Below are 115,343 nucleotides of genomic sequence, written 5' to 3' on the forward strand. Positions count from 1 at the left end.
CCCCGCAGCTGGTCGAGGTGCTCGTCGTCGTCCAGGGCGTTGACCGCGAGGTCGAGCAGCCAGGAACGGATGACCGTGCCCTCCTGCCAGGAGCGGAAGACCTCGCGCACGTCGGTGACGGAGTCGACCTTCTCCAGGAGCTCCCAGCCCTCGGCATAGGCCTGCATCATGGCGTACTCGATGCCGTTGTGGACCATCTTCGCGAAGTGGCCGGCGCCGACCTTGCCCGCGTGGACGGAACCGAAGTCGCCCTCGGGCTTGAGGGCGTCGAAGACCGGCTGGACCTTCTCCACGTTGGCGGTCTCGCCGCCGTACATCAGGGCGTAGCCGTTCTCCAGGCCCCAGACGCCGCCGGAGACACCGCAGTCGACGAAGCCGATGCCCTTGATGCCCAGCTCGACGGCGTGCTTCTCGTCGTCGGTCCAGCGGGAGTTCCCGCCGTCCACGACCACGTCGCCCGGGGAGAGCAGCTCGGCCAGCTCGTCGATGGTCGACTGGGTCGCGGCACCGGCCGGAACCATCACCCACACGACGCGCGGGCCCTTGAGCTTGCCCACAAGCTCTTCCAGGCTGTGGACATCGGCGACGTCCGGGTTGCGGTCGTAACCGATGACGGTGTGGCCTGCGCGGCGGATGCGCTCGCGCATGTTGCCGCCCATCTTGCCGAGGCCGACGAGACCGAGCTCCATCAGAGATTCCTTAAGCGTTGTGCCGATTCGTACCCAGGACCGAGCCTACGCCCGGCCAGGACAGCACGGCGGGGTGCAGCACGGTGAGCCCGCTCGGCGCTGAGCCTGCCCGCCGGAGACTGCCATGACAGGGAACGACCGCCGGATCAGCCGGAGAGGCGGACCGGCATGATCAGGTACTTGTACGCGTCGTTCGCCTCGGCGTCGACGGCCGGCCGGCCGCTGAGCAGCGCGGGCTTGGTCGACGTCGTGAAGGAGAGCTGGGCGACCGGGGAGTCGATCGCGCTGAGCCCGTCCAGCAGGAAGGTCGGGTTGAAGGCGATCGAGATGTCGTCGCCCTCGAGCACGGCGTCGACGCGCTCCACAGCCTGTGCGTCGTCGCTGGAACCGGCCTCCAGGATCAGCACGCCCTGCTCGAAGCTGAGCCGCACCGGGGTGTTGCGCTCGGCGACGAGGGCCACACGCTTGACGGCCTCGACGAACGGGGCGGTCTCGATGACCGCGATCGAGTTGAACTCGGTCGGGAAGAGCGTCCGGTACTTCGGGAGGTCGCCCTCGAGCAGCCGGGTGGTCGTACGCCGGCCGGCACCCTCGAAACCGATGAGACCCTCGCCCGCGCCCGAGCCGGACAGCGCCAGGGTCACCGTGTCGCCGCTGGTCAGCGCCTTGGCGGTGTCCAGGAGCGTCTTGGCGGGCACCAGGGCCACGGCCGAGGCGTCGGGGTTCTCCGGCTTCCACAGGAACTCGCGGACCGCGAAGCGGTAGCGGTCGGTCGAGGCCAGGGTGACGGTGTCGCCCTCGATCTCGATCCGGACGCCGGTCAGGACGGGCAGGGTGTCGTCGCGCCCGGCAGCGATGGCGACCTGGGCCGCGGCGGAGGCGAAGACCTCACCGGGGACGGTGCCCGTGGCGGTCGGCATCTGCGGCAGCGCCGGGTACTCCTCCACAGGCAGGGTGTGGAGGGTGAACCGCGAGGAGCCGCAGACCACCGTGGCCCGTACCCCGTCGGTGGAGATCTCCACAGGCCTGTTGGGCAGGGCGCGGCAGATGTCGGCGAGCAGCCGTCCGGAGACGAGGACCGTGCCGTCCTCCTCGACCTCGGCGTCCACCGAGACCTTGGCCGAGACCTCGTAGTCGAAGCTCGAGAAGCTGAGGGCTCCGTCCTCGGCCTTCAGCAGAAGGCCCGCGAGAACGGGCGCCGGCGGACGGGCCGGGAGGCTGCGGGCCACCCAGGCCACTGCCTCCGCGAGTACATCGCGCTCCACCCGGATCTTCACCGGAACCGCCTCCTGCTGTTGCTCGCTCGCCCTGCTGGCCTTCGTCGTCTGATCGGGGCTCCTGGCCGAAGGGCCGGGGATGCCGCCGGGGACCAGTCTGACGTACGGCGCCGACACTCGTTGCTGCTCGGGGTCAAGTCGCGCCACGAGGTTCGCCGAGCTCGCTGCTCGAGTTGTGCACAGGCCCCACTTCGAAGCGGATTCCTGGCTAACTCTGAGTGGTAGTAGTAGTAGGCCCTGTGGAAACCGTGGATAACGGTGTTTGACCAGGTCAACAGCGGTTTTTTGTCCACCGACCCTGTGGGTGGCACCGGTGGACAACCATGCGTTTCTGTGGACACGCGAAAGTTCTGCACACCCGATGCACAGGGCGGGGTGACTTCTCCCCAGGCCTGTCCCCAGCTTTACCCACGTTCCCCACAGCTCAACCTGACTCCCTTGTGTGACGCCTTTCACTCGCGGCAGTGAAAGCGGGTGTTGCGTTGCCGAACAGTGGACAGCGGTGTGGAGAAGCTGGGGACAACCGGGACATGCCTGTGGGCCGCCGGTGGACAACATCATCGAGGGCCTGTGGACGAAGAATCTGTCCACAGGCTGTGGATCATCGTTGACCACAAATCCCCAGGCATGTGACCTGGCCTGATGGAGTATCGGCAGCACGCCCTGTGGACGCAATCTGGACAACTTCACAGTCCCCAGGCTGTGGACGCCAGATTCCTGGCTCTTCTGTGGAGAAGGGCACGTCAGCGGCCCGTATTCGAACAGTCCCGGCTGCTTCAGCCGTGCCACGGCCCGTGGAAACCAGCGGGAAAGAGGTGTGCGGAGCGGTTCCGGAGGCCGGCCCGGACCACTCCCGCGCCGCGGCGGTCGGCTCCTGGAGCCGCTCCCAGCAGCGCCTGACGACGACGAAGGGCGCCCCGTGAGGACTCGTACGGTCCTCACGGGGCGCCCGGGGTGCTCTGCGGCGGTCCGCGGCCGCTCCGGCTCGTCAGCCGTTCTTGATGCGGTTGGTGAGTTCGGTGACCTGGTTGTAGATGGAGCGCCGCTCCGCCATCAGGGCGCGGATCTTCCGGTCGGCGTGCATCACCGTGGTGTGGTCGCGTCCGCCGAACTGGGCGCCGATCTTGGGCAGGGAGAGATCCGTGAGCTCACGGCACAGGTACATCGCGATCTGGCGCGCGGTCACCAGGACGCGGCTGCGCGAGGATCCGCACAGGTCCTCCACCGTCAGCCCGAAGTAGTCCGCGGTCGCCGCCATGATGGCCGGTGCGGTGATCTCGGGAGCCGAGTCCTCACCACCCGGGATCAGGTCCTTGAGCACGATCTCGGTCAGACCGAGGTCCACGGGCTGCCGGTTCAGGCTCGCGAAGGCGGTCACGCGGATGAGGGCGCCCTCCAGCTCACGGATGTTGCGCGAGATGCGGGAAGCGATGAACTCGAGCACCTCCGGCGGGGCGTTGAGCTGCTCCTGCACGGCCTTCTTCCGGAGGATCGCGATGCGCGTCTCCAGCTCCGGCGGCTGCACGTCGGTGGTGAGGCCCCACTCGAACCTGTTCCGCAGCCGGTCCTCGAGCGTCACCAGCTGCTTGGGCGGACGGTCGGAGGACAGGACGATCTGCTTGTTGGCGTTGTGGAGCGTGTTGAAGGTGTGGAAGAACTCCTCCTGCGTGGACTCCTTGCTCGCCAGGAACTGGATGTCGTCGACCAGGAGGATGTCCACGTCGCGGTAGCGCTTGCGGAAGGTGTCGCCCTTGCCGTCGCGGATCGAGTTGATGAACTCGTTGGTGAACTCCTCGGAGCTCACGTACCGCACCCGGGTGCCGGGGTAGAGGCTCCGCGCGTAGTGCCCGATCGCGTGCAGCAGGTGGGTCTTCCCGAGCCCCGACTCCCCGTAGATGAACAGGGGGTTGTACGCCTTCGCCGGCGCCTCCGCGACGGCGACCGCGGCCGCGTGGGCGAAGCGGTTGGAGGCGCCGATCACGAAGGTGTCGAAGAGGTACTTCGGATTCAGCCGGGCGTGCGGCTCACCGGTTCCGGGCGGCGGCGCGGACTGGGTGCCCATCGGGCCGCCGGACCTCCCGGTGCCGGGGCCGCCCTGGCGGTGCTGCGGCTGCTGGTCCTGGAGATCGTGGCGGTCGCGGCCGTCCCGCTGCTGTTCGTAACCCTGGTGCTCGGACGGCTGCGGACGGTAGTCGAGCTGCGGCTGCTGGGGCCGCGGGCTCGCGTACGGATCGCGGTCCTGGTACCCCCCGTGCCGGGGCTGCCAGGCGAGGTCCTCCTGGGCGCGCGGCCAGGCGCCCGGCTCGGGGCGGTGCTGCTGGTAGTCCGGGTAGGCGGGGCGGGCCGTGGGCATGCCGTCGTCCGAGGGCCTGGGGCCGTAGCCGTCGTACCCGTCGCCGCGCGAGGGCTCGTCGTGCTGGGGCCCCTGGTAGCGGTGGGACTGCTGGCCCTGGTGGGGCTGATGCATCGGAGGCGCGGGCGGAGGGGGCGGCTCGCCCGCGGAGTCGTCGACCGTGATCGCGATCCTGATCGGGCGCCCGCACTCACGGGTGAGCGCCTCGCTGATCAGCGGGGCGAGCCGGACCTCGAGGACACGCTTGCCCCACTCGTTGGGTACGGCCAGCAGCGCGGTGTCGGCGACGAGTGCCAGGGGCTGGCAGCGCTCGACCCACTGCTTGTCCTTCGGCTCGATGCCCTGCTGCCCCTCCCCGAGGAGTTGTTCCAGCACTCGCGGCCACACTGCGGCAAGATCGGCAGGTACGTCAGCCACAAGGCACGCTCTCTCGCATGTCCCACGAATGTGTGCTTCTCGGGACGGGATGGGTCGGGTCGGGTGAGGCCCGGCAGGCAGGAAGGAAAAGAACCGGAGTTCAGCCACGGTAGTCAGGCCGACCCGCACGGTTCAAGTTGTTGTCCACAGGCTGTGTACAGCAGGGGGTGGCGCGGAGCCGGTTTGACCGAATGGCGTAGCCGCGCGTACCGTGACCAGGTCGAGTTGTCGATGGCTGCTGCCGCCTGCCTCCGATGGGCAAACATCACGATCTGTGATTGTGAAGCGGTGCACTAAGGCGTTTACGCGAGTTCCTCGTGGGCGCACGGTGACAGCCAGGCGATGTCCCGCCAACACACGAATCATTTCTGGAGCCCCCGAGTGAGCAAGCGCACCTTCCAGCCGAACAATCGTCGTCGCGCCAAGACCCATGGCTTCCGGCTGCGTATGCGTACCCGTGCCGGCCGCGCGATTCTCGCGAACCGCCGCGGCAAGGGTCGCGCGAACCTGTCCGCCTGATCGCGGCCAGGTCATGACGTGCTGCCTACCGAGAATCGGCTGAGGCGGCGCGAGGACTTCGCGGTCGCTGTACGCCGGGGACGTCGGGCCGGACGCCCGCTACTCGTCGTACATCTACGCAGCGGTGCTACGGACCCGCACGTGACAGGGGAGAGTGCTCCCCCGCCGCGTGCGGGTTTCGTTGTCAGCAAAGCAGTGGGTGGAGCGGTCGTTCGCACCGCGGTGAAGCGCAAGCTTCGCCATCTGGTCCGCGATCGGCTCGCTCAGCTGCCCCCCGGTAGCCTTGTTGTCGTACGAGCGCTACCCGGATCGGGTGACGCCGACCATGCACAGCTGGCCCGAGACCTGGATGCCGCCCTTCAGCGGCTGCTGGGAGGGGGCGCGCGATGAAGTACCCGCTGCTGGCTCTTATCAAGCTGTACCAGTGGACGATCAGCCCGCTTCTGGGGCCTGTCTGCCGTTACTACCCGTCGTGTTCCCACTATGGATATACGGCGATCGACCGGCACGGTGCGATCAAGGGAACAGCGCTGACCGCTTGGCGCATCCTTCGTTGCAATCCGTGGTCACCCGGCGGCGTGGACTACGTACCGCCACGCAAACGTCCGCGTTGGCACGAACTGCTGCGCAGCTATGTGCGTGGCGGCAAGGGCGGGGACTCCGCCGGCGATGTGCCTTCCGGGGGGTCGGTCTCCGAACCCCTGAGCCCGGCCACAGAGACCTCGCCCAAAGCTCAAGGAGCCTGATTAGTGGACACGATTGCCAGTCTGTTCAGCTTTATCACCACACCTGTTTCATGGGTCATCGTCCAGTTCCACAAGCTGTACGGAGCGCTCTTCGGCGATGACACCGGGTGGGCCTGGGGCCTGTCCATCGTGTCCCTGGTGGTCCTGATCCGGATCTGTCTGATCCCGCTTTTCGTGAAGCAGATCAAGTCGACCCGGAACATGCAGGTGCTCCAGCCGAAGATGAAGGCGATCCAGGAGCGCTACAAGAACGACAAGCAGCGTCAGTCCGAAGAGATGATGAAGCTGTACAAGGAGACGGGTACCAACCCCCTCTCCTCGTGCCTTCCCATCCTGGCGCAGTCCCCGTTCTTCTTCGCCCTGTATCACGTGCTCTCGGCCATCGCCTCGGGCAAGACGATCGGCGTCATCGACCAGCCGCTGCTGGACAGCGCCCGTCAGGCGCACATCTTCGGCGCTCCGCTGGCCGCGAAGTTCATGGACAGCGAAGAGAAGGTCTCGGCCCTCGGCGCCTCGCTCACCGATGTCCGTGTCGTCACCGCGATCATGATCGTGATGATGTCCGCGTCGCAGTTCTTCACCCAGCGCCAGCTGATGACGAAGAACGTCGACCTGACGGTGAAGACCCCGTACATGCAGCAGCAGAAGATGCTGATGTACGTCTTCCCCGTGATCTTCGCCGTCATGGGTATCAACTTCCCCGTCGGTGTCCTTGTCTACTGGCTGACCACCAACGTCTGGACCATGGGTCAGCAGATGTACGTGATCAACCAGAACCCGACTCCGGGCAGCAAGGCGCAGGACCAGTACCTGAACCGCGTGCTGAAGAGCGTGACCGCGCACGGCGAGGTCCGTGGGCGTACACGGCGCAACACGGTCAAGCGGATCGTCGCCAAGGGCCCCGACCGCAACGACATCGAGCGCAAGTTCATCACGGGTCTGGGCAAGCTCGGCCTCGCCGCCCAGGAGGACGGGACGGTGGCGAAGAGCGAAGCGGCCATCCTCGAGGCCGAGGGCGGTGCCGCGCCCAAGCGCCAGCAGCCCAAGCGCCAGACCAAGGCGAAGCGCCACACTGCTGCCACGCACTCCGGTGCGGCGAAGGACTCGGGCTCCACCGGCCCGGAATCCAAGACCTCGCTGGAGAAGCAGGACGCATCGCAGGACGACAAGCCGAAGCCGGCGGACAAGTCCGCCGCGTCCGGTTCCTCACGCCAAGCCAAGTCCGGACAGCGCAAGGGCCCGCAGCGGCCCAAGCACCCGTCCAAGAAGTAAGAAGGAGTCCATCCGTGACGGAAGGCACCACCACCACGGCCGCTGAGGGCAGCGACACTCTGACGCGCCTCGAGCAGGAGGGGGAGATCGCGGCTGACTACCTCGAGGGCCTGCTCGACATCGCCGACCTGGACGGCGACATCGACATGGACGTGGAGGCGGACCGGGCCGCGGTCTCGATCATCAGCGAATCGGCGCGTGACCTGCAGAAGCTCGTGGGCCGCGACGGTGAGGTGCTGGAGGCGCTGCAGGAGCTGACGCGCCTGGCCGTTCACCGTGAGACCGGTGACCGCAGCCGTCTGATGCTGGACATCGCCGGTTTCCGTGCCAAGAAGCGTGAAGTTCTCGCCGCGCTGGGTGCCAAGGCCGCGGATGAGGTCAAGAGCTCGGGCGAGCCCGTGAAGCTGGAGCCGATGACGCCGTTCGAGCGCAAGGTCGTGCACGACGCGGTCGCGGCAGCAGGTCTGCGCAGCGAGTCCGAGGGCGAGGAGCCTCAGCGCTTCGTCGTCGTTCTCCCGGCCTGACCGGATCCTTGTACTGTCGGCCCCGTCTGTTCGCAGGCGGGGCCGATCTTTGTCAGCCTGATAGTCAGCGTGCTAGTGCGGTACGGAAGGACGGTCCCCGTGACGGAGGAAGCAGAGCTCCCTCAGGCGCCCAAGGAGGCGCAGGCGGTATTCGGTGAGTTCTTCCCCGAGGCTGTCAGGTATGCGGAACTGCTCGCGGATGCGGGCGTCAAGCGTGGGCTGATCGGCCCCCGCGAGGTGCCGCGCCTGTGGGAACGCCACCTCCTGAACTGCGCGGTGCTCTCCGAGGTGGTTCCCGAGGGTGTCACGGTGTGCGACGTGGGGTCGGGGGCCGGCCTCCCCGGCATCCCGCTGGCGCTGGTCCGCCCGGATCTGAAGATCACCCTGCTCGAGCCGCTGCTGCGCCGCACCAACTTCCTCCAGGAGGTCGTCGAGCTTCTGGGACTGGATCACGTGACAGTCGTCCGGGGCCGGGCCGAGGAGGTGCTCGGGACCCTGCAGCCGGTCCACGTGGTGACCGCGCGCGCGGTGGCGCCGCTCGACCGGCTCGCCGGCTGGGGCGTCCCCCTGCTCCGTCCGTACGGAGAGATGCTGGCGCTCAAGGGGGGAACGGCCGAGGAGGAGATCCAGGGAGCACGTGCCGCTCTGAGCAAGCTCGGCGTGGTGGATACCGAGGTCCTGCACGTCGGTGAGGGGCTCGTCGATCCCGCTTCCACCGTGGTGCGTGTGGTGGTCGGAGAGAGCCCGGGCGGTGTGAGGTTCGCCGCAAAGCGCGCCAAGGCCGCACGGGTCGGCCGGACGCGGCGACGCCGATGAGTACGGGCTCACCGAAGGACGGCACGGTCTCTTTTCTTCCCTTTTAGTATTCTCAGGACTTTTTGTACTGATGCTCCATGCATGCAGCGATATGTGCAGCCTGCGGAGTGTCGAGAGCCTGGTCCTGGGCCGCAGGGGCATCGTGTTTCACGTGAAACGTCGCTCTCTGCTGCAGGGAATCATCGGTCGCGGTCGTGCGGCTGCCGCGCCGCGCGACCGCAAGCCCGTACGGGCCATGAAGTTGTCCACAGAAGCGGATTCATCCACAGAACAGTCGGCCTCGCTGGTTCACTACCCCGAAAGCATGGCAGGCTCTGTTCATTGCGAGCCTGAAGTCGAGGAGAGTGAATCCTTGCGGTCCGACGCCAACATCGCGGGGCCGATGACCGACCCGGTCCCCGGTCCCCGTACCGAGTCCCTGGGGGACGGTGTTTCACGTGAAACACCGCCGCCCATGGATGACACACCCATTGGTCGTGCGGCACAGCTGGCGGTCGAGGCCCTTGGCCGCGCCGGTGAGGGGCTGCCACGGCCGGACCGGACACGCGTCATGGTCGTCGCCAACCAGAAGGGCGGCGTGGGCAAGACGACTTCGACGGTCAATCTCGCCGCCTCGCTCGCTCTGCACGGTGCGCGCGTTCTGGTGGTGGACCTCGACCCGCAGGGGAACGCCTCCACGGCTCTGGGAATCGACCACCACGCCGAGGTCCCCTCCATCTACGACGTTCTGGTGGAGAGCATGCCGCTCTCCGAGGTGGTGCAGCCGGTCCCGGACGTAGAAGGTCTCTTCTGCGCGCCGGCCACCATTGATCTCGCGGGTGCCGAGATCGAGCTGGTCTCTCTGGTCGCGCGGGAGAGTCGACTTCAGCGGGCGATCCAGGCCTACGACCAGCCGCTGGACTACATCCTCATCGACTGCCCGCCGTCGCTCGGTCTCCTGACAGTGAACGCGCTCGTGGCCGGAGCTGAGGTACTCATCCCGATTCAGTGCGAGTACTACGCGCTGGAAGGGCTTGGGCAGCTGCTGCGCAACGTGGACCTGGTCCGTGGACACTTGAATCCCGATCTCCACGTATCGACGATCCTGCTCACCATGTACGACGGCAGGACCAGGCTTGCTTCGCAGGTCGCGGAAGAGGTGCGCACCCACTTCGGCAAGGAGGTGCTGCGGACCAGCATTCCGCGTTCGGTGCGCATCTCGGAGGCGCCGAGCTACGGGCAGACGGTCCTGACGTACGATCCGGGCTCCAGCGGATCCCTCTCCTACCTCGAGGCGGCCCGTGAGATCGCGCTGAGAGGCGTGGGAGTGCATTACGAGGCCCAGCACGCTCCGGCAGGCGATCCTGCCCACACGGGCGTCCAGAACAGTCAGCAGAGCCATTCGGAGGGCATGCAGTGAGTGAGCGTCGTAGAGGGCTGGGGCGTGGACTCGGTGCACTGATTCCCGCAGCTCCTCAGGAGAAGCAGGTCGCGAGTCCCGCTTCGGGTGCGAATGCGGGGCTGACGGCCCACACGATGACCGCGGAGCGTGGGGTGCCTGCCGCGAAACTCGCCGCGCTCCCGTCCGGTTCCTTGGTCCCGGAGCCGAGCTCCCCGGTCGAGGAGATGGATCCCGCCGTCGGTCGGAGCGACTCGGCCGGGGCGTACTTCGCAGAGATTCCGCTGTCGTCGATCACGCCCAACCCCAAGCAGCCTCGTGAGGTCTTCGACGAGGACGCGCTGGCTGAGCTGGTCACCTCCATCAAGGAGGTGGGGCTCCTTCAGCCCGTCGTCGTGCGCAAGGTCGACGAGGACCGTTTCGAGCTCATCATGGGTGAGCGCCGTTGGAGGGCCTGTGGCGAAGCCGGCCTGGAGCGCATCCCCGCCATCGTCCGCGCGACCGATGACGAGAAGCTGCTCCTCGACGCGCTTCTGGAGAACCTCCACCGGGCTCAGCTGAACCCCTTGGAGGAGGCGGCGGCGTACGACCAGCTGCTGAAGGACTTCAAGTGCACGCACGATCAGCTGGCGGACCGGATCGGCAGGTCTCGTCCGCAGGTGTCGAACACGCTCCGACTGTTGCGGCTCTCCCCGTCCGTCCAGCGCAGGGTGGCCGCGGGAGTTCTCTCGGCCGGGCACGCGAGGGCTTTGCTGTCGGTGGACGACTCGGAGGAACAGGACCGGCTCGCTCACCGCATCGTCGCCGAAGGGCTGTCGGTGCGTGCCGTCGAGGAAATCGTGAATCTCCTCGGGTCCGAGCCGACGAGTTCTGCGAAGCCCAAGGGCCCCAGGGCCGGTGGCCGGGTCTCGCCGGCGCTGACCGATCTCGCTTCGCGGCTCTCCGACCGGTTCGAGACGCGAGTGAAGGTCGACCTCGGGCAGAAGAAGGGAAAGATCGTCGTCGAGTTCGCCTCGATGGAGGATCTGGACCGCATCCTCGGCAGTCTTGCTCCGGGTGAAGGACGCGTGCTTGAACGGAGCACGGAGGAAGAGCAGGCCGAAGCCGACGAGGCCTGAGACTGCTGAACGGTGAGGGCGGGGCGGGTTCCGGGAAGTTCTCCAGAACCCGCCCCGCCCTTTGCCGTCTCTCGGTATCCCCATCACCTCTGGGTGGATACGATGCGTTCTGGTATGGCGTATCCACCACCGTGATCCACCTCAGAGGAGGCGGGGGCCGTGCGATCAGTGCATCGCAGCCACCTGGTGACAGTCGGTTTGGGGCTCGGCGCTGTCGGGGGGTTCGTCGGCAGCCTGTTCCGAGAACGGAGTGCGCTGGCAGCCGCACGTGATGCGGCGGGCGTAGGAAGTGAGGAACCGCCTACATGGGGCGTCGGCTCGTACCGCTCACACTCGACAATCTTCCCGATCTCCCCAGGCGTTGCCGCTCGTGTGTCTTCTGGGAGCTTGATCCGGTCAGCGGGGAAGCCGCGGTAAAGGCCGGCAGGCCCGAAGTCGAGAAGGAAGCCTGGATCTCCTCTGCTCTGCTGGAGTGGGGATCCTGTGGACGGGTCGTCTATGTGGATGATGCCGCGGTCGGCTTCGTGCTCTACGCGCCCCCGGCGTATGTCCCGCGGTCCACGGCGTTTCCCACCAGCCCGGTATCCCCCGACGCCGTGCAACTCATGACCGCGTTGATCGTCCCCGGATATCAGGGGCAGGGGTTGGGGCGCGTGATGGTCCAGACGGTTGCCAAGGACTTGCTGCGACGCGGGTTCAAGGCGATCGAGGCCTTTGGCGACGCCAGGTGGAAGGAGCCCGCATGTGTGCTGCCGGCGGATCACTTGCTCGCTGTCGGCTTCAAGACAGTGCGTCCTCATCCCAGGTATCCGCGTCTGAGGCTTGAACTGCGTTCGACGCTCTCCTGGAAGGAGGATGTCGAGCTGGCCCTGGACCGGCTGCTCGGCGTCGTACAGAAGGAGCCGGTTCTTCGTCCCCTCTGACTGCCGATGCCGAGGGGTGAGCGACACGCAGAACGGGCCCTCCTGGTGGTGAGAGCCCGTTTCACGTGAAACAGTCAGCCGCTACTTCTGGACGATGAAGTTCTCCAGGTCGCGGAGAATCGCTGCCTTCGGCTTTGCGCCGACGATGGTCTTCGCGACCTCGCCACCCTGGTACACGTTCAGTGTGGGGATCGACATCACGCCGTACTTCGCCGCGGTGGCCGGGTTCTCGTCGATGTTGAGCTTGACGATCTCGATCTGGTCGCCGTGCTCAGCCGCGATGGCCTCCAGTGAAGGGGCGATCTGGCGGCACGGGCCGCACCAGGCGGCCCAGAAGTCCACCAGCACGGGCTTGTCGTTCTTCAGGACGTCCTCGTCGAAGGAGTCGTCGGTCACGTTCTTCAGGGCGCCGGCCACGGCGGGCCTCCTTAACTTCGTGGGGGTGTGGGATCGGGGGATGCGGTCAGACGGCCGGGGTCTTCTCCGGCTCGGCCAGCTCCTCGTCGGAGAGCGCGGCCAGGAACCGCTCCGCGTCGAGGGCTGCGGAGCAGCCGGTGCCGGCGGCCGTGATCGCCTGTCGGTAGGTGTGGTCGACGACGTCGCCGGCGCCGAAGACACCCTTCAGGTTGGTGCGCGTCGACGGGGCCTCGACCTTGAGGTAGCCCTCGTCGTCGAGGTCGAGCTGGCCCTTGAAGAGTTCCGTGCGGGGGTCGTGGCCGACGGCGATGAACAGGCCCGTGACCGGAAGCTCGGAGGTCTCACCGGTCTTGGTGTTGCGCAGGGTGAGGCTGGAGAGCTTCTGGTCCCCGTGGACCGTCGCCACCTCGCTGTCCCAGGCGAACTTGATCTTCGGGTCGGCGAAGGCACGATCCTGCATGGCCTTGGAGGCCCGCAGGGAGTCGCGGCGGTGGACGATCGTGACGGACTTGGCGAACCGGGAGAGGAAGGTTGCCTCCTCCATCGCGGTGTCGCCGCCGCCGATGACGGCGATGTCCTGGTCCTTGAAGAAGAAGCCGTCGCAGGTGGCACACCAGGAGACACCGCGTCCGGAGAGCGCGTCCTCGTTGGGCAGGCCCAGCTTGCGGTGCTGGGATCCCGTGGTGACGATGACGGCCTTGGCGCGGTGCACCGTGCCCGCCGTGTCCGTGACGGTCTTGATCTCTCCGGTGAGGTCGACGGAGACCACGTCGTCGGGGATGAGCTCGGCACCGAAGCGCTCAGCCTGGGCGCGCATGTTGTCCATGAGCTCGGGGCCCATGATTCCGTCCTGGAAGCCCGGGAAGTTCTCCACGTCGGTGGTGTTCATCAGCGCACCACCGGCGGTGACGGCACCCTCGAACACCAGCGGCTTCAGGGAGGCGCGAGCGGTGTACAGGGCGGCGGTGTAACCAGCCGGCCCGGAGCCGATGATGATCACATTACGGACGTCGCTCACGGGTTCTTCCTCGTCTCTGCAGACTGCCTACTGCCTACTGGGGCCGGTTCCACGACTCTCACCCCACCCAACGGATCCTACGGGGCATGCATTCCCGAAAGAGCGGTCCGGCTCCCGGCGAGACCTCAGAGGCGGTCGTAGGAGCGGGTCAGCAACAGTTGCCCCTTTGCCGCAGACGTCGAATCCACGCAAGCCGCGTCGATGACATAGGCCTGGACACGGCGGGGATCGGTCTCATGGGGCAGTACGACGAGGAACGCGGCTGTCCCTTCGTAAGTGTCCTCTTCCACGGCCAGGGCAGGACTGTTCCTGCCGGTGCCCTGCTGGACACACTCCGGCACGTCCACGACCGGCGCGCGCAGGGTGCCGGGGGTTTCGGCCCTGGGGGACACTCCCTCAGGAGAGGATTTGGTGTCCAGGGACGGCGTACCGAGGTCCGTCGGAGCTTCGGACGTTCGCGTCTCGCTCAGGAGCGCGTGAACCCGGTCTTCCAGCGCGTTTTCCGAAAGGCTTCCTCGGCTCTTCTCCGCGGCGCTGACACCGTGGTCGGCCATCGAGCTCGCCGAATCGTGGGACGGCTGGAGGGACTGGAGAAGGAAGACGCTCATGCCGACCGCCGCCGCACCGAAGGCGGTGCCGAGGATTACCGTACGTCGCCGACGGCGAGCCGGACTCCGGCCGGGGCCGGTGGCACCGCGGGGGTGCCCGGCGGGCCGGGTCACCGATGTGTTCTCGGTCGATGGAACGCTGGTTTCACGTGAAACAGCAGCGGCGTCCCGTGCCGCAGAGATGGCCGTCGCTTCCGATGCCAGAGCCGCGTCAATTCTGCGGCTGACATCTTCGGGCATGCGTTCAGAGAGGGGCTGTACCGCTCCCAGCAGAGAGCGGATTTCCTCCAGTGAGGCGTAGACGTCCCCGCACTCCACACAGGCGTCGATGTGGTCGCGGAGTGCTGCCTCGCGGGACGAGGGGAGAAGTCCTTCGGTGAGATCGGCGATCTCCGAGGCATCCGGGTGCTGAGCCGTGTCGGCTGCTGATGTCATGCGAGCCCACCTCCACCCTTCACGCCGGCGGGATCGCCGTCTCCCGCGTCTCTTGGTCCTGACGCCGGTGGGACGGATACACCCTGCGTCCGGTTCCTCTCCACGGGGCTGTCCTTCCTGTCCCCTCTGCCGCTGCGTAGATGGGTGAGCAAGGGGAGCAGTCTGGCACGGCCCCGCGCGCAACGGCTCTTCACGGTCCCGGTCGGTACATCGAGGATGCGGGCCGCTTCGGCTACCGGGTAGGCCTGCATGTCCACGAGGACGAGGGCGGCGCGCTGTTCGGCGGGCAGAGTGGCGAGTGCGTTCAGGAGTTCACGATGCAGATCCTGCCGTTCGGCAGGGGCCTCGGCGGATTCGTGCGGTTCCATGAGCTGATCGAGCCGCTCGGTGTCGTCGACCGGCGCGGTTCTCCGTGAGGCCGCCTTGCGGGCACGGTCGAGGCAGGCGTTGACGGTGATCCTGTGCAGCCAGGTGGTGACGGCGGAGTGGCCCCGGAAGGTGTGGGCGGCACGGAAAGCGGAGACAAGAGCGTCCTGCACGGCGTCGGCGGCTTCCTCACGGTCGCCCAGCGTGCGCAGGGCCACGGCCCAGAGGCGGTCACGGTGCCGCCGTACGAGCTCACCGAAGGCGTCAGGGTCGCCCGCGACGTGCTGGGCCAGGAGATCCTGGTCGCTGACGTCGGCGAATCCGGCGTCGTCCAACGGTGAGCCCCCTCCCCTGGTGCGGTCAGCTGGTGACCTTGATGTCCGAGATCTTGCCCCGGTAGCTTCCGCCGTCACTCATGGGCAGCTTGGTCAGCCAGACCAGAAGGTACCGCGCCTCCACCGGCTTGTCGGGCTTGAGGGACACCTTCGTTCCGGATCCTGCCGCGGCCTTGGTGAAACCGGTCGGCATCGAAGGGACGGTCGCGTCCGCGGTGGTCCTCAGCTCGACGGAGGTGCTGCCCCCGAGGAAGGACACCTGGACGTTGCCGACCTGCTGGACCTCGCCGAGGTCCAGAACGACTCCGACGCCCTCCTTGAGCCGCCCGAAGTCGGCGCTGTAATAGCCGTCCGTGGTCCAGTAGGAGCTTGCGTCCCCGTCGTAGACGTTCTTGATGGAGGCGGGCTTCTCGGAGCCGTCGCCGAGCGGGTCGTAGTCCTGGGCTCCCACGATGGTGACCGGCTTGCTGGGTTCGACGGCGTTGTTGTCGTCGCCGCCCTCCTCGGTGGTCTGCGTAGGGGCCGGGTCCCCTGAGCCGCTGTTCCGGTCGATGACGGTTTCTGCCAGCTGCCAGCTGCCCAGGCCCAGAGCGGCGATGAGCAAGGCGGAAACCGCCCACTTGAGTGCCTTGCCGGTACGGCTCTGAAGGGGAGGAGGCGGAACGATGACGGGCTGGGCGACGGAAGCGGGCCGTGTCGAGGGGCGACCGTACGTGCCCTGCTGGTAGGTCGTGCGCTGGTACTCGGGCGGCGCCGTGAAGGCGGGCTCCGGCGGAAGGATGCGCGGCATGGCCGCGACGGCCTTCGCCAGCTCGTCCGGGGTGGTGCACGGCTGCTCCTGCCGCGAGGCGGTGGCACCGTCGTTGGCGAGCGCGCGCATGGCCAGTTCGGACAGGCCCCGGTGAACGCCGGCCCGCACCTGGTCCGGGGGGATCAGGCCCAGGTCCTTGGGAAGCCCGGTGAGGCCGTACGCATCGCTCTCATACGGCCAGCGCCGGGTCAGGGCGGCGTAGAGGAGGGCGCCGATGGCCTCGGTGTCCGTGCGCAGCGGCTGATCGGCGGTGACGCCGCGCAGGGCGGCGTTCACGGCCAGGCCGCGAATCCGGTACTGGCCCGTGGAGCTGCGCAGTACGGCGCCGGGGGTGAGACGCAGATGGGCGAGCCCCTCGCGGTGCGCCGCTGCCATGGCCTGGGAGATCTGGCTCACGAGCTGGTAGGCGTCGTGGGCTTCCAGCGGTCCGGCGGCCAGCAGCGCCGTGAGCTCGGTGGCGTCGGGGAGCCATTCGTGGACGACGTAGACGAGGTCGTCCTCCTCCACGGCGTCCAGGACCTGCACGAAGCGCGGGTCACCGAGGAGGGCGGAGGAGCGGGCCGCCGCCAGCACCGAGCGGGCACGCGGGTGATTGGCGGGCAGCAGGTGGACACCCACCGCACGCCGCAGCTTCTCGTCCACGGCACGCCAGCTGCTGAAGCCGTCCAGCCGCGTGACGCACTCCTCGAGGCGGTACCGTCCGGCCAGCTTGTGACCGCTGTGCAGGTCGGGCGAGGCCGGTACGGAGTCGGAGCTGTCACGCCCCTTGGCCGCGTCCTTCGAGCCCGTGCCCTCTGCGTCCTGGGTTTGTGCCGTCCCGTCGGTCGTGGCCGCGTCCGCCTTGGCGGACAGCGGCTCGTCGCCGCTGTTGTCGGCCACGTCGACAGCAGCCGTGCTACGTTCCGCCACCGTCGTTCCTGCCTCCCCATCCGTTGCGCGATGCCAGCCAGCTCTGCACAGTCACGCCAATTGTGCCCACACTCCGGCGCTATGCACGACACGCGGTGTCCAGCGATGGTTGTGCGGCCACGGCGCGCGTATCAGCGTCCGAGACGTCCCCGGACCATGCCGACCATGCCGTTGAGCTCTTCGATACGCATTTTCTTCGCCGAGACGAAGAAGACGCCCAGCAGGACGACGCTGCCACAGACCAGTGCCACCACGGACCCGCCGGCTCCCTCGCCGAGGGTCTTCAGGAGAGCGAATCCCACGCCGCCGCCGATCACGGCCGCGGGGACCGCGGCCAGGCAGAGACGGGCGTAGGTGCGCACCACACGGGCGCCGTCGAGGTCACCGCCGAGCCGGTGGCTCAGCCGTCGCCAGGCGATGCCGACACCGACCGCGTAGGCCAGTCCGTAGGACGCCGCCATTCCCACGACTGCCCACTGGGCCGGAAGAATCACGTAGCAGAGGGCGGAGGCCGCGGCATTCACCGCGGCGACGATGACCGTGTTGTAGAAGGGGGTCCGGGTGTCCTCGTACGCGTAGAAGCCACGTAGCACGACGTACTGCACGGAGTACGGGATGAGACCGAGGCCGAACGCCATCAGGATGAAGCCCATCGACCGCGCGGCCTCGGTGCCGCTGGACGCGTACAGCAGGGTGCACATCGGCAGGCCGAGCGCGAGGAAGGTGAAGGCGACCGGGACGATGGCCACCGCCGAGTTGCGCAGACCCTGCGAGATGTCGTCGCGGACGGCCCCGGGGTCGTTGTCATGCGCGGCGCGGGAGATGCGGGGCAGCAGGGCCGCCATGACCGAGACGGTGATGATGGCCTGGGGCATGCCCCAGATCAGCTGGGCGTTGGAGTAGGCCAGGAAGCCCGTGCCGTCCTTGCCCGACAGCTTGCCGGCCGACGTGGCCAGCTGCGTGACGACGATGACGCCGGCCTGGTTGGCGAGAACGAAGAGAACCGTCCACTTCGCGAGCTTGATCGTCTTTCCGAGTCCGTGCCCCTTCCAGTCGAAGCGCGGACGGAAGCGGAACCCTGCCTCACGGAGGTACGGGATCATGGCCAGGGCCTGGACGACCAGGCCGAGCAGCGTACCGATGCCCAGCAGACGGACACCCTCGGCGGGGATCGTCTGGACACCCATCCGGGATTCGGCCGAGGAGCCGTACACCCAGATGAAGAGGCCGAACGTGAAGATCATGACGATGTTGTTGAGGACCGGGGTCCACATCATCGCGCCGAACTTGCCGCGGGCGTTGAGGATCTGGCCCATGACCACGTGCACGCCCATGAAGAAGATGGTCGGCAGGCAGTAGCGGGCGAAGGTGACGGACACACTGTTGGCCGCGGCATCGTTCGCGATGGTCGGGGACATCATGTGGATGAGCCACGGCGCGGCGAAGACGGCGATCGCGACGATCACGCCGAGAGCGGCCATGACGAGCGTCAGCAGCCGGTTGGCGAAGGCCTCACCACCGTCCGCGTCGTCCTTCATGGACCGGACGAGCTGAGGAACGAAGACCGAGTTGAGCCCGCCGCCCACGGTGAGGATGTAGATCATCGTGGGCAGGGTGTACGCGATGGTGAAGCTGTCACCGAGGAGAGCCGCGCCCAGCGCAGCGGTGATCACGAGGCTGCGTACGAAGCCGGTCAGCCGGGACACCAGGGTGCCCGCAGCCATCAGCGCACTGGACTTCAGTATCCCGGCGGCCCGGCCACCGGACTTCGGAGGCACGGGTGCCGGAGCTGCCTCAGGCTCGGCAGGGGGGCCGGGAGGCCGCCCCGAGCCTTCCTGGTCGCGGAAGAGGTGAGCGAACGCGTCCTGCTCCCCGCGGTCCCCGGAAGCCTGGGTGACGAGGTCGTCGACGCCGACGTACTGTGTGGTCGCCGCGTTGTCGCCGTAGGGCAGGTGCCGTGAGGGGCCTGCGGGCTCCGGTGGCGGCGTCTGGGCCCAGATGCGGGGGTCGGGGGCGTACTGGGCGGCCGGAGGCTGCTGGTAGAGCGGCTGAGGTTCCTGGTAGGTGCCCGGAGGCGGCGGCGGATGTGAGGCGCGGTCGTACAGCGCCTCGGCCACCGGATCCTGCGCGGCGAGGTCCTGCGCGCGGTACGGATCGTGGTCGTACGCGTGCTGCAGGTAGGGGTCGGGTGCCTCCCCCTCCTGGCCGCCGCTCGGTGGCCCCGGCGGACCGCTGGAAGACCCAGCTCCGCCCGCGCCCTGGCCGCGGTCACCGTCGTACGGCGCGTTCATCGAAACCCCACCTCATTGTCCCCGGCCGACAGGCCCCGACAGACATCGCTCAACGGTCCACTTTCTCACCCGGGCCCGATGGGTTCCCGCTTTCCGGACCGGTGTCCGGCGTGGGGTCACTCGGCTGCTCGGGTTCGCCGCCGTTGTCCCCCACCGCGCCGCCCGCGACGGTGCGCTTGCGGTGCGTGTACATCCGGATGCCCGCCAGGACCAGCAGCAGCAGCCCGCCGGCGATCACGAGGAGCACCGTCGGGGTGACCTCCGAGACCTTCACCGTGAAGGTCATCTCCTCGCCGTACGGGGTGCCGTCCGCGGTGAAGAGCCGCGCCTTGAGCTGCGCCTGTCCGTTGGCGTTGGCGGCCGCGTCGAACTTCACGGACTGACTGTGACCGCCCGCGATCTCGACCGGCTGGTCGGCGACGGCACCACCGTCGTTCAGCTTGAGCCGGGTGGCATTGCCCGAGGTCAGACGGAGTACGAGGTGGTCGACACCCTGCACCAGCTTGTTCTGCACCGTCACCGGGATCGTGGCACTGCGCCCGGACAGGGTCACATCCGACTTCGTGATCAGCTTGACCTCGTTGGTGAGGCCCTGGAGATAAGTGCGGACCGCGTCGCGGTACCGCTGCGCCTCCAGCGGGCTGCCGCGCCACGACGTCGACACGGCGCGGTTGATCGCGTTGCCGAAGGGGGTCACCACCCGGTCGGGCTGGGTGAGGATGACCTGGAAGCTGTCGAGGGAGTTCTGCGTCGTCCTGATGTCCTGGAACGCCTGGGTGGGCAGTTCCTGGCTTCGCAGCTTCTTCGGGTACTGGGAGGCCCTGGGCACCTTCGTGGTGGCCTGTGCGTCAGGCTTCTGTTCCGCGGCCGCCATCAGGTCGAGGGGCTGGGTCCAGCGGTCGGCCGTGAGCGCCTGCAGGGCGCGCGCCATCGTCTGTGCCTGGGCCGCGGTGGGCGTCCGCTGAGGGGCGACGACGATGCTGCGCTCGTTGTCGGGGTCCTGCTCGGTCACCGCGAGCGTCTGGGCCAGGAACTTCTGGACGGCGAGGGTCGAGTCGCCTGCCTTGGCCATGTCACCGGTGAACGCGGTGGACAGCCGGTGGTCGGTGACGACGGCGGTCGTACCGCCGCCGATCGGCCGGGCCGCCGTCGGTGTGTAGGGCAGCCCGCCGGTCTCCTCGAGGCTGTCGCTCCGGGCGATCACCTTGTGCGCGCCGGCCGAGGTGGCGACATCGACGACCGAGGGATCGATCGCACCGTCCACCGGCCAGGCGAAGTCCGTGGACGGCTTCACGTGGAGGACGGTCTCCACCGTGGTCCCGGCGACCTCGGTCGCCGTCTGCAGGTGGCTGAGGGCGCCCGAGACGTTCTTGCCGCGGTGGGCGATGGACGCCAGGTCGGGGTCGGCGAACGGGAGCGCCACCACCTTCCCGTCCTGCACGGCCGCCTGCAGATCCGTGAGCCACTTCTTGGCGATGGCCTGGTTCGTGCCCGCGACCGTGGTGTCACCGCTCTTGACCCGGTAGTTCTTCGTCATCGCGTCGACGGAGGCCAGGAGGTCCGGGTCGATCACCCAGGTCACCGGAAGCTGTCGGCCCAGCGAAACCAGCTGTTCGAGGCGTCCGCCCGGAGCGAGCTCGAGGGCGAGGTCGTCGTTGGCGAACACGGGTGTCTGCTGTTCGTCGGACCCGGTCTCGGCGGTGATGTGCGCCGATGCGATCAAGGGCCAGAGGAAGGTGAGACTGGTCTTGCCCTTGGTGTCCTCGGGCTGCCACGGCAGGAAGGTCCGCTGGATACCGAGGACCTGGTCGTAGGAGTAGTCGGTGGTCCGGCCCGTGAGGGAGACCCCGAGCTGGTAGACGCCTGCCGCGTCCAGGTCCAGCTTGTCCACCGGAACGGCGAGGGTGAAGTCCTGGCTGACCCCGGACGCGAGCTCGGGGACCTTCAGCGTGTAGGTGCCGCCGAGCTTGGCCGGGTCGCTGCCCGGGAGGTAGCCGGTGCGCTTGGCAGCCTCGTCGACAGCCCCCCTCCCGGACAGCCTCGGTCCGACGCGCAGGTCGACCTCGGCGTCCTTGACCGTCTTCTTCCCCTTGTTGGTCAGGGTGCCTGAGACGGTGAGTGTGTCGCCTTCCACCGGCGCGCTGGGGGAGAGCGTGTTCAGGGACACATCGACGGTGCGCGAGCCGGTCGGGGCTTTCGTCGCGCCCCCGGCGGCCTGGGCCGAGGGTGCCGCGGGACCGGCCAGGAGGCCGGCGATCAGCGGCGCTCCGACGATCAAGGAGGCTGTGCGCCGGAGCCACCGGCGGGCAGGGGAAGGACTCATCCCCTGAAAGTCTGCCGCCTCGGCCACGCGTACCCGTCCCTCGTCGTCGTCAGCTGGTACCGGCGCTGCCGGTTCTGCGTCCCCGCATGGTAACGATGTGCCCGACGCCTGAGTGCCGGGGACCATGCCACATGATCGGGAGAGTCTCGCAGGGCCGCCGGAAACGATGACGCCCGGGCCGGTCGGTGCACGTACCCTTTTCTGTTGTGCCGAACGCCAACGAAGACAGCCCCCGTGCACTGAGTCAGGTGCAGCACCGCGCAGTCAGCGAACTGCTGCGGGTGTCCCCCGTCGCAGACGACCTCGCCCTCCGATTCCAGGAGGCCGGGTTCTGCCTCGCCCTGGTCGGTGGGTCGGTCCGCGACGCGTTGCTCGGCAGGCTCGGAAATGACCTGGACTTCACGACCGACGCCCGCCCGGAGGATGTGCTCAAGATCGTCCGGCCCTGGGCCGACTCGGTCTGGGAGGTCGGAATCGCGTTCGGCACCGTGGGTGCGCAGAAGAACGGCTACCAGATCGAGGTCACGACCTATCGGTCGGAGGCGTACGACAGGACCTCCCGCAAGCCCGAGGTCTCCTACGGCGACTCGATCGAGGACGACCTCGTACGCCGTGACTTCACGGTCAACGCCATGGCCGTCGCACTGCCGCAGAAGGAGTTCATCGACCCGCACGGGGGCCTCGACGACCTGGCCCAGCGGGTACTGCGGACTCCTGGCACCCCCGAGGCATCCTTCTCCGACGATCCGCTGCGCATGCTGCGCGCCGCACGTTTTGCGGCACAGCTGGACTTCGAGGTGGCCCCCGACGTGGTCAAGGCCATGACGGACATGGCGGGACGCATCGAGATCGTCTCGTCCGAGAGGGTGCGCGAGGAGCTGAACAAGCTGCTGCTCTCCGGCCACCCCCGCAAGGGTCTGGGGCTTCTGGTGGACACCGGGCTGGCCGACAGGGTGCTGCCCGAGCTGCCGGCCCTGCGTCTGGAAAGTGATGAGCATCACCGTCACAAGGATGTCTACGAGCACTCCCTGACGGTTCTGGAGCAGGCCATCGACCTGGAGGAGGACGGCCCGGATCTCGTGCTGCGTCTTGCGGCCCTCCTCCATGACATCGGGAAGCCGAAGACACGACGCTTCGAGAAGGACGGGCGCGTCTCCTTCCACCACCACGAAGTGGTCGGGGCCAAGATGGTCCGGAAGCGGATGGCCGAGCTGAAGTACTCCAACGACATGGTCAAGGACGTCTCGAAGCTGGTGGAGCTGCACCTGCGCTTCCACGGGTACGGCGACGGGGAGTGGACCGACTCCGCGGTGCGCAGGTACGTGCGGGATGCAGGGCCACTGCTGGACCGCCTGCACAAGCTCACGCGCTCCGACTGCACGACGCGCAACAAGCGCAAGGCCAACGCCCTCTCGCGTACCTACGACGGGCTCGAAGCGCGCATCGCGCAACTGCAGGAGCAGGAGGAGCTGGAGGCGATCCGGCCCGACCTGGACGGCAACGACATCATGCAGGTCCTGGGTGTGGGGCCCGGACCTGTGATCGGCAAGGCGTACGCGTTCCTGCTGGAGCTGCGGTTGGAGAACGGCCCGATGGAGCGCGACGCGGCAGTCGCTGCGCTCAAGGAGTGGTGGGCCGCGCAGGGCTGACGTCGACCGCGGCAGGAGAGCGCAGGGCGCGCACGGTCGTCATGTTTCACGTGAAACATGACCCGGGTCGTCCGAGGGGCGGTGTTTCACGTGAAACACCGCCCCTCACTCCTTGATGCGGGCGGGCTGGAGCGTGAGGCTCACGCGTCGCCGACGAAGCATGGCCAGCGAGACGATGGCGTAGAGCGCGGCCACGGCGACTACGACGACGGCTGAACGGCCGTCCGGGGGGAGCACCAGGGCGGACACGGCCGCAGCCGCGACAAAGGCGACGTTGAACAGCACGTCGTAGAGCGAGAAGACCCGGCCGCGATAGGCGTCGTCCACCGAGGTCTGCACCTCGGTATCCGTAGCGATCTTCGCTCCCTGAGTGATCAGTCCGAGTACGAAGGCCGCCACCAGCATCGGCGCGGGAGCGAACGGGAGTCCCAGCGCCGGCTCCAGGATGGCCGCAGCTCCCGCGCAGCCCGCCAGCCAGCCGTATCGCCCGAGGCGGCCGACTGCCCACGGGGTCACCAGGGCGGCCACGAAGAATCCGGCGGCGGAGGTGCCGAGCGCCAGCCCGAGGAGGGCCAGGCCGTCCGATTCGCCGTCGGACCAGGCGTAGCGGCACAGCATCAGCAGCATCACGGTCAGTGCCCCGTAGCAGAAGCGGAGCACCGTCATGGCGGCCAGGGCGTGCGCTGCGTCGCGTCGCTCGGCCAGATGGCGCAATCCGGCGACGAGCCCCCGTGCGGTCGTGGTGAGGGCCTCCCGCAGTGGCACGTGGTGCAGGCCCCGGACCGGTCCCAGGAGTGTGCGGGGCAAGGTCACGGCGACCAGTGCCGAGAAGAGGTAGAGGAGAGCGCCCAGCAGGACCACAGCCGCGTCCGACCCGTCCGTCAGCAGCCGGATGGCCAGGGCGAGGCCGCCGCCCGCGGTCGCGGCCAGTGTTCCGGCCGTGGGGGACAGGGAGTTGGCGAGGACGAGCCGCTCGGAGTCGACGACGCGAGGGAGGGCTGCGGACAGCCCGGCCAGCACGAATCGGTTGACGGCGGTCACGCAGAGGGCGGAGGCGTAGAACAGCCAGTCCGGGGTGGGACTCAGGAGCAGCAGAGCCGTGCAGCAGGCCAGAGCAGCTCGCAACAGGTTTCCGTACAGGAAGACCTGACGGCGTGGCCAGCGGTCGAGCAGGACTCCGGCGAACGGTCCGATGAGCGAGTACGGGAGCAGCAGCACGGCCATGGCGGAGGCGATGGCGCCCGGCGTCGTCTGGTTCTCCGGGGAGAAGACGACGTAGGTGGCGAGCGCGACCTGGTAGACGCCGTCGGCCGACTGGGAGAGAAGCCGCACGGCGAGCAGGCGACGGAAGTTGCGGAGGCGCAGGAGTACGCCCAGATCACGCACGACAGGCATGTGTGCAAGCGTCACACATGTAGGGGGCCTCCGGGCGGATTGCCCGGGGGCCCCCTGCATGGGGAAACGTCACTGAGTGATGACCAGTTGGGTCAGCGCTCGACGTCGCCGCTGATGAACTTCTCGACGTTCTCGCGGGCCTCGTCGTCGAAGTACTGGACGGGCGGGGACTTCATGAAGTACGAGGACGCCGAGAGGATCGGGCCACCGATGCCGCGGTCCTTGGCGATCTTCGCGGCACGCACGGCGTCGATGATGACACCGGCCGAGTTCGGGGAGTCCCAGACCTCGAGCTTGTACTCGAGGTTCAGCGGAACGTCGCCGAAGGCGCGGCCCTCGAGGCGCACGTACGCCCACTTGCGGTCGTCCAGCCAGGCCACGTAGTCCGAGGGGCCGATGTGGACGTTGTCCGCACCCAGTTCGCGGTCACGGATCTGCGAGGTGACGGCCTGCGTCTTCGAGATCTTCTTGGACTCCAGGCGCTCGCGCTCGAGCATGTTCTTGAAGTCCATGTTGCCGCCGACGTTCAGCTGCATCGTGCGGTCCAGGATGACGCCGCGGTCCTCGAACAGCTTCGCCATCACACGGTGCGTGATGGTGGCGCCGACCTGAGACTTGATGTCGTCGCCGACGATCGGGACACCGGCCTCGGTGAACTTGTCGGCCCACTCCTTGGTGCCGGCGATGAACACCGGGAGGGCGTTGACGAACGCCACCTTGGCGTCGATGGCGCACTGCGCGTAGAACTTCGCAGCGACCTCGGAGCCGACGGGCAGGTAGCAGACGAGGACGTCGACCTGCTTGTCCTTGAGGACCTGGACGATGTCGACGGGGGCGTCGGCGGACTCCTCGATCGTCTCGCGGTAGTACTTGCCCAGGCCGTCGTGGGTGTGGCCGCGCTGGACGGTCACGCCCGTGTTCGGCACGTCGGCGATCTTGATGGTGTTGTTCTCGCTGGCGCCGATGGCGTCCGCGAGGTCGAGGCCGACCTTCTTCGCGTCGACGTCGAAGGCGGCGACGAACTCGACGTCGCTCACGTGGTAGTCGCCGAACTGGACGTGCATCAGGCCGGGCACCTTGCCGGCCGGATCGGCGTCCTTGTAGTACTCGACGCCCTGCACCAGCGAGGCGGCGCAGTTGCCCACGCCGACGATGGCTACGCGAACCGAACCCATGCCGATTGCTCCCTGTGTGTTCTCGGTGTTCCCCGTGACGCCTTCCGGCTCTGCGGGGATGTCACTTGGTGTCGTCGGACGGATCCGGCCGGGTGTCGTCCCGAAGCCGGGGCAGGCCGCCCGTCTCTCCTGATGTGTCGTGCTGAGTGGAGCCCTCGGGCGAGGATCGTCGCTGATCCCGTCCCGACCGCTCGCTCTCGATGAGCTCGTTCAGCCAGCGCACTTCGCGCTCCACGGACTCCATGCCGTGTCGCTGCAGCTCAAGCGTGTAGTCGTCGAGTCGTTCGCGCGTGCGGGCGAGGGAGGCACGCATCTTCTCGAGGCGTTCCTCCAGCCTGCTGCGGCGGCCTTCGAGCACGCGCATCCGCACCTCTCGCTCCGTCTGTCCGAAGAAGGCGAAGCGAGCCGCGAAGTGCTCGTCCTCCCAGGAGTCCGGACCGGTGTGCGAGAGCAACTCCTCGAAGTGCTCCTTACCTTCCGCCGTCAGCCGGTAGACGATCTTGGCCCGGCGCCCGGCCAGCGAGGACGCGGGGGCCGCCCCACGTCCTGTGGCAGGTGGCAGAGCCGGAACACTTCCCGGCTCCTCGATCAACCAGCCGCTGGCGACCAGTGTCTTGAGGCAGGGGTAGAGCGTGCCGTAACTGAAGGCACGGAAGATGCCCAGCGAGGTGTTGAGGCGCTTGCGCAGCTCGTACCCGTGCATGGGGGACTCGCGGAGCAGGCCGAGTACGGCGAATTCGAGGATGCCGGAGCGTCTGCTCACCTTCGCCTCCTCTTCCGCTTGGCGCTTCCCTGGGCCGTGGAGCCCACCTTATGCCGTGCTGATGTATCGACTCGATACATCAGCACGATAGATCGACTCGTGATGTTCGACAAGGGGGCGGTTCGTGAGCGGCGTCACATCCCCGATTCACAGGGAGCGACTTGCGTAATTTGGGGTGAAGTTCGGTCCACGGAGGTTTTGGGCCGTGCGTAGTCTGTGCGGCATGCAGACCACCGGGAACCGTGAGACGCCGTCGTGCGTCAGTTATCGCGGACTGTCGGATGTACTGCGGGTGGGCCTTCCGCAGGGCTTGTCCGCAATTCGGGGGGACCGGATCTCAACTGCCGCTTCCAGGCGCTCTCGCCTGCCCGAGGAGTAGTCGTTCGATGAGCGAGCACCGTCGCAAAGCGCCGCAACCGCAAGGTGGCGGGCGCGCAGCGGCCAGACGAGCCGCCCAACAGCCTGCTGGACGTCGCACTGATTCGTCACGCAGAGCAACATCAGAGTCACCTTCCGAAGCGCATGGCGAGGAGCCGACCTACGGCGGCCGCGCCGAGGCGCGTCGGGCCGCCCAGCGTGGCGGGGGCAGACGGCGGGGAGGTGGCGACAGCGGCGGCCGGGAAGGCCGCGGCCGGGGCCGCGAGGACTCCGGCAAGAAGCGCCTGGTCGACTACCCGCGGGCAGGCAAGTACGGCTTCCGCCGCTGGGTCCCCTCGTGGAAGCTGGCCTCCGGACTGTGCCTGGGCTTCCTGGGGCTCATGATGGGCGTGGCCGGCGTCGCGTACGCGCTCGTGGTGCCGCCGGAGATCAAGGACCTCGCCACCGCGCAGAACAACGTCTACTACTGGGCCGACGACACGCAGATGGTCGCCACGGGCGGTTCCGTCAACCGTCAGTCGATCGAGTTCGCCCAGATCCCCGTCGCGATGCGGAACGCCGTCATCTCGGCCGAGAACAAGTCGTTCGACGACGACAGGGGCATCGACCCCATGGGTATCGCCCGTGCCTTCTACAACATGGCCCGGGGAGGTGACACCCAGGGCGGTTCGACGATCACCCAGCAGTACGTGAAGAACTCCATGCTCTCCCAGGACCAGACCCTGAGCCGCAAGTTCAAGGAACTGTTCATCACGCTCAAGGTCGGTGAGACCGTGAGCAAGAACGAGGTCATGGAGGGCTACCTCAACGTCTCCTACTACGGCCGGGGCGCCTCCGGACTCCAGGCGGCGTCACGCGCGTACTACGGCAAGGACGCCACGGAGCTGAACCCGAGCGAATGCGCCTTCCTGGCGACGCTGCTCAAGGGCGCGGGTTACTACGACCCCGCGGGTGCACCCGAGATCGACCCGGTGAAGGCCTCCGCCAAGGAGAACACCAGGCGGGCCAAGGCGCGCTGGAGCTGGATCCTCGACGAAGAGGTCAAGGACGGCCGGATGACCGCGGCCGAGCGGGCGAAGTACACGGAGTTCCCCATGCCCGACGCGCCGAAGAAGGACGCGAAGCTGGGGGGCCAGACCGGATACCTGGTCGACCTGGCCACGAAGTACTTCCTCGCGCACAACGAGCAGAACGTCACCGAGAAGGAACTGGCCCGGGGCGGCTACGAGATCCACACCACCTTCGACAAGAAGAAGGTCGGCCAGCTCGAGCAAGCGGTCACCAAGGTGCTGAAGGCCAAGATCGACGTGAAGAAGCGCCCCGACAAGGACTCCCACGTCCAGTTCGGCGGGGCTTCGGTGGACTCCAAGACGGGCGCCATCCTCGCCACGTACGGCGGCCAGGACGCGACGAAGCACTACACCAACAACGCCGACGCGACCGGTGCGCAGGTCGGCTCGACGTTCAAGCCGTTCGTGCTGGCGGCCGCCATGAAGTACGGCAAGCGCGACCCGGAGCTCGGCCCCGACCAGGGTGCGGCCGAGCGCACGCTGGTCTCGCCGAAGAGCATCTACAACGGTGACAACAAGCTGAAGATCAACAAGTACGACGGCCAGGTCTGGCAGAACAAGGAGGGCAACGAGTGGCTCCAGACCAACGACGGGAACCACAACTACGGCGACATCACCCTCCGCTACGCCATGCAGGAGTCGGCCAACTCCCCGTACGTCCAGCTCGGCATGGACGTCGGCACCGACAAGGTGAAGGAGGCAGCCGTCTCCGCGGGTCTGCGTGACGACGACTACATGGCCGACTCGAGCGTCCCCTCGTTCTCCATCGGCACGTCCTCGCCGAGTGCCATCCGGATGGCCGGCTCGTACGCCACCTTCGCCGCCAGCGGGAAGCAGCGGGAGCCCTTCTCGGTCACCGAGGTCAAGCACAAGGGCGAGGTCATCTACCAGCACGAGACCAAGACGAACTCGGCGTTCTCGAGCATCATCGCCGACAACGTCACGGACGTGCTGAAGAACGTGGTCGAGCACGGCACGGGTACGCCCGCGCGGCTCCCGGGGCGTGACGTGGCCGGTAAGACGGGTACCACGGACGGCAACAAGTCGGCGTGGTTCGTCGGCTACACCCCGCAGATCTCGACGGCCATCAGCATGTTCCGGATGGACGACGACGAGACGAACAAGGACCGCGAGTTCCTGGAGATGTACGGCACGGGCAACGAGAAGTCCATCCACGGTGCCTCGTTCCCGGCGCAGATCTGGCACGACTACATGGCCGAGGCGGTGAAGGGCATGAAGGTCGTGAACTTCCCGAAGGCGGAGCCGTACGGCGACACGCTCTTCGGCGGTGGCGCCTCCCCCAGCCCGTCGCCGAGCCCGTCGCCGTCTCCTTCGCCCTCGGAGACCACCGAGGATCCCGTGACGCCGTCCCCCACCACGACGTCCCCGAGCCCCACGCCGAGCGACACCTGTGCCCCCCTCGACTGGGAGTGCAGGAACAACCAGAACGGCGGGACGAACAACGGCAACGCCAACGGAGGGACCACGGACGGGTCCACCGACGGCGGGACGGACGCCGGGACGACGGACGGCGGGACGGACAGCGGAACGACCGACGGAACGACCCAGGGCACGACGCAGGGCGAGGAGAACGGTCGCGGCGGGATCTTCGGAGGCGGGGGGTGACCCGCCGTCCGGGAAGGACGGGGGCGCCTGACGCCACCGCCCCCGGAATCCCGTCAGGGCCCGCCTGACACGCGTACGAAGGGCCGTCGGCACCTGCCAGGTGTCGGCGGCCCTTCGTGTGTCCCGGACGCGGGCCACGCCCGCACACAGCGCCGTACGGCAGGATGTGCGGCATGCCAAGCGCAGAAGACACGAGGGTGCACCAGGAACCGTCCGTCGTACCGCCCACGCGGCAGGACGAGATCGCGGCAGCGGGCAGCGAGCTGATCGGCGGTCCCGTGGGCCGCTGGGCACGGTTCGGATCGGGGCCGCTCACCCCGGTGCGCGTCATCGCGCTCGTGGCGATCGGGATGTTCGCGCTCGGCATGGTGCAGAAGATCCCCTGCTACGACTGGGCGTGGTTCCGCGGCGCCAGTTCGCAGTACACGCACGCGTGCTACTCTGACATCCCCCACCTCTTCGTCGGCCGTGGGTTCGCCGACGGCCTGGTGCCGTACGTCGACCGCCTCAGCGGGGACATGGCGTACCTCGAGTACCCCGTCCTGACCGGCCTCTTCATGCAGATCGCGTCCTGGCTGACGCTCACCCCGTCCTCGGACCCGGTGCAGCAGCGCGAGCAGATGTACTGGATGGTCAACGCCGGCATGCTGATGGTCTGCGCCGTGATCATCGCGGTGTGTGTCGCCCGTACGCACCGGCGCCGCCCCTGGGACGGCCTCCTGGTCGCCCTCGCCCCGGCGTTCGCGCTCACCGCGACGATCAACTGGGACCTGTTCGCCGTCGCGCTGACGGCCGCGGCGATGCTCATGTGGTCCCGTGGCCGGAACCTCGCCTTCGGCATCCTCATCGGCCTCGCGACCGCCGCCAAGCTCTACCCCGTGCTGCTCCTGGGACCCCTGCTCGTGCTGTGCTGGCGCGCCGGGAAGTGGCGGGAGTACGGGGCCGCGCTCTTCGGAGCGGCGGCCGCCTGGCTCCTGGTGAACCTTCCGGTGATGCTGTACGCCCCGGAAGGGTGGAAGAAGTTCTACACGTTCAGCCAGGAACGCCAGATCGACTACGGCTCGTTCTGGCTGGTCATCACGCAGCGCACCGGCCGGCCCATCGACGTGGGCACGGTGAACACGGCATCGGTGCTGCTGATGATCGTCCTCTGCGCGGGCATCGCCGGGCTGGCGCTGTCCGCCCGCCACCGGCCGCGCTTCGCCCAGCTGGCGTTCCTCGTGGTGGCGGCCTTCATCCTGACGAACAAGGTCTACTCGCCGCAGTACGTGCTCTGGCTGATCCCTCTGGCAGCGCTGGCGAGGCCCCGCTGGCGGGACTTCCTCGTCTGGCAGGCCTGCGAGGTCGCGTACTTCCTGGGGATCTGGTTCTACCTCGCCTACACGACCAGCGGGGACAAGCACCAGGGGCTGCCGCAGGAGGGCTATCAGGTCGCGGTCGTCCTGCACCTCGCGGGCACTCTCTACCTGTGCGCCCTGATCGTCAGGGACATCCTCAGGCCGGATCGCGACCCCGTGCGGTCCGACGGGTCCGACGACCCGTCGGGCGGCGTGCTCGACGGTGCGCCGGACCGTACGGCCCTGCTGCAGGCGCACCCTCACCCCTCGCGGGGTGCCGCACCCGCGGCCCAAGGACCGCGGGTGGAGTGGGGCACCACGGGCGGGGCGTCCGCCGACTGAGCGGGGCCGGGCCTACCGGTCCACGAGGCGGTCGAACTGGGTGGTGGTGTGACGCAGGTGCGCCACCAGTTCGTCGCCCACCTTCGGCTCCTGGGCGTCCGAGGGCACGAAGAGGATCGACACCTGCATGTGGGGCGGCTCGGCGAACCAGCGCTGCTTGCCCGCCCAGACGAACGGCGACAGGTTGCGGTTGACCGTGGCCAGGCCGGCGCGGGCGACGCCCTTGGCACGCGGCATCACCCCGTGCAGGGCCTTCGGCGCCTCCAGCCCGACCCCGTGGGACGTCCCGCCGGCGACGACCACCAGCCACCCGTCGGAGGCCGCCTTCTGCTGGCGGTAGCCGAAGCGGTCCCCCTTGACGACGCGGGTGACGTCGAGCACCGCGCCCCGGTACTCCGTCGCCTCGTGGTCGCCGAGCCAGAGCCGCGTGCCGATGCGCGCGCGGAAGCGGGTCTGCGGGAACTGCTGCCGCAGCCGCGCCAGCTCCTCGGCCCGCAGATGGCTGACGAACATCGTGTGCAGGGGCAGCCGGGCGGCGCGCAGGCGGTCCATCCAGGTGATGACCTCCTCGACCGCGTCGGAGCCGTCGGTGCGGTCGAGCGGCAGGTGCAGCGCGAACCCTTCGAGGCGTACGTCCTCTATGGCCGCGTGCAGCTGGCCGAGCTCCTCCTCCTTCACCCCGTGGCGCTTCATCGAGCTCATGCACTCGATGACCACGCGTGCGCCCACCAGGGCGTGCACGCCGTCCACGGAGGAGACGGAGCGGATGACGCGGTCGGGGAGCGGGACCGGCTCCTCGCCCCGGCGGAAGGGCGTGAGGACCAGCAGGTCGCCGCTGAACCAGTCCTTGATGCGCGCGGCCTCGTACGTGGTCCCGACGGCCAGGGTGTCGGAACCGAACCGGATCGCCTCGTCGGCCAGCCGTTCGTGTCCGAAGCCGTATCCGTTGCCCTTGCAGACGGGCACGAGACCGGGGAACTGGTCCAGCACGGACTTCTGGTGCGCCCGCCAGCGCGCGGTGTCGACGTAGAGGGAGAGCGCCATGGCCGGCCCGGAACCTTTCTGGTGGCTGCGGTGTAAGTGAGAGAGAAGAGGAACTGAGGGGTGGGGGTCGGGATGCTGTCAGCGACGCGACATGTACATATCGAGAGCCTTGTGCAGCAGCTTGTTGAGGGGGAAGTCCCACTCACCGACGTATTCGACGGCTTCGCCGCCGGTGCCGACCTTGAACTGGATCAGACCGAAGAGGTGGTCGGTCTCGTCCAGCGAGTCGCTGATGCCACGCAGGTCGTAGACGGTCGCGCCCATCGCGTAGGAATCGCGGAGCATCCGCCACTGCATGGCGTTGGAGGGACGGACCTCGCGCCCGATGTTGTCCGACGCGCCGTAGGAATACCAGACGTGCCCGCCGACGACGAGCATGGTGGCGGCCGACAGGTTCACGCCGTTGTGCCGCGCGAAGTACAGCCGCATGCGATTGGGGTCCTCGGAGTTGAGCACCGACCACATGCGCTGGAAGTACGAGAGCGGGCGCGGCCTGAAGTGGTCGCGCACAGCGGTGATCTCGTACAGCCGCTGCCACTCGGCGAGGTCCTCGTAGCCGCCCTGGACCACCTCGACACCGGCTTTGTCGGCCTTCTTGATGTTGCGCCGCCAGAGCTGGTTGAAGCCCTTGAGCACGTCCTCGAGGGAGCGGTTGGCCAGGGGGACCTGGAAGACGTAGCGGGGCTGCACGTCACCGAAGCCGGCGCCGCCGTCCTCGCCCTGCTGCCAGCCCATCTTCCGCAGCCGGTCCGAGACCTCGAAGGCGCGCGGTTCGATGTGGCCGGCCTCGACGTCACGCAGCCGCTTGACGTCCGGGTCCTGGATGCCGGACTTGATGGCGGCCGAGTCCCAGCGGCGGATGACGACGGGGGGGCCCATCTTCACCGAGAAGGCACCCTGCTGCTTCAGGTGGGCGAGCATCGGCTGGAGCCACTCGTCCAGATTGGGGGCGTACCAGTTGATGACCGGGCCCTCGGGGAGGTACGCGAGGTAGCGCTTGATCTTGGGGAGCTGGCGGTAGAGCACCAGTCCGGCGCCGACCATCTCGCCGTTCTTGTCGAACCATCCCAGGTTCTCCGAGCGCCATTCGGTTTTCACATCAGCCCACGCCGGGACCTGGCAGTGACTGGCCGAGGGCAGATTCTGGATGTATGCCAGATGCTGTTCTCGGCTGATGGTCCTCAGGGTCAGACTCATGCGGGGCGCTCCTCGGCAGGTGTGTCCCCATCGGTCAGGGGCTCCGGCTCTCGCGCCGAAGCCTACTGTGACCGAGAGGCGCCCGGTCTGGCCCGTAGGGACCGGACCGGACACCACCCGCGCGGGACCGCCCCGCCACGTGCCGCGCGGGGCGGTCGGCCCCGCCGGCCGCAGCTCTGCCGGTCAGGTGACGACGCCGCCGAAGAGTCCGCCGTGCGCCATGCCGAGATAGAAGCCGACGGCGGACGACCCGATCCCCATGACCAGGCCGAACCTCTCCCAGGTCGTCCTGGAGATGTACTGCCCGTAGGCGCCGGTGAGGATGCCGACCAGCCCGGCCCACGAGCTGATCAGGTGCAGGTTGTGGAACATCGCCGTGACGAAGGCGAGGACTCCGAGGACCCCGGTCACCACCATCAGCGCTTCCTGGAGCGGATGCGGCCTGCCGTCGGTGGCGAAGAGTGATCCGGTGGCCGGGTGGGCCTTGGCCGTCCGGGTGGGGGCCAGCCGGCTTCCGGCAGGTCGGACTGTCTGTGCCATGGAGTACCTCCTGGCGGGAAGGGCGGTGCGATGTAGCGCCTCTCACACCGCATCTGTCTTGATTGTGCGCCCTGAACACCGGATTTCAACCGGAAGCCGGTCTGCGGGTACTCTGTACGGTCTGCACCGGTGTCTGCCTTGAGCCAGCACTCCAACCTCCCTCGACTTACGAAGACGGGCGTTGTCAGTGGCGGCTGTTTTACTCGGAGACACTGTTGCTCACGCATCACGACCCTCCTGCCACGGAACGACCGTGGCCGCTGAGTCCAAAGGAGGTGGGTTCCACATGCGTCACTACGAGGTGATGGTCATCCTCGACCCCGATCTCGAGGAGCGCGCAGTCTCCCCGCTGATCGAGAACTTCCTCTCCGTCGTCCGTGAGGGCAACGGAAAGGTTGAGAAGGTCGACACCTGGGGCCGTCGTCGTCTCTCTTACGAGATCAAGAAGAAGCCCGAGGGCATCTACTCGGTCATCGACCTGCAGGCCGAGCCTGCGGTCGTCAAGGAGCTCGACCGACAGATGAACCTGAACGAGTCGGTCCTCCGGACCAAGGTCCTCCGTCCCGAGACCCACTGAGCGTCTAGCTCAGTGGTCATCGGGTTCGAGTAGCAAGCAGCCAGAAGCAATCCCCGCCGAGAGGTTCACCCATGGCAGGCGAGACCGTCATCACGGTCGTCGGCAATCTCGTCGACGACCCCGAGCTGCGCTTCACCCCGTCCGGTGCGGCGGTCGCGAAGTTCCGTGTCGCGTCCACTCCCCGCATCTTCGACCGGCAGACCAACGAGTGGAAGGACGGCGAAGGCCTGTTCCTCACCTGCTCGGTCTGGCGTCAGGCGGCGGAGAACGTCGCGGAGTCGCTCCAGCGAGGCATGCGCGTCGTCGTGCAGGGCCGGCTGAAGCAGCGGTCCTACGAGGACCGTGAGGGCGTCAAGCGCACGGTCTACGAGCTGGACGTCGAGGAAGTCGGCCCCAGCCTGAAGAACGCCACGGCCAAGGTCACCAAGACCACGGGTCGCGGTGGCCAGGGCGGCGGCGGCCAGGGTGGATACGGCGGTGGCCAGCAGGGCGGCGGCAACTGGGGCGGCGGTCCCGGTGGCGGTGGCCAGCAGGGTGGCGGCGGTGCTCCCGCCGACGACCCGTGGGCCACCAACGCACCGTCCGGCGGCCAGCAGGGCGGGGGCCAGCAGGGTGGCGGGGGCGGCTGGGGCGGAAGCTCCGGCGGCTCCGGCGGCTCCGGCGGCGGCTACTCGGACGAGCCTCCCTTCTAGGGCTGCTCGTACCCCCACTTCTTGATCACACAGGAGAAACACCATGGCGAAGCCGCCTGTGCGCAAGCCTAAGAAGAAGGTCTGCGCTTTCTGCAAGGACAAGACCCAGTACGTGGACTACAAGGACACGAACATGCTGCGGAAGTTCATTTCCGACCGCGGCAAGATCCGTGCCCGCCGCGTCACCGGCAACTGCACGCAGCACCAGCGTGACGTCGCCACGGCAGTCAAGAACAGCCGTGAGATGGCGCTGCTGCCCTACACGTCCACCGCGCGATAAGGGAAGGGTGACCGAATCATGAAGATCATCCTCACCCACGAGGTCACTGGCCTCGGTGCCGCCGGCGACGTCGTGGACGTCAAGGACGGGTACGCCCGTAACTACCTGGTTCCGCGTGGCTTCGCCATCCGCTGGACCAAGGGTGGCGAGAAGGACGTGGCGCAGATCCGCCGCGCCCGCAAGATCCACGAGATCGCGACGATCGAGCAGGCCAACGAGATCAAGGCCAAGCTCGAGGCCGTGAAGGTCCGTCTGGCTGTTCGCTCCGGCGACGCCGGCCGCCTCTTCGGCTCCGTCACCCCGGCCGACATCGCCTCGGCGATCAAGTCTGCCGGTGGTCCGGACGTCGACAAGCGTCGTGTCGAGCTCGGTTCGCCGATCAAGACGCTCGGCGGGCACCAGGTGTCTGTCCGTCTGCACCCCGAGGTTGCCGCGAAGCTCGGTATCGAGGTCGTTGCTGCCTAAGGGCACAGCTCAGCAGAGCTAGGTGAAGGGCCGCACCCATGGGTGCGGCCCTTCGTCGTTTCACGTGAAACACGGCAGTGAGGCTGCTGCCGGGTTGGACGCTTCAGCGCGTGGCTCCGGTCACGACCCAGCGGCCGGACCGGGTGCGCAGCCACAGGGTGACCAGCCGGACGGTCATCATCAGTGTCATCGCCCCCCAGAGAGCGGTGAGGCCTCCGCCGAAGCTGGGAACGAGCAGGGCGGCCGGGGCGAAGACGGCGAGGGTAAGAACCATGGCCCAGGCGAGGTAGCGGCCATCGCCTGCGCCCATCAGTACTCCGTCGAGGACGAAGACCACCCCGCAGATCGGCTGGGAGAGCGCTACGACCAGGAGCGCCGGCAGCAGGGTGTCCTTCACCGAGGCGTCACCTGTGAACAACGGGACGAAGAGCGGCCTGGCGAGCACGATCACCGCCCCGAGGACGATCCCGGACACGATCCCCCACTGAACCATCCGGCGGCATGCCTCCCGGGCGCCCTTGGGATCGTTCGCCCCCAGATAGCGGCCGATGATGGCCTGTCCGGCGATGGCGATCGCGTCGAGGGCGAAGGCTGTGAGGCTCCAGAGGGACAGGATGATCTGGTGCGCGGCGATTTCCGAGTTGCCGAGGCGTGCGGCGACAGCGGTGGCGATCAGTAGGACCGCCCTCAGCGACAGTGTCCGGACAAGCAGGGGCACACCTGCTTGCGCGCTGGCACGGATTCCCGCCGTATCGGGACGCAGTGATGCCCCGTGCCGACGGGCTCCGCGAACCACGACGACCAGGTAGGCGAGTGCCATGGCCACTTGGGCGATGACCGTCCCCCAGGCGGATCCCGCGATCCCCAGTCCGGCACCGTAGACGAGGCCGACGTTGAGAGCGCCGTTGGCCGCGAATCCGCCGATGGCGACGTAGAGCGGCGTTCGGGTGTCCTGTAGTCCTCGCAGCACTCCTGTCGCAGCGAGGACCACGAGCATCGCCGGGATGCCGAGGCTTGAGATCCGCAGGTAGGTAGTGGCGTAGGAGGTCGCGGTGTCGGACGCCCCGAAGATGTCGACCAGCCAGGGCGCCAGGGGGAGCGTGACGGCGACGACAACGGCACCGATCAGGAGGGCGAGCCAGATGCCGTCCATGCCCTGGCGGATGGCTGAGGCCAGATCTCCGGCGCCGACCTGGCGGGCGACCGCGGCCGTGGTGGCGTACGCGAGGAAGACGAAGATGCTCACCGCGGTCGTCAGGAGGGCGGCGGCGACCGCCAGACCGGCAAGTTGCGGGGTGCCTAGGTGGCCGACGATGGCACTGTCGACCATGACGAAGAGCGGCTCGGCGACGAGCGCGCCGAAGGCGGGCACGGCGAGCGCGATGATCTCGCGGTCGTGCCGGCGGCGGGAGGGCGGCTGAGCCGTTGACGCCTGGGTCATGAGGGTCAATCTAATCTTCCACAGGTAAGAGATGCAATCCGCTAGGGGTCCTTACCTCGTGCTGGTTTCCGACTCCGCCGGGAGGCCGTTCGCGGTGATCTTGAGCCCACGGCAAAACTTTTTCTCTCCCACAGCCGGTGGATTGAGAAATGCCAGGTCAGAGGGGTCTCTTGTGATCCCTTATGAGTTTGTCCACAGTGCTGTCCCCCGGTCCGTGCACAGGATCCGAGCAGTTCTCCACAGCATCTGGTCCGTCGTCCACATGCCCTGTGGATAACCAGATTGGCTGACGGTGCGGACCGGCCTACCGTGGTGCGGCGCCCGCACTCCGTTCCGGCATGGAAGACCGCAGAACTTGACGCGCCGGAACCGGAGTCGGGCGTCCTGTTTGTCGGTGCCGTGCCGTAAGAAAGAGTGGCACGGCTAGGTCCGCGAAGCGGACGGGAGGAGGTGGCCCGGTGAGCATTCCCGAGCCTTTGGACGATCCCTGGGCCGATGTCGGTCCCAGTGACCGTCTGCCCGTCTCCCGTCAGCGCCGCGGGGAGGGCAAGGGGCGCGACGAGCAGCACGAGCGTGGCAGGGAGAGCGGTTGGGACGGAGGGCCGTCCGGCTTCGAGCGGGTGCCCCCGCAGGACCTCGACGCCGAGCAGTCCGTCCTCGGCGGCATGCTGCTCTCCAAGGACGCCATCGCGGACGTCGTGGAGATCATCAAGGGCCACGACTTCTACCGGCCGGCCCACGAGACCGTCTTCACAGCGATTCTCGACCTCTACGCCAAGGGCGAGCCCGCCGACCCGATCACGGTCGCGGCCGAGCTGGTCAAACGTGGCGAGATCACCAAGGTCGGCGGCGCCCCGTATCTGCACACGCTGGTCCAGTCCGTGCCGACCGCGGCCAACGCGTCGTACTACGCGGAGATCGTCCACGAGCGAGCGGTCCTCCGGCGCCTGGTCGAGGCCGGCACGAAGATCACGCAGATGGGATACGCGGCCGACGGTGATGTCGACGAGATCGTCAACTCGGCCCAGGCCGAGATCTACGCCGTCACGGAGCAGCGCACCAGCGAGGACTACCTCCCGCTCGGCGACATCATGGAGGGAGCGCTCGACGAGATCGAGGCCATCGGGTCCCGCAGCGGCGAGATGACCGGTGTACCGACCGGGTTCACCGACCTGGACGCCCTGACCAACGGCCTGCACCCCGGCCAGATGATCGTCATCGCGGCCCGCCCCGCCATGGGTAAGTCCACCCTCGCGCTCGACTTCGCCCGGGCCTGCTCGATCAAGAGCAACCTGCCGAGCGTGATCTTCTCGCTGGAGATGGGGCGCAACGAGATCGCCATGCGCCTCCTGTCGGCGGAGGCCCGTGTGGCCCTCCACCACATGCGCTCCGGCACCATGACCGACGAGGACTGGACGAGGCTGGCCCGGCGGATGCCGGATGTGTCGGCCGCTCCGCTCTACATCGACGATTCGCCGAACCTGTCGATGATGGAGATCCGGGCGAAATGCCGTCGTCTCAAGCAGCGCAACGAGCTCAAGCTCGTGGTCATCGACTACCTGCAGCTCATGCAGTCCGGAGGGGCGAAGCGTGCCGAGAGCCGTCAGCAGGAGGTCTCGGACATGTCCCGTAACCTCAAGCTCCTGGCCAAGGAGCTTGAGCTGCCGGTCATCGCGCTCTCCCAGCTGAACCGTGGACCGGAACAGCGCACGGACAAGAAGCCGATGGTCTCCGACCTGCGTGAGTCCGGCTCGATCGAGCAGGACGCGGACATGGTGATCCTGCTGCACCGTGAGGACGCGTACGAGAAGGAGTCACCGCGTGCGGGTGAGGCGGACCTGATCGTGGCCAAGCACCGTAACGGTCCCACCGCGACGATCACCGTGGCGTTTCAGGGCCACTACTCCCGCTTCGTGGACATGGCCCAGACCTGAGTCGGTGAGGTTGTGGGATCCCAGATCCCGTGTCCTTTTCCCATCGGCGATGTCCACCGCGTGGCCAATAGGACAGGGGGATGGGATTCATGCCCCGTGAGCGAGTAGTTCCCCTCTTTGTGTACAGGACCGCCCCGGTCAGCGTCTGTGTGCGTGGCCGGGGCAGGACCCCGGCGTTACGCGGCCACAGGGGCCGCCTCGGAAAACGCGGGGTTGGTGGTCCGATGGGTACAGCGGCGGCCGCGCCGGTACGGCTGAGTGTCCGGCGTGGTGACGAGTCCGTGGTGGAGGACCTGGAGTGGCCGTCGGTGCCACTCGGGCTGCTGCGGGAGGCCCGGCCGTGGCGGAAGTTCCGCTGGTACAAGGGGCAGCAGCACTATTCGGGCACGTACTGGTCGGCGACAGTGGGCGACCACGTGATCTACGAGTCGCGGCTGGAGCTGGGGCGGCTGCTGTTCGCCGACTTTGCCCCGGAGGTGCGGCACATCATTGCCCAGCCGTTCATGCTCAAGGCCGACGTGGACGGCAAGGTTCGCAAGCACATCCCGGACTATCTGCTGGTGACGGATGACGGGCCGGTGGTCGTGGACGTCAAGCCGCGTCACCGGCTTGAGAAGCCGGAGATCGCGTTCACGTTCGCTTGGACGCGGGAGGCGGTCACTTCGCGCGGGTGGCAGTACGAGGTGTGGAGTGAACCGGATCCGTTCGTGCTGGAGAACGTCCGTTTCCTCGCCGGCTACCGCCGCGCCTGGCTGTTCGACCCGGATCTGGTGTCCGCGCTGCGGGCTACGAATCTGGATGGGATGTCGCTGGGCGATGTTTTCCGGCTGCTCCCGCAGTGTCCTCGGCCGCTGGTGAAGTCGGCGGTGCTGCACCTGTTGTGGTCTGGGCATGTGACGACCGCGCTGGACCGGCCGCTGAGCTCGGCGCACATGTTGCGGACGGCCGCATGAACGGGGCCGGAACCAGGCTCGGGGTCGGGACGCACTTCCGGCTGGACGGCGAGACGGTCGAGGTCGTGGAGTTCGCCAGCCTGGCCACGGGCATGCAGGTCGTCCTCAAGGACGGGCGCGACAGGCTGGCTCGCATGTCGCTGCGTGAGCTGCTGACCTCGGACCGCGCCGAGCTGATCCACGACAGTGCGGGCCCGTCTTCCACCGATGACGAGGACCTCGCGGCGGTGGTGTTGAACCGGCTGACCAAGGACGAGAAGAAGGACGTCCTGGAGCGAGCCGAGCATATCCGGGAGATGCTGACGGGCTACCGCTCCGGCAGCGAGGACCTCCCACGGCCGGATGAGCCGCGCCCGCAGTACGCCCCTGACCTGCCCCTGCGGGCTCGGTATGAGGCCAAAGCGGCGGAACTAGGGGTGACCGAGCGGACAGTGCGCCGGTGGGCGCGGGCCTTCCGGGAGCTGGGCGAGGCCGGGCTGGTGCTGAAGACCGCGCGGGCGGACAGCGGGCTGGGCAACGCCGATCCACGCTGGGTCGAGGCTGCGGAGGAAGTGCTGAAGGAGTACGAGGAGGAGTCACGGCCCTCGGTGAAGGTGGTGCTGGAGGAAGTCGAGGCCCGCGTCAAGACCAAGTTCAAGCTGGTCAAGGTGCCGGTGCCGCCACGGACGACGGCCTATCGGTGGATGCAGGAGCTGGAGCGGCGTCATCCGACATTCCGGCTGAGCATGCAGCGCAACCGGGACATCGCCGATCGCCCGAGGGGGGTCTACGGGAAGCTGCGGCCCACGAGGCCGGGCGAGTACGTGTTGATGGACACCACGCGGCTGGACGTGTTCGCGCTGGACCCGGTGACGCTGCGGTGGATGCAGGCGGAATTGACGATCGCGATGGACTGGTACACCCGCTGCATCATCGGCCTGCGGGTGACTCCGGTGTCGACGAAGGCGATCGACGCGGCGGCAGTCCTCTATCAGGCCTACCGTCCTCAGCCGGTTCCGGAGAGCTGGCCGAGGGAAGCGGCCTGGCCCGAGCACGGCATTCCGCGCGGGGTGCTGGTAGAGGCCGAGGCCATCCACGGGCCCGCCACCGGGGTCTGGGGCCCGAAGGTGGCACCCGAGACGTTGATCGTCGACCACGGCAAGATCTACCTTTCGGCGCATCTGACCAGTGTCTGCCGCCGGATGGGGATCTCAGTGCAGCCGGCGAGGCTGCGCACGGGCAGGGACAAGGGGCCGGTGGAGCGATATTTCCGAACCCTGCGGGAAGACCTGCTGCAGCGGTTGCCCGGCTACAAGGGACCGGACATTCACTCGCGCGGGCTGAACCCGGAGAAGGCTGCCTTCTTCTTCCACCATGAGTTGGAGGCGATCATCCGGGAGTGGACCGCGGTGACATATCACCGCAGGCCACACGAGGGTCTCGTCGATCCGCACCTGCCGAAGGTGGAGTTGTCCCCGGCGGTGATGTTCGAGCACGGGCTCGCGCGGGCGGGCTACATCGAGGTGCCCCGCGACCCGAATCTGGCCTTGGAGTTCCTCGGCGTCACGATGCGCACGGTCCAGCACTACGGCGTCGAGATCAATGGCCGCCGCTACAACGGCGGCTGCCTCGACGGGCTGCGGGACATGGCCAGCTCCGACATCGACCTGGACAAGCGGCGGCTGGAGTTCTTCGCGGACCCCGACGATGTCACCCGGATCCATTTCCGGGACCACAAGCGCGTCTGGCACACGCTTCAGTGGGAACACGCGCCTAGCCTAGACATGCCGCTGAGCGATGAAGCGCTGCAGTTTGCCCGGCGTCTGGTGGCGAAGGAGTACACGTATCCCGACGACCGGCTCGCCATTGCCCAGCTGCTGAAGCGGTGGAACCTCGGCCTTGGCACTTCTCTGGTCGAACGACGGATGGCGCTGCGGCTCTCCCGCGAACAGGTCGCCATGGATCTTCCCGGGCAGCAGGCCGACGACGTCACTTCGCTGCCGTCGGTCGCCCGCGTGCTGTCCCTTCCCGAGCAACCGGCGCCTCCAGCGATCGAGGCCGTCCAGGAGGCGGAGGCGGGCGATGACGATGCCGACGGTCTGGAGGAGTTGGAAGAGGAGTTCGACTTCTACGCCACGGCCTTGAAGGACATCGACGATGACGAGTAAGCCGACCCGCGCCCAGGCAGAGGAAGCCGATCTGCGCTCCCGGCTGGATCACCTCACGCTGTCCCGCAAGGAAGGCTTCGGCCGCCTCGCGGACGCCCCGCGCCGGATCCGTCCGGATCTCTTGCCCCACCGGCAGCTGAAGAAGCTGGGTGAGGAAGCCCTGGCCGAGTACAACCGCGCCCGCCGCAAATGGCACGCGAACCTCGGCCCGCTCGGAACTCCGCAGATGAAGGCCCTGCACGAAGACCTCTGGGACATCTTCGACAGCAACGACCAGGACAGCGACAAGGTCAAAGGCGGGATCGCCCTCGACGCCTTTCCTGGGCTGGGCAAGACTACGGCCGTGCTTGCCTTCGCGCGCAAGCTCCACCGCCGCATCATCAGAGAGGAAGGCAAGTACACCGACGACGGACATGAACGCTGGCCTGTCTGCCGGGTTGGCCTGACCAGTAACACCGGGATGCGCGACTTCAACCGCGCCATTCTGGAGTACTTCGCGCACCCCGGCCGCTTCCGCGGCACCACGGCCGACTTTGGCTATCGCGCTCTCGACTCCGTGCTGTCCGCGGAAACGAAGCTGCTGATCGTGGACGATCTGCACTTTCTGAAGTGGCGGAACAAGAGCGGGATCGAGGTCAGCAACCACTTCAAGTACATCGCCAACGAGTTTCCGGTGACCCTCTTGTTGGTCGGAGTCGGGCTGGAGAAACGGGGCCTGTTCAGCGAGGGAGCAACCTATGAGGACGGGGTCCTCGCCCAGACCGGGCGCCGCACGACCCGGCTGGACATGGACCCGTTCGACATCAGGACCGAGCAGGGGCGCCACGGATGGCGCGACACTCTCCTCGCGATCGAGGAACGCGTGCTCCTCGCGAACTCGCACCCTGGCATGATCGCGGACGACCTGTCCGACTACCTCTTCGCCCGCAGCACCGGACACATCGGCTCGCTCATGACGTTGATCAACCGCGGCTGCCAGAGAGCCGTACGCACCGGCACGGAACACCTGGACAGGGACCTGCTGGACCGGGTGAAGAACGACGCCGCCTCCGAGGAGGCTCGCCGAGAGCTTCAACTGGCCTTTGAGAACAACAAACTGACCAGCCTCCCGAAACTCCAGCGTTGCACAGCATCATGAGCCGTCCCGCTTTGCGCACGTTCTCCATCAGGGTCGTGCCCCTTCCAGGAGAGGCACTCGACTCGTGGTTCGAGGCGATGGCCCACCGGCTCCACACACCCATGGGCGAACTGTTGCCTCAGCTGGGGCTGGCCCGTCATGCCAGAGCAAGACGAAAGACGGAACCAGAAGCCGACATTCCGCGCGACTGGGTCCAGCTCCTCCGACCCGCGGAGGTCAACGACATTGCGCATACCTGCGGCATCGATCCCGAGCAGGTCATCGCAGCGACCCTGGCCCACTACGACCAGCGAGCCCTGCTACTTGATCACCGCACCCGACAGGTCAAACGCTGGGTGCTCTGGGGCCGAGGCAGCGGCTCCCGCTACTGCCCCGACTGCCTGGCAGCTTCCGGCGGACGATGGCAGCTGGAATGGCGGCTCGGCTGGTCCTTCGCCTGCCTCCAACACCACAGGCTCCTGGCGGACACCTGTCCGCGCTGCGGCTCCCTGCAGAGAAGCCACCCCTACCCCGTCGCCGGCATTCCACAGCCAGGGCACTGCGCGAACCCCGCGACCAACCGGTCCACCGGCCCGGAATCGCCCCGCTGCCGAGCTGATCTTGCGCAAATGTCCACGCTGACGCTGCCGCAGGAACACCCGGCCCTGGCTGCACAACGGATCGTGAGTGAAACGATCACCTCGGGGACCGCGGACTTCGGGATCTATGAACGTTCCGAGGTTCCTTCGTTGAATGCCTTGGCCGACCTCCGAGCAGTCGCTTCCCGAACCCTGGCCGCCTCCAGAAGCGACCTCCTCACGACCCTGGTCCCAGCCGACGTGCTGGATGTCCACAATGCGGCCGCAAGCCCGCGGTCAGGTCCTCGCTCTCTGACCAACCCCACCGTCCGGCCCGGGTTCATGGCCCCTCCCACGGCCGCCGGCACCGCAGCCGGTGTCATCGCGGCCCTGCACATCCTGGGAGGGCGGCACGTCCAGCTGGCGGGCGCGGAACTTCGCCGGTTCACCGGACACCATCCGAGGAGCACCACACCAGCAACCCCGACCACGATGACCGCCTGGGGCAAGTACACAAGTCCGCGACTGCTGGCCGTCCAGCTTGCGTCGATCGGCCCCGACCTCAGGTGCACTGACCAGCTCCGCTACCGAACGGCGTCAAACCGGCCTCGCTACCCGGACAGCGTCCATGACTCCCACCGTCGACTTCACTCGATCCCTGCGGTGTTCTGGCCAGCGCTGTCGCTACGGATTGCACCTCCAGCAGGTCACTATCAACGCATCCTGAGGCCCGCCCTGTCCTGCATGCTCGGTCTCACCGGCAGTCGTCTGGACATGGAAGAGATCTCGAGCCGCCTGGGAAGCGCAACCAGCGGGCTCGCTGCCTCCAGAGTCATGCAGTATCTGCGACGCACCCCTTGGTGGACGGTCATGCAGAACGTCATGACCCTGCTGGCCGAGCAACTCGACGCACAACCGGCACCCATCGACTACGAACGCCGACGCCACCTTGACTACAGCGGCCTCCTGCCCCTTCAAGAGTGGGATGACATCTGCCGACGCACAGCGCAATTCCGCGGTCGTGAGCGGCGAATCCACGCTGCCCGCAGCCACATCTTCGAACGCATCAGCGGACTCCCGGCCGAGCTCATGCCAGCTGAGACGATCGTGACGGAAGCCGAGACCCGCAAGTGGATCAGCGAGTTCACCACCCATCTGACCTCGGACCTGGCAACCGAGCTCGACCACACAGCCAGATCCTTCCTCGACCGTCACCGCATCCACGACGAGCCACTCACCTGGCACCCAGACACCACGCTCCTGAAAGGACTCGAGCTCCCAGGAACAAACCCCGACGCTGTCAGCATCGCCACCCTGCACGAGCTCATCGGCCGGCCTCGCGTGACCGTCACGCAAGCGGCCAACCTCCTCGGCACGAGCAACGATGCGGTCAAGCATCTCCTCGCCGAGCATCCGCCGCCGCCGCGACCCATCACCCCCGGTAAGGCATGGGCGACAGGTCACATCAGTGCAGTGGCTCGGGCACAGCTACCGGAGTCTGAACTGCGGCGTCTCTACATCGATGAACGGCTGTCCATCCGCCGCGTCTCCCAGGCAACAGGCATCAGCATCAGTGTGGTCACCGCTCTCACCCGTGAGTACGACATTGCCCTGCGTCCTACGGGCAGAACAAGCCGGGCGAAGCCCATCACCAGGGAATGGCTCCACGAGCAGTACACGGTTCACCGCCGACCTCTCGCGGACCTCGCCCGCGAGACCGGCATGAGTCCCACATCGATGGCTCGCTGGGCGAGACACCACCAGATCTCGACCCGCCGCGGCGGAGCCGGCCACAACCCAGCCCTCCGAGCCCTCGCCGACGGCGCTACCGCACCACCCTTACTTCGGCTGGCACTCGAACGCCGGGGTGGTCGTGAACACCTCCGCAACTTTGCCGCCGCGGCCTCCTACCCCACCCTCGGCGCCGCAGCAGACGCTCTGAACGTCAAGCGGTTCACTCTCGTCGGGCAGATCAACCGACTGGAGCGAGACCTTGGCGGGCCGCTACTGGAACGAGCGGTCCGCGGACGTCCCATGCGGCTCACAGCACTGGGAAGGCGAGCGAAGAGAGCGATCAACAAAGCCTTTCCAGATCAGGCTGCCAGCAACACCCCGCTTCGGAGAACAGACGGAAGCTGATCAGCGGGAAACTCTCTCCTCAGCTTGGGGTTACAGCCCGTGGGAAGACAAATAGTGAAGGACTGTCAGTGGGGGGCGGTACCCTCAGATCTAGCTCAAAGAGGACCCCGGTGGCGTCGAGGTCGACGGGCACCGGGGTCTCTTCCTTACTGGCATTTGGAACCTACCTCGAACACAACGCCGAAGGCACTCAGTGCCGGAGTTTGTGATCATTGCCTCGCCGATCGCGGCACACCGGGCCTCCTCGCGAATCACGAGGAAGGATCCCAGAACGTGCACCTGATAAAGGCCCGCGTCACCGACTATCGGTCCATCGAGGACTCCGAGACCTTCGACATCGAAGACGACGTCACCTGTCTGGTCGGCAAGAATGAGTCAGGCAAGACCACGCTGCTGCAGGCCCTCTACCGGCTCAAGCCGGTCGAGGACGTGAAGTTCGACGAGGTGATCGACTTCCCGGCCCGCAAGACCCGGGAGCGCAAGCGGCTCCCCGACGGGAAGCAGATTCCCGTGGTCCGCGCCACCTTCCGCTTCGATGAGGCGGAGATGAAGCAGATCGTGGACGAACTGGGACCGAAGGCCCTGCGCAGCCCGGAGTTCCAGGTCACCATCGGCTACCGCGACCCCATCAAGCGGTTCACGCTGCCCTACAACGAAGCGGCCATCGTCGACCACCTGCGCTCGGCTCTCGACCTGCCCGCAGCGGCGGCCAAGGCGCTCAGCGGCGCGAAGACGGTCAAGGATCTGCTCGATGCCCTGGACGAACTGGACGAGAGCCCCTCGGACGCCAGCGCTCTGGCCGAGCGCATCCGCGAATGGCGCGACAGCAGCGTGGTGCTGCACCTGATCGACGCCTACGCGAGTAGGTGGATGCCGACGTTCGTTTACTTCGACGACTACGACTCCATGCCCGGCAAGGTCTCGCTCCCAGACCTGATCCGACGCAGCGATGCCGGCGATGTCACGCGAGGGGAGCGGGCACTGCTCAGCCTTCTCGACATGGCCGGCGTATCTCCCGAGGAGTTCAACGACTCCGACCAGCACGAACGGCTCATCCGTGAATTGGAGAACTCGGGCAACGTCATCTCCGACGAGGTCTTCGAGTACTGGTCGCAGAACACGGAGCTGGAAGTCCAACTGAAGACCCTCGCGCCGGAACCGGGAGCCCTGGCCCCCTTCGACCAGGGCCCGATCCTGCAGGTCCGGGTCTTCAACCGCCGCCACCGCGCATCCGTGCCCTTCGATGAGCGGTCCCGTGGCTTCGTCTGGTTCTTCTCCTTCCTCGCCTACTTCAACGAGCTGGAGGCAGCCGGAACCACCGACCTGATCCTTCTGCTCGACGAACCCGGCCTTTCTCTCCACGGACGCGCCCAGGAGGACTTCCTTCGTCTGGTCGACGACCGCCTCGCGCCGAAGCACCAGGTCCTCTACACGACGCACTCGCCCTTCATGGTCGATCCCGACCACCTCAACCGCGTCCGAACCGTGATCGACATGGAGCGAGGCGGCGCCAAGGTCTCCTCGGAGATCTTCAAGGCCGACGAGGACACCGCCTTCCCTCTGCTGACCGCGATGGGCATCGAGATGACTCAGACGCTGTTCGTGGGAGAGCACATCCTGCTCCTCGAAGGCCCCAGCGACCTGATCTATCTGGACGTTCTCACGGATCTTGCCGAGGCGAACGGCTCCACCGGGCTCGACCCGCGCTGGGTGAAGACCCCCATCGGCGGCTCCGGCAAGCTGTCCACCTTCGTGACCCTCCTCGGCGCGAACAAGCTGAACGTTGCCGTCCTCATCGATTCCAGCACCAAGGACGTCGGCGCTGTCCAGCGACTCCGCGACAACGACCAGCTCTCCAAGAACGGGCTCGTCGAGATCAGCGAGTTCACCGACGCCGGTGACGCGGATGTCGAGGACCTGTTCGACCGTGACTTCTACGTCGAACTCGTGAACCGCGCCTACGCCGCCGAGTTGGCCACGCCCATCACCGCTGCGGATCTCAACGCCAAGGACCCCCGCGTTGTCCGGCAGATTGAGTCGGTCTTCAAGAAGCGGAAGATCGATACGCGGTTCAACCACTACAGGCCAGCCGCTGTCCTCCTTCGTGAGCAGAACGAACTCATCTCGAAGATCGACGCCGCCACGATCGCCCGCGCCAACCGGCTCTTCACCCGAATGAACGCTCTCCTCCCCAAGCGCTGAGGGGACCGTGGGGTGACACGCTCCCCGCTGTCTCTCCTCAGCAAATGGGACGGTTCTGATGCGCACGGGTGAGACGCGGAAGCCCTAGGAGTGAGCACACAGGGGCTGCCTTCGGCGGCGGTGGGGCACTTGCCTCACCGCCGCCGACTTTATGCGCGCGGCCCCTCAGTGCACTGCCCGCCGGTCCGAACGACTGGTCGCGCTCGGCCTGGTGGGCGTATGACTCTGCTTGCCAATGAGCAACATCGAACTCAGTCGTAGTACGTGGCGGAGTGGGCAACGAGCCGTGCCTCAGAGGAGGAGCCACGAACCTCTTCTCCTGTCGCTTCTGAGGATTTGGACATGGTTGTGAGAATGAGCGGCTGGACACGACCTGAGACGTCGAGAGAGTTGGCAGGTCAGCGACGCGGCAGATGACATCGGCCGTCGGAACCTACAGAGGTGGTCTGCGGGACCCGTGGGATCCGTGCCGGGGCTTCTCCGCCGGGAGGCCGTGGGACGGTTCGCGTCGGCAGGGTCCGGAACGGCCGTGGTCACGGCGTCGGCGTGGTGCGGAGCGCGGCGTGAAGGGCGCGACTCGGCCGAGTCGCGCCCGTGTTTTCGCGTACGCCGTGAGCCCGGTGCGCCCCTTGTCGCGGCCAGGGAGAGGAGGCACCGGACATCGGTGTTCCTCCGGCCGCCAGGTCCTGGACGTTCTGCCGCTCATGCCCTGGCCGGTGCCCTCCGCGCCCTGTTCGAGTCGGCGGACAGCCTGGCCCGCGTGGCCCTCCTCGACCCTGTGGGCCGTCGCTTCCACATCGACGGGAAGCGGACGCGGAGGCGGCCGTGGCCCATCTGCGCCAGGCCGTCGGCTTCGACCCGGACGATCCTCGGCTGCGCGTACTCGCCCCGTACTCCCACCGAGGGCAGCACGTACTTCGCCCGCCTCTGGGCGTGCCCTACCGTGCGCGGCAGGACCCAGGACGCTGAGCGGTTCGTCCACCCGGGTGTCGGGCCGCTCAGCCGCACCTACCAGGCCGTCGACGTACGTGACGCCACCGGCCGGCAACGCGTCATCCACCGTGGCGAACCAGGTATTCCCAGCGCCCGGACGCTCGATCCCCTCGAGTCCGGTCCATCCACGCCATCCGGCGCCAGGACCGGCTCTGGCAGCGCCGGGACTGGGCCGAGCGCCACAGCCAACACCCGCCGGAGACCGCATGCTTGAGGATCTGTCGTGAAGGCCCGCCGTGCGGCTCGTCGTGCCGTCGGTCACCGGACGGCTGGAAACGGTTCGTCAGGCCAAGGCCGAGCGGGTCATTCTTGGGCATGACCTCTCAAGAAGTTCTGCTTCCCAGCACCCGGCGAGCCCTGCTGCACCGCGTGGCGACCGCGCAGTCCCAAGGCCGGGCCCCGTCCCTCGTCGCCGCTGTGCAACGGGACGGGCAGATCGCCTGGAGCGGTGCCCGTAGTTGTGTGGACGGCCATGAACCCGATGGGGACACGCAGTTCAGGATCGGCTCCATCACCAAGACGTTCACCGCCGTATTGGTGATGCGCCTGCGTGACGAAGGGCTGCTGGATCTGGACGACCAGTTGGAGAAGCATCTTCCGGGCACGGGTGCGGGGCAGGTGACCATCTTCCAACTGCTGGGCCACAGCGGGGGGCTGGGTGCCGAGACGCCTGCCCCCTGGTGGGAGAGGACGCCTCCCACGACGCGCCCGGAGCTCGCGGATGTGCTCGGCGAGACCCCGTTCGTCCAACAGTCCGGCCACGGTCACCACTACTCGAACCCGGGTTATACCCTGCTCGGCTCGCTCATCGAGGAGCTTCGCGGCAAGCCCTGGGCCGATGTGCTGGGGCGCGAGATTCTGGAACCTCTCGGGATGGACCGTACGACCTCGCAGGCGGTCGCACCGCACGCGGGCGGCTGGGCCGTCCATCCGTGGGCCGATGTCCTGCTGCCCGAACCGGCCGAGGACCTGGGGCTGATGGCTCCAGCCGGGCAGCTCTGGTCGACCACCACCGATCTCCTTCGCTTCGCGGCGTTTCTGGCGCGGGGAGATGACCGGGTGCTGAGTTCGTCCTCGGTGGCGGAGATGCACGTTCCCTCGGCTCCGCCGGAGGCCGGGGACTGGGCCGGTACGTACGGCCTCGGCCTCCAGAACATCCGGCGTGGGAGCCGTACGCTGCTCGGCCATTCAGGATCGCTGCCCGGCTTCCTGGCCGCGCTGTGGTTCAGCGTCGACGACGACGTGGCGGCCGTGGTCTTCGCGAATGCCACCTCCGGCCCTCCGGCAAGCACGGTCGCCGCGGACCTTGTCCAGATCGTCGCCGACGCGGAACCGAGGATCCCGGAGCCCTGGCGCCCACTGCCCGAGGTCGACCACGAACTGCTGGCGCTGACCGGGCCCTGGTACTGGGGTACGCAGGTCCTTGCCGTGAAGCTCCTCACCGACCGAGGACTCGAACTCCAGCCGCTGCGAGGCGTCGGCCGTGCGGCCCGGTTCCGGGCCCGCCCCGACGGGACCTGGACGGGGCTCAACGGCTACTACGCGGGGGAGACTCTCCGGGTCGTGCGCGCCGAGGACGGCACGGTGGACCACCTCGACCTTGGATCGTTCGTCTTCACGCGGGAGCCGTACGACCGGAGCGCGGCCATCCCCGGTGGTGTGGACGAGGGTGGCTGGCGAGGACTCGCCCTCTGACAAGCCGGAGCGGCCGTTTCACGTGAAACATGTGAAACGGCCGCCTGGAGGCGTCCCGCTTCCCGGTGGTTCAAGGATCAGGTAGTCAGTTCGCGTTCCAGAGGCGTACGGAAGCGTGGGGTGATCCGGGCGTCACCCACCCATGCCGACAGACGAGCCGCCTCCGCCTCGACCAGCCGCACGGCTTCCCGCCCCACGTCGGACAGCAGGCGCCACACCAGCTCACCGTCCGCACGCTGGGCCCACCCGCCCACGACGTTGCCGTTCCACCACACCGTCGGGCCGACGTTGCCGGCCCGGTCGAAGAGTGCGGACCGGTGGTCGGCGGCCAGATGGAAGCCGCGGTCGGCCCAGCCCATCGCGCTGGGGTCCAGGCCGGGCAGCAGAGCCACCCAGGGTTCCGGCAGGGGATCGGAAGCCAGATCACCCGGGGCGACCAGGCCGACGGCCCCGTTGTCGAGCTGTACCTCCTCCGCCCCGGCGGAGGCCAGTGCGGCACGGGTCTCACGGACGCCCCAGCCGGTCCACCACTTCAGATCCGTCTCGGTCCCCGGCCCGTACGAGCGCAGCCAGCGGGTGGCGACCTCTGCTCGCGCCTCGGCGGGATCCTGAGCGGGCCACGGCGCGGCAGCAGTCCAGCGGAACTGACTGGAGGTCCAGGAGCCTCGCGGCCGGTCGCGGCGGATCCGCCCGTCGGCTGCCAGCACCCGGAGGACACGGGAAGCGACTCCCTGTACGGTCTCCTGCCTCGTACCGGGAAAGACGGTGATCCTCGTGCGCAGAGCCGGTACGGCCGCGGAGAGATCGCTTCCTGTCGCACGCCCCTGGTTGGCCAGGGCGGCGAGGGTCTCGTTCTCCGCGTCGGCGAGCCACCGCTCGTCGAGTCCGTTGCCGTCCTCCCGCAGGTGCTTGAGGAGTTTGCGGCGTTCCTTGGAGGCCACCAGCCGCGCGCTCGCCGCATCGACGGCGGGTGCGACGGTCCTGGACACCGTGAACAGGGTGTTCCGCATGGACAGCAGGCGGACCAGCGAGACGTCGTCGTACAGCGCGCGTTCCACTGTGGCCGTATCGGGGGCGGACAGTCGCGCGCATACGGAGAGGTGAAGCGTCGCGGCGTCGGTCGAGTGCAGTCCGACCAAGGCGTCCGCCACTGTCACGACCGAGTCGGCCCGCTCGGACGGAGCCAGCAGATGACGTCGCCCCAGTCTTCTCCTGCGCTGCTCGTCGTGGATGCGCTGCATGCGTCCCCTCTCGCCGTGCGGACCCTTCGGGCGTGCGCGGATTCAGAGGGCGAGCTTAAATCCCACATGGCTCGCTGTGAAGCCGAGCCTCTCGTAGAAGCGGTGGGCGTCGAGCCGGCTCGCGTCCGAGGTCAGCTGTACCAACTGGCAGTCCTGGCGCCGGGACTCGTCGACCGCCCACTGGATCAGCTGTGTACCGAGACCCCCGCCCCGTTCGTCGGCGTGGACGCGGACACCCTCGATGACGGACCGGGTCGCCCCGCGCCGGGACAGCCCGGGAACGATCGTGAGCTGGAGGGTTCCGACGACGCGGTTCTCGCGTTCGGCCACGACCAGATGCTGGTTCGGGTCGTCGGCAAGCCGGCGGAACGCGGCCTGGTACGGGGCGAGATCGTCCGGGGACTCGCGCTGCGCACCCAGCGGGTCGTCGGCCAGCATGGCGACGACAGCGGGGATGTCGGCGAGTGCCGCGGGACGTATGTCGAGATCGCTCATGATCGGCAGACTACGCACACTCGCTGGTTCAGGCGGGGATCTTCAGTTCCTCGACCGTCCGGACCAGGGGAGCGAGCTCGGGGTTCTCGGCGGCCTCGTCGAGGGCGGCGCGGAGTGCGGTGTCATTCGTCGGTCTGGCCTCGCTCAGCAGAGTGAGACCTGCCTCCGTGACGTCCGTGTAGATGCCTCGCCGGTCCGTGTCGCACAGATACCGGGTGAGCAGACCGCGGTCCTCGAGGCGGGTGACCAGCCTGGTGGTGGCGCTCTGGCTGAGCACCACGGCGTCCGCCACCTGCTTCATCTGGAGGTGCCCACCCGTGCCGCTGTGCTGGCGGCTCAGGACGTCGAGCAGGGAGAACTCGCGCGCGCTGAGGCTGTGGCGGGACTGCAGGGCCCGTTCGATGCGGGCCTCGATCTTCCCGTGGAGCAGGGAGAGGGCGCACCAGCTCTGCGCGAGGGCCGTCAGTGCGGGATCTGTCGCTGTCATGTCTCTCCTCCGGGCGGGAGCTGCTTGCGTCCAGGATAGGGCACAGACGCAATAGCCCGCGCTTGCAAATAGCAAGCGTCTGCAATTATTGTGAGCGCTTGTAAGGCGCAGACGCACTATTCAGGAAAGGTGGCACCCATGCCGCTCGCGCTCCTCGCCCTCGCCATAGGGGCCTTCGGTATCGGCACCACCGAGTTCGTGATCATGGGGCTGCTCCCCGACGTCGCGGCCGACTTCCAGGTGTCGATCCCGGCTGCGGGGTTCCTGGTCACGGGCTATGCCCTGGGCGTCGTCCTCGGAGCACCGCTGATGACGATTCTGGGAACCCGGGTCACCAGGAAGCGGATGCTGATGCTCCTGATGGGACTGTTCATCGTGGGGAACGTGGTGTCTGCCCTCGCCCCCGTCTTCGGGGTGATGCTCGCCGGACGGGTGATCGCCTCACTGGCCCACGGAGCCTTCTTCGGCATCGGATCGGTCGTTGCCGCAGGTCTGGTCGCGCCGGAGAAGAGGGCAGGTGCCATCGCCATGATGTTCACCGGACTCACCGTCGCCAACGTCGTAGGGGTGCCGCTGGGGACCTTCATAGGACAGAACCTGGGATGGCGCGTCACGTTCTTCGTCGTCGCGGGACTCGGCGTCCTGGGGCTCCTCGGGGTGGCGAAACTCGTACCGGAACAGCCGAAGGCCCAGGAGGTACGGATCCGGCACGAGCTGGCCGCCTTCCGCAATGTCCAGGTGCTCCTCGCCATGGCGATGACCGTTCTGGGCTTCGGCGGCGTCTTCGCGGCGATCACCTACATCACGCCGATGATGACGGAGATCACCGGCTTCGCGACGTCGTCGGTCACCTGGCTGCTGGTCCTCTTCGGACTGGGCATGGTTGGGGGAAACCTTCTCGGCGGCACGTTCGCCGACCGTCATCTGATGCCGCTGCTGTACGTGGCGCTCGCCGCGCTCGCCACGGTCCTGGCCCTGTTCACGCTGGCCGCTCACCACAAGATCGCCGCGGCAGTGACCATCGTCCTGATCGGGGCCCTGGGCTTCGCCACCGTCCCGCCCCTCCAGAAGCGGGTCCTCGATCAGGCGGCCGGGGCGCCCACCCTGGCTTCAGCCGTCAATATCGGGGCCTTCAATCTGGGGAACGCGCTCGCCGCATGGCTCGGCGGCATCGTCATCGCGGCCGGATTCGGATACACCGCGCCCAACTGGGTCGGTGCCGCGCTCGCGGCCTCGGCGCTGCTCCTTGCGGTGCTCTCCGGCGCGATCGAGCGCCGGACGGTCTCCGGAGGCCGTCCGGCTGTCGCACACTCGCCCGAGTCGGCCGCAGAAGCCGATCCCGTCGATCCGGTCCGTGCGGCCCCGGCGGCGCTGCCGCGGTGACTCCTGGCACGGCTTCGTCGGCACCGGAGCTGGAGTGGTTTCACGTGAAACACGGTTCCAGGCGGGAAGCGTGGTGGTTCCTGGCGTGGAACGCGGGCGACGGCCCGACGGAGGCAGCCCGGCAGCTGCCGGCCCAGGCGCACGCGAGGAGTCACGACCGTCCGGGCCGGGACTCACGGGGCCCCGGGCCGCCTGGCCAGGCGTTGACGGGGCCTCCGGCCGCACCTGCCGAGGGCCTCAGCCCAGGTCGGGCGCGTGCATCGCCCGTACGCCCTCGATGTTGCCGTCCAGATAGTGCCGCAGCGACAGGGGCACGAGGTGCACGGCCGCGATACCGACGCGGCTGAAGGGGACGCGGACGATCTCGTACTCCCCGCGGGGCTCGTCGATCTCCGGTCCGTGCCGGCGCGACAGGTCCATCGACGCAAGTCGGCACACGAAGAAGTGCTGCACCTTGACGCCTTTCACGCCGCCGCCCGCGATGTGCTCGACGGTGTCGACGAAGCAGGGCACCACATCGACGATCTTCGCGCCGAGCTCCTCGTCGACCTCGCGGTGCAGCGCGTCGACGACGGTGGCGTCCTCCGGCTCGACGCCGCCGCCCGGCGTGAGCCAGTACGGGTCGACACCGGGCTTGGTGCGCTTGATCAGGATGAGGTCATCGCCGTCGAGCAGGACGGCGCGTGCTGTGCGCTTGACCACGGGGCGTTCGGTCATGGCAAGAGAGTGGCCCAGGAAACCCCATCTGAAACTCCTGTCGGCCGACCGGTCACCAGTCCACGGCAGCACGCACCAGCCACTCGTGTGCCCGCGCGATGTGCGGGAGGCCCAGGGTGCCGGCCCGCGCGACGAGGAAATAGGTACGCAGTGGCGGCACCGGTGGATCGAGGAGGGCCACGACTTCGCCCCGCTCCAGGGCGCCCTCGCAGAGATAGCGCGGCAGCACCGCGAGGCCGGCGCCCGCCGCCGCGCATTCCAGGACCGCGCGGAGATCGGGTGCGATCACGGCTGCGGAAGCAGCGGGACGGCTGTCGAAGACCGTCGCCCAGTACCGGGCGACCAGGGGGAGGCTCTCGTGCACCTCGACCACCGGTAACTGCTCCAGCAGCACGGAGCCCTTGTGCCGTAGAGCTCCGGGTCCCAGGCGCCCCGCCCAGCGGGGTGCGGCGATCAGGACGTGTTCCTCGTCGCACAGTGTGGTCGACGTCAGCAGCCTCCCGCGTGGGCGTGCTGTGGTGATGGCCAGATCATGATGTCCGGCCGCCAGTCCTTCCAGGGCGTCCTCGGTGTCCACGACGAAGGTGCTGCGCAGGGCGAGCCCCTGCGAGACCAGGGGGGTGAGGGCGGGCAGCGCCCGGACGGAGGTGAATTCGGGAGGACCGGCCAGGTGCAGTGTCCTCGTCCCCGGCTCGTCCTCGAGCCCGGACTCGACGATGTCGACCAGCGCGTCCAGATGCGGAGCCGCCCGGTGGGCGAGCTCGTCGCCGACGGTGGTCGGGGTCACCCCACGGGCCCTGCGCAGGAAGAGAGGGCGGCCCAGCTGCCGCTCCAGGGTGCGTATCTGCGAGGTGACGGCGGGCTGCGACACCCCCAGCAGGGCGGCGGCCCTGGTGAAGGATCCGGCTCGGTGCACCATGACGAACGTGCGCAGCAGGGCCAGGTCCATGGTCCGCCCCTTCACCTTCGCGGACGCTGCGCCGTCCCGCACCGCCCCTCGCAACGGCGTCAACTATAAAAATGCCGATAGGCCGCTGTCGCTACTGTGATTGGACACTGACGCAGAGTCAACTAGCCTTGTCCAGGCGGTTCTCGGCGCAGGAACCGGGACGGTCCGAGTCACGAGGGGGGAGGCTCGGACCGTCCGTCCCGAGCGGGACCGGTCCGGTCGACGGGGACGCCCGTCCCGGACCGGTCCTGCCAGGACCGGACGGGATGTGCTCAGCCCGTGGAGGCGTCCAGTGCGCGTTCCACGTCGGCCAGCAGATCCTCGGGGTCCTCGGCGCCGACCGAGAACCGGACGAACCCCGGCGGCACCGCGTCCCCGCCCCAGCGCGCCCGGCGCTCCGCGGTGGAGCGCACGCCGCCGAAGCTCGTCGCGTCGTCGACCAGCCGCAGAGCGCCGAGGAAGCGCTCCGCGGTCCGCTCGTCCGCCAGCTCGAAGGAGACCACGGAGCCGAAGCGCCGCATCTGCCGCACGGCGACCGGGTACGAGGGGTCACCGGGAAGCCCCGGGTAGCGGAGCCCCGTCACGTCCGTGCGCTTCGCCAGGGCCTCGGCGAGTGCCAGCGCGGTCGTGCACTGGCGGTCGATCCGCAGTTGCAGCGTCGCCAGCGAACGGTGCGCCAGCCAGGCCTCCATCGGACCGGGGATGGCGCCGACCACCTTGCGCCAGCGCCGCACTCCCGCCGAGAGCCGCGGGTCCAGGCAGCTCACGTGGCCGAGCAGGATGTCTCCGTGCCCGGTCAGGCCCTTGGTGTCGCTGGCCACCGAGAAGTCCGCACCCAGCTCGAGCGGGCGCTGGCCGAGCGAGGTGGCCAGAGTGTTGTCGACCGCGACCAGAACACCCGCGGCGTGCGCGGCCTCGACGAGCCTGCGCACGTCACAGACGTCGAGCCCCGGGTTGGAGGGTGTCTCGATCCACAGAAGTCTCGCCCCCTCGAGAAGTCCCAGCTGGGCGTCTCCGCCGGTCGGCGCGGTCCGCACCTCGACGCCGTACGCCTCCAGTTGCTCACGTACCAGCGGGAGCGCCTGATAGCCGTCGTCCGGCATGACCACGACGTCGCCCGTGCGCGCCTGGGACAGGAGTACGGCCGAGACGGCCGCCATTCCGGAGGCGAAGACCGTGGTCTCGACCTCCTCCCCCGGCGCCTCGAGCTCCCCGATCGCCCGCTCCAGGTGGGTCCAGGTCGGATTCGTGTCCCGGCCGTAGGTGTAGGGGCCGACCGGCTCGCCGGAGAGGTGGAAGTGGGCGGCGAAGACCGGACCGGGAAGGGTGGGTTCGTACTGCTCGGGTTCGGGCAGGCCCGCTCGTACGGCCCGTGTCCCGTCGCCTGTGGTGCTCATCGTCGCTACCTCGTCTTTCCCCGGTGCTCACCGGTCCGCTGTGCACTGTGTCATCAGGGGGCGGCTCAGTCCTCGTCGGGGAGCACGACGTTGAGGGCCCAGGACACCACCGAGATGATCAGGCCGCCCAGTACCGCGGTCCAGAACCCGTCGACGTGGAAGTCCAGATGGACGACGCCGGCCAGCCATGAGGTCAGCATCAGCATCAGGGCGTTGACCACGAGCGTGATCAACCCGAGGGTCAGGATGAACAGGGGCAGGGTGAGCAGCTTCACAACGGGCTTGACGACGAAGTTCACCAGCCCGAACAGCAGCGCCACGAGGATCAGCGTCAGCGCCTTGCGCCCGGTGTTGTCCCCGGTCAGCGTGATGTCCTGGAGCAGCCAGATGGCCACGGCCAGCGCACCGGCGTTGGCGATTGTCTTGACTACGAAATTCTTCATGTGTCTGATCGTGGCAGACATGATCGGTGGCGGACACCGGCTGTACGGACAAGCACGGGTGTGAGGGGCGGACGGACGATGAAGGCATTCAGACTCGACGAGCTGGAGGCGGAACGCGCCGCCAACGACGGCGCCTATCTGCAGTTCGTCAGGGAACGCAACATGTCCGTCGGCCTGTACGCCCTGGACGCCGGCGCCCTGGACCCCCAGCAGCCGCACAACCAGGACGAGGTGTACTTCGTCGTCAGCGGGCGGGCCTCGATCACGGTCGGCACCGAGACCACGCAGGTGGGGCGGGGGAGCGTCGTGTACGTACCCGCCGGGGCCGCCCACAGGTTCCACCACATCACCGAGGACCTCCGGGTGATGGTGGTCTTCTCCCCGCCGGAGGGCTGAACCGCCGGCCTGCCCCGGGAAGGCGTTTCCGGCGGCCGGTGTTCCCTAGGGGATCGATCAGGGGACTTCAGGGGATCCCGGGCCTCCGCAGGCCACCCCCACGGCTCTAGCATCGAAGCAGGAACTCATGGAGACGAGGTAACGGTGATGGCGGTGCGGGAGATTTTCGCGGGGATGCCCTGGTGGGTGAAGTGGGTCGCGGTGCCTCTCATCGCGATCGTCGTGTTCGGTGGCCTGATCGCCACCGTGGTCGGGTTCGTCATCGGTGTCCTGTTCAAGGTGCTGGTCTTCGTCGTTCTCGTGGGCGGTCTGATCTTCGTCGTACGGAAGTTCATGTCCTCGTCGGAGCGAAGCAACTGGTAGACGGGTCGGGACGGGCACCGGGCACGCGGTGCCCGGGCCCCCGTGACAGGCCACGGATACGGTGATTAGCCCAGCTGAGCTAAGTCCAGGACGAAACCTCACTCGTCACTGAACGTGCCGATACAGTTGCGTACCGCTGCCGCCAGCTGGGAAATGACGGACCGTCACCATCCTGCCCAGTGGTTTGTGCGACCGTCCGGTCTCCGGACCCCAGGCTCGCGGCGGGCCCGTGGGGGCGGCCCCCTCGGGAGGGCTGAGAGCCCGTCACCATGCCTGGGGGTGACCTGTGACCACGGCATCGAGTACCGCTGCGCCGACGTTGATCGGCTCGGTTCAGCGGGCGCTGAGACTTATGGAGGCTGTGGGCACCCATCGGGACGGGGCCCCGGCGAAGCAGCTGGCCCGGGAGGCCGGCCTTCCCCTCCCGACCGCCTACCACCTGCTGCGTACCCTCACCCACGAGGGATATCTCCGCAGGGAGAACGGCGTCTTCCTGTTCGGGGCCGCCGCCGAGCGGCTGGGCGGAGGCCCCGCGACCCGGCGCCCCGGAGTGATCGTCGACTCGCTCGCCCACTGGGCGGACGTCATCGGCGCCCCGGTGTACTGCGCCCTGTACAAGGACGGCGAGATCGAGATGATCGCCGTCGCGGAGATTCCGGCGGTTCCCGCGGTCCGTGAGTGGGCCTCCTTCCGTGAGACGGGCCATGCCCACGCTCTCGGGCTGTGTCTCCTGGGGCAGCTCGACGAGCGGGCGCGCGAGGACCATCTGGACCGGCACCCCGTCCGGCCGCTGACCCGTTACTCCGTGCGGGACCGCCAGGAGCTGCTGAGCCGGCTGAGGTCGATGAAGCGCACCGAGCCGGTCGTGGAGCGGCAGGAGTACGCCTTGGGCACGGTCTGTGCGGCCATTCCGATCACCGTGGGTTCTGCGGTGGCGGCGATGGCTGTTTCTCTCCCCCTGCACGAAGAAGAACGGTTGCTCCCCGCAGTCGAACAACTACGCTGCGAAGTGACCACTCTCTTGCGCTCGTTCGTGTTCTCTATCAGTATCTGAAAAATCACTCCTTGTGATCTGCTATCGCGTGCATCACGATGGCGTCAATAGGGCCATGGGGGATCATTCCTGGCCAGTTTCATCTACTGCGGGGTTGAACGATGCGCGAGTCGGTTCAAGCAGAGGTCATGATGAGCTTCCTCGTCTCCGAGGAGCTCTCCTTCCGTATTCCGGTGGAGCTCCGGTACGAGGTCAGCGATCCGTACGCGATCCGGATGACCTTCCACCTGCCAGGCGACGCCCCCGTCACCTGGGCATTCGGCCGTGAGCTGTTGCTCGACGGCCTCAACAGTCCCAGCGGTGACGGCGATGTGCACATCGGTCCGACCGAGCCCGAAGGGCTGTCGGATGTCCACATCCGGCTTCAGGTCGGCGCCGACCGTGCGCTCTTCAGGGCCGGGACGGCGCCTCTCGTGGCCTTCCTGGACCGGACGGACAAGCTGGTGCCGCTGGGGCAGGAGCACACGCTGGGTGACTTCGACGGCAATCTGGAAGAGGCGCTGGGCCGCATCCTGGCCAAGGAGCAGAACGCCGGCTGAACAGGAAGCAACGGCTGAACACCGAGCGCCGACGGCACGGCTCCATGTGCCCGGTGCCTCGTCTCATGCCTTGCGGCGACGGCCTCTCCCGGTCCGTGCGGGTGCAGGAGCTCCGGCTTCCGCGCCGAGCCCCGTGCGGTCCGCGGAGACCACCAGGGCCGCGAGCACCGTCGTCACCGGTACCGAGGCGACCAGCCCGATCGAGCCGACCAGTGTCCGGACGATCTCCTCCGCGACGAGTTCGCTGTTGGCGACCGTGCCCACACTGCTCTGCGCGATCGAGAAGAGCAGCAGCAGGGGGAGCGCCGCGCCCGCGTAGGCGAGCACGAGCGTGTTGACGACCGAGGCGATGTGGTCGCGCCCGATCCGGATGCCCGCGCGGTAGAGCCGGCGCACACCCATGGACGGGTCGGCCTGGTGGAGTTCCCAGACCGCCGACGTCTGGGTGACGGTCACATCGTCCAGCACACCGAGCGAACCGATGATCACACCGGCCAGCAGCAGACCGCTCATGTCGATGTGCGGGTACAGCCCGTGGATGAGGCCGGTGTTGTCGTCCGTGTTCCCGGACAGGCTGGCCCAGCCGATGAAGAGGGAGCCGAGCAGCCCGATCAGCAGCAGTGAGATGAGCGTGCCGATGACGGCCACGGAGGTGCGCGCCGTCAGCCCGTGGCAGGTGTAGAGGGCGATCAGCATGATGGCGCTGGCCCCGATCACCGCCACCACCAGCGGATTCGAGCCCTGAAGGATCGCCGGCAGGATGAACAGGGTCAGCACGGCGAAGGAGACGGCGAGCGCGATCAGCGCCATCAGGCCGCGGATCCTGCCCACCACCACCACGGCGAGGGCGAAGATCCCGGCGAGCAACGCCATCGGCACCGTGCGGTCCACGTCGGTGACCGAGTACTGCAGGTCCCGGGGCGCGTCGGGAGCGTACGCCACGACCACCCCCTGGCCCTCGTGGAGTTGGCGGGGGGCGTCGGGCTGGATGACCTCGACGAACGTACGTCCCTTGTCGTCACCCGTGGTCACTTCGACGGTCGCCTTCTTGCACCGGCCCGACTGCTCGTTGACCGCCTCCCGCCCCGACGCCGTCGAGGTGTCGCCGGTCGGCGGTACCTGCGAGGCGTTGACGTCGGCGCAGTCGACCGACACGACCTTCGTCACCCGGCCGTCCTGGGTCTGCCGGTCGAATCCGACGCCCGTGCGCTCGTGGGCGGGGGCGCCGCCCGGCCAGAACGCGACGAGCCCGACCAGGACCGCGGTCGCGAAGGGGATCACCACGGCCGCGATGACCTTGCGCAGGTGCTTGGAGACGGGCGCGGCTGGACCGTGGCTGTGGGTGTGGGCGTGCGTATGGCTCTGCGTGCTGCCTGTCGCGGGGCCGTGGGGTTCGGGGGCGCTTCCGGGGGACGTCACCCGCCGATCATCCCAAGAACCGGGGAGGCCCTCTGGCCAGCACGCCAGACGGGAGGCTAGCGTGGGGGCACATCTGTACACGCGGGAGCTCGGAGCACCGGGCTGAGAGGGCGCTGACCTCCGTATATCCCTACGGGACGCGCTGCGCCGACCGCCGAACCTGTTACCGGGTAATGCCGGCGTAGGGAGTAGGTCTCATGACCACAGCGGACGCACGCACGCCTGCCTCGAAGCGGAATGCGCGGATTCCGGCGGATACCGACGGCCCGGCCTCCACCGAGGGGGCGGGGGACGACGCGACGGGGAGGTCCGTCGGCTGGCACAAGGGGTACGTCCAGGGCTCACGCCCCGACCTCCGGGTGCCGGTCCGTCAGGTGCACCTCACCAACGGCGGGGAGGTGACGCTGTACGACACGTCCGGTCCGTACACGGACCCCGCCGTCGACACCGATGTCCGCCGGGGGCTCGCACCGGTCCGGGAGAACTGGATCATCGCCCGTGGCGACACCGAGGAGTACGCGGGGCGCCCCGCCCGGCCCGAGGACGACGGACTCAAGCACACCTCGCCACGCGGGGGCCTGCGCAACCTCGACGCGGTCTTCCCGGGCCGTCCGAGGCAGCCCCGCCGCAGCCGTGACGGCCGGCCCGTCACCCAGCTCGCGTACGCCCGCCGGGGGGAGATCACCCCGGAGATGGAGTACGTCGCCCTGAGGGAGAACGTCGGACCCGAGGTCGTGCGCGAGGAGATCGCGGCGGGCCGCGCGGTCCTGCCGGCCAACGTCAACCACCCGGAGACCGAGCCGATGATCATCGGCAAGCGCTTCCTGGTGAAGGTGAACGCCAACATCGGCAACTCCGCGGTGACCTCGTCCATCGAGGAGGAGGTGGACAAGATGACCTGGGCCACCCGGTGGGGCGCGGACACGGTGATGGACCTCTCCACCGGCCGCAACATCCACACCACCCGCGAGTGGGTCCTCCGCAACTCCCCCGTGCCGATCGGCACGGTGCCCCTGTACCAGGCGCTCGAGAAGGTCGACGGCCGCGCCGAGGAACTGACCTGGGAGATCTACAAGGACACGGTCGTCGAGCAGGCGGAGCAGGGCGTCGACTACATGACGGTGCACGCCGGGGTGCGGCTGCCGTACGTCCCGCTGACGGCACGCCGTAAGACCGGCATCGTCTCGCGCGGTGGCTCGATCATGGCCGCCTGGTGCCTCGCGCACCACAAGGAGTCGTTCCTGTACGAGCACTTCGAGGAGCTCTGCGAGATCCTCGCGGCCTACGACGTGACCTACTCGCTCGGCGACGGGCTGCGTCCCGGCTCCATCGCCGACGCCAACGACGAGGCGCAGTTCGCCGAACTCCGTACGCTCGGCGAACTCAACACCGTGGCCAAGCGCTTCGGCGTCCAGACGATGATCGAGGGTCCGGGCCATGTCCCGATGCACAAGATCAAGGAGAACATCGACCTCCAGCAGGAGATCTGCGAGGAGGCGCCGTTCTACACGCTGGGTCCCCTCACCACCGACGTGGCGCCCGCGTACGACCACATCACCTCGGGCATCGGCGCGGCCATGATCGCCTGGTGGGGGACGGCGATGCTCTGCTACGTCACGCCCAAGGAGCACCTGGGACTGCCGAACCGCGACGACGTGAAGACAGGCGTCATCACCTACAGGATCGCCGCCCACGCGGCGGACCTGGCCAAGGGGCACCCCGGGGCCCAGGAGTGGGACGACGCGCTGTCGGACGCCCGGTTCGAGTTCCGCTGGGAGGACCAGTTCAACCTGGCCCTCGATCCGGACACCGCGCGGGAGTTCCATGACGAGACGCTGCCGGCGGAGCCCGCGAAGACGGCGCACTTCTGCTCCATGTGCGGCCCCAAGTTCTGTTCGATGAAGATCTCCCACGACATCCGGCGGGAGCACGGGCACGAACAGGCCGAGATCGAGGCGGGTATGGCCGAGAAGTCCAGGGAGTTCGCGGCGGCGGGCAACAGGGTCTACCTGCCGCTCGCGGACGCGGACTGACGCCGGGGCCCGTCCGCAGGGCCTCGCGGCGCCCTCCTCGCCACCGCCGGCCCGGAAGGGCGCCGCGGGCCGGGCCCGGCGCACGCCGGCGTGGTGTGGCCCGGCCCGGCGCCTGGGTGGTCCGGCCCGGCGGGACCCGCCGGGCCGGGGCGGACCACTCCGGCCCGAGTAGCGGGCGGATCACTCCGGCCGGTTCTCGGGGCCGCCGAAGTCCGGGCTGGTGAAGTCGGGGCTGGTGAAGGTCGGACGCGGGCCGGCCGAGGGGCCGTCCCCCGGCCCGGAGAAGTCCGGTCTGCTGTAGCCGACCTTCGGTATCCGGTTCGCCGAACGGTGCGGCGTGCGCGCGGCGGGCCCCGCGGTCGGGTCGGCCAGCGCGTCCCGGAAGAAGGGCAGGATCCCGCGTTCCAGCAGGGCGTGGCGCCAGGCCTCCCGGGCTCGCGCCACGTCCTCCGGCAGTTCCTCCTCCTCGTCCACGGCGGGCAGGGCCGTGGCACCGTTGCGCAGAGCGGTGACCAGGAGCCCCACCGCGGCGACCAGGATGGCGGCGGCGGCGACCGCGGCGAAGAACCATCCGGCGGCGACCATGGTCCCCGCGAACGCCGGGGCGGGGTCGAGCGCCTTCAGCAGATATCCGACCAGCAGGAATATCAGTGCGGCGGCTGCGGCGAGCACCGGTGCCAGTACGGCTATCACCGCGCCGGTACCGGCACCCTCGGGGGCGGGCCCGGCCGGGGCGGGGGCGAGCACGGAGTCGTGCGCGTCCGGGTCCTCCGGCCCGCGCAGCTCGCCGCGGACCTTCACATAGTGGTCGTACTCGGTGGCGGCGGCCGTGGTGATCAGGGGCGTGGCGTCGAGTGCCATCGTCCGCAGCTGTTCCCTGTTGAGCCGGTCGCCGACTCCGTCCAGATCAGGTCGTTCGTGGGCATGACGCAGTGCGTCGGCAAGGATCCGCTCGTACTCGGGGCGGTCCTCGGCCAGCAGGTGCGGAGCGCTTTTCATGTGCATCCCCCGATGCTCCGTCGTGCCTGACCGACCGCGCGAGCCGGGTCATCAGGCAGAAACGGAGGAGAGCCTGCTACTGATACGCCGATGGTAGAGCGCCCACCGCGCAGGGTGACAGGGGGTTTCCGGAAATAGGCGTGCCCGCCGACGGTGTCAGGTTCTGATGCCTCTTCCCCGCCGGCCGTCAGTCATGCAGGGGGAGTTGGACGACCAGTAGCTTTCCGGCCATGGTCACCCCGCCGTCCATGGCGATGGCGAGCCTCTCCGCGTAGACGTGCGGACCGTCCACCACGGGCCGCGGGGCGTCCTCGCCCTCCTCCGATCCGACCTCTCCCAGCAGGTACGGGATGGGGCTGTGGCCGTGGACGACGCGCTGTCCGCCGTAGGTCGCCATCAGTTCGCGAACGGCCTGCGCGCCGCCCTCGTCACGGAAGGCGAACCTCTTGGTGAGCTTGCGGAACAGGTCCCAGCACTCGTCCGCGTCGTTCCGCGTGAGAATGGCGTGCACCGTGTCGTTGACGTCCTCGATGGTCGATCCGTAGTCGAGGTACGCGGTCGTGTCGGAGTGCATGAGCAGGTGCCCGTCCTCCTCGACGACCGCGTCGAGCCGTGCCATCCACTGGATGTGGACGTCCTGGAGCCGCTCCATGTCGGTCTTCTGGCCGCCGTTGAGCAGCCAGGCGGCCTGGAAGGTCGCGGTGCCGGCACCGGAGTTCACCGGCGTGTCCCCGAACCTCTTCGCACCGAGCAGCAGCAGTTCGTGGTTGCCCATGAGGGCCTTGCAGTACCCGCCGGCCGCCGCGGCTTCCGCGGAGAGGCGCATGACGAGGTCGATGACGCCGATGCCGTCCGGCCCGCGGTCGGTGAAGTCGCCGAGGAACCAGAGCCGGGCGTTGCCCGCCGCCCACCGGCCGTCGGCGTCGACCAGGCCCTGCTCGCCCAGGGCGGCCAAAAGCTCGTCCAGATAGCCGTGGACGTCGCCGACGACGTACAGCGGACCGGGGCCGGGTTCACCGGCGGGCCGGGCCTCCGGGACCGTTTGCACCTGGACGGTGTCGCCGCGGTTGATCACGGGCAGATCGCGCTCGGTGGGGGTGTACCCCTCCGGCGGTTCGTCGCCCACCGCGGCGTTGCCGGGATGCGGCAAGGGCGCGGGCATCGGCACCTGCGCATACGGCGGTACGCGGAAGTCGCGCAACGTCGCTGTCCGCACCACGGGTTCCTGACCGGCCCCCTGAGTCATCGACCCCTCCACCACCGTCGCGCCTCCGTACACCTGACGGGCCCTGCCTGGTAGAGGTGGTCCGCGGTGTCGTGCGCCCATCATAGGAATGCGGATCGTGCTGTGTGACGCACCAGGGGTGGTGAATCCGTGCGCACACCCGGTTCATCGGCCGTTTGGTCCGGATTAATCCGATCAGTCCCCGGCGGGCGAGCGCGGAGGGCTGACCGTGGTGCGCGGCGGACGCCGCTGCGAGGACGTCCGGACGATGAGCTCCGTCGGTATCACCTGCTCCACCGGACCGTCGTGTTCGACTCCTTCGATGGCGTCGATGAGGAGCTGGACGACCGCCGTGCCGATCCTGCGCGGCTTCAGCGAGAGGGTCGTGATGGGCGGCTCGGTCGACGCGTACACGGTGGACTCGCTGCAGCAGACGAGCAGGAGGTCCTCGGGGACCCGCAGGCCGTACCGGCGGGCCGCGGCGAGCAGATCGGTGCCGTTGGGGTCGAAGAGCCCGTAGACGGCGTCCGGGCGGTCCGGACGGGCGAGCAGGCGGTCGGCGGCCACCGCGCCGGCGCAGGGGTCGTGGGCCGGATAGGACTCGTAGACCGGGTCCTGGCCGACCCTTTCGCACCAGTGGAGGTAGGCGGTGGTGGACAGGCGGGTGTACGTGTCGGTCGTGGTGCCCGTGAGCAGCCCGATGCGGCGCGCTCCCGCCGCCGCGAGGTGGTCCAGCAGGTCGAGGACGGCCGCCCGGTGGTCGTTGTCGACCCAGGCGGTGACCGGGAGCGTGCCCGCAGGGCGTCCGTCGGAGACGACGGGGAGCCCCTGGCGCACGAGTTCGGTCACGACCGGATCCTGGTCGGAGGGGTCGATGACGACGGTTCCGTCGAGGGCGACGTTCGACCAGACGTCGTGGCGTGAGGTCGCGGGGAGGATCACGAGGGCGTAGCCGCGGGCGAGGGCGGCCGACGTGGCGGCTCTCGCCATCTCCGCGAAGTACGCGAACTCGGTGAAGGTGAAGGGTTCGTCCCCGTACGTGGTCACGGTCAGGCCGATGAGCCCGGACTTGCCGGTACGGAGGGTTCGGGCCGCCGCGGACGGGCGGTAGCCCAGCCGTTCGGCGACCTCGCGGACGTGGCGGCGCGTGGCGTCCGGGAGTCTGCCCTTGCCGTTGAGGGCGTCGGACACGGTCGTGATGGAGACCCCGGCCGCCGCGGCTACATCCCGGATTCCCGCCCGTCCCGGCCGGCCGCTGCGCCGGGGCGTCTCTGTCCGGCTCACCTGGTGCTTCCCTGCTGCTGTCATGGCGAGCCGATAGTAGGGCTCCGATGCCGGGTTGGGCCGGTCGCATATGCATACGTCAAGAGGCACGTTTCTGCATGATCATCAAGGCCTAAATGCCTTGTGAATCAAGGGTGTTGGGGGCATCCGGATTAATGTGTCATGCATCCACGCGCGTGAACCTGCTGTATGGCCCATGTCTCGAAGAGGTCTCAACTCACCTGTTCGAGGGATGCGCGCCACGGCGTGAGCGACCGGCGCGCGGCGCATCACGTCATGCTCCCCCTCCCGAAGCCCACCGGAGCCGCCCACGGCAGGTGATTCCGGCCGGGGAGGGCGATTTCGCATCACGGCCATTCGCACAGGTGCCCAATCCTCATAGGGTGAGCAGTATTGATGTGGACGGACGGTCGAGGAGGACCTGCGGTGAGCGAGACGAGCCCCAAGCTGCGCGCCGAGCTGGACGGCGTCCCTGCGTACGTGCCGGGCAAGCCGGCATCCGCGGAGGGACCGGTTGCCTTCAAGCTGTCCTCCAACGAGAACCCGTACCCCCCTCTGCCCGGGGTCATGGAGTCGGTCCTCACCGCGGCCGCCGCCTTCAACAGGTACCCCGACATGGCCTGTACCGGTCTGATGAACGAGCTGTCCGACCGGTTCGGCGTGCCGGTCTCCCACCTGGCCACGGGCACGGGGTCGGTCGGCGTGGCCCAGCAGCTGCTCCAGGCCACCTCGGGCCCCGGGGACGAGGTCATCTACGCCTGGCGCTCGTTCGAGGCGTACCCGATCATCACGCAGATCAGCGGTGCGACGTCGGTCAAGGTGCCGCTGACCCGCGGTGAGGTGCACGACCTCGACGCCATGGCCGGCGCGGTCACCGACCGGACACGGATGATCTTCGTCTGCAACCCGAACAACCCGACCGGCACGGTGGTGCGCCGGGCGGAGCTGGAGCGGTTCCTGGACCGCGTCCCGGACGACGTCCTGGTCGTGCTCGACGAGGCGTACAAGGAGTTCATCCGGGACGCGGACGTGCCGGACGGCATCGAGATCTACCGGGACCGGCCCAACGTCGCGGTGCTGCGCACCTTCTCCAAGGCGTACGGCCTCGCGGGTCTGCGGGTCGGCTTCGCCGTGGCGCACGAGCCGGTCGCGGCGGCGCTGCGCAAGACGGCCGTCCCCTTCGGCGTCAGCCAGGTCGCCCAGGACGCCGCCGTCGCCTCGCTGCGCGCCGAGGACGAGCTCCTGGGGCGGGTGGGGTCGCTGGTCGGCGAGCGTTCCCGGGTGTACGACGGGCTCGTGCGGCAGGGCTGGACGGTTCCGGAGTCCCAGGCGAACTTCGTCTGGCTGCGGCTCGGCGACCGTACGCTCGATTTCGCCGCGGTCTGCGAGCGGGCCGGCGTGGTCGTCCGGCCGTTCGCCGGTGAGGGCGTACGGGTCACGATCGGGGAGGCCGAGGCCAACGACGTGTTCCTGAAGGTGGCGGAGTCCTTCCGGCAGGAGGGCTGACGGCCGCTGCCCGGTCAGGCCCCTGGTGGCCCCGTACCCCGATCAGGGAGGTGCGGGGCCACCGCCTTTTCCCGCCCCGCGCGACTGGACGCTCGCGGCTGTCGCTCCCGTGCGGGGGCTGTCCGTTTTCGGGTGGCTCGGTCGGGTCGGCCGGAAAGCACCCCCCACCCGAAGGCTTCGAAGACATGTGCGCCATAATGCTTGTGAATGTGAACGCGTTCACAAGCGCGCCCCGTTTTCCACCTTGATCGGGTGGATTGCCCGGGGGGTCTGCGGCTGTGATCACGGCGACGTAAGGAGAAGAGTCGTGGACCTGGCTCTGGCACCAGAGACTCTGGCGCGATGGCAGTTCGGCATCACCACCGTCTACCACTTCCTGTTCGTCCCACTGACGATCTCTCTCGCCGCGCTCACCGCGGGCCTGCAGACCGCCTGGGTGCGGACGGACAACGAGAAGTACCTCAGGGCCACCAAGTTCTGGGGCAAGCTCTTCCTGATCAACATCGCCATGGGTGTGGTCACGGGCATCGTCCAGGAGTTCCAGTTCGGTATGAACTGGTCCGACTACTCGCGGTTCGTCGGGGACGTCTTCGGCGCCCCGCTCGCCTTCGAGGCGCTGATCGCGTTCTTCTTCGAGTCCACCTTCATCGGCCTGTGGATCTTCGGCTGGGACAAGCTGCCGAAGAAGATCCATCTCGCCTGCATATGGATGGTGTCGATCGGCACCATCCTCTCGACGTTCTTCATCCTGGCCGCCAACTCCTGGATGCAGCACCCGGTCGGCTACCGGATCAACGAGGAACGCGGGCGCGCGGAGCTCACCGACTTCTGGAAGGTGCTCACCCAGGACACCGCGCTCACCCAGTTCTTCCACACCATCACGGCGGCGTTCCTGGTCGGCGGTGCCTTCATGGTCGGCATCTCCGCCTTCCACCTGGCGCGCAAGAGGCACATCCGGGTGATGCGCACCTCGCTGCGGGTCGGGCTGGTCACGGTGGTGGCCGCGGGCATGCTCACGGCGGTCAGCGGGGACACGCTCGGCAAGGTGATGTTCAAGCAGCAGCCGATGAAGATGGCCGCCGCCGAGGCCCTGTGGGAGGGCGAGGACGGCGCCCCCTTCTCGCTCTTCGCGGTCGGTGATGTCGCCGAGGGGCACAACGATGTGGAGGTCTCCATCCCCGGAGTGCTCTCCTTCCTCGCCGACAACACCTTCACCTCGCACGTGCCGGGCATCAACGACATCAACAAGCAGTTGCAGGAGACCTACGGGCCCGGTGACTACCGGCCCAACATCCCGGTCGCGTTCTGGAGCTTCCGCTGGATGATCGGCTTCGGCATGGCGTCCTTCGGACTCGGTCTGCTCGGGCTGTGGCTGACACGGCGCAGGTTCCTGCTGCCGCCGGCGCTGCGCACCGGCGAGGACGAGGTGCCGAATCTGGTCCTGTTCAGGAACAAGGCCCTGAGCCCGAAGCTCGCCAAGCTCTACTGGATCACGGCGCTGTGGACCATGCTCTTCCCCCTGATCGCCAACTCCTGGGGCTGGATCTTCACCGAGATGGGCCGCCAGCCCTGGGTGGTCTACGGGGTGTTCCAGACCCGTGACGCGGTCTCTCCGGGGGTCTCGCAGGGCGAGATCCTGACCTCCATGATCGGCTTCACGGCCCTCTACGCGGTGCTCGCCGTCATCGAGGTCAAGCTCCTCCTGAAGTACGTCAAGGCCGGGCCGCCCGAGCTCACCGAGGCCGACCTCAACCCGCCCACCCGGATCGGCGGCCACGACCAGGACGCCGACCGGCCGATGGCCTTCTCCTACTGAGATCAAGCGGAGCTGAGAGATGGAACTCCACGACGTCTGGTTCGTGCTCATCGCCGTCCTGTGGACCGGCTACTTCTTCCTGGAGGGATTCGACTTCGGTATCGGAGTGCTGACCAAGCTGCTGGCCCGAGACCGCAAGGAGCGCCGGGTCCTGATCAACACGATCGGACCGGTCTGGGACGGGAACGAGGTGTGGCTGCTCAGCGCGGGCGGTGCGACCTTCGCGGCCTTCCCGGAGTGGTACGCCACCCTGTTCTCCGGCTTCTACCTCCCGCTGCTGGTCATCCTGTTCTGCCTGATCGTGCGCGGCGTGGCGTTCGAGTACCGCGCGAAGCGGCCCGAGGAGCGGTGGCAGGCCAACTGGGAGCACGCGATCTTCTGGACGTCGCTGATCCCCGCCGTCCTCTGGGGCGTGGCCTTCGGGAACATCGTCCGCGGCGTGAAGATCGATGCGGACATGGAGTACGTGGGCAACCTCTGGGACCTGCTCAACCCGTACGCCATCCTGGGCGGGCTGGTGACGCTGTTCCTCTTCACCTTCCACGGAGCCGTGTTCGCCGCGCTCAAGACCGTCGGGGACATCAGGGCCCGGGCGCGGGGGCTGGCCTTCAAGCTGGGTCTGGCCACCGCGGTGCTCGCACTGGGCTTCCTGGCCTGGACGCAGGCGGACAACGGCAACGGCTGGAGCCTGCTGGCGATGATCATCGCCGTGGTGTCCCTGGTGGCGGCGATCGGTGCGGTCGCGGCGGGACGCGAGGGCTGGTCGTTCGCGTTCTCCGGGGTGACCATCGCCGCCGCGGTCGCGATGCTCTTCCTGACGCTCTTCCCGAACGTCATGCCCTCCTCGCTGAACGATGCCTGGAACCTGACGGTCTCCAACGCCTCGTCCAGCCCCTACACCCTCAAGATCATGACCTGGTGCGCCGGTATCGCCACTCCGGTGGTGCTGCTCTACCAGGGCTGGACGTACTGGGTGTTCCGCAAGCGCATCGGCACGCACCACATCGCGGACGCGCACTGAAGGTGGCACCGCGCGGTGGACGGGCCTGAGGGAACGGGCCACCGCGCGGCGGATCATCCGACGCGGCGTACGGAACGTGCTCTGCACACAGAGCTGGCTGAGCGAACGACATGAGCGCACTGGGGAGCTGTTTCACGTGAAACCGATCGACCCGCGTCTGCTGCGGTACGCCCGGGCCACCCGGTTCTTCCTGGCGGCCGTGGTCGCGCTGGGCCTGGCCGGAGCCGCTCTGGTCATCGCCCAGGCGATGCTCGTCGCCGAAGTGGTGGTGGGCGGGTTCGAGGACGGGCTGTCCGTCGCCGGGCTCCGCACCCCGCTCCTGCTGCTCGCCGCCGTCGCGCTGGGGCGGGCGTTCGTGGCCTGGCTGACCGAGCTGGCGGCGTACAGGGCGAGTTCCGCGGTCAAGTCCGAACTGCGCGGCCGGCTCATGGAACGGGCCTCCGGGCTCGGACCGGACTGGCTGAGCGGGCAGCGCACCGGATCGCTGATCGCTCTGGCGACCCGGGGGGTCGATGCCCTCGACGACTACTTCTCCCGCTATCTCCCGCAGCTGGGCCTCGCGGTCGTCGTGCCGGTGGCGGTGCTGGCCCGGATCGTGACCGAGGACTGGGTCTCGGCGGCGATCATCGTGGTGACGCTGCCGCTGATCCCCCTCTTCATGATCCTGATCGGATGGGCCACCCAGTCGCGGATGGACCGCCAGTGGAAGCTGCTGTCACGACTCTCCGGGCACTTCCTCGATGTCGTCGCCGGGCTGCCCACGCTCAAGGTCTTCGGCCGGGCCAAGGCGCAGGCGGAATCGATCCGCAGCATCACCTCCCAGTACCGCCAGGCCACACTGAAGACCCTCCGGATCGCCTTTCTCTCCTCCTTCGCGCTGGAACTGCTGGCGACCCTCTCCGTGGCGCTGGTCGCGGTGACGATCGGGATGCGCCTCGTCCATGGAGAGCTCGACCTCTACACGGGGCTGGTCGTCCTCATCCTGGCTCCGGAGGCCTATCTCCCGATCCGCCAGGTCGGCGCCCAGTACCACGCGGCCGCTGAGGGGCTCTCCGCCGCCGAGGAGATCTTCGCGGTGCTGGAGACCGAGCCCGCCGCCGGTGGCTCCCGTGAGGTCCCGCAGTCGCTGCGCCTGGAACTGGAGGGGGTGACGGTCCGCCACCAGGGCCGGAGCGAGCCCTCGCTGGACGCCGCCTCCCTCGTGGTCGAGCCCGGGGAGACCGTCGCCCTGATCGGACCGAGCGGAGTGGGCAAGTCCACGCTCCTCAACGTGGTGCTGGGCTTCACGACGCCCGACGAGGGACAGGTGCGGGTCGGCGGGACCGACCTGGCGGCCCTCTCCCCCGAACGCTGGCGTGAACAGATCGCCTGGGTGCCCCAGCGCCCCCACCTCTTCGCCGCGACGATCGCGGAGAACGTGCGGCTCGCACGGCCGGACGCGGACGACGCGGCGGTCATGGACGCGCTGCGGCAGGCCGGGGCGTACGACTTCGTGGCCGCCCTTCCGGACGGTGAGGGGACCCAGCTGGGCGAGGACGGAGCGGGGCTCTCGGCAGGGCAGCGGCAGCGGCTCGCGCTGGCGCGCGCCTTCCTCGCCGACCGGCCCCTGCTGCTGCTGGACGAGCCGACGGCGAGCCTGGACGGTGAGACGGAGGCGGCGATCGTCGACGCGGTACGGCGGCTGGCCGAGGGACGCACCGTGCTGCTGGTCGTCCACCGGCCCGCGCTCCTCTCCCTCGCGGACCGGGTGGTGGCGCTGGAGCCGGGCCAGGGCAGGACGCTTCCCGGGCCGACCGGTCCCGGGGACGTGACCGCTCCTGACGTGGCTGCCCCGCGGCTTCCGGACGCCGCCGAACGCGGGACCGCAGGAGAGAACCCCCGGCCGCAGGACTCCGCGGCACTTCTCAAGGACACCGCTCCCAGGGCCGGCGGCCGTGTGCTCGCCCGGGTCAGGGAGGCCGCGGGGACCCAGCACGGGAAGCTGGGCCTGGCCCTGCTGCTGGGCAGTCTGGCGGTGGGGTCGTCCGTCGGCCTCATGGCCGTCTCCGGCTGGCTGATCTCCCGTGCCTCGGAGCAGCCCCCGGTGCTCTACCTGATGGTCGCGGTCACCGCGACGCGGGCCTTCGGTATCGGCCGGGCGGTGTTCCGCTACGCGGAGCGCCTGGTGTCCCACGACGCCGTGCTCAGGATGCTCGCCGAGCTCCGGGTGGCCGTGTACCGCGGGCTGGAGCGCGTCGCACCCGCCGGCCTCCACGCCACGCGGCGCGGTGACCTGCTGTCCCGGCTGGTCTCGGATGTGGACGCGTTGCAGGACTACTGGCTGCGCTGGCTGCTGCCCGTGGGAACCGCGCTCGCGGTCGGCGTCGGGTCGGTCGCCTTCACCGGCTGGCTGCTGCCCCAGGCGGGCGCGGTCCTGGCCGCCGGGCTGCTCCTGGCCGGTGTGGGTGTGCCGTGGCTGAGCGGTACCTTCGCCCGGCGGGCCGAGCGCCGGCTGGCGCCCGCGCGTGCCGCGCTGGCCGTCGGGGTCGCGGATCTTCTCGGCGGGACGGCCGAACTCACCGTCGCGGGCGCGCTGCCCGCCCGCAGGGAGCGGGTGCGCGCGGCCGACGGTGTCCTGACCCGGATCGCCTCACGTGCGGCGACCGCGACCGCGCTGGGCGGCGGGCTCTCCGCCCTGATCTGCGGGCTCACCGTCGTGGGCGCGGCGGTCGTCGCGCTTCCCGCCGTGCTCGACGGCCGGCTGGCGGGTGTCGAGCTCGCCGTGGTCGTGCTCACCCCGCTCGCCGCCTTCGAGGCCGTGACCGGACTGCCGCTCGCGGTGCAGTACCGCCAGCGGATCGGGCGGAGCGCCGAGCGGGTCTTCGAGGTGCTGGACGCCCCTGTTCCGGTCGAGGAACCTGCCGTACCGGTCGAGGCGCCCTCCTCGCCCTTCCCGCTCGACGTACGGGGTCTGTCGGCCCGGTACGAGGGGGCGGAGCGCGACGCCCTGGACTCCGTCGACCTGACGCTGTACGCCGGTAAGCGGGTCGCGGTCGTGGGTCCGTCCGGTTCGGGGAAGACCACACTGGCCCAGGTCCTCCTCCGCTTCCTGGACGCCCGCGAGGGGACGTACCGGCTCGGTGGTGTCGAAGCCTCCGCGCTGGACGGGGACACGGTCAGGACCTTCGTCGGGCTGTGCGCCCAGGACGCCCACGTCTTCGACAGTTCCATCCGCGAGAACCTGCGGCTCGCCCGCACCGGCGCGACGGACGCGGAGCTGCGGGACGCCCTCGCGGCGGCCAGGCTGCTGGACTGGGCCCGGTCGCTGCCCGACGGCCTGGACACGCTGGTGGGCGAACACGGGGCCCGGCTGTCGGGCGGCCAGCGGCAGCGGCTCGCGCTGGCCCGGGCGCTGCTCGCCGACTTCCCCGTACTCGTGCTCGACGAGCCCGCGGAGCACCTCGACCTGGCGACGGCGGACGCGCTGACCGCGGATCTGCTGGCTGCCACCCGGGGGCGCACGACCGTGCTGATCACCCATCGGCTGGCCGGGCTCGACGCGGTGGACGAGGTGCTGGTGCTGGACGGGGGCCGGGTCGTGCAGCAGGGGCCCTACGCCGTACTGGCCGCGCAGGACGGCCCTCTGCGCACGATGCTCGCTCGCGAACAGGAGCCGGTGACCGCCCGGCCGGAGCGTGCGCGGCGGGCCGGGGAGGTGTCCGTCCGGGCTTGAGGGGACAAGGCTCCGCACATTCCGACTTTCGTGACCATTCGCCACTTATTAGGCTCAGATCATGCCCGAGCAGGATCCGAAGGACCCGCCCGGGGCCGCGCGGCGGAACGCCGGGAGCCTGCGAGGGCTCTCGGCGGAGCTGACCGCGCGTGTTCCGGAACTGCTGGAAGCGACGAGGTCCGTCGGTACGGGCCTCGAACTCCGCTCCACCCTCCAGCGCATCTGTGAGACCGCGGCCGAACTCGCCCACGCCCGGTACGCGGCCATCGGCGTCGTGGAGAAGCCCAGGGAGAACCTGTGCGACTTCATCACCCACGGTGTGCCCGAGGAGGTCGCCCGGGCGATCGGCCGCCCGCCGGACGGGCACACGGGCCTCCTCGGCGCCCTGATCGAGGACGGAGTGCCGATCCGGGCCGAGGACCTGGCCCAGGATCCGCGCTTCGCCGGGTTCCCGGCCGCCCACCCGACGATGCGTACCTTCCTCGGGGTCCCGATCCAGGTCCAGGGCAAGATCTTCGGCAACCTCTACGTGATGGGGAAGGACGGCGGGGAGGCGTTCGGCGAGGACGAACTCCACATGCTCCGGGTGCTGGCCACCGAGGCCGGGATCGCCATCGGCCACGCACGGACGTACGAGGCGGCACGGCAGCGCGAACAGTGGATCGACGGTTCGGTGGCCGTCACCACAGCCCTGCTGTCGGGCGGGGACGCCGACGAGGCCCTTGCCGTCGTCGCCGAACAGGCGCGCCGCCTCGCCGATGCCGCGGTCGGCATCGTGCTGCTTCCGGCCGAGGAGGGAGGCCTGGAGATCGTCGCCGTCGCCGGGGACCGGCCCTCCACGTCCCTCGGAGTGATCATCCCGCCGCGCAGTCCTGTGATCGCCGCGCTCCTGAAGGGCGAAGAGGTCTTCCTGGACGACTCGGCGAACGATCCCCGACTGACCACCAGCCTGGCCGATCAGTTCGGCCCGCACATGCTGCTCCCGCTGCGCAGCGGCGGCCGCGTGCTCGGGGCGCTCTCCATCCCCCGGCTACGGGGGGACCGGCCGTTCACCCGGGCGGAACGCACGCTGGCCACCCACTTCGCCGCACAGGCCGCGCTGGCCCTGAAGCTGGCCGAGGCCCAGCGGGACCGGGAGCGGCTCGCCGTGTACGAGGACCGGGACAGGATCGCCCGCGACCTCCACGACCTGGTCATCCAGCGCCTGTTCACCACGGGCATCATGCTGGAGGGAGCCCAACGGAGCTCCACGGTGCCCGCGGTGCAGGAGGGCATCGGGCGGGCGGTCGACGAACTGGACGTGACGATCCAGGAGATCCGTACGGCCATTTTCGCGCTCCAGCAGGAACCGGCGGAGGCACCGTCGGGGCTGCGGACCCGGGTTCTGCGGGAGATCAACATGGCCGCGGTGCCCCTGGGCTTCATGCCCGCGCACCGGTTCCTGGGGCCGGTCGACTCCCTGGTGGGTGAGCTGGCGGGCAAGAACCTCATCGCGGCGCTGCGCGAGGCGCTGTCCAACACGTTCCGGCACGCGCGGGCCTCGCGCGTCGAGGTGAGGGTGGACGCGACGGCGGTGCTGCCGGACGGCCGGGAGGCGGTACGGCTGACGGTCGCCGACGACGGGGTGGGCATTCCGGACGGCGGACGGCGCAGCGGTCTGCGCAACCTTGCCAGGCGCGCCGAATCGCTGGGCGGGGCGAGCTGGTTCGGGCCAGGGCCCGGTGACGACGGCAGCGGCACGACGGTGACCTGGGAGGTTCCGCTCTGATCGCACGCGGCGGCCGGGAGACGTGGCCACGCGCAGAGGTTCCGGTACGTGGAGGCCGGGGCACTCGCGGCTGGGAGAACCGGGCTACAGGCCTTCGCCTGCCAGCCTGGCGTGGGTGCGCGCGCCGCCGAGGTGCGGATCCGGCGGATTCGGCGTGGCGCCCTGGGCAGGGGCTCAGCGGGCCGGGCGGTGCGAGGTGTGCCGGGTGACCGGCCCCGGTGGGCGGCCCGTCCGCGCTGGCCCGTCCGCGTCGGCCCGTCCGCGTCGGCCCGTCGGCGCTGGCCCGTCCGCGCTGGCCCGTCCGCGTCGGCGCGTTCCGGCGGAGGCCTTCGGTGAACGGGCCCGGCGGGCCGTTCCGGTGAGGGGCCCCGCAGGGCGGTCTCCGGCCGTTCTCAGCGGGCGGCCAGGATCCGCTCGATGACGACCGCGACGCCGTCCTCGTCGTTCGTGAGCGTCACGCCGGTCGCGGCGGCGACGGCGGCCGGATGGGCGTTGCCCATGGCGAACGAGGTGCCGGCCCAGCTCAGCATCTCCACGTCGTTGGGCATGTCCCCGAACGCGACCACCTCGTCCGCGGAGATGCCGCGTTCCGCACAGCAGGCGGCGAGCGTGCCGGCCTTGGAGACTCCGAGGCCGGCGATCTCCAGCAGCGCGGTGGGGCTGGACCGGGTGAACGAGGCGCGGTCGCCGACGAGTTCGCGGGCCAGGGCGAGGAAGGCGTCCGGGGCCAGCTCGGGGTGGTGCGCGAGGACCTTCAGGACCGGTGTGCCGGTGCCCGGAGCCTCCTCGTGGAGCAGCTTCTCCGCGACGGCGACCGTGGCACCCGGATCCATGTGGAACGGGGGGTAGGCCGGTTCGTAGTGGATGCCGGTGGCCAGCTCGACGGCGAACGACACTCCGGGAGCGGCTTCGCGCAGGGCGTCGACCACGGCCAGGGCGACCCCGCGGTCCAGCGCGTGCACCTGGAGCAGCCGGCCTTCGTGGAGATCGGCGACGGCGGCCCCGTTCGCGCAGATCGCCATGCCGTGACCCTGCACATGAGCGCTGACGACGTCCATCCAGCGGGCCGGCCGCCCGGTGACGAAGAAGACCTCGATTCCCGCCTCCTCGGCGGCTGCCAGGGCGGCGGTCGTACGGTCCGACAGCGTCTTGTCGTCACGTAGGAGAGTGCCGTCGAGATCGGTGGCGATCAGCCGGGTCACGGCAGGCAGAGGCGAGTCGGTAGCTGAGGTCACCAGGCCATTCTCCCGTACGGAGTCGCACGGGCGTGCAGAGGGGCGCACATCTGAGAGCGTGGGGTCGTGAGCTGGGAATCTGACTCTGGCATATGCCAAAGGCTCGGTGGCGGCCGTGCCCTGTCCGGGTGTGCCCGCTCGTGGGCGGGCACACCCCCTCGTCGGCCGGGGCGGGAGCCTGGGTCAGCCGAACTGGGCCAGGGCCTCGGTGGCGATCCTTTCGAACACCTGGGAGTCCAGGGCGAAGTCGGAGTCCGGTACGGGCCAGTGGACGACGATCTCGGTGAACCCGAGGTCGAAGTGCGTTCCCGCGAAGTCCACGAAGGCGTCGAAGGACCGCAGGGGATCGCCGGGGGTGAAACCGGTGAGCAGGACCTTGTCCAGCTCGGAGACGTCCCGGCCGGTTTCCTCGCAGGCCGCGCCGAGCCGGTCGATCTGACCGCGGAGTGCTGCCACGGACTGCTCGGGGGTACCGGCCTCGAACAGCTTCGGGTCCCCCGTCGTCACCCATGCCTGGCCGTACCGCGCGGCGAGCCTGAGACCGCGCGGGCCGGTCGCGGCGACCGCGAAGGGAAGCCGGGGACGCTGGACGCAGCCGGGAATGTTCCGGGCCTCGTTCGCGGCGTAGAACCGGCCCTCCTGTGTGACGGAGGGTTCCCGGAGCAGCCGGTCGAGCAGCGGTACGAACTCCTCGAAGTGGTCGGCGCGTTCACGGGGCGTCCACGGCTCCTCGTCGTGCCGGCGCAGCGTGGTGGCGTCGAAGCCGTTGCCGCCGGCGCCGATGCCGAGCGTGATGCGCCCGTCGGAGACGTCGTCCAGGGTGATGAGGTCCTTGGCCAGCGTCACCGGATGTCGGAAGTTGGGCGACCTCACCCCGCCCGACGTACGTCACCGTCTCGATGAGCTGCACCACCTGCTGGACCTGATCGCCCAGGCCCTGTGTGAACCCGTCGAGGCGGAGAAGGAGCAGGCCGCGTGATCGCCGCCATCAAACCGGCCGGGTCCAACACCCGTGGCCTGCTCGCCTACCTCTACGGCCCCGGCCGCCACGACGAGCACCTCGACCCGCACATCGTCACGGGCTTCGCCATGCTCGGCATGCCCGACCCCGGACGAAACCCGGACACCACCCTCACCCAGCTCGCCCACCACCTGGACGAATCCGTGCATCTCCGGAACAGCGAATTCGGGAAGAAGATCACCGACCACGTCTGGCACTGCCCCGTCCGCGCCGCCCCCGAGGACCGGCACCTCTCCGATACCGAGTGGGCCGACATCGCCCAGCGCATCGTCGAAGCCGCAGGCATCGCCCCGCCCGGCGACGACCTCGGCTGTCGCTGGATCGCCGTGCGCCACGCGGACGACCACATCCACATCCTCGCCACCACCGTCCGCAAAGACGGCCGCCGCCCCAAGCTTCACGGCAGCGGCATCCGCGTCGGCGACGCCTGCCGCCAGATCGAGACCGACTACGGCCTGCGCCAACTGAAGAAGGGCGACCGCACCGCCGGAAAGCGCCCCACCCAGGCAGAGATGCGCAAGGCCCAACGCCTCGGCTGGGAGCAGACCAGCCGCGACTGGCTCCAGGAGCGCATCCGCGCCGCCATCCCCCACGCCAGCAACACAGAGGAACTCCTCGCCTACCTCGAAGCCGACGGCATCGCGATCAAACCCCGCCGCGGACCGTCCGGCGACCTCCTCGGCTACGCCGCCGGCCGCCCCGGCGACCTCAACAAGGACGGCGAACAGATATTCCACCCCGGCGGAAAGATCGCCCCCGACCTCACCCTCCCCAAGCTCAAGGCCCGCCTCGAAACCACCGCACCCGAAGAACACCCCACCGCACTCCGACAGCGCCCCACCACCCCTTGGCACCAGGCCACCGACGCCCTCGACACCCTCCACTTGGGCACGGCCGAAGACACCCACGCCCAGGCCCACATCACAGCGCTCGGCGAACTCATCGAGGCCACCGCCCAGAAAGCCCCTGACCACTCCCGAGCCGAACTACGAATCGCAGCACGGACATTCGCCCACGCCCAGCGCTCCCAGATCCGAGCCGAGCACCAAGCCGCCCACACCCTGCGCCGTGCAGCCCGCGACATCGCCCACACCACGACCGGACCCGACGGCAGCGCCTTCGCCGCCCTGCTCGCCGCCCTCGTCTGGGCCACGATCATCGCCGCCCGCTGGCACGAGGCAAAGAACCACGCCCACCAGGCCGAAGCCGCCCGTCAGGCCCTGCGCCACCTACACACCGCCGCCGACCACGCCCTCGCCCCGGTCATCGACACCCTCACCGCTCGCCACCCGAGCGACCAGACCCGCCGAACCCTGGCCCATGACGTCCGCGCAGCCGTCCCCGACCACGCCGACCGCATCCTCACCGACCCCATCTGGCCGGCCCTCGCCACCGTCCTCGCCGACGCCGAAGCCGGCGGCCACAAACCCCACCAGCTCCTCAAGGAAGCCGCCGCTCAGCGCGAACTCACGAGCGCTCGCCAGCCCGCACGCGTCCTCATCACCCGCATCCAGCACACCAGCCGCAACCCCGCCCCCAACCTCCGAGCCGAAGCCGCCCGCCTCCGCTCGACGCAGGTGTCCACGCACAGCACACACCAGCCCCAAGCACCCGGGCCCACCAATGCATTCGCGCCCCTCACCGATCAACGCCGCCAGCGGCGCTGACAGCTGGAAGGGGCGGGTCTGGCCGGCCTCGGCTGCTACTTCTCGTAGTCCCACGCCCGCCCGGTCTGGCGGTACTCCTCCACAGGGATGGGAACGACGCCCGTCCGCATCTGTGCGGTGTAGAGCAGGCCGTCGAGGTGGTCGATCTCGTGGTGGACCAGCCGGGCGAGCCCTCGTTCGTAGGTGGTGGTCACCAGACGGCCCTCCAGCGTGGTTGTCTCCACGGTGATCCACAGCGGCCGAGGGACCATGCCGCGAACGTCGAAGAACGACAGGCAGCCCTCGTACTGCTCGTCTTCTTCGCTGGAACGGTCGGTGATTCGGGGATTCAGCAGGACGATCGCCGGAGCCTCGGCGGCGTGGGGCTGGACGACGGCGGCGGCACGGCCGATACCGATCTGAGGCGCCGCGATGCCCATGCCCTTGGCGAAGGGGTGGACTTGCCCGATCCGCTCCATAGAGGAGAACAGCCGCTCGACGGCCTGCTCGGCCGCCTCGCGCTCAGTCGGCAGGTCGAAGACGCGCGCCCGCTCAGCAAGAACGGGGGCCCCGCGCTGCACGACGCCGAGGTCCCGCATCTGTTCACTGGGACGCATCTGGATCACCTGAACTCCCCGTTATCCGCTTCATGTTCGGGACTGGCCCGGAACCGCCACTCCAAACGGTATCGGGCGTGGAGCGCGGGCGCGGAAGTGCTCCAGGTGAAGACGCGCACCCCTCCCTCCTCGCGCTGGACCGGTGCCGTTCGCAGCGGAGCCGCTTCGGCGGTCATGGATGTCTCGGTGCCCCACACAGCGGGGTCGAGTTCAGCAGGAAAGGCGAGTTCAACCACCAGATGCTCGGTAGGCAGGCGGACGGCCCGCTGGAACCAGCGGCCCCACTTCTCCTCGCCCACCGAGTAGGCGTACTCGATCCACACCGACTCACCCGGGTAGAGGGGGAAGCGGCCCTGCTCATTCTCGAACAGCAGCCACACCTCCTTGAAGGCGTCGCGGTCGTGCTTGGCCTGCCAGCGCATCGCCTCCCCTCGACAGGTCGCGGTCAGCGAGAGCTCGTCCCAGGTCAGCGGATGCTCGCGATAGTGGGCGTTGGACTGTTCCGGCTCGCCCGGGTAACGGTCGACGCTGATGCGGATCAGATAGCGGGTGATGGGCTCACTGCCGGTGTTCCGCAACAACCGACGCATCGTGAGCCGGTAGAGGCGCCCGTCGTAGTCGAGGCGGGCCGCATCGTGCTCCACTACGATCGCCGACCCGGTGGCATAGGGCTGCTCGGACCGGCGAGGGGCGGGTACGACCGCCGTCGGCGCCACAGGAGCCCTGGCCGTCTCGTACTCCAGCCAGCGCTTCCAGATGGCCTTGCCCGCGTTCAGCGCTTCCTCCGCACGACGGGCGAAGTCCTCGGTCGGCTTGTGCCGGCCCAACTCGACGTGACTTACGTAGGACGGGTCGAAGCCCATCCTTCTGGCCAACTCCCGCTTGGCCAGCCCCCGCACCTCGCGCCAGTAGGCGACCTCAGCCGCGAACGCCTCGGCGGCCTGCTCAACCGTCAAGGCATCGTCCCGCGCATCCATCAAAGCCCCCGCCCCGGCCATCGGATGAGATGAATGAACCGTGAGTGATCTCGATTCACCATTCTGTCACGGCCCCGTCCGCCAGTTTCCTTCCTCTACCGGCCCAGGTCGACCCCCGGGCCCCAATGAGGAGGGTCTCAGCGATGCGCGTGCTGTATCTGCTCAACGTCTCCAACGCCAGTCAGCTGTCCGCTGATTCCGGCTACACCTTCGCCGACATGCTAGCCCCGGCCCTGACCGACGCCGGGGCAGAGGTGACCGTGGCCTCGCCCGTCCCGGTCGGCGACGCCCGCGTGCACTTCGCGCTCACCGCTTCGCCGTCCACCAAGTACCGGGCCCGCTTCGATCCCGGCATGGACGCCCTGGTCGCCCTGATCCGCGACCGGCGGCCCGAGGTCGTGGTGGCCAACCAGATCGAGGCCGCACCCGCGATCCGGGCCGCACTCCTGGAAGCAGGGGTGGACGCGCTGATCGCGGGCTACTGCCACTACCTGCCGTTCTCCTTCACCGACACCGGCGTCCTGGAGCTGGACCCCGCGATGAACGACCGGGGCCTGGGCCGCAGCGTGCTGCTGGCCTTCGCCGCCGGCCTCGGGGCCTGCGACCACGTCCTCGTCCACTCCTCCACCGCAGCCTCCTGGACCACCGCAGCCGCCGCCCGTACCGGCGTCGAACTCGGCGACAAGCTGTACGTCGTCCCCGCCCCAAGGGACGTACGGCTGGTACGCGACCCGGCCGACATCACCCCGCCCGCAGGCAGGGCCACCGGCATCTACAACCACCGCCTGTACAGGCACTACGGCACCGCCCGCTTCACCCAGCTCGCCCGGCGTCTCGTCGCCGATGCCCCGGTGCGGCTCACCGTGATGGACCTGTTCGGCACCCGCAGCCCCGAGCGAATCCGCCTCGACCCCAGCCCCGAACGGCACCTGGAGGAGCTGGCGACCACGGACGGCGTCACCATCGCCTCCGACCGTGGCGACCGCATCCGCTACCGCAACCTGCTGGCCGGCGCCCACTTCGGCATCGCCCCCTTCCGCCCGGGCTGCCCCTGGTCCATGTCGGTGATCGACTGCCAGGCGATGGGCCTACCGGTGATCGGCCCACGCACCGGCTGGCTGGCCGAGCACATCGACCACGAGCTGCTGTTCGACACCGACGAGCAGGCCGTCCAGATCGTCGAGCGCCTCGCCACGGATGCCGAGTTCTACCTGGTGCACGCCAAGCGCGCGCACGCCTCCACCGCCGACCTCACGCCCGCCGTGGTGGCAGCCCGTTACCTGGAGGCGATCAAGTGACCGGCTTCGAGGCAGTGCAGCTCTCGTACGACGAGCCGCTGGCCGGCTCTCTGCACACCCGCCTCACCCGGGTACTGGGAGGCACCGTCAAGCGCCTGCACGGAGTCCGCGGGATGCGACGCGCCTACCGACTCACCGCCGAACTGGTAGACACCGAACAGTTCTTCCTCGCCGATGGTGACTTCGCCATCGACCCCGAGTTCCCCACCGCAGCGGTCCAGCCTCTGGCCGACGGCGTAGCGATGCGGGTCTGGCCGGCAATCAACCCGGTCAACGGCCTGACCTACGGCTACGGCGGCCTCAAGCTGATCCGCCGCTCGGCGCTCAGGGAGATGGGCCAAGCCGTCGACGTGCTGGCCGCACTGCCCGGACGCGTCGAGTTCTGCCGCCGGACCGCCGGGGTCACGCGGTTCAATCAGAGCCCCTTCCACGCGTGGAAGGCGGGCTTCCGAGAGTGTGCGATGCTCGCGCGCGGCAGCGAGTACGGCATGACCGACGCCTCCGCCCAGGAACGCATCGCCGCCTGGACGGCCAGCCGCGACGGCGAATTCGCCGTCTATGCGGCGGCCGGCGCCCGTGACGGACTCGGCTTCGCCAAGGCTGCTGCCCGAGACACTCAGCGCTTCGAGGCTCTCAACGACCCGCCCTGGCTGCACCAGCACTTCACCACGCTGTACGGCGAGCAGGCGGTCACCGGATGAACACCGCCCCCGGTCCGCTGGTGCTGATCGAGCCGTACGCACACCGGGGCGGCGGACACCACCAGCGCACGCTGGCGGCGCTCGCCGCCGAACGGCCGGGCAGCCTCGTCATCGCCCCCGGCGGCCTGAGCGAGGACCTGGCCCCGCTGGTTCGCTCGAGAGCCCGAGTCTCTGCCGGTCCAGCCGGACCGGCAGCGAGGATCCTTCTGGCCGTCGCGCGGGCAGTAGCCCGCGTCGCTGCCGCCGGTCAGCGGGTCTTCGCCTCCCGGAGCTGGCCGCAGACGGTCCGCAGGTCCCCTCACCAGGTCACCCTTCTCGCCCGGTGCCTGACCGAGGCCGCCTGCCTTCGCACCGCACGCCGCCTCGCCCCGCGAGCCTCGTCAGTGGTGATCCTCAGCGCGAGCGAGGCCCTGCACGGTGCCACCGCCCTGCTCGGCGGCGCCCCGCACCTGCGGTTCGTCCACGAGGCGGTCACCACCGAAGACCGTCCCGTCCGGTGGCTGAGCCGGCTCGCCCGCAAAGGCGAGAAGCGGGTGATCGCGCTGTACCCGACCGCCGCCGTCCGTGACCAGGTCGGACCGCACTTCCCTCACCTTCCCGGCGAGGTGCGGGCGTTCGCGGTTGATGACGGCCGCCCGCTGACCGACTCCGAGCGCGGCGGAGCTCGGAGCGCCTTCACGATCCCCGCAGCCGCGAAGGCAGTGTGCGTGGTCGGCGGCTGGTGGCCGTACAAGGACATCCCCACCGTCGATACGGCACTCGCCCGCCTCACCGCCCCGCTTCACGTCCTGGTGTGCGGCACCCCACTGGACGACGCCGTCCTCACCCGCTGGCACCAGCTCCCCAACGTCCGCCTGCACACCGTGCCCGGCCCGGTCGGCGACCAGGTCCTGCGGCTCGTGTACGCCGCTGCCGACGCGGCCCTCGTCGCCCGGAAGCCCGGCGTGGGCAAGGAATCAGGACTGGTCATGGACGCCGTCCGCCTCGGCGTCCCTCTGATCGTTTCCGCGCACGACCCCGAGCTGACCGCCCGCCTCGCAGGGGAACCCTGGACCCGGCTCTTCCCGGCCGGTGATCCGGACACCCTCGCCAAGGCGCTGGACCAGCTCACGGCAGATGCTCCCGCCCGCCCGGGCCCGTCAGCGTGCGGGGCTCTGGACATGAGCTCGGCGGCCGACCAGGCCGCCTTCCTCACCGACACCTACACCCGCCTGACCAAGGAATGCCAATGAAGACGCCCGTCTCTCCCGCCCTGGTCGCGGTGGTGGGCCCGGTCGAACCGGCCCTGCTGGCCGCCTGGACCACCCACTACCGCCGGCTCGGCGTCGAGCGGTTCCACCTCGCTTTCCACTTCCCCGACCACATCCACGACGCCTGGCGGCACCAGCTCATCGCGGCCAGCCACGACCTCGGCATCGTCCCTGCCCGGATCAGCACCGGACCCTGGCACGAGCACACCAACACCCAGCTCCGCGACTTCCTGCGCGAGCAGGCGGGCCCCGGCTGGCACCTGATCGCCGACTCCGACGAGTTCCAGACCTACCCCGCCCCGCTCAACGAGATGATCGCCTGGGCCGAGGCCGCCAAGCACAAGGTGATCGGTGGGCTGATGCTCGACCGCGCCACGAACGACGGCCGCCTGGCACTGTGGCGGCCGGAAATCGGACTGGACCGGTCCTTCCCGCTCGGCGGGCACCTCACCCACCGGCTGCTGAAGGGCGATCCCCGAAAGATCGTCCTTGCCCACTCCTCGGTAACCGTGGCATCCGGCAACCATCGGGCACCGGGCCACAAGCCCGACCCGGACACGCTCGCATGCGTCCACCACTTCAAGTGGCGCTCGGGCGTCCTGGACGACCTCCGCCTACGGGTAGACCGGTTCACGTCCGGTGATTGGGCCGAGCACACCCCGGCCGTCCGCAGCGAGGCGTCCCGCCTGTTGCAGCACATCGACCGCCACAACGGCCGGATCGATGTCGCCGACCCGCGTCTGGCCTTCCGACATGTCACGCTCGATCGGCTGCCGAGCGGCTGGGCTGCCGAAGCGGCCAAGATCACATCCATCTGGCGCCCGCACACGGCTCAGAGCCGGCCCGGCTCCACGATCTCCTCGCCCTCGTCCTGAGGCTTCTCGAAGCGAGCAAAGAAGTCGTCCAGCGCCTCCGGGGTCACGACCAGCGCGTTGGCGTCTTCCCGCTCATTGCGCTCCGCCAGCCTGCGCAGAAGCTCCTCGCGCTCCACCGGGAAGTACAGAAGCCGCCACCGGCCGCCAGCTGCCTCCACCAGCTCCTTCATCGCGTCGCGGTCCTTACGCGGCCACAGCCCGTGGTCCCACACCACGTCCCGGCCCTCGGCGACCAGCTGGGCGAGCCGCTCGTGCAGCTCGGCGACGACCGGAGCCTCCTTCTCGAAGTAGGTGTTCTCCAGGTAGTCGACGCCGTACCGACCGTGCCGTTCATGGACGACCTCGTCCACCGACAGCCGCACAGCACCCTCCGGCTCCAACTTCCGCTGGGCATAGGTGGTCTTCCCCGAGCCGGTGAGCCCCACCAGCAGGAACACCACCGGAGTGTCCTCGGCCACCGTCAACTCCCTCCAATACCAACAGCGCTCCTTGGCCAGTCTGCCACCGCCGGCCGGCCCAAGACCCCGTTCCTCCTCACCACCACCCGAAGGATCCGCCCGTGTCCGCCTCCGCACTCGCCCGCGCGCTGCGGGCTTACGTCCGTTACGCCCCCGGAACGGTGGGCAAGGCCCGGCTCGTCGGCCACTTCCTCGACGAGCACCTGCGAGCCCACCCCGCCCACACCACCGTCAGGCTGCGGTCCGGCGACAAGATCGGCGTGACCACCAGCGACGTTATCCAGCGCTACCAGTACCTTTTCGGCGAGTGGGAGCCGAACCTGAGCGCCTTCCTCCGCGACCGGCTCCGCCCCGGAGACACCTTCATCGACGTCGGCGCCCACCGAGGCGCTTTCAGCCTCCTTGCCTCCCACGCTGTCGGCCCCCACGGCCACGTCATCGCCGTAGAACCCTCCCCGCGGTTCCACGACGACCTGACCACCGTGATCACTGCCAACCGCCGCACCAACATCCAATCGATCCGATCGGCAGTCTCCGACACTCACGGCAGGCAGACCCTGTACCTGGAGGACCCCACCAACCTCGGCCACACCACCGCCGTGCGGCCCCGCCACGCGCACATGGCCTTCGACGTACAGACCGCGCCCCTGGCCGACCTCATCAGCAGCGCCCAGTTCGCTACCACTCGGATCATCAAGATCGACGTCGAAGGCGCCGAAGCAGCAGCCGTCCGCGGACTCCTACCGGCGCTCGCGCACTTGCCGGACGACGCGGAACTTGTCGTGGAGGTCACCCCTCGGCTCTTGGCCAAGCAGGGCGAGAGCGCCACCGGGATCATCGACATCCTGAGCGAGAACGGCTTCCATGCGTACACGCTCACCAATGACTACGACCCGACCACCTATCCCAGGACCGTGCGGCGCCCGCAGCCGCCCGTTCGATGCACCACGGTCCCCGAGGAGATGACCGACCGGGTGTTCTCGCGCACCGATGCGGACCACCTCGTATCCGGGCGTTGAAGGCGCCCGCGCTCCAAGAGGGAGCCGGCGTCCCCGGAGCCCGCACGGCCCCGAAGAATCCGAAGCACGTCGACAAGGAGCGGACACGGTGAGCAGCAAGAGTGTGATGAACAGTCGCAATGCGGTCTGCGTGATCGTCCACGACAAGAACACCGACACGGTCGCATCGCTGCTCTATGGAGCCCGTAGCTGGTCCCCGAAACCGGTCTGGACTCTTCCCGGTGGCAAGGTCGAACCCGGCGAACCCCTCGACGAAGCCGCTGCCCGCGAACTCAAGGAGGAGACGGGCCTTCTCGTCGACCCGGCCAACCTCTCACTTGTCCACGTCGTTCACGTCGAGCAGGGCTGGGACCGGTCTGGACAGTTCGTGCTCTTCGCCTTCGCCACCGACACATGGACTGGTGAACTGACCAACGCCGAACCGGACAAACACCTCGCAGTCCAGTGGCTCGCGGCCGAACGCCTCCCCGAGCCCGCGTTTCCGACGGCCGCACAAGCCCTGGCCGCGTACAGGGATGGTGGCCCGTCCTTCTCCCGCTACGGATGGCCGGCCACCATCACGAACTGAATCGTCTCGCTGTTCTGGACGGCCCGGCGGCCGCACGGCACCGCGCCTGATCAGTGGGGACTCGCCTACGTCGAGCCGCGACCAGGAACGCGCTCGACGTAGGCTCACCGGCATGAGCCTGCGCCTGAGCACCGTGATCCTTCCTGTCGACCGCTGGCACGAGGGAGGCCGCGCCAAGTGGCAGCGCGCCGAGGAACTCGGCTTCCACGCCGCGTACACCTACGACCACCTCTCCTGGCGCAGCTTCCGCGACGGCCCGTGGTTCGGCGCCCTTCCCACCCTCACCGCCGCCGCCACGGCTACGGACCGCTTGCGCCTGGGCACCTTGGTTACGTCGCCAAACTTCAGGCACCCAGTGACGCTCGCCAAGGAACTGATCTCGCTCGACGACATCTCCGGCGGACGCGTAACCCTCGGCATCGGCGCCGGCGGCAACGGCTTCGACGCCACCGCGCTCGGCCAGGAGGCGTGGACGCCGAAGGAGCGGGCGGACCGGTTCGGCGAGTTCGTGCCGCTGCTCGACCGCCTGCTCACCGAGGGCACGGTCTCGCAGAAGGGCGACTTCTACACGGCCGAGGAGGCCCGTAACCTCCCCGGCTGCGTACAGCGGCCCCGACTGCCATTCGCAGTGGCGGCGACGGGCCCACGCGGCCTGAAGCTCGCAGCGAAGTACGGGCAGGCGTGGGTGACGACGGGTGACCCGAAGCTGTACGAGGAGGGGACCCCGGAGCAGTCGGTGAAGGCACTCCGCGGACAGATCGAAAGGCTCGGCAAGGCGTGCGCCGAGGCCAACCGAGACGTGGCCGGCCTCGACAAGATCCTGCTCCACGGCTTCACCCCCGACCGCAACAGGCCGCTGGAGTCCGTAGACGCCTTCGTCGACTTCGCCGGCCGCCACCAAGAGCTCGGCTTCACCGAGATCGTGATCCACTGGCCAATCGCGGACTCCGACTTCGCTGCCGAGCAGCCCATCTTTGAGGCCATCGCCGCGCGAGCCCCGGCTCAACTGCTTTAGTTCGGAGCGACTTGCTATTCAGTCGCTGTCCATGGCTGGCAGTCGACGTTTGACGAGGCCATTCAGTGCCGGAAGATCAGTGAGTATCGACCTACATACCTCAGCCTGGGCATCGGTGTAGGCCAGAAGGTAAACGGTGCGGATACGTGAGTACGGACGATTCTGGAAGTAGCTCGCCGTCGCCGAAGCCAGCTTCTGTGCCGTTCTGTCCGAATCACTGTTCCCACCTCCTGTACCAAGCAACGGGAGCAGAACAGAACGCAACTCCTCCCCGGCCCCATTCAATCGATCAACTTCACTCAGCAGATTCCGCACGCATCCTTCAAGGTCTATGACCTGTCGGAATCCGGAGGTCGGCTCCCCCTCTACCGCTGCGACATGCGCGATACGCCTGACACCGTGGCTGCGCCGAAGCTCGCCCGGGCCAGTAATCAACACTTGACCGGCCGCTACATGACCGCAGTCGCCCATCCGGTCCGCAAGCTCCGTAGCAATACGGTCGTTCACCATGCTGCCATCCACACCATGCGTGCCACCGTGGTAGCGGATCGTTGCCGAAATGGTCGGCTCGGTGACCCGAGACATCTCCATGCGCGTGTTTTCGGGGTTCACCCAAACATCGACACCAAGAACGTTTGCTAGGTCACCGGATATCAGGCCGATTTGGTGCCGCCGGTCACCTTTGAGTGACGCTTCGTACCGAGCACTCTGTGCTGGCGGACTCGCTATGCCATTCTCCGACAAGCCGTTGGCCAGGCACTTGCGTAGCCTGCCGTTCTCCTTCATGGCCGCCTTGAGTGCTCTCTCGGTCTCGTCGTGTGGGCTGGTCCTAGCTAGCCATGCGTACGAGGCCACCATGACAAACGCTGCCACCCCAGCGGCACCACCGAGCCTGAACCCCATGGCTCGGCCCTCCGAGACCGAGTCCGGGAAAGTCGAGTACAAGAAGAGCGTGCTCGCCAGCGAGTAGAGGAGCACGGCGGGCAGCTGCAGCGCGTACCGCATGCCCTGGCCCTGCGGCGCTGCAGCCAGGAGCTGGAGGGCGACGCCAGAGGCGATGAGGCTACCGGTCGCCACCAGCTGCAGCAACGCGCTCACCGACGGACCACCCTCTTGTGCAGCACGCTGCGCAAGAGTACGCAGCTACGTGATCTCCAGCCAGGCCCGACCGCCAAATCGACCACCCCCGCACGCAAGCGAAATCTTCTGATCTGATGTTAACTCGCCACGGCAGTGCGATGATTGACACTAGCCGAGGCCGCCCGTGGGGGGTCGCTTCGCCCGGCGAGGAGAAGGAGTCGGCCGTTGCCAGACCTTCAGTCCATACTCACCGCACGGCAGCTACATTCGCTAAGGACAGCTGCTCGGAACGGCAGGTACCACATGCTGTTGGGCGCTGGCGCGAGCCGGGGAGCCCGGAATCCGCACGGTGAGGTGCCCATGGCTAGGGCACTAGTGGAAGCGCTCGCCAAGGAGTACAGCGACGTCCCCATCAACGTCGAGAACGATACGTTGATGCGGGCCTATCAACGCTCTATCATCAGCTCGTCACCAGAGAACGTCTGGCGGTTCCTTAAGAAGATCTTCGGAAACGTTCAGCATGACGCATGGTTCACCGACCTGATCAGCCTTCCCTGGAGACGCATCTGGACACTAAACGTTGACGACGCGGTAGAGCAGGCGTACCAGAGTAGTCCTCTCGAGCGGTATCGCCCCTCACGCGCTATCTCATGGGACGAGGATTTCTCGGAGTCGGGCGACCTAGAGGTTATCCATCTCCATGGCCACATCATGGGATCCAAACCCCGCCAGCTTATCTTTTCTCTGTCCGAGTACCAAGGCGCCGCCCAGGGGCGCGCCGTCTGGGATCAGGTACTTGCGTCTACCATTGGCTCGCAACCCCTTCTGGTAGTGGGAGCCCGCCTTCTTGATGACCCAGATGTTGAGCGCCTACTAACTAGGAATCGACCGAGCGCGGCAGCTCCATCCATTGTCGTTGATCCGGGCATCACCAGCGAGAATGAGTGGGAACTTAAGCAGTACGGCTTCGCTGTCTACAAGGACACCGCCGAGGAATTCACCAAAGACTGGTACGCACAAGTCGGACTGGACGGCGACGCGCTTCTCGAACTCGCACGAAGCGAGCAGCTGAGCGTTCCGCAGGTTCAGGAACTCTCAACAAACCACGTCGGGCCTCGGCCGAAGTCTCACCGATACCTAGATGGCGACGAGCCACTTTGGTGCGATGTAATTGACGACCTCGTCACCCCGCTTTCGTGGATGCAGGAGGTTTCGCGAGAAATTAAAGAGTGGGCGTCCTCAGAGCGGCAAGGTCCAAGACTTCATCTCGTCTACGGCGCACGCCTCACAGGCGTTTCCAGCGGGCTGCTTTGGATAGCCAAGGATGTTCGTTCCGCAGGCGTTCGATGCTACAACTTCGATCGATCAAGCCGCTTCGATGTACAGCGCCTAGTGGATAAGCTTAGTGGCCAGGGCCCCTCTGTCCTCTTCGTCGATGGTGCCGCCGACTTTGCCGATGACATCGACAGGCTCTTGTCCGAGGCCATGCTGACTGGCGCGGCAGAAGTGTACGTCGTTGCGGCCGAGCTTCCGAATCGCAATCTCCAACTGGAGGCTCGACTCGAAGTGGCGAGCGAGAAGATAAGTTCAGCATCAGCACCGAACCGACTCCAACGTCGTGACGCCGTGGCCCTAGTAGCAAAGCGCGAGAAGCTCGGCCGCCTGGGCAAGCTGGAGGATATGGAAAGGAATCGGCGAGTCGACCACTTCAAGAACCGCGATGTCTTTTCGGCGATGATGGAGTTGGAACACGGAATCGGGTTCCGCAAACGCATGGACCTTGAAGTCCTAGCGCTCGACGCCGATTGGAAGAAATCGCTAATTCTTATGCTTTCGGTTGCCAGTCGCGGACGCAATACAGTCAGCCTCCTTGAATGCGCGAAAGCACTTAACATTTCTGCGGATGCACTCGTTAGGGCATCAGGTCGAAGCATGGCGCCCTTCGTCGAAATCCAAGGCGAAGTCATCGTAGCCCGCCAACGCGATATCTTGATACAACCCATTGTCCATTCCCTGGGCAATCGAGGCGCTATAGAGGTTCTCCGTAAGTGCATCCAGAATCTGTCGCCGCTCGTGAACCAGGACAGCCTGCGCGCCCGGAACCGTGGGGCCATGTTTGTCCGCTACGCCATGACCCAGAAGCTGCTGTCCAGCATCTTCCCTAACGATGACGTGGAGGCTTTCTATGATGCCCTGCTTCCACAGTTCGGCGGCTGGAGTGCCCGCTACTGGGAGCAGCGAGCAATCCACGCTAAGCACCAGAACGATTGGTCCCGCGCCGAGTCTTTCGCAGAGCGGGCCGTGAGCCTCCTGGACGATGCCTTCACTCGGACCACATGTGGAACAATTCTGATCAACAAGGCGAATTTTTTCGCTCGCCAAGGCGAGAGTAAATGGCAGGAATTCTACACACGCGGAAAGAAACACTTCGATATAGCGCTCGCCGCTGACCGCGCTAACCGAGTAACGGCGTTTGCCTATCTCGAGGCGGGGATCGTACTGGCAGAGAGCGCAAAGGAGGACAATATTCGCGAATGGGCCACCGCGATAGAGGAACTACTCCAGGGATGGAAGTGGATATACAATGGGCTTCGCCTAGTTCTCGGAACCACCCCGGAGGATTCAGTTCGCAGAGCCGAAGTACTGTCTCACCGGTGGGAGAGACTGTCGGGGTGAACGGGGTTCATTATTCATCCGCGAGGCGGCGCACAGTACCCTGCGGCCTCGCGAACGTGATGCGGCACCCGATGGCATTCTCTTTTTATCTGATGCTTTGATCCCGCTAGCCGGATCTGCCCCATACGTCGCCGCGAAAGGGAGCACGGCTTGTGACAGGTGAACGAGGCTTGACTGAGGTGACGAGGGTGCCCAGGCGCAGCCGCTCGGTGACGGCGGCCGCGGCCGTCAGTGTCGGCACGGCTCCGAACCACGGGCCGTCCCGGAAGGTACGCCAGGCCAGGTGGTCGTACGTGTACGCGGCGTGGAACCCCAGCTCCTCCGCGCGCACCCACAGCGGCCGGCCGCCGTCGTGCCAGCGGTGGATGGGCAGGATCACGGTGCTCAGTCGACGGGAGGAGGTCATGGCCACGACTCTACGGCGAAGTTCCCGGGCCCTCGTCGGCCGTCGGCGGGGCTCGGGCGTGCGGGAGGGATGCCCCACCTTCAGGACGGGCAGGGCCTGCACCGGAACGCCGCCCCGGGTGGGTGGCCGTGGTTGCCGGGGTGACGGAGCGGGGGAGAGGCTGGGAGCTGACCAGGCCGGTCCTTACCGCGCGTGCGCACGGCACAGGGCGGTGCGGATCGCCGGAAGGAATGAGCCGTCATGAGGATGCTGCCTGCCGCGCGGATGAACACCGGGGCGGCGAGAACAGATCGGTATCCGGCGGAGCCACGTCCTGGGTGACCGGCGGGGCCATGACCGGGGTGACCGAGGAGGTCGTCGCCCGGCTCGGGGCCGAAGCGGCGGCGTGGGTCGCCGCCCGGAACGGCGGGTGGGCCTGCCCGGCGGTGCTCGACGCGTGGTGTCCCACCCGGTTGCCACCGCTCCCGGAGCCCCTGTTCCGCGCGGATTCCAGGGCCGGCCGGCAACCCGGCGCGAACCTCGACGAGCTCCGGGCGGGTCCCGGTGGCAGGGAGCGCTGATCCGAGGGACTCGCCAGTCCCGCACGCGCAGGAACAGGGACCCGGACGGATCCGGCGCGGCAGCACGGGCCCGCGTCAGTCCCGCACGCGCAGGAACCGGGGCGGCACCGCGTCGGTGAGCCAGACGTCGTTGGCGCTCACGTGAAAGAGGTGACCGGCCCGGTGCATGGCTCCCGCGTCCACGGAGAGGACGACCGGTACTCCGCGCCTGGCACCGACACGGACGGCGGTCTCGCGGTCGGGCGAGAGATGGACATGGTGGCGGTTCATGGGCCGGAGCCCTTCGGCGCGGATGGCGGCCAGCACCTTGGCCACGGTGCCGTGGTAGAGGTACGCGGGCGGCTCGGCCGGGGGGAGGTCCAGATCGACGGTCACGGAGTGGCCCTGGTTCGCCCGGATGCGGTCACCCTCCACGGCGAAGCGCTGCTTGTCGCTGACGGCGACGACGTGATCGAGTTCTTCCCGGGTGAGCGCCATGCCGCGCTGGTTGCATGCCCGCAGCAGTTCGTCGACAGCCACCCAGCCGTGAGGGTCGAGGCGGATTCCGATGCGTTCCGGCTGATGCCGCAGATGCTTCGACAGGTACTTGGACACCTTGACGGTGCGTCGTTCGTCCATCCCGTCAGAGTGCCTGTGCGGCCTCTTCCGGTGCACCTCGATTTCACCCGACGGACGCGCCACTCATGACCGGGAGGAGGTTTGATCCACAGCCAACTTGACTTATCCACAGGGTTTTTGGCGGTCCTGTGGACAAGTCCCCTTCGTCGCGCGTACTTTGCACAACTCGCCATCTAGATGCGGCCTATGTATGCCTATGGTCAACGATGGATGTCCAACCGCGTTGTGCATGAGGAGCGTTGGCGAATCACACTCTGCACACGGCGAGTTGTCGCGAGGTGAGTGAGTACAGCGGCAACAGGAGTCAGCGTCAACGAGATTGGGTCGTCTCGGCTTCCAACTCGTCCTTCGGCTCACAGGGGCGGCTTCAGGCGGGCGACTGCCCGCAGGAGTCGTGGGCTCGTCCGCGACAGCAGTCGTGCGCCGCGCGCCTCGGGTGTCACCGGAACGACCGCCCGGTTGTGCACCACCGCATCGAGGATGGCCCGAGCCACCTTCTCCGCAGGGTAGTTGCGGCGCGCGTACAGCTGCTTCGCGCGTCCTCGGAGGCGTTCCTGTTCCTTCTCGTCGGCTCCGGCGAAATGAGCGGTCCCGGTGATTCCGGTGTTGATGAATCCAGGGCATATCGCGCTGACCCCGATCGACCGCTCCGCGAGTTCGGCGCGCAGGCATTCGCTGAGCATCAGCACGGCCGCCTTGGACGTGCTGTACGCAGGCAGGGCGCGGGACGGCTGATAGGCCGCCGCTGAAGCGACGTTGACGATGTGCCCACCTTGCCCTCGCGCGGCCATCTGCCGGCCGAAGATCCGGCAGCCGTGGATGACGCCCCACAGATTCACGTCGAGGACATGGCGCCAGTCCTCGGTCGTGGTGTCGAGGAAAGAGCCCGAGAGTCCGATGCCGGCGTTGTTCACCAGGACGTCCACGACACCGATGTCGGCGGCGACCTTCTCGGCGACCTTCTCCACGGCCAGTTCGTCGCCGACGTCCACGACTTCGCCCCACGCGGCCGGGGCGCCGATCAGCCGCGCCGTCTCCGCAGTCCGGGCGACACCCTCCGCGTCCCGGTCCACGGCCACCACCCGCGCTCCCGCCTCCGCGAAGGCCAGAGCCGTGGCGCGCCCGATACCCGACGCCGCTCCCGTCACCAGGACCAACTGGCCCCCGAACCGCTCCGCGTGAACCCCGGTGGCCCCGGAGTCCTTCGCGCCGGACTCCGTGACGGCGTCCCGCCCACCGGTCTCCTCGCGGGCGACGAAGTCGCTGATCCACGCCGACAGCTGATCCGGCCGCGTGCGGGGGACCCAGTGCTTCGCGGGCAGCGACCGGCGTACCAACCGGGGCACCCAGGCGTCCAGTTCGTCGTAGAGCGACGGGGAGAGGAACGCGTCACCGGTCGGGATGATCAGCTGCACCGGGACGTGCGCGTACGCGTCTGGACGCGGACGGCGCAGCCGGAAACGGACGTTGTCGCGGTAGAGCCAGGCCCCGTGCGCCGCGTCCTGCGGGAGTGACGCCGTCGGATACCCCGCCGAGGGCACCCTCTCCATCCGCTCCAGGATCCGCGGCCACCGCCTGCCCAGCACCCCGCGCCACGCCATCTCGGGCAGAACGGGCGTATGCAGCGCGTACACGTACCAGGACTTGGCGCCCTGGCCGAGCAGCTGCCCCAGACGGCGCGGGCTCGGGTGCGACGTCCGCTGTCTGATCCAGTGGCCGAAGTGGTCGAGGGACGGACCGGACATCGACGTGAAGGACGCGATGCGGCCCTTGGTCCGCTCCACCGTCGCGAATTCCCAGGACTGGACCGAACCCCAGTCGTGGCCGACGACATGGACCGGCCGGTCCGGGCTCACGGCGTCCACGACGGCCAGGAAGTCGTCGGTCAGCTTCTCCAGGGTGAACCCGCCGCGCAGCGGCTCCGGCGCGCTCGACCTGCCGTGCCCCCGCACGTCGTAGAGCACCACGTGCCACCGCTCGGCCAGCTGTCCCGCGACCTCTGACCAGACTTCCTTGCTGTCCGGATAACCGTGCACCAGGACGATCGTCGGCTGTGACGGATCGCCCGACTCGGCGACACACAGCTCGACTCCGCCCGTACGCACCCAGCGCTCACGCGCGCTTCGAAGATCCACGACGCCTCCTCGTCCCCTGCCGTCCCGTCGCGGTACGCGTCCGTAACGTGACACCGCTGAATGTGGCAACCGACAGCCTGTCGCGTCAAGGGATGCCCCGGACCTGTGGACAACGCCGTGTGGACGACGCCGTGTGGACGACGTCCTGCGGACGACGTGGTCACGCGGAGGGCCCGACGGGGACAACCAGTCCGGACGAGCCAGGTTCCCGCGCCGCGCACCGTCCTTCCCGGAGCGCTGTCCTCCCTCGTGGGGTCCCCCTTACGGGTCCGTACGCCTGGAGGGGGACGCCGATGCAGCCGTCTGGTCTGACGACCCCGGTGGTGGGCGCCGCTACCTTCGAAGACGTGACTGTGATCGCAACCGAAAGCCTGAGCAAGCGGTTCCCGAGGGTGACCGCGCTTGACCGGCTCTCCTTGGACATCGGACCGGGCGTGACCGGCCTGGTGGGTTCCAACGGGGCCGGCAAGTCCACACTGATCAAGATCCTGCTGGGTCTGTCCCCCGCCACCGAAGGCCGGGCCGCGGTGCTCGGGCTCGACGTCGCCACCGAAGGCGGCGCGATCCGGGAGCGCGTCGGATACATGCCCGAGCACGACTGCCTGCCGCCCGACGTCTCGGCGACCGAGTTCGTCGTCCACATGGCGCGGATGTCCGGACTTCCGCCGACCGCGGCGCGCGAGCGCACCGCGGACACCCTGCGGCACGTCGGTCTGTACGAGGAGCGCTACCGGCCCATCGGCGGCTACTCGACCGGTATGAAACAGCGGGTGAAGCTGGCCCAGGCGCTGGTCCACGACCCGAAGCTGGTCCTGCTCGACGAACCGACCAACGGTCTGGACCCCGTCGGCCGGGACGAGATGCTCGGTCTGATCCGCCGTGTCCACACCGATTTCGGCATCTCGGTACTGGTCACCTCGCACCTCCTGGGGGAGCTGGAGCGGACCTGCGACCACGTCGTCGTCATCGACGGCGGCGCGCTCCTGCGGTCCAGCTCCACCAGCGACTTCACACAGACCACCACGACGCTGGCGGTCGAGGTGACCGACAGCGACGAGCACCCCGACGGTACGGACGCCCTGCGCACCGTCCTCCTCGGCGCCGGCACCAAGCTCCTGGGCCACGACGGCCTCGACGCCGAAGGGCTCCCGGGAGCGGGGCACATCCTCCTGGTGGAGGCGACGGGCGAGGAGACGTACGACCTGGTCCGCGACAGTGTCGCCGGGCTCGGTCTGGGGCTGATCCGGATGGAGCAGCGCCGTCACCGCATCGCCGAGGTCTTCCGTACCGAAGAGGCGCCCAAGGCCGTTCCGGCCCCCTCAGCAGGCGTCGGACAGCAGAAGGGGAGCGGTCGGGATGAGCACTGAGACCGGGACCGTGGCCGGGAGCGACACCTCCCGCATCCACAACATCGGATACCGCTCCTACGACGGTGTCCGGCTGGGCCGGGCCTACGCCCGCCGCTCGCTCTACTCGCAGTCCCTGCGGGGCTCGTTCGGACTGGGCAGGTCCGCCAAGTCCAAGGTGCTGCCGATGCTGCTGTGCGGGGTGATGTGCCTGGTGGCGCTGATCCTGGTCGCGGTCGCCATCGCCACGCCCGCCATGACGGAGCTGCCCATCAGGTACACGGACTTCGCGATCTACCTCCAGGCCGTCATCGGACTCTTCATCGCCTCCCAGGCGCCGCAGTCCGTGTCCAGGGACCTGCGGTTCAAGAGCGTGCCGCTGTACTTCTCGCGCCCGATCGAGCGGGTCGACTACGTACTGGCCAAGTTCGCCGCGATGGCCTCCGCCCTGCTCATCCTCACCGGGGTGCCCCTCGTCATCCTCTACGTCGGCTCCCTGCTGGCGAAGTTCGACCTCGCCGACCAGAGCAAGGGCTTCGGACAGGGGATGGTCTCGGTGGCGCTGCTCTCCGTGCTGTTCGCCGGGATCGGTCTCGTGGTCGCCGCCCTGACACCCCGCCGGGGATTCGGGGTCGCCGCGGTGATCGCGGTGCTGACCATCACCTACGGAGCGGTCTCCACGGTCCAGGCGATCGCCTGGCAGACGAGCTCGGCCGACGCCGTCACCTGGCTGGGGCTGTTCTCGCCCATCACGCTGATCGACGGCGTGCAGACCGCGTTCCTCGGCGCCGCCTCCGCCTTCCCCGGCGGTCAGGGGCCCGGAGCCGCCATCGGCGTGGTCTACCTGATCGTTGTCCTCGCGCTCGTCGCCGGCTCGTACGCCGTACTCATGCGCCGCTACCGGAAGGTCGGGCTGTGACCACCATCGAGATCGACCACACCTCCCGCTGGTTCGGCAACGTGGTCGCCGTCAACGACGTGAGCATGACCGTGGGACCCGGGGTCACGGGGCTTCTCGGCCCCAACGGAGCCGGTAAATCCACGCTGATCAACATGATGGCCGGGTTCCTCGCACCGTCGACCGGCAAGGTGACGCTCGACGGAGCGACGATCTGGCGCAACGAGGCGGTCTACAAGGCGATCGGGATCGTGCCGGAGCGGGAGGGCATGTACGACTTCCTGACCGGCCGCGAGTTCGTCGTCGCCAACGCGGAGCTACAGGGACTCGGCGACGCGGCCGCGGCCGCGGCGCTGGCCACGGTCGAGATGGAGTACGCCCAGGACCGCAAGATCTCGACGTACAGCAAGGGCATGCGCCAGCGCGTGAAGATGGCGTCCGCGCTCGTCCACGAGCCCTCGGTGCTGCTCCTCGACGAGCCGTTCAACGGGATGGACCCGCGCCAGCGGATGCAGCTGATGGAGCTGCTGCGCCGGATGGGGGCGGAGGGGCGCACGGTGCTCTTCTCCTCCCACATCCTGGAAGAGGTCGAGCAGCTCGCCTCGCACATCGAGGTGATCGTGGCGGGTCGGCACGCCGCGTCCGGGGACTTCCGGAAGATCCGCCGGCTGATGACGGACCGGCCGCACCGCTACCTCGTACGGTCAAGCGACGACCGGGCGCTCGCCGCGGCGCTCATCGCGGACCGTTCGACGGCCGGGATCGAGGTCGACGTGGCGGAGGGGGCCCTGCGCGTCCAGGCGGTGGACTTCGGCCGCTTCACCACGCTGCTGCCGAAGGTCGCCCGTGAACACGGCATCCGGCTGCTGACCGTCTCCCCGTCCGACGAGTCCCTCGAATCGGTCTTTTCCTATCTCGTAGCGGCCTGAGTAGTGGCCTGAAAGGAGCTGTGAAGCGTCATGTACGACCCCACAGTCGCCCGGCTCACCTACCGGGCCCTGCTCGGCCGGCGCCGGGCCGCCATCCTGTTCGTCCTGCCGGTCCTGCTGGTGGCCATCGCCGTGGCGGTGCGGGCGTTCGCCGGAGCTGACGACAGCGTGGCCTCCGGAGTCCTGGGCGGCTTCGCCATCGCCACGATGGTGCCGCTGATCGGCGTCATCGCGGGTACCGGAGCCATCGGTCCGGAGATCGACGACGGCTCCATCGTCTATCTGCTGGCCAAGCCCGTGAAGCGGCCGACGATCATCTTCACGAAGCTCATCGTCGCCATCGGTGTGACGATGCTGTTCTCGGCCCTGCCGACCCTCATTGCGGGGCTGATCCTCAACGGCAACGGCGGGCAGATCGCCGTGGCCTACACGATCGCGGCGCTGGTCGCCTCGATCGCGTACAGCGCGCTGTTCCTGTTGCTCGGCACGGTCAGCCGGCACGCCGTGGTCTTCGGCCTGGTGTACGCCCTGGTGTGGGAGGCGCTCTTCGGCAGTCTGGTGCCGGGCGCGCGGACGCTCAGCGTGCAGCAGTGGTCCCTGTCCGTCGCCGAGAAGGTCGCCGGGGACGGCCTGGTCACCTCGGACGTGGGCCTGCCGCTCGCGACGGTCCTGCTGGCCGGAGTCACGGTCCTCGCCACGTGGTACGCGGGGCAGAAGCTACGCGGTCTGAAGCTTGCCGGCGAGGAGTAGGACCCGGCACTCTCCCGACAACCCCCGCCCCTCGGGCGGGGGTTGTCCGCTTCCGTAGGGCCGTCCGCTCGTCGTGCTGGGTGGGTGGGGACCACCGGGAATCCGTGGCGTCGAGCGTTCGTGAACGCGGGGAAACCGGGGAAGGCCGGCATCGGCGAGGCAGTGGCCGCCGACCGGTCACCCGCTCGACGACCCCAGGACGTCGTGCCTCTCCCGTGACCTGTGTGTCACCCGTATCGAGGGCTGCCTTGTCGGCGTGAGGAGCGCGTTCCAGGAGTTCGGCCCCGTGCGGGGGCCGACGTCGCGGCGGCAGGACCCCCGGGTGGCCGCTTCCGCGCACGGGCGCGGCCACTTCCCGGAGGTTCGGCCGAGCGGTGAGGCAACGGCTTGCCGAGCCGTCGTCGGGGGTGGCGGCCCCCGCGCGTCCGATGCTCGCGTCCTCCGCGCACACTGCTGGCCTCACGGACCGGCCGCCGCGCGGGGCGGCCTAGGCGCGCGAAGCCGTCCGGAACAGTTCCTCCAGCACGACCGCGATGCCGTCGTGCTCGTTGGAGGCGGTGATCTCGTGCGCGACGGCTTTCAGCTCGTCGTGCGCGTTGGCCATGGCGACGCCGTGCCGCGCCCAGCCGAACATGGGGATGTCGTTGGGCATGTCGCCGAAGGCCACCGTGTCCGCCGCCTTGAGCCCCAGACGGCGGGCGGCCAGCGAGAGACCGGTGGCCTTGCTCAGCCCCAGAGGCAGGATCTCCACGACGCCCGGTCCTGCCATGACGACGTTCACCAGACTGCCGACGGCCTGCCGTGCGGCCTCCGTCAGCGCGTCGTCGTCGAGCTCCGGATGCTGGATGTAGATCTTGTTGAGCGGAGCGGTCCACATCTCGGCGGGGTCGCTCATGTAGAGCGCGGGCAGCGGGCCCTCCTGCACCCGGTACCCCGGGCCGACCAGGACCTCGCCGTCGAGCCCGTCACGGCTCGCCGCCATCGCGAGCGGACCGACCTCCGCCTCGATCTTGGACAGTGCGAGCCCCGCGAGCTGCCGGTCCAGGGTGAGGGAGGTCAGCAGCCTGTGCTCGCCCGCGTGGTAGACCTGTGCGCCCTGACCGCACACGGCGAGCCCCTGGTAGCCGAGGTCGTCCAGTATGTGCCGGGTCCACGGCACGGCGCGTCCCGTGACGACGATGTGCGCCGCGCCGGCCGCGGTCACCGCGGCCAGCGCCTCCCGGGTGCGTCCGGAGACCGTGTGGTCGTCACGCAGCAGGGTGCCGTCGAGATCCGTCGCGACGAGCTTGTAGGGAAAGGTCACTTGGAGACCGGCTCCAGCAGCTCGCGCCCGCCCAGGTAGGGGCGCAGGACCTCGGGTACGCGCACCGAACCGTCGGGCAGCTGGTGGTTCTCCAGGATCGCCACGATCGTGCGCGGTACGGCGCAGAGGGTGCCGTTCAGCGTGGCCAGCGGCTGGACCTTCTTGCCGTCCCGCATGCGGACCGAGAGCCGGCGGGCCTGGAAACCGTCGCAGTTCGACGCGGACGTCAGCTCGCGGTACTTGCCCTGGGTTGGGATCCACGCCTCGCAGTCGAACTTCCTCGACGCCGAGGCGCCCAGGTCGCCGGTGGCGACATCGATCACCTGGAAGGGCAGTTCGAGGCCGGTGAGCCACTGCTTCTCCCAGTCCAGGAGCCTGCGGTGCTCGGCCTCGGCGTCCGCGGGGTCGACGTACGAGAACATCTCGACCTTGTCGAACTGGTGGACGCGGAAGATGCCGCGGGTGTCCTTGCCGTACGTGCCCGCCTCGCGGCGGAAGCACGGCGAGTAGCCGGCGTACCGCAGGGGCAGCTTTCCGGCGTCGATGATCTCGTCCATGTGGTACGCCGCGAGCGGGACCTCGGAGGTGCCGACCAGGTAGTAGTCGTCCTTCTCCAGGTGGTAGACGTTCTCGGCGGCCTGGCCGAGGAAGCCCGTGCCCTCCATGGCGCGCGGGCGCACCAGCGCCGGGGTCAGCATGGGGACGAAGCCGGCCTCGGTGGCCTGTGCGATCGCCGCGTTGACCAGGGCGAGTTCGAGCAGTGCGCCGATGCCGGTCAGGTAGTAGAAGCGTGATCCGGAGACCTTGGCGCCGCGCTCCATGTCGATGGCGCCCAGGGCCTCGCCGAGCTCCAGGTGGTCCTTGGGCTCGAAGCCCTCCGCGCCGAAGTCACGGATCGTGCCGTGCGTCTCCAGGACGACGAAGTCCTCCTCGCCGCCGACCGGCACGTCCTCGTGGACGATGTTGCCGAGCAGCAGGAGCAGCCGCTTGGCCTCGGCGTCCGCCTCGTCCTGCGCTGCGTCGGCGGCCCTGACCTCGGCCTTCAGCTCCTCGGCCTTCTTGAGGAGCTCCGCGCGCTCCTCGGGCGTGGCCTTGGGGATCAGCTTGCCGAGCGACTTCTGCTCGGAGCGGAGTTCGTCGAAGCGCACGCCGGACGACCTGCGCAGCTCGTCGGCGGAGAGCAGGGCGTCGACGAGGGCGACGTCCTCTCCACGGGCGCGCTGGGAGGCGCGAACACGGTCGGGGTCCTCACGGAGCAGGCGAAGGTCAATCACCCCTCAAGGCTACCGGTGCGGGGATCCACCGCTCGAACCCATATCGACGAGCGTGGCGCTTTGCCCGAATTGCCGGAATCCATAATTGTGGGGATTCGCGGGCCGGCTCGCGGGTGGGGATCGTCAATAAAAGAGTCCGATTGCCTCGAAAAGGGAGCGGGCGGGCCTGTCGCTTGACGTATCACCGTTGTGCGCGGGGGGAGTTGAGGGCGGCGAGGGGGTCGGTTGTCCACAGGAGGTCGCTGATCCAATTAGTTATCCACAGGCTGTGAAGAAGATCTGTGGATGCCGGAAGAGATCGTTCCGAAAGCGACATGGGGGGCCAGGGGTTCGCGGCTCAAACCTCCTCCGTGCACTCATTCGGGTGGGTATTCCTCGTCTTCATGAGTTGATCAACGGAATTGGAGTGACACGAGGCGGGTCGTGCTTCCCTGGGGGATCCGGGTCACCCGGGGTGATATGTCGATGATGTCGCGTTGCGATGTCGACTTGTCCCCAGGTCGAAGGCGAAGCCTGTGGATAACTTTGCGCAGCGTGAAAATCGGCAGGTAGGACCGGGGGATATCCCGGCCCGGCCCCATCCCGCAGGCGTCAGGCCCTGCCGTCCTGGCTGCGGGCCAGCCAGTCGGAGGCCTCGGTGAAGTCCGTGTCGGACGTGCCGGTCCGCAGCGCGCCGACCTCGTCCGGCGTCACGCCCGCACGCGGGTACGAACCGAGGAACCGCACGTTCGGGCAGATCCGCTTCAGTCCCATCAGCGCCTCGCCCACCCGGCGGTCCGCGATGTGCCCCTCCGCGTCCACGGCGAAGCAGTAGTTCCCGATGCCCTCCCCGGTGGGACGGGACTGGATCAGCATCAGGTTGACGCCGCGGACGGCGAACTCCTGGAGCAGTTCGAGGAGCGCGCCGGGCCGGTCGTCGCCGAGCCAGATGACCACGGAGGTCTTGTCGGCCCCGGTGGGAGCGGACGGCCTGGCCGGACGCCCCACCAGCACGAAGCGGGTCTGGGCGTTCTCCGCGTCGTGGATCTCCGTCACCAGGGGTTCCAGCCCGTAGGTGGCCGCGGCGAACTCACCGGCGAAGGCGGCGTCGTAGCGCCCCTCCTGGACCAGCCGCGCCCCGTCGGCGTTCGAAGCCGCCGACTCCCACACCGCGTTGGGGAGGTGGGACGCCATCCAGTTGCGTACCTGGGGCTGGGCGGCGGGGTGCGCCGTGACGGTCTTGACGTCCGAGAGTTTCGTGCCGGGCCGCACCAGCAGCGCGAACGTGATGGAGAGCAGCACCTCGCGGTAGATCATCAGCGGCGCGCCCGTGGTCAGCTCGTCGAGGGTCGCGCTGATCCCGCCCTCCACGGAGTTCTCGATCGGGACGAGCGCGGCCGCCGCCTCGCCGCCGCGCACCGCGTCCAGTGCGGCCGGAACGGACACCATCGGGACGAGTTCACGGGTGGCGGCTTCGGGGAGCGTACGGAGGGCCACCTCGGTGAAGGTGCCTTCGGGACCGAGGTAGGCGTAGCGCGTGGCTGACATGCGGTCACCCTAGTGGGCCGACGGAGGAGGCCCGCGCCGGTGCCCGGCGGCGGGCGGGGCCCCGCCCCTCACCCCTCCAGCAGCCGCTGCCCCACGTACTCCCCGGACGCGGCGCCCCCGGGTACGGCGAAGAGGCCGCTCGCCTCGTGCCGGATGAACGGTGAGAGCGCGTCCCCCCGGTCGAGTTTGCGCTGGACCGGAATGAAGCCCTTGAACGGATCGGCCTGCCAGCACACGAAGAGCAGCCCGGCGTCCGGGGTGCCGTCGTCGGAGATGCCGTCGTGGTACGAGAACGGGCGGCGCAGCATCGCGGCGCCGCCGTTCTTCCCGGGGGAGGAGATCCGGGCGTGGGCGTTGGAGGGGATCAGCAGTCTGCCGTCCGGCCCTGCCTTGTCGAGGTCCATCGTGGTCCGCTCCGAGCCGCCGCTGAGCGGGGCCCCGTCCGACTTGCGCCGCCCAATGACCTGTTCCTGGTGCTCGACGGTGAGGTCTTCCCAATCGTCCAGCAGCATCCTGATCCGCCGTACGACGGCGTACGAGCCGCCCGCCATCCAGTCGGGCGCCGAAGGGTCCCCCGACGGGACGAAGATCCGCTTCTCGAAGTCGCTCTCACCGGGCTTCGGGTTGTTGGTGCCGTCGACCTGCCCCATCAGATTGCGCGCGGTCATCGGCCGGCCGGTGGCGCCCGGCGTGCGGTTGAAGCCGTTCATCTGCCACCGCACCCGGGCCGTCGAGCCGGTCTCCTTCTGGAGGGCGCGCAGTGCGTGGAAGGCGACGAGCGCGTCGTCGGCGCCGATCTGCACCCAGAGGTCGCCGTCGGACCGCTTGGCGTCGAGGTGGTCGGAGGAGAAGGCGGGCAGCGGGTCCAGGGCGTCCGGAAGCCGGTCGGCCAGGCCGGCGCGTGCGAAGAAGGTCCGCCCGAATCCGAAGGTGACGGTCAGCGAGGACGGACCGGCGTCCAGTGCCACCCCGGTGTCATGACCCGCTCCGTTCCCGGCGGCCTCACCCGCCATCAGCCGCGCTGCCACGGCGGACCAGCGGCGCATCAGGGAGGCCGCCTCCTTGCGCCCCGCGCCGGGGGCGAGGTCGAAGGCGACCAGGTGCCCCCGGGCCTGAAGCGGAGTGGTGATCCCCGCTTGATGTTTCCCGTGAAACATCGCCTCGGTCGAGCCGACCGAGGTCAGCGGCGCCGGTGTCTCCCCCCGCGTTGCCGCGTACCCGCCCGCACCGCCTGCCGCACCCAGGACAAGCCCTGCTGCTCCGGCCGCCCCGGCACCGCCGATCAGCCGCCGCCGGGAGACGACACCGGTGCCGTCGGAACCGGATCCGTCGCGGCGGACTGCGGAGGATCCGCCCTTTCCGGGGTTGTCCTTCTTCTTGCTCACCCTGCTCAGCCGATCTTCACGTTCTTGTCGATGGTTGTCTGGTCGATGTCCGACGTCCGCACCGTCACGGCGACCTTCCAGTCGCCCGCCATCGGGATCTGTACGCCGCTCGCGGTCCAGTGCCCCTCGGTGAGACGGTCGGGGACGACCGGCAGCGGGCCGATGTCCTTGGACTCCAGGGTGAAGGCGAGCTTCACCTCGGGGACGTCCAGCGGGCGTTCGTCGGGCCCGTCCACCCAGAGGTGCACGCTGTTCGAGCCGGTTCCGCCGGGCGAGATGTCCAGGCGCACCGTCCCCTTGCCGTTCCGGCCGCCGGTGTCGAAGGGCAGGCTCAGTTCCACCTGGCCGCCGTTCACCGGGGCTGCCGCCGGGGCGGTGGTGCCGCGCGCGGCCTCCTCCTCCGTACGGCCGGGCTCCGTGGACGTCAGGATCGTCGTGACGACCAGCAGCACCACGGCGATACCCGTCTCCACCATCACGGAGCGCCGCAGCCCCGAGCGGTCCGGATCGGCGTCGCGGGCGCGCTTCTCCTTCGTCGCGGTCAGAGCGGCGCGCTGCCGGGAGAGCTGCGCGGCGCGCTCCGGGGCCACCTCCTCCTCGGACACGCCGGCCGCCTCGTCAGCCACGGCGGCGGACTCCTCCGGTTCCGCCGTGCCTGAGGCCGGACCGGAGACCGGGACGGCTGCCGGAGGGACGGCCGCAACTGTGCCCTCGACGGACCCGACGGACCCGACGGACCCGACGGACTCGGCGGACTCGGCGGACTCGGCAAGCCGTCCCGTCCACCGCCGGGATATCCACGCGACCCCCACGAGCAGGGCGACGAGCGCGACCTTGATCAGCAGAAGCTGCCCGTACCGGGTGCCCGTCAGCGCGGACCACGAACCGACCTGACGCCAGGACTGGTAGAGCCCGGTCGCGGTGAGGACCAGCACACTGCCGAACGCGATGCGCGAGAACCGCCGTACCGCGGCGCTCGTGAGGTCCGGCGTCCGGTGGAGGGCGACCAGCAGGGCGGCGAGGCCGCCCAGCCAGCCGGCGACGGCGAGCAGGTGGAGCATGTCGACGGGCATGGCGATGCCCGGCTGGATCCCCGTCGAGGCGTGCTCGGCCAGCGCCCACGTACCGGCGATCCCCGCTGCGATGACCGCTCCGCCCGTGGCGAGCCCGAAGGTGAGGTCCTTCTTCTCCCTCTCGTCCTCGCGCTTGGCGTACGCCCCGAAGAGGACGGCGATGAAGAGCGCGGAGGCGCCCAGGAGCAGCAGCCGGGAGACCAGTGCGGCCCCCGGCTTGGTGTCGAGCACGGCCTGGAGTCCGTCGAGGTCGAAGGCGTCCGCGAGCTTTCCCGAGCCGGTGTACGGGTTGCGCAGCAGCAGCATGGCCAGGGTCGCCGCGGTGAGCGTGATCCACCCGCGGACGACGAGACGCTGCAACGGCCGTGCTCCGGCCCCGCGCTGCCAGCAGGCGAGCACGAAGGCGGACCCGCCCGCGAGCAGGATGAATCCGGCGTACGCGGCGTAGCGCGCGATGCCGTAGAGCACTCCCACGAGTCCGCCGCCGGCCTGGTCCGTGGGCAGCGCGACCGTGGTCTCCGAGGGAGCGCCGACGGAGAAGGTGAAGGCTCCCGAGACCGGATGGCTGTCCGCGGACACGGCCTGCCAGGCCACGGTGTAGGTGCCGTCGGGCAGGCCGCTGTGGAGCGTGACGGCGTAGCGCACGGTGCCGCCGCTCGTCAGGTCACGGGGAGCGCCGTCGTCGGCCCGCTCCCCGCTCGGGTCGAGGACCCGGATCGAGTCGTCGCCCATGGCGATCTGCTCGGAGAAGGTGAGCGTGACGTCGTCGGGGGCGGTGGCGACCACCGCCCCGTCCTGCGGGTCGCTCCCCGTGAGGGCGGCGTGCGCGGACGCGGGGCTCGCGGCTGCCAGCGCCAGGCCGAACAGCAGGCTGATCAGCGTGGCGAGGAGCGCGACCGCGGCGAGCGGCCGTCGTGCGGGGGAGGGCCCGAAGCGCGGGGCGGTGGCTGTCATGGGGCGTCAGTACCTCACTGCTTCTTCGGGTTGTAGGTGGTCTCCTTCACGGGAATGTCGACCGTGATGGGGTCGGCCTTCTCGAAGTGCAGTTCCACGGAGACGGTCTCGCCCCGCTTGGGCTGCTGCTTCAGTTCCGTGAACATGATGTGGCTGCCGCCGCGTTCGAGGTCGAGCTCGCCTCCGGCGGGCACCTCGAACGACGAGACCATCCGCATCGTCCGGTTCTTCGTCTCGTGGATGGAGACGTGGTCCGAGAGCGAACTGGTCACCGACGTGAGCCGGTCGGTGGCGTCGCCGCTGTTCCTCACGAGGAGGAAACCGGCCGCCATGTCGCTGACCGGCTGGGGCATGAAGGCTCCGGTCACCTCCAGCCGCGGCACGCTGTCGGAGGAACACGCCGACAGCGTCAGCCCCGTGGTGAGGGCCAGGGCGCCGGCTATGGCCGTGCGGCGGTTCACGGGGTCTCCCCCTTGACGATCATGGGGAGGTCCGCCGTGTAGTCCTCGGCCGTGGTGTCCTCGCTGTAGAGGACGTACCCCTTGTCGGTCTTCGGGGAGAACGCGATGACCTGGGACCCGTGCATGGAGACGACCGTGCCGTCCTTCTCCTTCTTCGGCGGGTCGATGCCGATGCCGATCTGCCGTGCTCCCGCCTGGATGGCCGGGAAGTCACCGGTGAGGCCGGTGAAGCCGGGGTCCTGGGCCTTGAGCCAGCTGCCCAGGGACGCCGGGGTGTCACGCTCGGGGTCCGTCGTGACGAAGACGACCTGGAGCGCGTCCTGGTCCGCCTTGGGCAGGGCCCGCTTGGCGAGGGCGATGTTGCTCATGGTCAGCGGGCAGACGTCGGGGCAGTTGGTGTAGCCGAAGTAGATGAGCGTCGGCTTGCCCTTGGTCCGCTCGCGCAGGTCGTACGTCTTGCCGTGCGTGTCGGTGAGGACGAGGTCGGGCTTGGTGAACGGCTGGTCGAGCACGGTCGCGGGCCGGGACCCGGCCGTGGCGGAGACCTCGGCGACGGAGTTGTCCGCCGTGTCTCCGCCGCTGCCGCAGGCCGAGAGGGTCAGTGCGGCCACGGCGGCGAACGCCGCGGCCAGCACCGTCTTCTTGCTGTGCATGGGGAACTGATTCCTGATCTGTGGATACGGGTGGTGGAACCGGTGGGATCAGGCGCTGCGGCGACGGCCGGCGAGCACGCCGAACGCGACTCCCGCGACACCCACGACGATGCCGACGATGCCCAGCACGCGGGCGGTGGTGTCGCTGCCCGACGAGGAGGCGACGTCCGAGGACGCCGTGGTCTCCTTCGTCTCCTCCGCCGCGCCGCCCTTGTCGTCAGCGGCGGCGCCGTGGGCGTCGGCCGCCGGGGCGGTCAGCGCGAGGACCGGGGCCGGGCTCTCCGGCTCCTCGCCGCCCGCGGTGGGCTCATCGATCCAGCGCACGACTTCCTTGTTGCTGTACGTCTGGAGCGTCTTGAAGACGAGCTGGTCGGCGTTCTCGGGCAGCTGGCCGACCGACAGCGGGAACTGCTGGAAGTAGCCGGGCCCGATGCCGCTGCCGTCCGCGGTCCAGGTGACCTTGGAAACCGCTTCGTTGATCTGCTTGCCGTGCACCTCGAGCGGCTTGGCCAGCTTGCTCCTGGTGATGTCGATCTTCCAGCCCGCCACCGGCTGCGGGCTGACGGACGCCAGCGGGTGGTCCGTCGGGAAGTTGACCTCGACCTTGACGGTGGAGGCGTCGTCGCGCTCGTTGGGGACCTTGAAGTTGACGGTGGCGTAGCCGCCCTTGGCGGCCTCGCCCTGCGGCTGCACGCTGACGTGCGCGGAGGCGGTGCCGGCGAGCAGCAGCACGGTGGACGCGGCGACGCCGCCGGCGAGGGCGATGCGGGAAATGTTCATGGCAGGGATCACTCCACAGGACACGAGGAAGGGTGGTCCGGCACGCGGAGGCGCGACGGCATCACGACCACCTCTTCACCGGAGTCCCGGAAGAGGGGCCGCGTCAGGCTGCGCGTACGTAGACGGGCGGCGGCCCGCGCCTGATCACCATGTGCTGCAGGGGGTCCCCGGTGGCCGGCGCGGGAGCGTCGACGGCCGTGCGGAGGGGGCGCGGCCCGGTCGTGGGCCGCCCCGGGAGTCCCGCACGCAGGGCGCGTACGAGTGCCGTCGCCGCCCGGAGGGCGCGGAGCCGGGCACCGGCCGCGAGCTGCCGGCCGCCCTGCGCCGAGAGCCTGGCCAGCCCGAAGAGGGCGATCTCGCCCCGGCGCAGCAGCCAGCCGGTCACGACGGCGGCGAGCAGGTGCCCCAGGAACATGGGCAGGCTGGGCAGGCCGGACATCACCGAGGACAGGACCGTCGGGTCGGCCGCGGAGGCCGCCGCTCCCGGCGCGAGGTGGGTGTGGCCCTGGACCACCGTCGCGGGGTCCAGGCCCGCGGTGGTCACGATGCGGTGCGCGTCACCGGCGCTCAGCTGCGCCGGTCCGGCACCGCACACCAGCCCGGCGGCGAAGCGGATCAGCGAGTCGTCCCCGGAGCCCGTCGCGGTGGCCGACGTGTGCCGTCCGAGTCCGAACAGGACGTGCAGGGCGACCTGCCCGGCCGTGAGGGCCGCCGTGATCGACAGGAGGGTCCGCTCCCGCCCGGCGAGCACGGCCACGACGGCGAACACTCCGGCGAAACCGGCCGGCAGGGTCCACCCGGGCACGCTCGCCCCGGAGGCGAAGCCATGTCCGGCGGCGGCGAGCACGACGCAGACCGCGGTGAACACCGCGGTCCTCAGGAGCCGCATACCGGCTCCGGCGCGTGCGACAGGCATAGACATGGCCGGGTCATCATCCCACCAGTCCCCCGGTCTCCGTACGGCAGGTCCGGAAGGTCGGCATCCGTCCCCATCCGGGAGTGATCAGGGGGTGTTGCACCTGTTCACGGACGCCCCGGAGCCGTCACCGGGACCCGGCATACACCGATGAACGGAATATCCGCATCCGCCGAATGAGGGCTGTCACAGCCGAACCGTGCTTACGACGCGCCCATCACGGCAATACGTATCGGTATGTCGAGCCGCAGCCAGGAGGCTGGAGCATGAGCATGTGGTGGTCACTCCATTTGCGGCGCGAAGCTGCGAGCGTTCCGCTCGCCCGGCGATTCCTGCTCGGCACGATGGAGACGGCGGGGGTCGATCCGGACATCTCCTACGACCTCTCGGTCGCGCTCAGCGAAGCCTGTGCGAACGCCGTCGAACACGGTGGCGGCCGGGCGGGCACGGGAGGGGCGGGGGACGCGGACGCTGCTTCCGCCGGTGACGAGCGATCCGGACGCGCCTGCGGGCAGTACCGGGTCACCGCGTATCTGGACGGCGAGAAATGCCGTATCGAGGTCGCCGACTCGGGGCCGGGGTTCCCTTCCCGGCGCACGCTTCGCACCGCCCCACACGCGTCCGCCGGGTCTCCGCCGGACGCCCGCCCGGCCGCCTCGCACGGGCGGACCGCGGTGCGTCCACCGGCCATGGCCGAGAGCGGGCGCGGGCTCTGCCTGATCGAGGAACTCGCCGATCACGTCCACTTCGGCAACCGGCCCGGACGCGGCGCCGTGGTGAGCTTCGACAAGGTCCTGAAATGGCGGGAGGGCGCGCTGCTCATGGTGTCCTGAGCAGCGCGCCCCCGGGTGCGCGGGACGCGGCCGTCCGCGTCGCCGGTGTCAGCCCTTGAGCCGGGCCATCCACGCCTCGACCTCGTCGGACCGGCGCGGCAGCGTGGCGGACAGGTTCCGGTTGCCGTCCTCGGTCACGAGGATGTCGTCCTCGATCCGCACACCGATCCCCCGGTACTCCTCAGGCACGGTCAGGTCGTCGGCCTGGAAGTACAGTCCGGGCTCGACGGTGAGGCAGACCCCGGGCTCCAGTGTGCCGTTGACGTACGACTCGGTGCGCGCGACGGCGCAGTCGTGGACGTCCATGCCGAGCATGTGGCCGGTGCCGTGCAGCGTCCAGCGGCGCTGCAGACCCAGCTCCAGCACCTTCTCCACGGACAGGTCGCCCAGCAGGCCCCACTCGACCAGCTTCTCGGTGAGGACACGCTGCGCGGCGTCGTGGAAGTCGCGGAAGGACGCTCCGGGCTTCACCGCCGCGATGCCGGCCTCCTGCGCCTCGTACACCGCGTCGTAGATCTTGCGCTGCAACGGCGAGAACGTGCCGTTGACGGGCAGGGTCCGGGTCACGTCGGCGGTGTAGAGCTCGTCGGTCTCCACGCCCGCGTCGAGCAGCAGCAGTTCGCCGGAGCGGACCGGGCCGTCGTTGCGGACCCAGTGCAGCGTGGTGGCGTGCGGACCGGCCGCGCAGATCGAGCCGTAGCCGATGTCGTTGCCGTCGACGCGGGCACGGAGGAAGAAGGTGCCCTCGATGTAGCGCTCGCTTGTCGCCTCGGCCCTGTCGAGGACCTTCACGACGTCCTCGAAGCCGCGCGCCGTGGCGTCACAGGCCTTCTGCAGCTCGCTGATCTCGAAGGCGTCCTTGACCAGACGGGCCTCGGAGAGGAAGACGCGCAGCTCCTCGTCGCGCTCCGCGGTGACCTTGTCGGTGAGGGCGGCCTCGATGCCCGCGTCGTGCCCGCGGACCGCGCGCACCGGGCCGGTCGCCTCGGCCAGCGCGGCCGGGAGCTCGCGGACGTCCTTCGCCGGGATGCCCAGCCGCTGCTCGGCCTCGGCGAGGGAGTGGCGGCGGCCGACCCACAGCTCGCCCTGGCCGTCGAGCCAGAACTCGCCGTTCTCGCGGTCGGAGCGGGGCAGCAGGTACACCGTCGCCTCGTGCCCGCCGTCGGCGGGCTCGAGCACCAGGACGCCGTCCTGGGTCAGGTCGCCGGTGAGGTACGCGTACTCGGTGGAGGCGCGGAAGGCGTACTCGGTGTCGTTGGAGCGGGTCTTCAGGTTGCCCGCGGGGACGACGAGCCGCTCGCCGGGGAACCGCGCGGAGAGCGCGGCGCGCCGTGCGGCGGTGTACGAGGCCTGGGCGATCGGCTCCAGGCCGTGCAGCTCGGTGTCGGCCCAGCCGGACTTCATGTTCTCGGCGAGCTCATCGGAAATGCCCGGGTACAGGCCGTTCTTCCGCTGCTTGATCGGCTCTGCTTCTGCTGTCTCCGGGGTCTCCGGGGCGAGCTCCTCAGACACGTTATGTCCTCCTTGTACGACACTGGGCCCTCTCCATCGTACGGGCGTACGGAAGGGGGCCCAGTGCCGGAAGGCCTCTTACCGGTGGAGAGCCGTCCTCAGTCGAAGCGCACGGCCAGCAGGGCCACGTCCTCGTCGCCCGCCCCGCGTGCCCGGCCGTCCGGCGGGAGGGCCCGCAGGACGTGGTCCGCCACGTCTCCGGGGTCCCGGCGGAGCGCTTTCGGGATCCCGGCCGCGGCCGAGCGCAGCCGCGCGAACGCCCGGTCCCTGGTGTCCCCGGTGCGGCGCAGCAGTCCGTCGGTGTAGAGGAGCACCGTCTCGCCGGGCAGGGGCGTGAACTCCACACTCGGTGCCTCCCAGCAGGAGAGCATGCCCAGCGGCGCGGAGAGGGCCGTCTCCACGAACTCCGTGCGCCGCTCACCGGTCACCAGCGGCGGGGTGTGCCCGGCCCCGGCGAGCAGGAGTGTGCGCCGGGCAGGCTCGCAGTAGGCGTAGAGGGCGGTCGCCGCGGAGGCCGGCTCCGTCAGCCGCAGCAGCAGCTCCAGGTCGGACAGCACGGCGACGGGGTCCTCGCCCTCCATCACCGCGTAGGCCCGCAGACCGGCGCGGAGCCGGCCCATGGCGGCCAGCGCGGCCGGTCCGGAGCCGCCGGCCGACCCGACGGCCAGCCCGAGCGCGTCGTCCGGGAGCGTCAGTGCGTCGTACCAGTGGCCGCCGCCCTCGGGTCCGGCCAGATGGCGGGAGGCGAGCCGCACCCCGGGAACCCGGGGCAGCCGGCTGGGCAGGAGTTCCTCGGCGATGACGGCGGCGTCCGCCCTGGCGCGCTCCAGTTCGAGCAGCCGGGCCAGGTGCTCGGCGGCGTAGCGGGCGTACACCCCGACGAGATGGCGTTGGCGTTCCAGCGGTTCGGCCGGTTCGTCGTACAGCCAGACGGCGGCACCGAGCCGGCCGGCGGTTCCGGCGGTGAGGGGCTGGGTGTAGCTGGCGGCGTACCCGAGGCGGGCCGCGACCTCGCGGCAGCGGGGGTCGAGGCCGGCGTCCTGGAGGATGTCGGGGCTGGCGAGGGGGCCGTC

General features: G+C 68.8%; 95 protein-coding genes, 1 tRNA gene, 2 pseudogenes and 1 riboswitch (2 of these 99 cut by a window edge). Of the genes and pseudogenes, 50 read left to right on the plus strand and 48 right to left on the minus strand.

Features of this window, described 5'->3' with window-relative positions:
- The 3 genes from gnd to dnaA all read right to left on the minus strand — a co-directional run.
- Nucleotides 1-689, minus strand: the 5' portion of a protein-coding gene (gnd, locus tag ACFVS9_RS10510; RefSeq protein ID WP_383112766.1) for a phosphogluconate dehydrogenase (NAD(+)-dependent, decarboxylating). 190 nt of this gene lie to the left of the window's left edge; the window shows 689 of its 879 coding nt (coding positions 1-689); it begins with the start codon at nt 687-689; its stop codon lies off the left edge, out of view.
- 146 nt (nt 690-835) lie between these two features.
- The gene (dnaN, locus tag ACFVS9_RS10515) at nt 836-1,966 is read right to left on the minus strand and encodes a DNA polymerase III subunit beta (RefSeq protein WP_389931488.1); all 1,131 of its coding nucleotides are present in this window, start codon (nt 1,964-1,966) and stop codon (nt 836-838) included.
- A gap of 988 nt (nt 1,967-2,954) precedes the next feature.
- Nucleotides 2,955-4,736 carry a chromosomal replication initiator protein DnaA gene (dnaA, locus tag ACFVS9_RS10520; RefSeq protein ID WP_383112768.1) on the minus strand — a complete coding sequence of 594 codons (1,782 nt, stop codon included), beginning with the start codon at nt 4,734-4,736 and terminating at the stop codon, nt 2,955-2,957.
- A 381-nt stretch (nt 4,737-5,117) separates the two neighbouring features.
- Between dnaA and rpmH the strand changes: the two genes are divergently transcribed.
- The 9 genes from rpmH (at nt 5,118) to ACFVS9_RS10565 (ending at nt 12,032) form a co-directional block, all read left to right on the plus strand.
- Nucleotides 5,118-5,255 (plus strand): 50S ribosomal protein L34, encoded by a 138-nt coding sequence (gene rpmH / locus ACFVS9_RS10525; protein ID WP_014047156.1) that lies wholly within the window; start codon nt 5,118-5,120, stop codon nt 5,253-5,255.
- A gap of 18 nt (nt 5,256-5,273) precedes the next feature.
- Entirely contained in the window at nt 5,274-5,645 is a 372-nt protein-coding gene (gene rnpA, locus ACFVS9_RS10530; protein WP_078850491.1) for a ribonuclease P protein component, read from the plus strand.
- Nucleotides 5,642-6,001: a membrane protein insertion efficiency factor YidD gene (gene yidD / locus ACFVS9_RS10535; RefSeq protein ID WP_383112769.1), complete on the plus strand. Its 360-nt coding sequence runs from the start codon at nt 5,642-5,644 to the stop codon at nt 5,999-6,001. The genes rnpA and yidD overlap by 4 nt, the downstream gene beginning before the upstream one ends.
- Before the next feature lie 3 nt (nt 6,002-6,004).
- Nucleotides 6,005-7,273, plus strand: coding sequence for a membrane protein insertase YidC (yidC, locus tag ACFVS9_RS10540; RefSeq protein ID WP_389931373.1), 1,269 nt, complete (start codon nt 6,005-6,007; stop codon nt 7,271-7,273).
- Nucleotides 7,274-7,287: 14 nt separating this feature from the next.
- Nucleotides 7,288-7,797: a R3H domain-containing nucleic acid-binding protein gene (locus ACFVS9_RS10545; RefSeq protein ID WP_073750684.1), complete on the plus strand. Its 510-nt coding sequence runs from the start codon at nt 7,288-7,290 to the stop codon at nt 7,795-7,797.
- A 99-nt stretch (nt 7,798-7,896) separates the two neighbouring features.
- Entirely contained in the window at nt 7,897-8,613 is a 717-nt protein-coding gene (rsmG, locus tag ACFVS9_RS10550; RefSeq protein ID WP_383112771.1) for a 16S rRNA (guanine(527)-N(7))-methyltransferase RsmG, read from the plus strand.
- 304 nt (nt 8,614-8,917) lie between these two features.
- Entirely contained in the window at nt 8,918-10,012 is a 1,095-nt protein-coding gene (locus ACFVS9_RS10555) for a ParA family protein (protein WP_383112855.1), read from the plus strand.
- Nucleotides 10,009-11,109 (plus strand): ParB/RepB/Spo0J family partition protein, encoded by a 1,101-nt coding sequence (locus ACFVS9_RS10560; RefSeq protein ID WP_389931375.1) that lies wholly within the window; start codon nt 10,009-10,011, stop codon nt 11,107-11,109. Before ACFVS9_RS10555 ends, ACFVS9_RS10560 begins: the two co-directional genes overlap by 4 nt.
- A gap of 305 nt (nt 11,110-11,414) precedes the next feature.
- On the plus strand, nt 11,415-12,032 hold the full coding sequence (locus ACFVS9_RS10565) for a GNAT family N-acetyltransferase (protein WP_383112773.1): 618 nt from the start codon (nt 11,415-11,417) through the stop codon (nt 12,030-12,032).
- Nucleotides 12,033-12,113: 81 nt separating this feature from the next.
- On the opposite strand, the gene trxA is transcribed toward ACFVS9_RS10565, so the two are convergent.
- From trxA to ACFVS9_RS10600, 7 genes are all read right to left on the minus strand, one after another.
- Entirely contained in the window at nt 12,114-12,449 is a 336-nt protein-coding gene (gene trxA / locus ACFVS9_RS10570) for a thioredoxin (RefSeq protein ID WP_356534508.1), read from the minus strand.
- Nucleotides 12,450-12,495: 46 nt separating this feature from the next.
- Nucleotides 12,496-13,467 carry a thioredoxin-disulfide reductase gene (gene trxB / locus ACFVS9_RS10575; RefSeq protein WP_389931377.1) on the minus strand — a complete coding sequence of 324 codons (972 nt, stop codon included), beginning with the start codon at nt 13,465-13,467 and terminating at the stop codon, nt 12,496-12,498.
- Between the two features lie 125 nt (nt 13,468-13,592).
- Nucleotides 13,593-14,510 (minus strand): hypothetical protein, encoded by a 918-nt coding sequence (locus tag ACFVS9_RS10580; protein ID WP_389931378.1) that lies wholly within the window; start codon nt 14,508-14,510, stop codon nt 13,593-13,595.
- Complete coding sequence (gene sigM, locus ACFVS9_RS10585) at nt 14,507-15,211, minus strand: RNA polymerase sigma factor SigM (RefSeq protein WP_383112776.1); 705 nt, start codon at nt 15,209-15,211, stop codon at nt 14,507-14,509. Before sigM ends, ACFVS9_RS10580 begins: the two co-directional genes overlap by 4 nt.
- 25 nt (nt 15,212-15,236) lie before the next feature.
- Nucleotides 15,237-16,931 (minus strand): serine/threonine protein kinase, encoded by a 1,695-nt coding sequence (locus ACFVS9_RS10590; RefSeq protein ID WP_389931380.1) that lies wholly within the window; start codon nt 16,929-16,931, stop codon nt 15,237-15,239.
- 131 nt (nt 16,932-17,062) lie between these two features.
- On the minus strand, nt 17,063-19,222 hold the full coding sequence (gene murJ, locus ACFVS9_RS10595; protein ID WP_389931381.1) for a murein biosynthesis integral membrane protein MurJ: 2,160 nt from the start codon (nt 19,220-19,222) through the stop codon (nt 17,063-17,065).
- A 49-nt stretch (nt 19,223-19,271) separates the two neighbouring features.
- Complete coding sequence (locus ACFVS9_RS10600) at nt 19,272-21,572, minus strand: DUF6049 family protein (protein WP_383112779.1); 2,301 nt, start codon at nt 21,570-21,572, stop codon at nt 19,272-19,274.
- 179 nt (nt 21,573-21,751) lie between these two features.
- Between ACFVS9_RS10600 and ACFVS9_RS10605 the strand changes: the two genes are divergently transcribed.
- Nucleotides 21,752-23,194, plus strand: a complete 1,443-nt coding sequence (locus tag ACFVS9_RS10605) for a CCA tRNA nucleotidyltransferase (RefSeq protein WP_389931383.1) — start codon at nt 21,752-21,754, stop codon at nt 23,192-23,194.
- A gap of 105 nt (nt 23,195-23,299) precedes the next feature.
- Here ACFVS9_RS10605 and ACFVS9_RS10610 read toward each other — a convergent pair whose 3' ends face one another.
- The 3 genes from ACFVS9_RS10610 to ACFVS9_RS10620 all read right to left on the minus strand — a co-directional run bounded on the left by ACFVS9_RS10610 (nt 23,300) and on the right by ACFVS9_RS10620 (nt 26,527).
- Nucleotides 23,300-24,589 carry an MFS transporter gene (locus ACFVS9_RS10610; RefSeq protein ID WP_389931384.1) on the minus strand — a complete coding sequence of 430 codons (1,290 nt, stop codon included), beginning with the start codon at nt 24,587-24,589 and terminating at the stop codon, nt 23,300-23,302.
- A gap of 92 nt (nt 24,590-24,681) precedes the next feature.
- Entirely contained in the window at nt 24,682-25,764 is a 1,083-nt protein-coding gene (locus ACFVS9_RS10615; protein ID WP_383112782.1) for an inositol-3-phosphate synthase, read from the minus strand.
- A 61-nt stretch (nt 25,765-25,825) separates the two neighbouring features.
- Nucleotides 25,826-26,527, minus strand: coding sequence for a helix-turn-helix transcriptional regulator (locus ACFVS9_RS10620; protein ID WP_383112783.1), 702 nt, complete (start codon nt 26,525-26,527; stop codon nt 25,826-25,828).
- A 386-nt stretch (nt 26,528-26,913) separates the two neighbouring features.
- Here ACFVS9_RS10620 and ACFVS9_RS10625 point away from each other — a divergent pair, with 386 nt between their 5' ends.
- Nucleotides 26,914-29,601 carry a transglycosylase domain-containing protein gene (locus ACFVS9_RS10625; protein ID WP_383112784.1) on the plus strand — a complete coding sequence of 896 codons (2,688 nt, stop codon included), beginning with the start codon at nt 26,914-26,916 and terminating at the stop codon, nt 29,599-29,601.
- Nucleotides 29,602-29,765: 164 nt separating this feature from the next.
- Nucleotides 29,766-31,280, plus strand: coding sequence for a glycosyltransferase family 87 protein (locus tag ACFVS9_RS10630; protein WP_383112785.1), 1,515 nt, complete (start codon nt 29,766-29,768; stop codon nt 31,278-31,280).
- Nucleotides 31,281-31,292: 12 nt separating this feature from the next.
- Here the strand turns inward: ACFVS9_RS10630 and ACFVS9_RS10635 are convergent, their stop codons facing one another.
- The 3 genes from ACFVS9_RS10635 to ACFVS9_RS10645 all read right to left on the minus strand — a co-directional run bounded on the left by ACFVS9_RS10635 (nt 31,293) and on the right by ACFVS9_RS10645 (nt 34,061).
- Nucleotides 31,293-32,324 carry an alanine racemase gene (locus ACFVS9_RS10635; protein ID WP_103760681.1) on the minus strand — a complete coding sequence of 344 codons (1,032 nt, stop codon included), beginning with the start codon at nt 32,322-32,324 and terminating at the stop codon, nt 31,293-31,295.
- Nucleotides 32,325-32,402: 78 nt separating this feature from the next.
- Entirely contained in the window at nt 32,403-33,521 is a 1,119-nt protein-coding gene (locus ACFVS9_RS10640; protein WP_389931386.1) for a lipid II:glycine glycyltransferase FemX, read from the minus strand.
- Nucleotides 33,522-33,704: 183 nt separating this feature from the next.
- Complete coding sequence (locus ACFVS9_RS10645) at nt 33,705-34,061, minus strand: hypothetical protein (protein ID WP_383112786.1); 357 nt, start codon at nt 34,059-34,061, stop codon at nt 33,705-33,707.
- A 286-nt stretch (nt 34,062-34,347) separates the two neighbouring features.
- On the opposite strand from ACFVS9_RS10645, the gene rpsF reads away from it, so the two are divergent.
- The 4 genes from rpsF (at nt 34,348) to rplI (ending at nt 36,075) form a co-directional block, all read left to right on the plus strand.
- A complete protein-coding gene (gene rpsF / locus ACFVS9_RS10650) occupies nt 34,348-34,638 on the plus strand; it encodes a 30S ribosomal protein S6 (RefSeq protein WP_006604399.1) in 291 nt (96 codons plus the stop codon).
- Between the two features lie 71 nt (nt 34,639-34,709).
- On the plus strand, nt 34,710-35,330 hold the full coding sequence (locus ACFVS9_RS10655) for a single-stranded DNA-binding protein (RefSeq protein ID WP_389931388.1): 621 nt from the start codon (nt 34,710-34,712) through the stop codon (nt 35,328-35,330).
- Nucleotides 35,331-35,373: 43 nt separating this feature from the next.
- Entirely contained in the window at nt 35,374-35,610 is a 237-nt protein-coding gene (gene rpsR, locus ACFVS9_RS10660; protein WP_003967857.1) for a 30S ribosomal protein S18, read from the plus strand.
- Between the two features lie 18 nt (nt 35,611-35,628).
- Nucleotides 35,629-36,075 carry a 50S ribosomal protein L9 gene (gene rplI, locus ACFVS9_RS10665; protein WP_014155197.1) on the plus strand — a complete coding sequence of 149 codons (447 nt, stop codon included), beginning with the start codon at nt 35,629-35,631 and terminating at the stop codon, nt 36,073-36,075.
- Between the two features lie 103 nt (nt 36,076-36,178).
- Here the strand turns inward: rplI and ACFVS9_RS10670 are convergent, their stop codons facing one another.
- Nucleotides 36,179-37,516 (minus strand): MATE family efflux transporter, encoded by a 1,338-nt coding sequence (locus tag ACFVS9_RS10670; RefSeq protein ID WP_389931390.1) that lies wholly within the window; start codon nt 37,514-37,516, stop codon nt 36,179-36,181.
- A gap of 476 nt (nt 37,517-37,992) precedes the next feature.
- On the opposite strand from ACFVS9_RS10670, the gene dnaB reads away from it, so the two are divergent.
- The 8 genes from dnaB to ACFVS9_RS10710 all read left to right on the plus strand — a co-directional run bounded on the left by dnaB (nt 37,993) and on the right by ACFVS9_RS10710 (nt 51,274).
- Nucleotides 37,993-39,450 (plus strand): replicative DNA helicase, encoded by a 1,458-nt coding sequence (gene dnaB / locus ACFVS9_RS10675; protein WP_383112856.1) that lies wholly within the window; start codon nt 37,993-37,995, stop codon nt 39,448-39,450.
- Nucleotides 39,451-39,731: 281 nt separating this feature from the next.
- Nucleotides 39,732-40,403 (plus strand): TnsA-like heteromeric transposase endonuclease subunit, encoded by a 672-nt coding sequence (locus tag ACFVS9_RS10680; RefSeq protein ID WP_389931391.1) that lies wholly within the window; start codon nt 39,732-39,734, stop codon nt 40,401-40,403.
- Entirely contained in the window at nt 40,400-42,550 is a 2,151-nt protein-coding gene (locus ACFVS9_RS10685; protein ID WP_389931393.1) for a transposase, read from the plus strand. Before ACFVS9_RS10680 ends, ACFVS9_RS10685 begins: the two co-directional genes overlap by 4 nt.
- A complete protein-coding gene (locus ACFVS9_RS10690; RefSeq protein ID WP_389931394.1) occupies nt 42,540-43,688 on the plus strand; it encodes an AAA family ATPase in 1,149 nt (382 codons plus the stop codon). Before ACFVS9_RS10685 ends, ACFVS9_RS10690 begins: the two co-directional genes overlap by 11 nt.
- Nucleotides 43,673-46,384 carry a TniQ family protein gene (locus ACFVS9_RS10695; RefSeq protein ID WP_389931395.1) on the plus strand — a complete coding sequence of 904 codons (2,712 nt, stop codon included), beginning with the start codon at nt 43,673-43,675 and terminating at the stop codon, nt 46,382-46,384. Before ACFVS9_RS10690 ends, ACFVS9_RS10695 begins: the two co-directional genes overlap by 16 nt.
- Nucleotides 46,385-46,657: 273 nt before the next feature.
- A complete protein-coding gene (locus ACFVS9_RS10700) occupies nt 46,658-48,586 on the plus strand; it encodes an ATP-dependent endonuclease (RefSeq protein ID WP_389931397.1) in 1,929 nt (642 codons plus the stop codon).
- 778 nt (nt 48,587-49,364) lie between these two features.
- Nucleotides 49,365-49,793 (plus strand): hypothetical protein, encoded by a 429-nt coding sequence (locus ACFVS9_RS10705; protein WP_389931491.1) that lies wholly within the window; start codon nt 49,365-49,367, stop codon nt 49,791-49,793.
- A 101-nt stretch (nt 49,794-49,894) separates the two neighbouring features.
- Nucleotides 49,895-51,274, plus strand: a complete 1,380-nt coding sequence (locus tag ACFVS9_RS10710; RefSeq protein ID WP_389931398.1) for a serine hydrolase domain-containing protein — start codon at nt 49,895-49,897, stop codon at nt 51,272-51,274.
- 77 nt (nt 51,275-51,351) lie between these two features.
- Here ACFVS9_RS10710 and ACFVS9_RS10715 read toward each other — a convergent pair whose 3' ends face one another.
- From ACFVS9_RS10715 to ACFVS9_RS10725, 3 genes are read right to left on the minus strand one after another with little or no spacing between them, the layout of a single operon-like run.
- On the minus strand, nt 51,352-52,515 hold the full coding sequence (locus ACFVS9_RS10715) for a winged helix DNA-binding domain-containing protein (RefSeq protein WP_383112791.1): 1,164 nt from the start codon (nt 52,513-52,515) through the stop codon (nt 51,352-51,354).
- Nucleotides 52,516-52,557: 42 nt separating this feature from the next.
- Entirely contained in the window at nt 52,558-53,010 is a 453-nt protein-coding gene (locus ACFVS9_RS10720; RefSeq protein WP_389931400.1) for a GNAT family N-acetyltransferase, read from the minus strand.
- 28 nt (nt 53,011-53,038) lie between these two features.
- Nucleotides 53,039-53,497, minus strand: a complete 459-nt coding sequence (locus tag ACFVS9_RS10725; RefSeq protein WP_389931402.1) for a MarR family winged helix-turn-helix transcriptional regulator — start codon at nt 53,495-53,497, stop codon at nt 53,039-53,041.
- 138 nt (nt 53,498-53,635) lie between these two features.
- On the opposite strand from ACFVS9_RS10725, the gene ACFVS9_RS10730 reads away from it, so the two are divergent.
- Nucleotides 53,636-54,880: an MFS transporter gene (locus ACFVS9_RS10730; protein ID WP_389931404.1), complete on the plus strand. Its 1,245-nt coding sequence runs from the start codon at nt 53,636-53,638 to the stop codon at nt 54,878-54,880.
- Between the two features lie 237 nt (nt 54,881-55,117).
- Here the strand turns inward: ACFVS9_RS10730 and ACFVS9_RS10735 are convergent, their stop codons facing one another.
- The 4 genes from ACFVS9_RS10735 to ACFVS9_RS10750 form a co-directional block, all read right to left on the minus strand.
- Nucleotides 55,118-55,597 (minus strand): NUDIX domain-containing protein, encoded by a 480-nt coding sequence (locus tag ACFVS9_RS10735; RefSeq protein WP_383112795.1) that lies wholly within the window; start codon nt 55,595-55,597, stop codon nt 55,118-55,120.
- A gap of 52 nt (nt 55,598-55,649) precedes the next feature.
- Nucleotides 55,650-56,546 (minus strand): LysR family transcriptional regulator, encoded by an 897-nt coding sequence (locus ACFVS9_RS10740; RefSeq protein ID WP_383112796.1) that lies wholly within the window; start codon nt 56,544-56,546, stop codon nt 55,650-55,652.
- Between the two features lie 272 nt (nt 56,547-56,818).
- Nucleotides 56,819-57,943, minus strand: coding sequence for a cystathionine gamma-lyase (locus ACFVS9_RS10745; RefSeq protein ID WP_389931405.1), 1,125 nt, complete (start codon nt 57,941-57,943; stop codon nt 56,819-56,821).
- A gap of 65 nt (nt 57,944-58,008) precedes the next feature.
- Entirely contained in the window at nt 58,009-58,386 is a 378-nt protein-coding gene (locus ACFVS9_RS10750) for a phage holin family protein (RefSeq protein WP_383112798.1), read from the minus strand.
- Between the two features lie 78 nt (nt 58,387-58,464).
- On the opposite strand from ACFVS9_RS10750, the gene ACFVS9_RS10755 reads away from it, so the two are divergent.
- From ACFVS9_RS10755 to ACFVS9_RS10770, 4 genes are all read left to right on the plus strand, one after another.
- Complete coding sequence (locus ACFVS9_RS10755) at nt 58,465-58,782, plus strand: cupin domain-containing protein (protein WP_383112799.1); 318 nt, start codon at nt 58,465-58,467, stop codon at nt 58,780-58,782.
- Nucleotides 58,783-58,935: 153 nt separating this feature from the next.
- A complete protein-coding gene (locus tag ACFVS9_RS10760; protein ID WP_383112800.1) occupies nt 58,936-59,145 on the plus strand; it encodes a DUF5326 family protein in 210 nt (69 codons plus the stop codon).
- Between the two features lie 286 nt (nt 59,146-59,431).
- Nucleotides 59,432-60,199 carry an IclR family transcriptional regulator gene (locus tag ACFVS9_RS10765; protein ID WP_383112801.1) on the plus strand — a complete coding sequence of 256 codons (768 nt, stop codon included), beginning with the start codon at nt 59,432-59,434 and terminating at the stop codon, nt 60,197-60,199.
- 101 nt (nt 60,200-60,300) lie between these two features.
- Nucleotides 60,301-60,738 carry an SsgA family sporulation/cell division regulator gene (locus ACFVS9_RS10770; RefSeq protein WP_073750747.1) on the plus strand — a complete coding sequence of 146 codons (438 nt, stop codon included), beginning with the start codon at nt 60,301-60,303 and terminating at the stop codon, nt 60,736-60,738.
- A gap of 63 nt (nt 60,739-60,801) precedes the next feature.
- On the opposite strand, the gene ACFVS9_RS10775 is transcribed toward ACFVS9_RS10770, so the two are convergent.
- Nucleotides 60,802-62,157 carry a YibE/F family protein gene (locus ACFVS9_RS10775; protein WP_383112802.1) on the minus strand — a complete coding sequence of 452 codons (1,356 nt, stop codon included), beginning with the start codon at nt 62,155-62,157 and terminating at the stop codon, nt 60,802-60,804.
- Between the two features lie 71 nt (nt 62,158-62,228).
- Nucleotides 62,229-62,362: riboswitch (TPP riboswitch) on the plus strand.
- Here ACFVS9_RS10775 and thiC point away from each other — a divergent pair.
- Complete coding sequence (gene thiC, locus ACFVS9_RS10780; RefSeq protein WP_383112803.1) at nt 62,355-64,190, plus strand: phosphomethylpyrimidine synthase ThiC; 1,836 nt, start codon at nt 62,355-62,357, stop codon at nt 64,188-64,190. It overlaps the preceding riboswitch by 8 nt.
- A 180-nt stretch (nt 64,191-64,370) precedes the next feature.
- Here thiC and ACFVS9_RS10785 read toward each other — a convergent pair whose 3' ends face one another.
- The 3 genes from ACFVS9_RS10785 to ACFVS9_RS10795 all read right to left on the minus strand — a co-directional run bounded on the left by ACFVS9_RS10785 (nt 64,371) and on the right by ACFVS9_RS10795 (nt 67,722).
- On the minus strand, nt 64,371-65,195 hold the full coding sequence (locus ACFVS9_RS10785; protein WP_389931407.1) for a hypothetical protein: 825 nt from the start codon (nt 65,193-65,195) through the stop codon (nt 64,371-64,373).
- A gap of 181 nt (nt 65,196-65,376) precedes the next feature.
- Nucleotides 65,377-66,435 carry a metallophosphoesterase gene (locus tag ACFVS9_RS10790; RefSeq protein WP_383112805.1) on the minus strand — a complete coding sequence of 353 codons (1,059 nt, stop codon included), beginning with the start codon at nt 66,433-66,435 and terminating at the stop codon, nt 65,377-65,379.
- A gap of 174 nt (nt 66,436-66,609) precedes the next feature.
- Nucleotides 66,610-67,722 carry a LacI family DNA-binding transcriptional regulator gene (locus ACFVS9_RS10795; RefSeq protein ID WP_383112806.1) on the minus strand — a complete coding sequence of 371 codons (1,113 nt, stop codon included), beginning with the start codon at nt 67,720-67,722 and terminating at the stop codon, nt 66,610-66,612.
- A gap of 402 nt (nt 67,723-68,124) precedes the next feature.
- Between ACFVS9_RS10795 and hisC the strand changes: the two genes are divergently transcribed.
- The 5 genes from hisC to ACFVS9_RS10820 all read left to right on the plus strand — a co-directional run bounded on the left by hisC (nt 68,125) and on the right by ACFVS9_RS10820 (nt 77,521).
- A complete protein-coding gene (gene hisC / locus ACFVS9_RS10800; protein ID WP_383112807.1) occupies nt 68,125-69,204 on the plus strand; it encodes a histidinol-phosphate transaminase in 1,080 nt (359 codons plus the stop codon).
- Between the two features lie 307 nt (nt 69,205-69,511).
- Nucleotides 69,512-71,020: a cytochrome ubiquinol oxidase subunit I gene (locus tag ACFVS9_RS10805; protein ID WP_383112808.1), complete on the plus strand. Its 1,509-nt coding sequence runs from the start codon at nt 69,512-69,514 to the stop codon at nt 71,018-71,020.
- 19 nt (nt 71,021-71,039) lie between these two features.
- Entirely contained in the window at nt 71,040-72,041 is a 1,002-nt protein-coding gene (gene cydB, locus ACFVS9_RS10810; protein ID WP_383112809.1) for a cytochrome d ubiquinol oxidase subunit II, read from the plus strand.
- Nucleotides 72,042-72,177: 136 nt separating this feature from the next.
- A complete protein-coding gene (gene cydD / locus ACFVS9_RS10815) occupies nt 72,178-75,753 on the plus strand; it encodes a thiol reductant ABC exporter subunit CydD (RefSeq protein ID WP_389931409.1) in 3,576 nt (1,191 codons plus the stop codon).
- 61 nt (nt 75,754-75,814) lie between these two features.
- On the plus strand, nt 75,815-77,521 hold the full coding sequence (locus ACFVS9_RS10820; RefSeq protein ID WP_389931411.1) for a GAF domain-containing protein: 1,707 nt from the start codon (nt 75,815-75,817) through the stop codon (nt 77,519-77,521).
- 392 nt (nt 77,522-77,913) lie between these two features.
- Here ACFVS9_RS10820 and ACFVS9_RS10825 read toward each other — a convergent pair whose 3' ends face one another.
- Together ACFVS9_RS10825 and ACFVS9_RS10830 are read right to left on the minus strand one after the other, a co-directional pair.
- Nucleotides 77,914-78,756, minus strand: a complete 843-nt coding sequence (locus ACFVS9_RS10825; protein ID WP_383112812.1) for a Cof-type HAD-IIB family hydrolase — start codon at nt 78,754-78,756, stop codon at nt 77,914-77,916.
- Nucleotides 78,757-78,939: 183 nt separating this feature from the next.
- A pseudogene (locus ACFVS9_RS10830) lies at nt 78,940-79,629 on the minus strand (LLM class flavin-dependent oxidoreductase); the annotation flags it as partial.
- Between the two features lie 102 nt (nt 79,630-79,731).
- Here ACFVS9_RS10830 and ACFVS9_RS10835 point away from each other — a divergent pair.
- Nucleotides 79,732-81,444: a mobilization protein gene (locus tag ACFVS9_RS10835; RefSeq protein ID WP_389931412.1), complete on the plus strand. Its 1,713-nt coding sequence runs from the start codon at nt 79,732-79,734 to the stop codon at nt 81,442-81,444.
- Nucleotides 81,445-81,479: 35 nt separating this feature from the next.
- Here the strand turns inward: ACFVS9_RS10835 and ACFVS9_RS10840 are convergent, their stop codons facing one another.
- Complete coding sequence (locus ACFVS9_RS10840; protein WP_389931413.1) at nt 81,480-82,040, minus strand: peptide deformylase; 561 nt, start codon at nt 82,038-82,040, stop codon at nt 81,480-81,482.
- A 5-nt stretch (nt 82,041-82,045) separates the two neighbouring features.
- Nucleotides 82,046-83,017, minus strand: a complete 972-nt coding sequence (locus tag ACFVS9_RS10845) for a multiprotein-bridging factor 1 family protein (RefSeq protein ID WP_389931415.1) — start codon at nt 83,015-83,017, stop codon at nt 82,046-82,048.
- A 143-nt stretch (nt 83,018-83,160) separates the two neighbouring features.
- Between ACFVS9_RS10845 and ACFVS9_RS10850 the strand changes: the two genes are divergently transcribed.
- The 4 genes from ACFVS9_RS10850 to ACFVS9_RS10865 are packed head-to-tail and all read left to right on the plus strand — an operon-like array spanning nt 83,161 to nt 87,141.
- Nucleotides 83,161-84,315: a glycosyltransferase family 1 protein gene (locus ACFVS9_RS10850; protein ID WP_389931416.1), complete on the plus strand. Its 1,155-nt coding sequence runs from the start codon at nt 83,161-83,163 to the stop codon at nt 84,313-84,315.
- Nucleotides 84,312-85,016 carry a hypothetical protein gene (locus ACFVS9_RS10855; RefSeq protein WP_389931418.1) on the plus strand — a complete coding sequence of 235 codons (705 nt, stop codon included), beginning with the start codon at nt 84,312-84,314 and terminating at the stop codon, nt 85,014-85,016. Before ACFVS9_RS10850 ends, ACFVS9_RS10855 begins: the two co-directional genes overlap by 4 nt.
- The gene (locus ACFVS9_RS10860; RefSeq protein ID WP_389931419.1) at nt 85,013-86,248 is read left to right on the plus strand and encodes a hypothetical protein; all 1,236 of its coding nucleotides are present in this window, start codon (nt 85,013-85,015) and stop codon (nt 86,246-86,248) included. Before ACFVS9_RS10855 ends, ACFVS9_RS10860 begins: the two co-directional genes overlap by 4 nt.
- On the plus strand, nt 86,245-87,141 hold the full coding sequence (locus tag ACFVS9_RS10865; protein ID WP_389931420.1) for a glycosyltransferase family 2 protein: 897 nt from the start codon (nt 86,245-86,247) through the stop codon (nt 87,139-87,141). The genes ACFVS9_RS10860 and ACFVS9_RS10865 overlap by 4 nt, the downstream gene beginning before the upstream one ends.
- On the opposite strand, the gene ACFVS9_RS10870 is transcribed toward ACFVS9_RS10865, so the two are convergent.
- Nucleotides 87,099-87,599, minus strand: a complete 501-nt coding sequence (locus ACFVS9_RS10870; RefSeq protein WP_389931422.1) for an AAA family ATPase — start codon at nt 87,597-87,599, stop codon at nt 87,099-87,101. The genes ACFVS9_RS10865 and ACFVS9_RS10870 overlap by 43 nt on opposite strands.
- A 101-nt stretch (nt 87,600-87,700) precedes the next feature.
- Here ACFVS9_RS10870 and ACFVS9_RS10875 point away from each other — a divergent pair, with 101 nt between their 5' ends.
- The 3 genes from ACFVS9_RS10875 to ACFVS9_RS10885 all read left to right on the plus strand — a co-directional run bounded on the left by ACFVS9_RS10875 (nt 87,701) and on the right by ACFVS9_RS10885 (nt 90,201).
- Entirely contained in the window at nt 87,701-88,618 is a 918-nt protein-coding gene (locus ACFVS9_RS10875) for an FkbM family methyltransferase (protein ID WP_389931424.1), read from the plus strand.
- An 88-nt stretch (nt 88,619-88,706) separates the two neighbouring features.
- Nucleotides 88,707-89,186, plus strand: coding sequence for an NUDIX domain-containing protein (locus ACFVS9_RS10880; protein ID WP_389931425.1), 480 nt, complete (start codon nt 88,707-88,709; stop codon nt 89,184-89,186).
- 112 nt (nt 89,187-89,298) lie between these two features.
- Nucleotides 89,299-90,201: an LLM class flavin-dependent oxidoreductase gene (locus ACFVS9_RS10885; protein WP_389931427.1), complete on the plus strand. Its 903-nt coding sequence runs from the start codon at nt 89,299-89,301 to the stop codon at nt 90,199-90,201.
- 18 nt (nt 90,202-90,219) lie between these two features.
- On the opposite strand, the gene ACFVS9_RS10890 is transcribed toward ACFVS9_RS10885, so the two are convergent.
- Nucleotides 90,220-91,299 carry a macro domain-containing protein gene (locus ACFVS9_RS10890; protein WP_389931428.1) on the minus strand — a complete coding sequence of 360 codons (1,080 nt, stop codon included), beginning with the start codon at nt 91,297-91,299 and terminating at the stop codon, nt 90,220-90,222.
- Between the two features lie 342 nt (nt 91,300-91,641).
- On the opposite strand from ACFVS9_RS10890, the gene ACFVS9_RS10895 reads away from it, so the two are divergent.
- Nucleotides 91,642-93,957, plus strand: coding sequence for an SIR2 family protein (locus tag ACFVS9_RS10895; RefSeq protein ID WP_389931430.1), 2,316 nt, complete (start codon nt 91,642-91,644; stop codon nt 93,955-93,957).
- Nucleotides 93,958-94,108: 151 nt separating this feature from the next.
- Here ACFVS9_RS10895 and ACFVS9_RS10900 read toward each other — a convergent pair.
- The 3 genes and pseudogenes from ACFVS9_RS10900 to ACFVS9_RS10910 form a co-directional block, all read right to left on the minus strand.
- Nucleotides 94,109-94,363: pseudogene (locus tag ACFVS9_RS10900) on the minus strand (LLM class flavin-dependent oxidoreductase); the annotation flags it as partial.
- Nucleotides 94,364-94,998: 635 nt separating this feature from the next.
- Nucleotides 94,999-95,541 (minus strand): RNA 2'-phosphotransferase, encoded by a 543-nt coding sequence (locus ACFVS9_RS10905; protein WP_389931432.1) that lies wholly within the window; start codon nt 95,539-95,541, stop codon nt 94,999-95,001.
- A gap of 353 nt (nt 95,542-95,894) precedes the next feature.
- Nucleotides 95,895-97,676, minus strand: a complete 1,782-nt coding sequence (locus tag ACFVS9_RS10910) for an SDR family oxidoreductase (RefSeq protein WP_389931434.1) — start codon at nt 97,674-97,676, stop codon at nt 95,895-95,897.
- Between the two features lie 392 nt (nt 97,677-98,068).
- Here ACFVS9_RS10910 and ACFVS9_RS10915 point away from each other — a divergent pair, with 392 nt between their 5' ends.
- From ACFVS9_RS10915 to ACFVS9_RS10935, 5 genes are all read left to right on the plus strand, one after another.
- Complete coding sequence (locus ACFVS9_RS10915) at nt 98,069-99,043, plus strand: ABC transporter ATP-binding protein (protein WP_383112857.1); 975 nt, start codon at nt 98,069-98,071, stop codon at nt 99,041-99,043.
- On the plus strand, nt 99,033-99,941 hold the full coding sequence (locus ACFVS9_RS10920) for an ABC transporter permease (protein WP_383112816.1): 909 nt from the start codon (nt 99,033-99,035) through the stop codon (nt 99,939-99,941). The genes ACFVS9_RS10915 and ACFVS9_RS10920 overlap by 11 nt, the downstream gene beginning before the upstream one ends.
- A complete protein-coding gene (locus tag ACFVS9_RS10925; RefSeq protein WP_389931436.1) occupies nt 99,938-100,849 on the plus strand; it encodes an ABC transporter ATP-binding protein in 912 nt (303 codons plus the stop codon). The genes ACFVS9_RS10920 and ACFVS9_RS10925 overlap by 4 nt, the downstream gene beginning before the upstream one ends.
- Before the next feature lie 30 nt (nt 100,850-100,879).
- Nucleotides 100,880-101,599 carry an ABC transporter permease gene (locus ACFVS9_RS10930; RefSeq protein ID WP_383112818.1) on the plus strand — a complete coding sequence of 240 codons (720 nt, stop codon included), beginning with the start codon at nt 100,880-100,882 and terminating at the stop codon, nt 101,597-101,599.
- 356 nt (nt 101,600-101,955) lie between these two features.
- A tRNA-Gly gene (locus ACFVS9_RS10935) sits at nt 101,956-102,045 on the plus strand.
- A 41-nt stretch (nt 102,046-102,086) separates the two neighbouring features.
- Here ACFVS9_RS10935 and ACFVS9_RS10940 read toward each other — a convergent pair.
- The 9 genes from ACFVS9_RS10940 to ACFVS9_RS10980 all read right to left on the minus strand — a co-directional run bounded on the left by ACFVS9_RS10940 (nt 102,087) and on the right by ACFVS9_RS10980 (nt 111,931).
- Nucleotides 102,087-102,902, minus strand: coding sequence for an HAD family hydrolase (locus ACFVS9_RS10940; protein WP_389931438.1), 816 nt, complete (start codon nt 102,900-102,902; stop codon nt 102,087-102,089).
- On the minus strand, nt 102,899-104,176 hold the full coding sequence (serS, locus tag ACFVS9_RS10945) for a serine--tRNA ligase (RefSeq protein ID WP_389931440.1): 1,278 nt from the start codon (nt 104,174-104,176) through the stop codon (nt 102,899-102,901). The genes ACFVS9_RS10940 and serS overlap by 4 nt, the downstream gene beginning before the upstream one ends.
- Before the next feature lie 591 nt (nt 104,177-104,767).
- Nucleotides 104,768-105,703, minus strand: a complete 936-nt coding sequence (gene pheA / locus ACFVS9_RS10950; protein ID WP_383112821.1) for a prephenate dehydratase — start codon at nt 105,701-105,703, stop codon at nt 104,768-104,770.
- Between the two features lie 68 nt (nt 105,704-105,771).
- Entirely contained in the window at nt 105,772-107,088 is a 1,317-nt protein-coding gene (efeB, locus tag ACFVS9_RS10955) for an iron uptake transporter deferrochelatase/peroxidase subunit (RefSeq protein ID WP_389931442.1), read from the minus strand.
- Nucleotides 107,089-107,093: 5 nt separating this feature from the next.
- Nucleotides 107,094-109,115 (minus strand): copper resistance CopC/CopD family protein, encoded by a 2,022-nt coding sequence (locus tag ACFVS9_RS10960; protein WP_389931444.1) that lies wholly within the window; start codon nt 109,113-109,115, stop codon nt 107,094-107,096.
- A 14-nt stretch (nt 109,116-109,129) separates the two neighbouring features.
- Nucleotides 109,130-109,576 carry a copper chaperone PCu(A)C gene (locus tag ACFVS9_RS10965; protein ID WP_383112824.1) on the minus strand — a complete coding sequence of 149 codons (447 nt, stop codon included), beginning with the start codon at nt 109,574-109,576 and terminating at the stop codon, nt 109,130-109,132.
- Nucleotides 109,573-110,229: an SCO family protein gene (locus ACFVS9_RS10970; RefSeq protein ID WP_389931446.1), complete on the minus strand. Its 657-nt coding sequence runs from the start codon at nt 110,227-110,229 to the stop codon at nt 109,573-109,575. Before ACFVS9_RS10970 ends, ACFVS9_RS10965 begins: the two co-directional genes overlap by 4 nt.
- Nucleotides 110,230-110,277: 48 nt before the next feature.
- Entirely contained in the window at nt 110,278-111,009 is a 732-nt protein-coding gene (locus ACFVS9_RS10975) for a YcnI family protein (RefSeq protein WP_389931448.1), read from the minus strand.
- 103 nt (nt 111,010-111,112) lie between these two features.
- A complete protein-coding gene (locus ACFVS9_RS10980) occupies nt 111,113-111,931 on the minus strand; it encodes a hypothetical protein (protein ID WP_389931449.1) in 819 nt (272 codons plus the stop codon).
- 260 nt (nt 111,932-112,191) lie between these two features.
- On the opposite strand from ACFVS9_RS10980, the gene ACFVS9_RS10985 reads away from it, so the two are divergent.
- A complete protein-coding gene (locus ACFVS9_RS10985; RefSeq protein WP_389931451.1) occupies nt 112,192-112,758 on the plus strand; it encodes an ATP-binding protein in 567 nt (188 codons plus the stop codon).
- 48 nt (nt 112,759-112,806) lie between these two features.
- On the opposite strand, the gene ACFVS9_RS10990 is transcribed toward ACFVS9_RS10985, so the two are convergent.
- Both ACFVS9_RS10990 and ACFVS9_RS10995 read right to left on the minus strand, forming a co-directional pair.
- Nucleotides 112,807-114,270 (minus strand): aminopeptidase P family protein, encoded by a 1,464-nt coding sequence (locus ACFVS9_RS10990; RefSeq protein WP_383112829.1) that lies wholly within the window; start codon nt 114,268-114,270, stop codon nt 112,807-112,809.
- Nucleotides 114,271-114,368: 98 nt separating this feature from the next.
- A protein-coding gene (locus ACFVS9_RS10995; RefSeq protein ID WP_389931453.1) for a PP2C family protein-serine/threonine phosphatase crosses the window boundary here: on the minus strand, nt 114,369-115,343 show its 3' portion. The gene runs 396 nt beyond the window's last position; only the last 975 of its 1,371 coding nucleotides appear in the window; its start codon lies beyond the right edge, outside the window; its stop codon occupies nt 114,369-114,371.

Origin of the sequence: Streptomyces sp. NPDC058008 (genome assembly GCF_042886395.1) — a bacterium.
Lineage (GTDB): Bacteria > Actinomycetota > Actinomycetes > Streptomycetales > Streptomycetaceae > Streptomyces.

What these genes read in the sequence shown, in the direction of transcription:
- yidD (WP_383112769.1), top strand. Translation starts at nt 5,642, where the DNA reads ATGAAGTACCCGCTGCTGGCTCTTATCAAGCTGTACCAGTGGACGATC.
- ACFVS9_RS10555 (WP_383112855.1), top strand. Translation starts at nt 8,918, where the DNA reads ATGGCAGGCTCTGTTCATTGCGAGCCTGAAGTCGAGGAGAGTGAATCC.
- ACFVS9_RS10565 (WP_383112773.1), top strand. Translation starts at nt 11,415, where the DNA reads ATGGGGCGTCGGCTCGTACCGCTCACACTCGACAATCTTCCCGATCTC.
- ACFVS9_RS10580 (WP_389931378.1), bottom strand. Translation starts at nt 14,510, where the DNA reads ATGACATCAGCAGCCGACACGGCTCAGCACCCGGATGCCTCGGAGATC.
- murJ (WP_389931381.1), bottom strand. Translation starts at nt 19,222, where the DNA reads ATGAACGCGCCGTACGACGGTGACCGCGGCCAGGGCGCGGGCGGAGCT.
- ACFVS9_RS10610 (WP_389931384.1), bottom strand. Translation starts at nt 24,589, where the DNA reads ATGCCTGTCGTGCGTGATCTGGGCGTACTCCTGCGCCTCCGCAACTTC.
- ACFVS9_RS10615 (WP_383112782.1), bottom strand. Translation starts at nt 25,764, where the DNA reads ATGGGTTCGGTTCGCGTAGCCATCGTCGGCGTGGGCAACTGCGCCGCC.
- ACFVS9_RS10625 (WP_383112784.1), top strand. Translation starts at nt 26,914, where the DNA reads ATGAGCGAGCACCGTCGCAAAGCGCCGCAACCGCAAGGTGGCGGGCGC.
- ACFVS9_RS10630 (WP_383112785.1), top strand. Translation starts at nt 29,766, where the DNA reads ATGTGCGGCATGCCAAGCGCAGAAGACACGAGGGTGCACCAGGAACCG.
- ACFVS9_RS10635 (WP_103760681.1), bottom strand. Translation starts at nt 32,324, where the DNA reads ATGGCGCTCTCCCTCTACGTCGACACCGCGCGCTGGCGGGCGCACCAG.
- ACFVS9_RS10640 (WP_389931386.1), bottom strand. Translation starts at nt 33,521, where the DNA reads ATGAGTCTGACCCTGAGGACCATCAGCCGAGAACAGCATCTGGCATAC.
- ACFVS9_RS10645 (WP_383112786.1), bottom strand. Translation starts at nt 34,061, where the DNA reads ATGGCACAGACAGTCCGACCTGCCGGAAGCCGGCTGGCCCCCACCCGG.
- rpsF (WP_006604399.1), top strand. Translation starts at nt 34,348, where the DNA reads ATGCGTCACTACGAGGTGATGGTCATCCTCGACCCCGATCTCGAGGAG.
- ACFVS9_RS10655 (WP_389931388.1), top strand. Translation starts at nt 34,710, where the DNA reads ATGGCAGGCGAGACCGTCATCACGGTCGTCGGCAATCTCGTCGACGAC.
- rpsR (WP_003967857.1), top strand. Translation starts at nt 35,374, where the DNA reads ATGGCGAAGCCGCCTGTGCGCAAGCCTAAGAAGAAGGTCTGCGCTTTC.
- rplI (WP_014155197.1), top strand. Translation starts at nt 35,629, where the DNA reads ATGAAGATCATCCTCACCCACGAGGTCACTGGCCTCGGTGCCGCCGGC.
- ACFVS9_RS10670 (WP_389931390.1), bottom strand. Translation starts at nt 37,516, where the DNA reads ATGACCCAGGCGTCAACGGCTCAGCCGCCCTCCCGCCGCCGGCACGAC.
- ACFVS9_RS10685 (WP_389931393.1), top strand. Translation starts at nt 40,400, where the DNA reads ATGAACGGGGCCGGAACCAGGCTCGGGGTCGGGACGCACTTCCGGCTG.
- ACFVS9_RS10690 (WP_389931394.1), top strand. Translation starts at nt 42,540, where the DNA reads ATGACGAGTAAGCCGACCCGCGCCCAGGCAGAGGAAGCCGATCTGCGC.
- ACFVS9_RS10710 (WP_389931398.1), top strand. Translation starts at nt 49,895, where the DNA reads ATGACCTCTCAAGAAGTTCTGCTTCCCAGCACCCGGCGAGCCCTGCTG.
- ACFVS9_RS10715 (WP_383112791.1), bottom strand. Translation starts at nt 52,515, where the DNA reads ATGCAGCGCATCCACGACGAGCAGCGCAGGAGAAGACTGGGGCGACGT.
- ACFVS9_RS10720 (WP_389931400.1), bottom strand. Translation starts at nt 53,010, where the DNA reads ATGAGCGATCTCGACATACGTCCCGCGGCACTCGCCGACATCCCCGCT.
- ACFVS9_RS10725 (WP_389931402.1), bottom strand. Translation starts at nt 53,497, where the DNA reads ATGACAGCGACAGATCCCGCACTGACGGCCCTCGCGCAGAGCTGGTGC.
- ACFVS9_RS10730 (WP_389931404.1), top strand. Translation starts at nt 53,636, where the DNA reads ATGCCGCTCGCGCTCCTCGCCCTCGCCATAGGGGCCTTCGGTATCGGC.
- ACFVS9_RS10735 (WP_383112795.1), bottom strand. Translation starts at nt 55,597, where the DNA reads ATGACCGAACGCCCCGTGGTCAAGCGCACAGCACGCGCCGTCCTGCTC.
- ACFVS9_RS10740 (WP_383112796.1), bottom strand. Translation starts at nt 56,546, where the DNA reads ATGGACCTGGCCCTGCTGCGCACGTTCGTCATGGTGCACCGAGCCGGA.
- ACFVS9_RS10745 (WP_389931405.1), bottom strand. Translation starts at nt 57,943, where the DNA reads ATGAGCACCACAGGCGACGGGACACGGGCCGTACGAGCGGGCCTGCCC.
- ACFVS9_RS10750 (WP_383112798.1), bottom strand. Translation starts at nt 58,386, where the DNA reads ATGAAGAATTTCGTAGTCAAGACAATCGCCAACGCCGGTGCGCTGGCC.
- ACFVS9_RS10755 (WP_383112799.1), top strand. Translation starts at nt 58,465, where the DNA reads ATGAAGGCATTCAGACTCGACGAGCTGGAGGCGGAACGCGCCGCCAAC.
- ACFVS9_RS10770 (WP_073750747.1), top strand. Translation starts at nt 60,301, where the DNA reads ATGCGCGAGTCGGTTCAAGCAGAGGTCATGATGAGCTTCCTCGTCTCC.
- thiC (WP_383112803.1), top strand. Translation starts at nt 62,355, where the DNA reads ATGACCACAGCGGACGCACGCACGCCTGCCTCGAAGCGGAATGCGCGG.
- ACFVS9_RS10785 (WP_389931407.1), bottom strand. Translation starts at nt 65,195, where the DNA reads ATGCACATGAAAAGCGCTCCGCACCTGCTGGCCGAGGACCGCCCCGAG.
- ACFVS9_RS10790 (WP_383112805.1), bottom strand. Translation starts at nt 66,435, where the DNA reads ATGACTCAGGGGGCCGGTCAGGAACCCGTGGTGCGGACAGCGACGTTG.
- ACFVS9_RS10795 (WP_383112806.1), bottom strand. Translation starts at nt 67,722, where the DNA reads ATGACAGCAGCAGGGAAGCACCAGGTGAGCCGGACAGAGACGCCCCGG.
- cydB (WP_383112809.1), top strand. Translation starts at nt 71,040, where the DNA reads ATGGAACTCCACGACGTCTGGTTCGTGCTCATCGCCGTCCTGTGGACC.
- ACFVS9_RS10820 (WP_389931411.1), top strand. Translation starts at nt 75,815, where the DNA reads ATGCCCGAGCAGGATCCGAAGGACCCGCCCGGGGCCGCGCGGCGGAAC.
- ACFVS9_RS10840 (WP_389931413.1), bottom strand. Translation starts at nt 82,040, where the DNA reads ATGCGTCCCAGTGAACAGATGCGGGACCTCGGCGTCGTGCAGCGCGGG.
- ACFVS9_RS10845 (WP_389931415.1), bottom strand. Translation starts at nt 83,017, where the DNA reads ATGGATGCGCGGGACGATGCCTTGACGGTTGAGCAGGCCGCCGAGGCG.
- ACFVS9_RS10850 (WP_389931416.1), top strand. Translation starts at nt 83,161, where the DNA reads ATGCGCGTGCTGTATCTGCTCAACGTCTCCAACGCCAGTCAGCTGTCC.
- ACFVS9_RS10860 (WP_389931419.1), top strand. Translation starts at nt 85,013, where the DNA reads ATGAACACCGCCCCCGGTCCGCTGGTGCTGATCGAGCCGTACGCACAC.
- ACFVS9_RS10865 (WP_389931420.1), top strand. Translation starts at nt 86,245, where the DNA reads ATGAAGACGCCCGTCTCTCCCGCCCTGGTCGCGGTGGTGGGCCCGGTC.
- ACFVS9_RS10885 (WP_389931427.1), top strand. Translation starts at nt 89,299, where the DNA reads ATGAGCCTGCGCCTGAGCACCGTGATCCTTCCTGTCGACCGCTGGCAC.
- ACFVS9_RS10895 (WP_389931430.1), top strand. Translation starts at nt 91,642, where the DNA reads ATGGCTAGGGCACTAGTGGAAGCGCTCGCCAAGGAGTACAGCGACGTC.
- ACFVS9_RS10905 (WP_389931432.1), bottom strand. Translation starts at nt 95,541, where the DNA reads ATGGACGAACGACGCACCGTCAAGGTGTCCAAGTACCTGTCGAAGCAT.
- ACFVS9_RS10920 (WP_383112816.1), top strand. Translation starts at nt 99,033, where the DNA reads ATGAGCACTGAGACCGGGACCGTGGCCGGGAGCGACACCTCCCGCATC.
- ACFVS9_RS10930 (WP_383112818.1), top strand. Translation starts at nt 100,880, where the DNA reads ATGTACGACCCCACAGTCGCCCGGCTCACCTACCGGGCCCTGCTCGGC.
- pheA (WP_383112821.1), bottom strand. Translation starts at nt 105,703, where the DNA reads ATGTCAGCCACGCGCTACGCCTACCTCGGTCCCGAAGGCACCTTCACC.
- ACFVS9_RS10960 (WP_389931444.1), bottom strand. Translation starts at nt 109,115, where the DNA reads ATGACAGCCACCGCCCCGCGCTTCGGGCCCTCCCCCGCACGACGGCCG.
- ACFVS9_RS10970 (WP_389931446.1), bottom strand. Translation starts at nt 110,229, where the DNA reads ATGCACAGCAAGAAGACGGTGCTGGCCGCGGCGTTCGCCGCCGTGGCC.
- ACFVS9_RS10975 (WP_389931448.1), bottom strand. Translation starts at nt 111,009, where the DNA reads ATGAACATTTCCCGCATCGCCCTCGCCGGCGGCGTCGCCGCGTCCACC.
- ACFVS9_RS10980 (WP_389931449.1), bottom strand. Translation starts at nt 111,931, where the DNA reads ATGTCTATGCCTGTCGCACGCGCCGGAGCCGGTATGCGGCTCCTGAGG.
- ACFVS9_RS10985 (WP_389931451.1), top strand. Translation starts at nt 112,192, where the DNA reads ATGAGCATGTGGTGGTCACTCCATTTGCGGCGCGAAGCTGCGAGCGTT.